The sequence below is a fragment of the Mesorhizobium sp. BR1-1-6 genome (assembly GCF_020165355.1).
Lineage (GTDB): Bacteria > Pseudomonadota > Alphaproteobacteria > Rhizobiales > Rhizobiaceae > Mesorhizobium.
Window position 1 is genome coordinate 1 of the sequence record NZ_JAIUHZ010000020.1, and the last position, 98,733, is coordinate 98,733.

At 65.4% G+C, this 98,733-nt stretch carries 105 protein-coding genes and 4 pseudogenes; 45 read left to right on the plus strand and 64 right to left on the minus strand.

All coding sequences use genetic code 11. From position 1 onward, the window contains the following. Positions 1 to 88: 88 nt before the first annotated feature. The 4 genes from LB545_RS25710 to LB545_RS25725 all read right to left on the minus strand — a co-directional run bounded on the left by LB545_RS25710 (position 89) and on the right by LB545_RS25725 (position 5,280). Positions 89 to 2,545: a hypothetical protein gene (locus LB545_RS25710; protein WP_224706041.1), complete on the minus strand. Its 2,457-nt coding sequence runs from the start codon at positions 2,543 to 2,545 to the stop codon at positions 89 to 91. Beyond that, positions 2,545 to 3,156 carry a hypothetical protein gene (locus LB545_RS25715; protein ID WP_140499954.1) on the minus strand — a complete coding sequence of 204 codons (612 nt, stop codon included), beginning with the start codon at positions 3,154 to 3,156 and terminating at the stop codon, positions 2,545 to 2,547. The genes LB545_RS25710 and LB545_RS25715 overlap by 1 nt, the downstream gene beginning before the upstream one ends. A 177-nt stretch (positions 3,157 to 3,333) precedes the next feature. Next, positions 3,334 to 4,323: a Coat protein gene (locus LB545_RS25720; RefSeq protein WP_140567611.1), complete on the minus strand. Its 990-nt coding sequence runs from the start codon at positions 4,321 to 4,323 to the stop codon at positions 3,334 to 3,336. 45 nt (positions 4,324 to 4,368) lie between these two features. Further along, complete coding sequence (locus LB545_RS25725; RefSeq protein ID WP_224681706.1) at positions 4,369 to 5,280, minus strand: hypothetical protein; 912 nt, start codon at positions 5,278 to 5,280, stop codon at positions 4,369 to 4,371. A gap of 305 nt (positions 5,281 to 5,585) precedes the next feature. Between LB545_RS25725 and LB545_RS25730 the strand changes: the two genes are divergently transcribed. Further along, the gene (locus LB545_RS25730) at positions 5,586 to 5,900 is read left to right on the plus strand and encodes a YMGG-like glycine zipper-containing protein (RefSeq protein WP_140521524.1); all 315 of its coding nucleotides are present in this window, start codon (positions 5,586 to 5,588) and stop codon (positions 5,898 to 5,900) included. 258 nt (positions 5,901 to 6,158) lie between these two features. On the opposite strand, the gene LB545_RS25735 is transcribed toward LB545_RS25730, so the two are convergent. Further along, the gene (locus LB545_RS25735; protein ID WP_140623028.1) at positions 6,159 to 6,482 is read right to left on the minus strand and encodes a hypothetical protein; all 324 of its coding nucleotides are present in this window, start codon (positions 6,480 to 6,482) and stop codon (positions 6,159 to 6,161) included. Then, the gene (locus LB545_RS25740; protein WP_140817838.1) at positions 6,479 to 8,257 is read right to left on the minus strand and encodes a portal protein; all 1,779 of its coding nucleotides are present in this window, start codon (positions 8,255 to 8,257) and stop codon (positions 6,479 to 6,481) included. The genes LB545_RS25735 and LB545_RS25740 overlap by 4 nt, the downstream gene beginning before the upstream one ends. Positions 8,258 to 8,516: 259 nt before the next feature. Between LB545_RS25740 and LB545_RS25745 the strand changes: the two genes are divergently transcribed. Further along, a complete protein-coding gene (locus tag LB545_RS25745; RefSeq protein ID WP_224519113.1) occupies positions 8,517 to 9,131 on the plus strand; it encodes a class I SAM-dependent methyltransferase in 615 nt (204 codons plus the stop codon). Between the two features lie 273 nt (positions 9,132 to 9,404). Here LB545_RS25745 and LB545_RS25750 read toward each other — a convergent pair whose 3' ends face one another. After that, positions 9,405 to 9,938, minus strand: a complete 534-nt coding sequence (locus tag LB545_RS25750) for a hypothetical protein (protein WP_140521522.1) — start codon at positions 9,936 to 9,938, stop codon at positions 9,405 to 9,407. A gap of 150 nt (positions 9,939 to 10,088) precedes the next feature. Between LB545_RS25750 and LB545_RS25755 the strand changes: the two genes are divergently transcribed. Then, on the plus strand, positions 10,089 to 10,460 hold the full coding sequence (locus tag LB545_RS25755) for a nuclear transport factor 2 family protein (protein ID WP_140521521.1): 372 nt from the start codon (positions 10,089 to 10,091) through the stop codon (positions 10,458 to 10,460). Between the two features lie 104 nt (positions 10,461 to 10,564). On the opposite strand, the pseudogene LB545_RS25760 reads toward LB545_RS25755, so the two are convergent. From LB545_RS25760 to LB545_RS25775, 4 genes and pseudogenes are all read right to left on the minus strand, one after another. Further along, positions 10,565 to 11,362 (minus strand): annotated as a pseudogene (locus LB545_RS25760) (terminase large subunit domain-containing protein); the annotation flags it as partial. 305 nt (positions 11,363 to 11,667) lie between these two features. Then, a pseudogene (locus LB545_RS25765) lies at positions 11,668 to 12,396 on the minus strand (terminase large subunit domain-containing protein); the annotation flags it as partial. After that, complete coding sequence (locus tag LB545_RS25770; protein WP_140521519.1) at positions 12,284 to 12,679, minus strand: hypothetical protein; 396 nt, start codon at positions 12,677 to 12,679, stop codon at positions 12,284 to 12,286. The gene LB545_RS25770 and the pseudogene LB545_RS25765, both read right to left, overlap by 113 nt. Then, complete coding sequence (locus LB545_RS25775; RefSeq protein WP_140521518.1) at positions 12,672 to 13,052, minus strand: hypothetical protein; 381 nt, start codon at positions 13,050 to 13,052, stop codon at positions 12,672 to 12,674. The genes LB545_RS25770 and LB545_RS25775 overlap by 8 nt, the downstream gene beginning before the upstream one ends. Before the next feature lie 308 nt (positions 13,053 to 13,360). Here LB545_RS25775 and LB545_RS25780 point away from each other — a divergent pair, with 308 nt between their 5' ends. Further along, positions 13,361 to 14,263 (plus strand): hypothetical protein, encoded by a 903-nt coding sequence (locus LB545_RS25780; RefSeq protein ID WP_224706042.1) that lies wholly within the window; start codon positions 13,361 to 13,363, stop codon positions 14,261 to 14,263. A 69-nt stretch (positions 14,264 to 14,332) separates the two neighbouring features. On the opposite strand, the pseudogene LB545_RS31225 reads toward LB545_RS25780, so the two are convergent. Further along, positions 14,333 to 15,049: pseudogene (locus LB545_RS31225) on the minus strand (IS1595 family transposase); the annotation flags it as partial. A gap of 308 nt (positions 15,050 to 15,357) precedes the next feature. Further along, positions 15,358 to 16,005, minus strand: coding sequence for a glutathione S-transferase family protein (locus LB545_RS25790; RefSeq protein WP_140499977.1), 648 nt, complete (start codon positions 16,003 to 16,005; stop codon positions 15,358 to 15,360). 253 nt (positions 16,006 to 16,258) lie between these two features. Between LB545_RS25790 and LB545_RS25795 the strand changes: the two genes are divergently transcribed. Continuing rightward, positions 16,259 to 16,564, plus strand: coding sequence for a hypothetical protein (locus LB545_RS25795; protein ID WP_140499979.1), 306 nt, complete (start codon positions 16,259 to 16,261; stop codon positions 16,562 to 16,564). On the opposite strand, the gene LB545_RS25800 is transcribed toward LB545_RS25795, so the two are convergent. Beyond that, positions 16,565 to 16,993, minus strand: coding sequence for a DoxX family protein (locus LB545_RS25800; RefSeq protein WP_140499981.1), 429 nt, complete (start codon positions 16,991 to 16,993; stop codon positions 16,565 to 16,567). Between the two features lie 396 nt (positions 16,994 to 17,389). On the opposite strand from LB545_RS25800, the gene LB545_RS25805 reads away from it, so the two are divergent. The 3 genes from LB545_RS25805 to LB545_RS25815 all read left to right on the plus strand — a co-directional run bounded on the left by LB545_RS25805 (position 17,390) and on the right by LB545_RS25815 (position 18,434). Further along, entirely contained in the window at positions 17,390 to 17,569 is a 180-nt protein-coding gene (locus tag LB545_RS25805) for a DUF3606 domain-containing protein (protein WP_115144153.1), read from the plus strand. Between the two features lie 82 nt (positions 17,570 to 17,651). Beyond that, a complete protein-coding gene (locus LB545_RS25810) occupies positions 17,652 to 18,095 on the plus strand; it encodes a GFA family protein (RefSeq protein ID WP_140582355.1) in 444 nt (147 codons plus the stop codon). A gap of 87 nt (positions 18,096 to 18,182) precedes the next feature. Further along, complete coding sequence (locus LB545_RS25815; protein WP_140582358.1) at positions 18,183 to 18,434, plus strand: DUF982 domain-containing protein; 252 nt, start codon at positions 18,183 to 18,185, stop codon at positions 18,432 to 18,434. Positions 18,435 to 18,494: 60 nt separating this feature from the next. On the opposite strand, the gene LB545_RS25820 is transcribed toward LB545_RS25815, so the two are convergent. Beyond that, on the minus strand, positions 18,495 to 18,791 hold the full coding sequence (locus LB545_RS25820) for a hypothetical protein (protein ID WP_140582360.1): 297 nt from the start codon (positions 18,789 to 18,791) through the stop codon (positions 18,495 to 18,497). 74 nt (positions 18,792 to 18,865) lie between these two features. Beyond that, positions 18,866 to 19,843 (minus strand): SDR family oxidoreductase, encoded by a 978-nt coding sequence (locus tag LB545_RS25825; RefSeq protein WP_140499988.1) that lies wholly within the window; start codon positions 19,841 to 19,843, stop codon positions 18,866 to 18,868. Positions 19,844 to 20,036: 193 nt separating this feature from the next. Here LB545_RS25825 and LB545_RS25830 point away from each other — a divergent pair, with 193 nt between their 5' ends. Both LB545_RS25830 and LB545_RS25835 read left to right on the plus strand, forming a co-directional pair. Then, complete coding sequence (locus tag LB545_RS25830) at positions 20,037 to 20,969, plus strand: alpha/beta fold hydrolase (RefSeq protein ID WP_140649194.1); 933 nt, start codon at positions 20,037 to 20,039, stop codon at positions 20,967 to 20,969. A gap of 166 nt (positions 20,970 to 21,135) precedes the next feature. Continuing rightward, positions 21,136 to 21,450 (plus strand): plasmid stabilization protein, encoded by a 315-nt coding sequence (locus LB545_RS25835; protein ID WP_140515975.1) that lies wholly within the window; start codon positions 21,136 to 21,138, stop codon positions 21,448 to 21,450. A 27-nt stretch (positions 21,451 to 21,477) separates the two neighbouring features. Here LB545_RS25835 and LB545_RS25840 read toward each other — a convergent pair whose 3' ends face one another. Continuing rightward, on the minus strand, positions 21,478 to 21,630 hold the full coding sequence (locus LB545_RS25840) for a hypothetical protein (protein ID WP_181167666.1): 153 nt from the start codon (positions 21,628 to 21,630) through the stop codon (positions 21,478 to 21,480). Positions 21,631 to 21,857: 227 nt separating this feature from the next. On the opposite strand from LB545_RS25840, the gene LB545_RS25845 reads away from it, so the two are divergent. Together LB545_RS25845 and LB545_RS25850 are read left to right on the plus strand one after the other, a co-directional pair. Beyond that, positions 21,858 to 22,148, plus strand: coding sequence for a hypothetical protein (locus LB545_RS25845; protein WP_140547516.1), 291 nt, complete (start codon positions 21,858 to 21,860; stop codon positions 22,146 to 22,148). Between the two features lie 109 nt (positions 22,149 to 22,257). Then, positions 22,258 to 22,464 carry a hypothetical protein gene (locus tag LB545_RS25850; RefSeq protein WP_140547517.1) on the plus strand — a complete coding sequence of 69 codons (207 nt, stop codon included), beginning with the start codon at positions 22,258 to 22,260 and terminating at the stop codon, positions 22,462 to 22,464. 47 nt (positions 22,465 to 22,511) lie between these two features. Here the strand turns inward: LB545_RS25850 and LB545_RS25855 are convergent, their stop codons facing one another. After that, on the minus strand, positions 22,512 to 23,576 hold the full coding sequence (locus LB545_RS25855) for a sensor histidine kinase (protein WP_140499996.1): 1,065 nt from the start codon (positions 23,574 to 23,576) through the stop codon (positions 22,512 to 22,514). A 282-nt stretch (positions 23,577 to 23,858) separates the two neighbouring features. Further along, complete coding sequence (locus LB545_RS25860; RefSeq protein ID WP_140499998.1) at positions 23,859 to 24,104, minus strand: hypothetical protein; 246 nt, start codon at positions 24,102 to 24,104, stop codon at positions 23,859 to 23,861. Between the two features lie 257 nt (positions 24,105 to 24,361). On the opposite strand from LB545_RS25860, the gene LB545_RS25865 reads away from it, so the two are divergent. Both LB545_RS25865 and LB545_RS25870 read left to right on the plus strand, forming a co-directional pair. Continuing rightward, the gene (locus LB545_RS25865; RefSeq protein ID WP_224519116.1) at positions 24,362 to 24,652 is read left to right on the plus strand and encodes a hypothetical protein; all 291 of its coding nucleotides are present in this window, start codon (positions 24,362 to 24,364) and stop codon (positions 24,650 to 24,652) included. 147 nt (positions 24,653 to 24,799) lie between these two features. Next, the gene (locus LB545_RS25870) at positions 24,800 to 25,807 is read left to right on the plus strand and encodes an aldo/keto reductase (protein ID WP_224706043.1); all 1,008 of its coding nucleotides are present in this window, start codon (positions 24,800 to 24,802) and stop codon (positions 25,805 to 25,807) included. Positions 25,808 to 25,833: 26 nt separating this feature from the next. On the opposite strand, the gene LB545_RS25875 is transcribed toward LB545_RS25870, so the two are convergent. The 8 genes from LB545_RS25875 to LB545_RS25910 all read right to left on the minus strand — a co-directional run bounded on the left by LB545_RS25875 (position 25,834) and on the right by LB545_RS25910 (position 33,428). Next, the gene (locus LB545_RS25875) at positions 25,834 to 26,985 is read right to left on the minus strand and encodes a GNAT family N-acetyltransferase (protein WP_140685694.1); all 1,152 of its coding nucleotides are present in this window, start codon (positions 26,983 to 26,985) and stop codon (positions 25,834 to 25,836) included. After that, a complete protein-coding gene (locus tag LB545_RS25880) occupies positions 26,982 to 27,974 on the minus strand; it encodes a sterol desaturase family protein (protein WP_224706044.1) in 993 nt (330 codons plus the stop codon). Before LB545_RS25880 ends, LB545_RS25875 begins: the two co-directional genes overlap by 4 nt. 326 nt (positions 27,975 to 28,300) lie before the next feature. Continuing rightward, the gene (locus LB545_RS25885; RefSeq protein WP_140515988.1) at positions 28,301 to 29,065 is read right to left on the minus strand and encodes a slipin family protein; all 765 of its coding nucleotides are present in this window, start codon (positions 29,063 to 29,065) and stop codon (positions 28,301 to 28,303) included. Next, complete coding sequence (locus LB545_RS25890) at positions 29,062 to 30,435, minus strand: NfeD family protein (RefSeq protein WP_224706045.1); 1,374 nt, start codon at positions 30,433 to 30,435, stop codon at positions 29,062 to 29,064. The genes LB545_RS25885 and LB545_RS25890 overlap by 4 nt, the downstream gene beginning before the upstream one ends. A gap of 189 nt (positions 30,436 to 30,624) precedes the next feature. Continuing rightward, positions 30,625 to 30,984, minus strand: coding sequence for an SPW repeat protein (locus LB545_RS25895; protein ID WP_140500009.1), 360 nt, complete (start codon positions 30,982 to 30,984; stop codon positions 30,625 to 30,627). Between the two features lie 209 nt (positions 30,985 to 31,193). Then, on the minus strand, positions 31,194 to 31,616 hold the full coding sequence (locus tag LB545_RS25900) for a VOC family protein (RefSeq protein ID WP_140500011.1): 423 nt from the start codon (positions 31,614 to 31,616) through the stop codon (positions 31,194 to 31,196). A gap of 73 nt (positions 31,617 to 31,689) precedes the next feature. After that, positions 31,690 to 32,775, minus strand: coding sequence for a D-alanine--D-alanine ligase family protein (locus LB545_RS25905; protein WP_224706046.1), 1,086 nt, complete (start codon positions 32,773 to 32,775; stop codon positions 31,690 to 31,692). A gap of 35 nt (positions 32,776 to 32,810) precedes the next feature. Then, on the minus strand, positions 32,811 to 33,428 hold the full coding sequence (locus LB545_RS25910; protein WP_224706047.1) for a C39 family peptidase: 618 nt from the start codon (positions 33,426 to 33,428) through the stop codon (positions 32,811 to 32,813). A 218-nt stretch (positions 33,429 to 33,646) separates the two neighbouring features. Here LB545_RS25910 and LB545_RS25915 point away from each other — a divergent pair, with 218 nt between their 5' ends. After that, entirely contained in the window at positions 33,647 to 34,117 is a 471-nt protein-coding gene (locus LB545_RS25915; protein ID WP_224706048.1) for a nucleoside deaminase, read from the plus strand. 131 nt (positions 34,118 to 34,248) lie between these two features. On the opposite strand, the gene LB545_RS25920 is transcribed toward LB545_RS25915, so the two are convergent. The 6 genes and pseudogenes from LB545_RS25920 to LB545_RS25945 form a co-directional block, all read right to left on the minus strand. Further along, positions 34,249 to 34,797 (minus strand): YbhB/YbcL family Raf kinase inhibitor-like protein, encoded by a 549-nt coding sequence (locus tag LB545_RS25920; protein ID WP_140500017.1) that lies wholly within the window; start codon positions 34,795 to 34,797, stop codon positions 34,249 to 34,251. Between the two features lie 133 nt (positions 34,798 to 34,930). Then, positions 34,931 to 35,728, minus strand: coding sequence for a hypothetical protein (locus LB545_RS25925; protein ID WP_140895410.1), 798 nt, complete (start codon positions 35,726 to 35,728; stop codon positions 34,931 to 34,933). A 115-nt stretch (positions 35,729 to 35,843) separates the two neighbouring features. Further along, a pseudogene (locus LB545_RS25930) lies at positions 35,844 to 36,008 on the minus strand (PLP-dependent aminotransferase family protein); the annotation flags it as partial. An 11-nt stretch (positions 36,009 to 36,019) separates the two neighbouring features. Next, a complete protein-coding gene (locus LB545_RS25935; protein WP_140500021.1) occupies positions 36,020 to 36,400 on the minus strand; it encodes an ester cyclase in 381 nt (126 codons plus the stop codon). A 110-nt stretch (positions 36,401 to 36,510) separates the two neighbouring features. Next, complete coding sequence (locus tag LB545_RS25940; protein WP_181169512.1) at positions 36,511 to 37,707, minus strand: PLP-dependent aminotransferase family protein; 1,197 nt, start codon at positions 37,705 to 37,707, stop codon at positions 36,511 to 36,513. A 148-nt stretch (positions 37,708 to 37,855) separates the two neighbouring features. Further along, a complete protein-coding gene (locus LB545_RS25945) occupies positions 37,856 to 38,308 on the minus strand; it encodes a GNAT family N-acetyltransferase (RefSeq protein ID WP_140500024.1) in 453 nt (150 codons plus the stop codon). Between the two features lie 236 nt (positions 38,309 to 38,544). On the opposite strand from LB545_RS25945, the gene LB545_RS25950 reads away from it, so the two are divergent. Then, positions 38,545 to 39,192 carry a DUF922 domain-containing Zn-dependent protease gene (locus tag LB545_RS25950; protein WP_140561090.1) on the plus strand — a complete coding sequence of 216 codons (648 nt, stop codon included), beginning with the start codon at positions 38,545 to 38,547 and terminating at the stop codon, positions 39,190 to 39,192. Positions 39,193 to 39,208: 16 nt separating this feature from the next. Here LB545_RS25950 and LB545_RS25955 read toward each other — a convergent pair whose 3' ends face one another. From LB545_RS25955 to LB545_RS25965, 3 genes are all read right to left on the minus strand, one after another. Continuing rightward, positions 39,209 to 40,267 (minus strand): Gfo/Idh/MocA family protein, encoded by a 1,059-nt coding sequence (locus tag LB545_RS25955; protein WP_140521504.1) that lies wholly within the window; start codon positions 40,265 to 40,267, stop codon positions 39,209 to 39,211. A 94-nt stretch (positions 40,268 to 40,361) separates the two neighbouring features. After that, entirely contained in the window at positions 40,362 to 41,066 is a 705-nt protein-coding gene (locus LB545_RS25960) for an SDR family oxidoreductase (RefSeq protein ID WP_140630682.1), read from the minus strand. Between the two features lie 121 nt (positions 41,067 to 41,187). Then, positions 41,188 to 41,805, minus strand: coding sequence for a helix-turn-helix domain-containing protein (locus LB545_RS25965; RefSeq protein WP_224706049.1), 618 nt, complete (start codon positions 41,803 to 41,805; stop codon positions 41,188 to 41,190). A 132-nt stretch (positions 41,806 to 41,937) separates the two neighbouring features. On the opposite strand from LB545_RS25965, the gene LB545_RS25970 reads away from it, so the two are divergent. The 3 genes from LB545_RS25970 to LB545_RS25980 all read left to right on the plus strand — a co-directional run bounded on the left by LB545_RS25970 (position 41,938) and on the right by LB545_RS25980 (position 46,032). Further along, on the plus strand, positions 41,938 to 43,071 hold the full coding sequence (locus tag LB545_RS25970) for an NAD(P)/FAD-dependent oxidoreductase (RefSeq protein ID WP_224706050.1): 1,134 nt from the start codon (positions 41,938 to 41,940) through the stop codon (positions 43,069 to 43,071). 50 nt (positions 43,072 to 43,121) lie between these two features. After that, positions 43,122 to 44,726, plus strand: a complete 1,605-nt coding sequence (locus LB545_RS25975; RefSeq protein WP_140630677.1) for an ABC transporter substrate-binding protein — start codon at positions 43,122 to 43,124, stop codon at positions 44,724 to 44,726. A 184-nt stretch (positions 44,727 to 44,910) separates the two neighbouring features. Continuing rightward, on the plus strand, positions 44,911 to 46,032 hold the full coding sequence (locus LB545_RS25980; RefSeq protein WP_140500036.1) for a serine hydrolase domain-containing protein: 1,122 nt from the start codon (positions 44,911 to 44,913) through the stop codon (positions 46,030 to 46,032). Here the strand turns inward: LB545_RS25980 and LB545_RS25985 are convergent. Together LB545_RS25985 and LB545_RS25990 are read right to left on the minus strand one after the other, a co-directional pair. Beyond that, the gene (locus LB545_RS25985) at positions 45,995 to 46,549 is read right to left on the minus strand and encodes a cytochrome b (RefSeq protein WP_140500038.1); all 555 of its coding nucleotides are present in this window, start codon (positions 46,547 to 46,549) and stop codon (positions 45,995 to 45,997) included. The two genes, LB545_RS25980 and LB545_RS25985, sit on opposite strands and share 38 nt — an antisense overlap. Before the next feature lie 148 nt (positions 46,550 to 46,697). Beyond that, positions 46,698 to 47,417, minus strand: coding sequence for a 3-keto-5-aminohexanoate cleavage protein (locus tag LB545_RS25990; protein ID WP_140516022.1), 720 nt, complete (start codon positions 47,415 to 47,417; stop codon positions 46,698 to 46,700). Positions 47,418 to 47,622: 205 nt separating this feature from the next. Between LB545_RS25990 and LB545_RS25995 the strand changes: the two genes are divergently transcribed. Next, on the plus strand, positions 47,623 to 47,820 hold the full coding sequence (locus LB545_RS25995; protein WP_181165267.1) for a hypothetical protein: 198 nt from the start codon (positions 47,623 to 47,625) through the stop codon (positions 47,818 to 47,820). Between the two features lie 121 nt (positions 47,821 to 47,941). On the opposite strand, the gene LB545_RS26000 is transcribed toward LB545_RS25995, so the two are convergent. Beyond that, on the minus strand, positions 47,942 to 50,038 hold the full coding sequence (locus LB545_RS26000) for an EAL domain-containing protein (protein ID WP_140895398.1): 2,097 nt from the start codon (positions 50,036 to 50,038) through the stop codon (positions 47,942 to 47,944). Between the two features lie 216 nt (positions 50,039 to 50,254). Between LB545_RS26000 and LB545_RS26005 the strand changes: the two genes are divergently transcribed. Both LB545_RS26005 and LB545_RS26010 read left to right on the plus strand, forming a co-directional pair. Beyond that, positions 50,255 to 50,704: an ester cyclase gene (locus LB545_RS26005; protein WP_140521496.1), complete on the plus strand. Its 450-nt coding sequence runs from the start codon at positions 50,255 to 50,257 to the stop codon at positions 50,702 to 50,704. A 243-nt stretch (positions 50,705 to 50,947) separates the two neighbouring features. Continuing rightward, the gene (locus LB545_RS26010) at positions 50,948 to 52,039 is read left to right on the plus strand and encodes a phosphatase PAP2 family protein (RefSeq protein ID WP_140895397.1); all 1,092 of its coding nucleotides are present in this window, start codon (positions 50,948 to 50,950) and stop codon (positions 52,037 to 52,039) included. Positions 52,040 to 52,093: 54 nt separating this feature from the next. Here LB545_RS26010 and LB545_RS26015 read toward each other — a convergent pair whose 3' ends face one another. Both LB545_RS26015 and LB545_RS26020 read right to left on the minus strand, forming a co-directional pair. Further along, positions 52,094 to 52,594 (minus strand): hypothetical protein, encoded by a 501-nt coding sequence (locus tag LB545_RS26015; RefSeq protein WP_140895456.1) that lies wholly within the window; start codon positions 52,592 to 52,594, stop codon positions 52,094 to 52,096. 157 nt (positions 52,595 to 52,751) lie between these two features. Next, positions 52,752 to 53,078: a DUF1330 domain-containing protein gene (locus tag LB545_RS26020; protein ID WP_140500048.1), complete on the minus strand. Its 327-nt coding sequence runs from the start codon at positions 53,076 to 53,078 to the stop codon at positions 52,752 to 52,754. A 177-nt stretch (positions 53,079 to 53,255) separates the two neighbouring features. On the opposite strand from LB545_RS26020, the gene LB545_RS26025 reads away from it, so the two are divergent. Next, positions 53,256 to 53,948 carry a winged helix-turn-helix transcriptional regulator gene (locus LB545_RS26025; protein ID WP_140500050.1) on the plus strand — a complete coding sequence of 231 codons (693 nt, stop codon included), beginning with the start codon at positions 53,256 to 53,258 and terminating at the stop codon, positions 53,946 to 53,948. Between the two features lie 87 nt (positions 53,949 to 54,035). Here the strand turns inward: LB545_RS26025 and LB545_RS26030 are convergent, their stop codons facing one another. Then, positions 54,036 to 54,221 carry a transcriptional regulator gene (locus LB545_RS26030; protein WP_140500052.1) on the minus strand — a complete coding sequence of 62 codons (186 nt, stop codon included), beginning with the start codon at positions 54,219 to 54,221 and terminating at the stop codon, positions 54,036 to 54,038. Positions 54,222 to 54,344: 123 nt separating this feature from the next. Here LB545_RS26030 and ada point away from each other — a divergent pair, with 123 nt between their 5' ends. From ada to LB545_RS26050, 4 genes are all read left to right on the plus strand, one after another. After that, a complete protein-coding gene (ada, locus tag LB545_RS26035; protein WP_224706051.1) occupies positions 54,345 to 55,424 on the plus strand; it encodes a bifunctional DNA-binding transcriptional regulator/O6-methylguanine-DNA methyltransferase Ada in 1,080 nt (359 codons plus the stop codon). 12 nt (positions 55,425 to 55,436) lie between these two features. Beyond that, the gene (locus LB545_RS26040; RefSeq protein ID WP_140500055.1) at positions 55,437 to 55,667 is read left to right on the plus strand and encodes a hypothetical protein; all 231 of its coding nucleotides are present in this window, start codon (positions 55,437 to 55,439) and stop codon (positions 55,665 to 55,667) included. 285 nt (positions 55,668 to 55,952) lie between these two features. Next, positions 55,953 to 56,498: a methylated-DNA--[protein]-cysteine S-methyltransferase gene (locus LB545_RS26045; protein ID WP_224706052.1), complete on the plus strand. Its 546-nt coding sequence runs from the start codon at positions 55,953 to 55,955 to the stop codon at positions 56,496 to 56,498. Continuing rightward, a complete protein-coding gene (locus LB545_RS26050) occupies positions 56,495 to 57,238 on the plus strand; it encodes a 2OG-Fe(II) oxygenase (protein WP_140521491.1) in 744 nt (247 codons plus the stop codon). The genes LB545_RS26045 and LB545_RS26050 overlap by 4 nt, the downstream gene beginning before the upstream one ends. A 150-nt stretch (positions 57,239 to 57,388) precedes the next feature. Here LB545_RS26050 and LB545_RS26055 read toward each other — a convergent pair whose 3' ends face one another. Next, positions 57,389 to 57,976 carry a dihydrofolate reductase family protein gene (locus LB545_RS26055; RefSeq protein WP_224706053.1) on the minus strand — a complete coding sequence of 196 codons (588 nt, stop codon included), beginning with the start codon at positions 57,974 to 57,976 and terminating at the stop codon, positions 57,389 to 57,391. Between the two features lie 140 nt (positions 57,977 to 58,116). Here LB545_RS26055 and LB545_RS26060 point away from each other — a divergent pair, with 140 nt between their 5' ends. Continuing rightward, on the plus strand, positions 58,117 to 58,533 hold the full coding sequence (locus tag LB545_RS26060) for a winged helix-turn-helix transcriptional regulator (RefSeq protein ID WP_140521490.1): 417 nt from the start codon (positions 58,117 to 58,119) through the stop codon (positions 58,531 to 58,533). A gap of 144 nt (positions 58,534 to 58,677) precedes the next feature. Here LB545_RS26060 and LB545_RS26065 read toward each other — a convergent pair whose 3' ends face one another. Beyond that, complete coding sequence (locus LB545_RS26065) at positions 58,678 to 58,914, minus strand: hypothetical protein (RefSeq protein WP_140500063.1); 237 nt, start codon at positions 58,912 to 58,914, stop codon at positions 58,678 to 58,680. Positions 58,915 to 59,055: 141 nt separating this feature from the next. Between LB545_RS26065 and dinB the strand changes: the two genes are divergently transcribed. Continuing rightward, positions 59,056 to 60,297, plus strand: coding sequence for a DNA polymerase IV (dinB, locus tag LB545_RS26070; RefSeq protein WP_140500065.1), 1,242 nt, complete (start codon positions 59,056 to 59,058; stop codon positions 60,295 to 60,297). Positions 60,298 to 60,344: 47 nt separating this feature from the next. Here dinB and LB545_RS26075 read toward each other — a convergent pair whose 3' ends face one another. Next, the gene (locus tag LB545_RS26075; RefSeq protein ID WP_140500066.1) at positions 60,345 to 60,878 is read right to left on the minus strand and encodes a sterol desaturase family protein; all 534 of its coding nucleotides are present in this window, start codon (positions 60,876 to 60,878) and stop codon (positions 60,345 to 60,347) included. Positions 60,879 to 61,161: 283 nt separating this feature from the next. Then, the gene (locus tag LB545_RS26080; RefSeq protein WP_140557839.1) at positions 61,162 to 62,346 is read right to left on the minus strand and encodes a Gfo/Idh/MocA family protein; all 1,185 of its coding nucleotides are present in this window, start codon (positions 62,344 to 62,346) and stop codon (positions 61,162 to 61,164) included. A gap of 331 nt (positions 62,347 to 62,677) precedes the next feature. On the opposite strand from LB545_RS26080, the gene LB545_RS26085 reads away from it, so the two are divergent. From LB545_RS26085 to LB545_RS26120, 8 genes are all read left to right on the plus strand, one after another. Beyond that, positions 62,678 to 63,571: a MurR/RpiR family transcriptional regulator gene (locus LB545_RS26085; protein WP_140500070.1), complete on the plus strand. Its 894-nt coding sequence runs from the start codon at positions 62,678 to 62,680 to the stop codon at positions 63,569 to 63,571. 70 nt (positions 63,572 to 63,641) lie between these two features. Then, on the plus strand, positions 63,642 to 64,424 hold the full coding sequence (locus LB545_RS26090; protein ID WP_140500072.1) for an SDR family oxidoreductase: 783 nt from the start codon (positions 63,642 to 63,644) through the stop codon (positions 64,422 to 64,424). After that, positions 64,421 to 65,956: a mannitol dehydrogenase family protein gene (locus tag LB545_RS26095; RefSeq protein ID WP_224706054.1), complete on the plus strand. Its 1,536-nt coding sequence runs from the start codon at positions 64,421 to 64,423 to the stop codon at positions 65,954 to 65,956. Before LB545_RS26090 ends, LB545_RS26095 begins: the two co-directional genes overlap by 4 nt. A 38-nt stretch (positions 65,957 to 65,994) precedes the next feature. Next, complete coding sequence (locus LB545_RS26100) at positions 65,995 to 66,909, plus strand: sugar phosphate isomerase/epimerase family protein (protein ID WP_224706055.1); 915 nt, start codon at positions 65,995 to 65,997, stop codon at positions 66,907 to 66,909. Between the two features lie 101 nt (positions 66,910 to 67,010). Continuing rightward, complete coding sequence (locus tag LB545_RS26105) at positions 67,011 to 68,060, plus strand: ABC transporter substrate-binding protein (protein ID WP_140516043.1); 1,050 nt, start codon at positions 67,011 to 67,013, stop codon at positions 68,058 to 68,060. Positions 68,061 to 68,338: 278 nt separating this feature from the next. Beyond that, positions 68,339 to 69,889, plus strand: coding sequence for a sugar ABC transporter ATP-binding protein (locus LB545_RS26110; RefSeq protein WP_224706056.1), 1,551 nt, complete (start codon positions 68,339 to 68,341; stop codon positions 69,887 to 69,889). Next, on the plus strand, positions 69,886 to 70,857 hold the full coding sequence (locus LB545_RS26115; RefSeq protein WP_140561105.1) for an ABC transporter permease: 972 nt from the start codon (positions 69,886 to 69,888) through the stop codon (positions 70,855 to 70,857). Before LB545_RS26110 ends, LB545_RS26115 begins: the two co-directional genes overlap by 4 nt. Before the next feature lie 229 nt (positions 70,858 to 71,086). Then, on the plus strand, positions 71,087 to 72,073 hold the full coding sequence (locus LB545_RS26120) for an ABC transporter permease (protein ID WP_140516049.1): 987 nt from the start codon (positions 71,087 to 71,089) through the stop codon (positions 72,071 to 72,073). A gap of 48 nt (positions 72,074 to 72,121) precedes the next feature. Here the strand turns inward: LB545_RS26120 and LB545_RS26125 are convergent, their stop codons facing one another. Continuing rightward, a complete protein-coding gene (locus tag LB545_RS26125; protein WP_140500175.1) occupies positions 72,122 to 72,562 on the minus strand; it encodes a hypothetical protein in 441 nt (146 codons plus the stop codon). 296 nt (positions 72,563 to 72,858) lie between these two features. On the opposite strand from LB545_RS26125, the gene LB545_RS26130 reads away from it, so the two are divergent. Beyond that, complete coding sequence (locus LB545_RS26130) at positions 72,859 to 74,844, plus strand: ABC transporter ATP-binding protein/permease (RefSeq protein WP_140663692.1); 1,986 nt, start codon at positions 72,859 to 72,861, stop codon at positions 74,842 to 74,844. An 18-nt stretch (positions 74,845 to 74,862) separates the two neighbouring features. Here the strand turns inward: LB545_RS26130 and LB545_RS26135 are convergent, their stop codons facing one another. The 12 genes from LB545_RS26135 to LB545_RS26190 form a co-directional block, all read right to left on the minus strand. Then, a complete protein-coding gene (locus LB545_RS26135; protein WP_224706057.1) occupies positions 74,863 to 75,486 on the minus strand; it encodes an invasion associated locus B family protein in 624 nt (207 codons plus the stop codon). A gap of 58 nt (positions 75,487 to 75,544) precedes the next feature. Next, complete coding sequence (locus LB545_RS26140) at positions 75,545 to 76,012, minus strand: DUF4189 domain-containing protein (RefSeq protein ID WP_140663690.1); 468 nt, start codon at positions 76,010 to 76,012, stop codon at positions 75,545 to 75,547. 50 nt (positions 76,013 to 76,062) lie between these two features. Further along, a complete protein-coding gene (locus LB545_RS26145) occupies positions 76,063 to 76,749 on the minus strand; it encodes a hypothetical protein (RefSeq protein WP_181174394.1) in 687 nt (228 codons plus the stop codon). Between the two features lie 13 nt (positions 76,750 to 76,762). After that, a complete protein-coding gene (locus LB545_RS26150; RefSeq protein WP_140500091.1) occupies positions 76,763 to 77,350 on the minus strand; it encodes an invasion associated locus B family protein in 588 nt (195 codons plus the stop codon). Between the two features lie 7 nt (positions 77,351 to 77,357). Next, positions 77,358 to 81,761, minus strand: a complete 4,404-nt coding sequence (locus LB545_RS26155; protein WP_140671004.1) for a YadA-like family protein — start codon at positions 81,759 to 81,761, stop codon at positions 77,358 to 77,360. A gap of 196 nt (positions 81,762 to 81,957) precedes the next feature. Beyond that, positions 81,958 to 82,377 (minus strand): AraC family transcriptional regulator, encoded by a 420-nt coding sequence (locus LB545_RS26160; protein ID WP_224519119.1) that lies wholly within the window; start codon positions 82,375 to 82,377, stop codon positions 81,958 to 81,960. Positions 82,378 to 82,650: 273 nt separating this feature from the next. After that, complete coding sequence (locus LB545_RS26165) at positions 82,651 to 83,400, minus strand: helix-turn-helix domain-containing protein (protein WP_224706058.1); 750 nt, start codon at positions 83,398 to 83,400, stop codon at positions 82,651 to 82,653. 548 nt (positions 83,401 to 83,948) lie between these two features. Then, complete coding sequence (locus tag LB545_RS26170; protein ID WP_140500096.1) at positions 83,949 to 84,149, minus strand: hypothetical protein; 201 nt, start codon at positions 84,147 to 84,149, stop codon at positions 83,949 to 83,951. Between the two features lie 187 nt (positions 84,150 to 84,336). Beyond that, on the minus strand, positions 84,337 to 85,428 hold the full coding sequence (locus LB545_RS26175) for a BsuBI/PstI family type II restriction endonuclease (protein ID WP_140500097.1): 1,092 nt from the start codon (positions 85,426 to 85,428) through the stop codon (positions 84,337 to 84,339). Next, positions 85,425 to 87,197 (minus strand): class I SAM-dependent DNA methyltransferase, encoded by a 1,773-nt coding sequence (locus tag LB545_RS26180; protein WP_224706059.1) that lies wholly within the window; start codon positions 87,195 to 87,197, stop codon positions 85,425 to 85,427. Before LB545_RS26180 ends, LB545_RS26175 begins: the two co-directional genes overlap by 4 nt. A gap of 136 nt (positions 87,198 to 87,333) precedes the next feature. Next, on the minus strand, positions 87,334 to 88,878 hold the full coding sequence (locus LB545_RS26185) for an ATP-binding protein (RefSeq protein ID WP_224655998.1): 1,545 nt from the start codon (positions 88,876 to 88,878) through the stop codon (positions 87,334 to 87,336). A 253-nt stretch (positions 88,879 to 89,131) separates the two neighbouring features. After that, positions 89,132 to 89,773 carry a glutathione S-transferase family protein gene (locus tag LB545_RS26190; protein ID WP_140521589.1) on the minus strand — a complete coding sequence of 214 codons (642 nt, stop codon included), beginning with the start codon at positions 89,771 to 89,773 and terminating at the stop codon, positions 89,132 to 89,134. 220 nt (positions 89,774 to 89,993) lie between these two features. Between LB545_RS26190 and LB545_RS26195 the strand changes: the two genes are divergently transcribed. After that, entirely contained in the window at positions 89,994 to 90,299 is a 306-nt protein-coding gene (locus LB545_RS26195) for a hypothetical protein (protein ID WP_140500102.1), read from the plus strand. A 247-nt stretch (positions 90,300 to 90,546) separates the two neighbouring features. Beyond that, the gene (locus tag LB545_RS26200) at positions 90,547 to 90,918 is read left to right on the plus strand and encodes an endonuclease domain-containing protein (protein WP_140521473.1); all 372 of its coding nucleotides are present in this window, start codon (positions 90,547 to 90,549) and stop codon (positions 90,916 to 90,918) included. 200 nt (positions 90,919 to 91,118) lie between these two features. Here LB545_RS26200 and LB545_RS26210 read toward each other — a convergent pair whose 3' ends face one another. From LB545_RS26210 to LB545_RS26220, 3 genes are all read right to left on the minus strand, one after another. Continuing rightward, on the minus strand, positions 91,119 to 91,949 hold the full coding sequence (locus LB545_RS26210; RefSeq protein WP_140521472.1) for an aldo/keto reductase: 831 nt from the start codon (positions 91,947 to 91,949) through the stop codon (positions 91,119 to 91,121). 160 nt (positions 91,950 to 92,109) lie between these two features. After that, entirely contained in the window at positions 92,110 to 92,742 is a 633-nt protein-coding gene (locus tag LB545_RS26215) for a glutamine cyclotransferase (protein ID WP_140521471.1), read from the minus strand. A 35-nt stretch (positions 92,743 to 92,777) separates the two neighbouring features. Further along, complete coding sequence (locus tag LB545_RS26220; RefSeq protein ID WP_140521470.1) at positions 92,778 to 93,998, minus strand: helix-turn-helix domain-containing protein; 1,221 nt, start codon at positions 93,996 to 93,998, stop codon at positions 92,778 to 92,780. A 110-nt stretch (positions 93,999 to 94,108) separates the two neighbouring features. Between LB545_RS26220 and LB545_RS26225 the strand changes: the two genes are divergently transcribed. The 3 genes from LB545_RS26225 (at position 94,109) to LB545_RS30905 (ending at position 95,463) form a co-directional block, all read left to right on the plus strand. Then, positions 94,109 to 94,861, plus strand: coding sequence for a DUF899 domain-containing protein (locus LB545_RS26225; RefSeq protein ID WP_140521469.1), 753 nt, complete (start codon positions 94,109 to 94,111; stop codon positions 94,859 to 94,861). A 120-nt stretch (positions 94,862 to 94,981) separates the two neighbouring features. Then, positions 94,982 to 95,302: a hypothetical protein gene (locus LB545_RS26230; RefSeq protein WP_140521468.1), complete on the plus strand. Its 321-nt coding sequence runs from the start codon at positions 94,982 to 94,984 to the stop codon at positions 95,300 to 95,302. A 32-nt stretch (positions 95,303 to 95,334) separates the two neighbouring features. Next, complete coding sequence (locus tag LB545_RS30905) at positions 95,335 to 95,463, plus strand: hypothetical protein (protein ID WP_263483591.1); 129 nt, start codon at positions 95,335 to 95,337, stop codon at positions 95,461 to 95,463. 84 nt (positions 95,464 to 95,547) lie between these two features. Here the strand turns inward: LB545_RS30905 and LB545_RS26235 are convergent, their stop codons facing one another. Together LB545_RS26235 and LB545_RS26240 are read right to left on the minus strand one after the other, a co-directional pair. Next, complete coding sequence (locus LB545_RS26235) at positions 95,548 to 96,546, minus strand: bestrophin family protein (RefSeq protein WP_140521467.1); 999 nt, start codon at positions 96,544 to 96,546, stop codon at positions 95,548 to 95,550. A gap of 57 nt (positions 96,547 to 96,603) precedes the next feature. Then, on the minus strand, positions 96,604 to 97,218 hold the full coding sequence (locus LB545_RS26240) for a TetR/AcrR family transcriptional regulator (RefSeq protein ID WP_140521466.1): 615 nt from the start codon (positions 97,216 to 97,218) through the stop codon (positions 96,604 to 96,606). 300 nt (positions 97,219 to 97,518) lie between these two features. Between LB545_RS26240 and LB545_RS26245 the strand changes: the two genes are divergently transcribed. Beyond that, positions 97,519 to 97,998 carry a (2Fe-2S)-binding protein gene (locus LB545_RS26245; protein WP_140516079.1) on the plus strand — a complete coding sequence of 160 codons (480 nt, stop codon included), beginning with the start codon at positions 97,519 to 97,521 and terminating at the stop codon, positions 97,996 to 97,998. Then, the coding region (locus tag LB545_RS26250; protein ID WP_224706060.1) for an FAD binding domain-containing protein at positions 97,995 to 98,733 on the plus strand (739 nt) is incomplete at its 3' end. The genes LB545_RS26245 and LB545_RS26250, both read left to right, overlap by 4 nt.

Here is a 98,733-nt window from a genome sequence, read left to right on the forward strand (position 1 = left end):
TCCGGCACAGCTCGGCGCCATCCCCTCTCCGTCTCGGCTTCGCCGAGCCACCTCTCCCCACTTGGTGGGCGAGGAACGCCAGCTCGCCCTACGGCTCGGCGTCGAACACCGGCGTAAATGCCCTTATCGTGCAGGGCGTCGGGTTGACGTGGCGGATCCGCACCCGGCCCTGCCCTTCCCAGCTGTCGTCGATGGGCACCTCGACATTGCCGGTGAACAGGCTTGCCTTGCCGTCGGGCGCGACGAGGGAGGGCATGCGCACGCTTTCCCAGCGGCCGCGGATCAGCGACTGCACCTGAAGCCCTGTCGTGTCGGTCTCGAGCAGGGACAGGATGACACCCGCCACCTTCTTGCGCCGCCCGAGGATCGAGCCGTCCCGGCCGGCGACGTCGAGCTCCAGCGTGTCGGCCTGCGACTGGAACGCAAGCCCGGCCTGCCATCTGGCCGCGACGGCGCCGCCGGGCAGCGTCACCTGGCCGGAGGCGACCGGCAGCCCGCGATAGACCTTGCCGCCGGCCAGCACGTCGACCTTTTCGCCGTTGAGATGGGCAAGCCCGGACACGGTGTTGACGGCGGCGCCCGAATAGGTCAGGCCGCAATCGACCTGGAAGGCGTCCTCCAGCGCCCCATATTCGAACGGCGCCGTCATGATCTCGATATAGCGCCTGGTCACGCCGCCGATGGTCCGCCTGACGATCAGCCAGATGTCGTCGACGCCATCCTGGCCGGGCGTCACCACAGCGCTTTCGACGGCCGCCCAGCCGGAACCGGCGAAGGTTCCGCCGAGGCGGTGACGGTGCATGCCGCGCACCTCCTGCGAGGGCTGGTGGGTGTAGCCGCCGAGCTCGCCATTATCGAGCGGAAACCAGAGCATCGGGTCGGGGTCGGTCTGGAACGCCAGCTCGACCACGCCACGCTTTGCGATATGCTCGGAGATCTGGCCGATATCGTCGGAGGTGAAGCGGCCGGTCGAAGCCTGCGTCAGCTCGGCGATCGAGCGGCGCGAGCGCGTGACATAGAGGAACGACTGGCCTGCATCGACGGGGCGGATGCGGGCGCAGCCCGATGTGCGCGAGCGCCGGTTCTTGAACGAGGACGGCGTCAATGCCTCGTCGATGCCGGAGCCGGAGAGCGCGCGGACGCCGCCGAGCGTCCCGATCAGCAGCGCGCCGTCCGATTCCGCGATCCACGTGATGTCGTTCGCCTGGCCGCCGCCGGCCTGGAGGAATTCCAGCGCGTCGTCATCCTTCTCGCCCAATGCGAAATTGTTGAAATCCCCCGTTGCCGAGGCGTAGACGGAAAACTTGCGGCTGAAGGCCAGGCGCTCCTCGTAGAGCGATCCGCTTTCGACATATTTCCCCGGCACAAGCGTGCCCAGGCGCCAGCGGGATATCGGGCTGAGGTCCGGCAGGGCAAATCCATGCAGTTGGACCTTCACCGCCGTGGCGCTGGTGCGGCTGGTGATCTTGGCCCAGCGCCAGCGGCCGTCGGACGCAAGCAGGCGAATGGCCCGGCCGACGTCCGAAGCCTGGAAGCCGGCGCCGCCGTTGATGCCGGCGGTCGATGACGCCGTGAGGTCGAACGGCGTCTGGCTGGCCGCCGCCCGGTTGAGGTTCAGTTCGGAAAACGCGCTGTCCGAGGCGCCGTTGATCGCCTTCCAAGTAAAGCGGTGATATTCGAACGCCAGCTTGTTCAGAAATTCGTAGTAGCGGGTTTCGCCGCCCGACCAGCCGGTCTCGCCGGTGCGGCTGTCGAGCGTCACCCATGTCGCGCCGTCATTCGATCCTTCAAGCACCCAGATAGTCGGCGTGCGGTCGACCGTTCCGCCGGTGCGTGCGGTCAGATAGTAGTTTTCGACGATGGCCTGCGCGCCACCGGCAAGCTGGTAGGTGACCGAGCCGTTGGTGGCACCGGCGATGCCGCTGTCCGTCTCTGTCGCCTTGTCGAAAAGCTGGAAGGCGTCCCCTGCCCCGCCCATGCCTGAGACCGTGCCGGAAGGCGCGGTGTTCGACGTCATCTTCGGCGTCAGCGCCCCATAGTCCGCGGGCGTCAGCGTGGTCGGCGTATCGTTGATGTCGTCATAGGGCCCGTCGTCGATCGCGTAGTCGTCGAGCGCCCATGCCGTATGGGCGGTGCGCGTCAGCACCTTGAGCGGATAGTCCCTGTGGGAAATCCACATCTGGTCCGCGGACTGCACATAGTCGAGATCGAACAGGTCGGCTTCAAGATAGGGCGAGGCCACCTCGACCGTGCCGACACGCGCGCCATAGGCGTAGACGCGGATGTAAAGATTGCCGAACTCCAGCATGTAGGCCTGGTCGGCCGAGAAGATGAACGGGATCGCCCGCGTCGCCTTGGCGGACGTCTTGACTTCGCCGACGAAACGGGTGCCGCCGCGCTTGCGGATGCCGCCATGCGGCAGGGTGACGAAGTTCTCGCATTTCGACAGCGCCGCGCGGTAGAGATCGAGCGAGGCGCGCGCATGCAGGCGCGGCGAGATCTCGCCGCGGGTGAAGACGTCCTGGACCGGATAGAGCGTCGCCATCAGCGCATGGCCCCCGCATAAAACCGGCTGTCGCCGCGCTGCCGCGCCCAACTCGATGTCGAAAGCCGTCCGCCGCGCTGGATGGCCTGCGCGGTGAAGGCGGCGTCCAGCGCGCGGTCGTAGGCCGAACGGGCAATGTCGATCATGCCGGCCTTGTGCGTCAGCGGATGCGCGATCTTGATGGCGAGTGCCGCCACCAGCACTTCGGTGAACGGCGCGTCCCAGTCGTTGGGGTCGGTGAGGTTCGCGACATAGCGGATGGTGAGCGGTCCCGCCCGGTCGCTGTAGACCAGCCCCGCCTCCTGCCGCCACGAGATCGCGATGCCGTCCGGCTCGCCATTGTGGGTCAGCGGCAGCGGGCGAAGGCAATCGACGGGGAGTTCATAGACCCAGTTCAGCGTGCAATCGCCGGAACCGGTATCGCTGCCGGCCAGGGATGCCGAAAGGATGGCGAACACCCAGGCGTATTTCGTCAACTCGGCCTCGCGGGTCAGGTCGAAATGCATGTTGAGCAAGCGCGCGGCCTTAATGTCCTCGTCAAGGCTGTCGATCGGCGCCTCGTCAAGGACTGCCAGCGCCATATTGGCGATGTCGGTCGGGGTTATGGCCATGGGTAAGGCCTCCGTGGGTTGTGATTGGGGGAAGTGCGTCTTTCTCCCCGTTCACGGGGAGAAATGCCCGGCAGGGCAATGAGGGGCAGCGCCGGCATCGACGGTTGGCGTCAATGTTCAAGCGCCAGCGCTCGCAGGAAGGAGGTGGGCCTGGCCCACCTCCCGGGAGACGAAACCCTATGCCTCGGTCGTCTTCAGAGCGATGAACGTCATGGTCTTGACGCTCGACGCGGTGCGGTCCCAGTTCGCCGCCAGCGCCAGCTCCGCGTCGGTGGCGAATTCGCCGGCGGTGGAGGCGTCGAGGAAGCGGGTGCCCGGCACATGCGGCACGAAATGCCGGCGGCCGACCATTTCCGTCACCCCGCCGCCATGGCCCTGGCGCGGCTTGCGGTCGAACTCGAGCGGCCCGCCTTCGGTGTTGACGGGCAGCTCGTTCCACAGGATCGCCTTGTCTTTGAACATGAACGCGGTGTAGACGCCCGCCGCCTGCGGGATGTCATCGTCGACCACGCAGCGCAGCCCCATGTAATAGGGGATGAGCGGCCCGCCCTGCTGCGAGGACGGCACATAGTCGATGAGGTCGGCGAGCTTCAGCGCTTTCATCTGCTTGGAATGAATCCAGAGGGTGCGGAACTTGTCGGCGCGGTCGCCCATCAGGTAGGCCGCCTCGATGATGTCGGTGTCGACGATGGAGGTGCCGGTGGCGCGCACCAGGTCGCCGCCGTCATTGGCCAGATTGTCGGCGACGACACCTTTGAGCATGCCGATCAAGGTCAGCTTGTTGGCGCGCTGCCAGTACTCGGTCTGCCGCTTGACGATCAGCTTCTGCGGATCGTCGCCCGCCAGGATGGAGGTCAGGTCGGGAACGCCCCACGCCTGGGCGCGGACATTGCGGGCGGCGACCTCGCGGCGCGAGCCGATCTTCTTCATCTCGATGGAATCGGCCGGGTCGTCATTGACCGGCTCGGACGGATCGTTGCCGAGGTCCTTCCAGCCGGGCATGTCGACGGAACGGCCGCCCATCGACAGTTTCGAGGAGATGGCCGGATCGGAAAACAGGATGCCGGCCTGGTAGATTTCGAGCGACTGGACGTGCTCCTCGAAAGCGTATTGGGCATAAACGGACGGAACGATCGCGTCCGCGATACGGGTATAGGCGTCTGCCATTTTGTCTTTCCTTTGAGAGATTGATCGGCGGCTGATGCGTCGGGATCAGAGCGGGTTGTTCGGCATCCAGAGATCCGGGTTTTCGCCCGCTTCCCTGGCCAGCCGCCGGGCGCGTTGAGGGTCGCTTTTGACAAGGGCTGAAATGGCCGAAACGTTGCGCTCGCCGGCGGCGTTGCGCCGGAAGGGGTTTTGCCCCCGCGGCGCCGCGTCGGCGTCGATCGTGTCTTCGCGGAACATCGCCTCGCCGATCGCCTGGAAGGCCCTGGCGATCTGCGGATCGGTCAGGGCGCCGTCGGGCAGAAGGATGCCCTTCTGCTTGTAGGCATCGACGAGGCCGAGCTTCTTCATCGCCCGGTTGGCCACCTCCAGCTTTTGGCGAAAGCCATCGCTGTCGGCCGGGCCCCAATCCTTGACGAGGTCGTCATGGGTGGCTTCGACCGAGCGGGCGAGCGCTGCCTGCTGGGCCGCCGCCTGCTCGGCCATGTAGCCGACGAACCTGTCATGATAGGCCTGGGCGATCTTCGGCGTGGCGCCGGCTTCGACCGCCCAGGCCTTGGACGCCTGGGCGAGTTCGTCCGAATAGGCGAAGCTTTCCGGCAGGCCGTCGGGCCGCCGGTATTCGACCTTTTCGGGCGATGTCAGCGGACGCATCGCCTCGGGCAGCCGGGCATGGAATTTGTCCCAGTCTTCCTTAGGCGCGTCCCTGGCTGGAACGCGCAGGCTTTCGCCCTGCCGCCGCTCCAGCTCCGCATAGGATGTGAAAACCCGATCGAGGCTTTCAGGCTTGGTCCAGCCCTTGGCTTCAGCAAGCTTGCGGTTGCCTTCGGAAAGACCGTCAAACCAACTCTTGCCGGCAAGCCCGGCGGACCCGTTATCCGCGCCTGCCGGTGGCCGTTCCGGGTTGCCCGCCGGCTGCGACGAGGCAACCACGGACCCGGCATCTGCCAGATCTGTCATGTGATGTTCCTTTTGAGGGTTAGGTTGAAAGTGAGCTTGGTGGCGCCGCCAATCGTCCTTGTGTGAGGGTGAGGAGCGGTCTACGCGGCAGGAAGGGCGGCCAGACACGGCCGGGACCGCTCAGGCTGAATCATTTTGACAGGCATCGGCGCTAGCGCCTTGTTCGAAGGAGGTGTTTCGCCTCCCGGTTCATCAACGCCCGAGAAACCATGTCTTATATCGTGACAGCCTGTGCCGCCGTTCCGCCGCAATGCGGCCGCACGGGACGATCGATAGGGATTTCAAATCTTTAAGGGAGACGTCACATGAACCTTCACAAAACAACTGCCGCCGTTTTGATGATCGCCGCGCTGGCGGGCTGCGCGCAGACGGAAGGCCAGCAGCGGGCCGGAACCGGTGCGCTGATCGGCGGCGCCGGCGGCGCCCTCGTCGGCCAGGCCATCGGCGGCAACACCAAGAGCACGGTCATCGGCGCGGCCAGCGGCGCCTTGCTCGGCGCCGTCGTCGGCTCGGCCACCACCCCGCAGCGCCGCGGCGACCAGCTCTGCCGCTACCAGGACCGCTACGGCCGCATCTACACCGCGCCTTGCGACGACCGGTACTACAACGGCAATTATTGAATCACCGGCGGCCAGACCGCCGATCTCCCCCCTTGTGGGGGAGATGTCCGGCAGGACAGAGGGGGGCGCCGTAGAGCGCCGACCTCGGTCGCTGCCGAACTTTGAACATGGCCATATGTTTGTCGTCTAGGGCCCGGCTTGAGCGACCGCTCGTGATTTGATCGCCGTGCGATGAACACGGCAAGGCCGGCGGGACAGCGCCCCCCTCTGCCCTGCCGGGCATCCCCCCGCAAGGGGGGAGATCGGCGCTTCAGCGCCTCACCTCTCCTCCTCCCGTGCCGCCTTTTCCAGCGCCACGAGCTGCGCCTCGTCCAGCGTCAGGAACCCCATAATGTGCTGCACCACTTCGGCGCGCGCGTTGCTGAGCGCGCTGTGCAGCTCGAAGCCATTGGGGGTTCTGGTCCGCGCCATCCACTCGCCGTATGACGGGCGCCTGAAATAGCCGACCGTCGCCGCGAGATCGGCCAGCACCATTTCGCCGTCCTCGCCGGAAAACACGCGCATATACGCCTTGGCCAGCGCCTCGCGCGCTTTGGCGGGGCCGCCGCTTTGCGACGCGTGAGCGAAGCGTTTGCGGCTCATGCGCGCTGTCCGGCCGGCATCGCGCCCTGGGCGCCGGCATCAGGTGCCGGCCCATCGGCGGTGCCGCCCTGCAGCATGCCTTGCAGGCCTTCGAGCAGGCCGCTGTCGCGCGCCTGCACGGCCGCCGGCACCGCGTCCTTGGCCACCTTGCCGGCGGTGGCGATCGCCGCCATGCCGGCCTGCGCCTGGCTGGCCTTGGCCCTCGCGTCGCGCAGGCCCGCCACCTCATCCTTGCGGCGGAAGATGCGCTGCGGGCTGCGGCCGGCGCTCTGCACGATCTTGAGCGCCTCGTCGCTGTCGATATTGTCCATCACATCAGGGTCGAACTGCGCCATCTGCATGGCCGTGGTCACCAGCTGGATGGTGTCGCGCGCTTCCGCCGAGCGACGCAAGACATCGAGCGGACCGGTGAAGGTCGGCCGCACCGCCTTGCCCGCCAGGCTCGCCGGCGGCAGGAAGCGGCTGTCCTCGTCATAGAGGCCCTTGTCCTCCAATATGCCGAGCTCGCGGTCGAGATTGGTGGCAAAGCCCGCCTGGATGATCGAGCCCGACGGTCCGAGCAGCGCGCCCTTCTCCTCCTGGCGGATCAGCGCCTCGGTGGCGGTCATCTGCGGGTTCTGCACCAGGGTCTGGAACAGGTTGACGAACATCATGTCGCGGATTTCCTCAGCCCGGCTCGCCGCATAGTCGAAGGCGTAGCTCGGGTTCTGCCCGGTGGTGATCGGCGCGATCAGCGGCCTGCCATTGTCGTCGATGAGGCCCGGATAATTCTCGCCCGGATCGAGCACCGGCACGTAGTCGAGCCTGGCCTTCGACGCCGTCGGCGGATCGGTGATCTGCTGGAGCGCGCGCAGGCCCGAGCGGCGTACCGCGTTTTCCTCGCGCACGGTCGTCAAGGCTTCGATGGTCGGCGAGATGCCATAGGCGTCGCCCTCGTAACGGCGCCAGTTGAAGGCCGATACCGGGAAGGTGCGAAACCCGCTCTCGCGCACGATCTCCTCCTCGTCCTCGATGACGTGGTAGGAGGCAAAGGCGGCGTCGAGATAGCGGTAGCTTCCGCCCGAGCGGTACATGCGGCGCTCGTCACGCGGCTGGATGCACTGGATGAGCGCGATCTTCTCCTCGCATTTGGCGGGATCGTCGACCAGCGTCCTGATGCGCGCCGGCAGTTTTTCGTAGCCGAGCAGCTGCGCCGCCTGGCGCGCGGTGCGTTCGTAGCGGCGGTGGAAGATGTCGACCTGGCCCCAGCGGTTGCGCGAGAGATAGCCTTCCACCACCGGGATCGAGGCGTAGCGGATCAGCGTCGAACCGAAACCTTCCTCGGCATAGAGATAGGCCGGACCGTAGCGCACGACATTGCGCAGGCAGGCTTGCGTCGCCGGCACGAAATTGGAATTGGCGGAGTAGCGCAGCGAAAACAGGAAGTCGCGCAGGTTTTCCGCCCATTCCTTTTCCTCGTCGGTCTCCTCGTCGTCCATCTCGGCGGTGGTCAGCCCGTGCCATTTCTCCGACTGCGGGATGATCAGGCTTTCCAGCCCGGCGGCCAGCCGGTTGGCGGCCGAGTTGATGGTGTTGGCGTAGACACGGGCGCCGCGCCGCTCCTGCCGCTCGGCCTGGCTGTCGCCGCGGCGGGCACCGCGCCCTGACAGGATATCGGGCGCATCGGGATCGCAGAACTCCGCCACCGCCTCCCACACGGGCTCGTAGGCGGCGCGCTCGCTCTCGAGTTCGGACTGGCGGGAAAGAATGTCGCGGGCGCGGGAATCGCTGGTCATGGGGGCCTCGTTAAAACTGGGGGATCTCCCCCCTTGAGGGGGAGATGGCCGCAAAGCGGCCAGAGGGGGTCGGATCGACCGGGTTCGGCCTTCTGCAACAGAAGGAGGTTAGCGCTTCATGCGAGGCGACCCCCTCTGTCGCCTCCGGCGACATCTCCCCCTCAAGGGGGGAGATCGGCAGCTTCAGCCGACGATGTCATCCTTTTGCGCGGTTCTTGGTCTAGGAACGCCTCGCGGCGGGGTTTTGCAGGAGGTCGATGTGACGACGACAAGCCTTGCCGCCCTGAAGAACCAGAGCAAACGTACCGTTAAACGGCTCATCGGCTATGATTCCCGCAACTGGCTGCGCATCCGCCAGATCGAAGCCTTCACCACTTTCCTGACGGCCGCCAACCGCAAATCGCGCGACGTGATCGAGATCTCGCCCGGCTGGAACCGCTACTGGAAGGCGATGTGCCCCAACTATCGCTCGGTCGACTTCCCCGATTTCGACATCTGCAAGGATCGCACCGACGAGCAATATTCCATCGTCATCGCCGACCAGGTGCTGGAACATGTGCAGCGGCCGCAGGCGGCGGCGCGGAACATCCACGCCATGACCCGCGAGGGCGGCTGGGCGATGGTGGCGACGCCCTTCCTGTTTCGCGTACACGCCAGGCCGCACGACTACAACAGGTGGACGCCGGCCGGCCTGAAGCAGCTGATGGTCGATGGCGGCTTCGCCGAGGACAACGTCCAGGCGTTCGGCTGGGGCAACAAGGCCTGCGCCCGCGCCCACATAGGCGGCCCGGTCCGCGCCTACGGCCTGTGGCGGGACCTCAGCAACGACGAGGAATACCCGATGATGGTCTGGGCGTTCGCGAAGAAGGGATGAGCGGTGGAAGCTGCCAATCTCCCCCCTCGTGGGGGAGATTGGCAGCGTTCACCCGCCACGCCGCTTCACCAACCTTGCATGCCGTCTCCAATACCACCAGTCCAGCACGCGCCGGCGAAAACTGCGCTTCATCGCGGTCATGGTTACACCCCCAAAAGCACGCGGCGCTGGCCGGCGAGGCTACCGGGCGCCAGATCGGTCTTTATGGTGCTGGCCGTGCCCTGGCGTTGTTCGAGCTCAGCCCGAAGTGCTGCTTCGCGCGCCTGCACGTCCTTATCCCCGGCCGTCGGCACTGCCGGCAGCGGCTTCAGTTCCGGTGGTTTTTGAAACAGACACATGGTTCCAGCCTTCTCTTGTCCAGTCGTAGAGGAAAAAATCTTCGCCGTTCCGGCCATATCCGGGCAGCAGGCAACGTTGCGTGGCGCCCAGCCGCGCAAGCCAGCGCAGCGCCAGTTCATTGCCGGCCAGCGCCCGCGCCTCGACCCGCCAGGCACCGCGGGCGGAAACTTGCGGACCGAGCACCGCGTGAAAGAACTCCGTAATCCCGGGCACGCAGCGCCTCATGCGGCGCGTGCCCCAGCTCCAGGCGATCCAAAGCCCGCTCCGCTGTTCGGCCGCGCCGAAGCCGACCTCCGGATTGCCGCCGAGCTCGGCCACATAGGCAAACCCTTGCAGCGCGGTGAGCGCCAGCAGCGCCGGCGACCAGTAGTCGAGCTGGCAATCGATCTCGGCGCGATCCTCGGGCCGCAAATTGGCGGCGATATAGGAGAGATCGCGCAGGGTCGCGGGGATGATGCGGAGGGTCATGCGGATGCCAGAGCCCGGGGGATAAGGTTCATCTGTGTGAGTGCCGCGTGAAAAATTCACGCCCTTGACCGGTCTCCTCTCCGGTGACCTACTTCGACCATAGAATGCGGGAGCAAAACATCGGTCATCCAATTGAAGGGAGACGGGCGAATGGACATTCGATCGGCGCTGACGCAGATATCTGAGGCCTTCAACGCGCACGATCTCGATCGCATCATGGCGTTCTTTTCCGACGACTGCATCCTGGAGATGCCGAGGGGAGGCAATCCTTGGGGCTCTCGTTTCGAGGGCAAGGAAAACGTACGGCAAGCACTGGCGACACGCTTTGAAGGCTTGCCCGATGTCCACTACGGCAACGCCGAGCATTTTGTGGATTCGACCGCCAATACCGGCATCTCGAAATGGATCCTCACAGGTACCACCCGCGAGGGGGAGAAAAAGGAGGTCAGGGGTTGCGACTTCTACACGTTTCGCGACGGCAAGGTGATCCGCAAGGATTCATATTGGAAAATCGTGGAGTAGGCCCCGCAGGGACATCGCAGCGCGGGCTATCGGGCCGGCGCCGGAGCGCCCGTTTCCTCCAGCGGGAATTGCGCTGCCGCGACGCTCCGAAGAGCCCTCCGCCCTCACCTGAACGCCCCCAGCGGATCGCTCTGCCCCTTCGCCCGTCTCGCAGTCCTGAACTCCGCCGGATCGACCACCGCTTCCCTGAGCATCATCACGCCATAACGCGTCGCCGCCATCAAATCGTCGCGAAGTTTGACCACCTGGCCGTCCTTGCGATGATAGAGCCGGAACTCCTCGAACCAGGGGACAAGCGTCGAAAACACCTTGAAGCGGCCGGACTGCATGCGGTCGAGCATCTCCATCAGCCCGGCCTCGACCGAGACCGAACCGTCGGGGAATTGCGCGTGGCGCGACAGCATGTTCAGCCCGTGCGCGGCATATTGCTTGGCGAGCGCGGTGCCCGCCCCTTCCAGCGTTTCGCGGCGGCCGTCGCGCGGCCACGCCCAGGGCAGCCATTCGCCCCAAGGCTTCAGGGTCAGCGCCTGCATGGCGGGAGTCTGCTGCGAGGCGCGCGCGGCCTTGGCGACATAGACGACGTCGGCCTCCGTATCCCAGGCGAGCTCGACCGCGGCGGAAGGGTGGTCCCAGCCGAAATCGAGCGCCCCGATGCGCGGCCAGTAGCGCGGCAGCCGGAACGGCGCGCAGGCAATCAGCTCCTCCGCCACCGGAAAGATGCGGCCGGACCCCAGCACCGGAATGCCCCGGGCGCGGGCCTCGCGCTCATGCGCGGGATAGGCGGCAACGATCGCCGCGCGCTCCTCGGGCGAATAATGCTCGGCGTCGTCTATGGTCATGAAGGTGACGTGACGGGACATGGGGGATCCTGAATCACTTTCGAGATAATCGATGTAGCGTCTTGTGAAGGCTACGTTTTTCGGACCAACGTCGCGCCGCCCCTCACCTGCCTGCCGGCATCCTCTCCCCGTATAGTGACGGGGAGAGGGGTGCTGTTGTCGACGATTTCGCCAATCGCGAACGTTCAAGAATCGGCGCCGAGATTGCGGCCAGCTCCCTTCTCCCCGTCATTACGGGGAGAAGGTGGCGGCAGCCGGATGAGGGGCAGCGCCGACGAAGGGGAGCAAGCGCCAAGTGCGATGCCGCTCGTCCCCAATCAGTTTCTTCTCCATCACCCCTTCCCCATCCCCTCCACCTTCGCCGCCGACAAAAACAGCAGCACCACATCGGACATGCCGAGCAGCGGCGTGAAGGTGACGATGGTGATGCCGCCGGTGGCGTTGGTGCGGGTGAGGCCCTCGGAATAAATGTCGAGCGGCGGTTCCTCGTCGAACCAGACGCCGTGCAGCGTTTCGCCCTGCCATTTCTCGCGGCCCTTCTCGAAACTCTTGAACGACAGCACGCTCTCGCCGGCCTGCACGTCGCCGCCGCCGCCATGGCGCACCACGATGCTGTCGAGCGCGCCCGGCGCGCCGCGGCCCATCATGGTGTCGACGATGGCATCGGCCGGGATCATGCCGGTGCCCCATTGCGCCTGCTGCTGCGGCGGGCCGACCAGCACGCGCTGCGGATTGTCGCGCGTGCCCTCGCCGGTCACGCCGGCGGCCCACAGCCGCACGGGCGCATCGAAAACCTTGCCTTGCCACCACGCGGGATAGCGGCCGGTCAGGTGCATGGCCCATTCGGCGCCGCCGGCGCGGGTCTTGCCGAGCTGGTTGCCGGCCATGAACAGCCGCTCGCGGTTGGCGGCGCCTGCCGCGTGAAACGCCGCCTGCCTGGCATAGGGCCGGTAGGCGGCAAGCTGGTTGGTACGACGCCTGCGGTCAAGCTCCGCCAGCAGCGCCAGATATTCCGTCCTCGCCGCCACCGGCGATGTCTTCGAGGAACGGTTTGACCGCGGCTTCGAGCGCGCGGATGCGGCTGCGGATCTCTTCATCGCTCAGGGCATCCAGATGGTTGACGGCGACATCGAAATCCTTGGGCAGCACCGAAAGCACGATCTTCAAATACTGGTCAGGCTTGTCGGCCCGCACTTCGGCGATGACGCCGGCGCCATGGGCGCGGAAATCTGCGCGCACGGCGGCGAGAAAGTCGTCGCCCAGCGTTTTCTTCGGGCGTTTGCGGCGGGTCTCCGGCGCGGCCTCCGGGCTTGCGCTCCGGCTGGCGGCCGGCTTGCGCCCTTTGCCGCGCGCCGGCACTGCGGCGGTTTCGTCAGCCATGGCCCGTCACCGCCTCGGCATCGCCGGCCTTGGCCTTCGACGGCACGGACTTGACCGACCGGACCCGCTTCTTCTTCGAGCGGGTGGATTTCCTCCTGACGTTCCTGGCGCCCTTCGGCCGCCGGGCAGGTTTTGCGACGCCCGGCAGATCCTTCAGGCCCGCCATGGCGAGGCCGATGGCGCCGCTATGAATTGTCGCCTGCGGGAAAGCGAAGCCGCCGGCCGCGTCCCGAACCATGCCGATCAGCACGCCGGGCGCGACCTGCTCGATCCGGCCGAGCCGCGTCTGCGGTGCCGCACCCTCGAATTCGCCAATGGCGCTGACGACCTCAAGGCCGTCATCCCCGGTGATGATGGTGGCATAGCGTGGCATGGGATTTCTCGCGGACAATCGTCAGGTTCGAAACGTCGCATTCCTTCGCGTCCCCCTCTGTCCTGCCGGACATCTCCCCCACGAGGGGGAAGATCGCAGCTTCGGCGACAAAGTCACGGTCAGGAATTTGTCCTATGTCGCGTGACAGGCTGGAAAATCTGATCCTCTTTGGGAATCGTCTTCATCGTGATAGTTCGAGAACGCTGTATGAGCGGAGGCGCGTTCCCGTGACTGTCTGTGTTGCTGCCCTATTTAGCTACAACTACGCACTGCCGGGGAGTCCTCCGCAATGGGGAAGCGCGGCAATCATGGCATCTGACGAAATGATAACTGTTGGCGACATCCAATACGAATCGTCGCAGCAGAAAGTGGCAGTTCTTGCGTCAAAAAGTTTGCTTATGATTGCTGGCGACTACGCAATTCATTCTGAAGCAATACAAGGAACGGTAAGCCAATTGAAAGGCAAAGCTGAACCTCATCCCCAAAAGATCGCGCTAATTTATGGACAAGAGATCCAAAAAGTTAAGAGAAGGCACGCCGAAGACGTTATTTTGGCTCCGCTCGGTATGAATACCGATACGTTTCTTGCTCAAATGAAGGATATGACGGACTCCTTCGCCAACGAAATTAAAGAACAACTCCAACGATTTTCCGGGCATAGTGTAGAGGCTATCATAGTTGGATCGGACGGGGACGCCGTACACATGTACGAGGTCGATTCGCGCGGTTCTGTAAGCTGCATGGATGACGTGCAATTTCATGCAATAGGTGCGGGCGCGTGGCATGCCAAGTCACACCTAATGCAGGCCGGATACGCGAGGACTTTCACCAATTTGGCGACCGCGATGGCACAGACGTACACCGCCAAGCGCCGCGCCGAACTCGCTCCTGGTGTTGGGAAACCCACCGACATGCACTTGGTGTTAAAGGACCAGTGGTATCCTATATCCAGAGCTGACATTGCCAAGCTGGATGAATTATATGCCGAGTACACCAGCCAGCAATCCGCGCTGGCGCTTGAAACTGTCGCTAAGTTACAGGAACATCTCAATGCCATCGGACCAAAAAACGCAGCAATCGGAATTGCGGGAGACAGTGAGGCTGATGGGGAAGCTGGCGAACTCGCATCCCCAACCGCACAAGGAAATGAAGCGACAGAAGAAGCGGCCGCCCGCCCCCATATCCTCGGTCAAGAAAAAGGGGCTGCCTGACGTTTAAGGCGCGCTCGCAAAGCCACTAGGCGTTTTGCTAACTGCCTTCGTGTTCTAGTCCTGATTAGGCTACCGGTAGGTGAGGCGCTTGCCTTCGATACCCTCATCAATTAGTCAACGCGCATCTGGTCAGAGAAACCAAGCTTAGCGCGACGATTATGCCTGAAATCGAACTCGGCAAGGTAGCGGTGCAAGTGCGCTTTGCCGCAATACTGATAGACGCCAACCATGCCGCGCTTGAAGGCCGAGAACTCGTTTTCGATTGTGTTGGTGGACGATGCGGTCGGCTTCGTAGCGAACATATTCGCCGCCAGCGTGTTTCACGGTGGCATGGTCCGCGAACTCTTCGCCGGTGAACATGTAGGAGTTGGACTCGTCGGTCATGAGCGTTGATTTGCGGTCGGCATTGCGGACCAGCACGTCGCGCACGGACCCCTTCGTAGCGCGCTCGACATGGAAGGAACGAACCGAGCCGCCGCGCTCGACCAGCGCCACGATAGAGTGCTTGGACGAGTTAGACGGCTTGCCGCGAATGGTGCGCTTCTTGATCGTGTCCTTGGGTCCAAAATAGGTCTCGTCGGCCTCAATGATCTTGCCTTCGCCGCCAAGCGGGCCTGAAGACTACACGTCTTCCTTCATGGCTTCACGGATGCGATGAGCCATGAACGATGCGGTCTTGTAGGTGACGCCAAGCATGCGGTGCAGCTGGTGCGCGCTCATGCCTTTCTTCGAAGCGCCAAGCAGATGCATTGCAAGCCACCAGGCATCCCCCGCAGCGAATGCACGCCTTCACGGCATGGGCAAACAGGATCAGCCCAACTAATGAACCGGGGCTTCGTCACAATCTCGCTGTGAAGGTCGCTAAGCGCGTTGAATGAAGATCCGCTCGAATATCGCGCCAATACCCAGCACGACCGGCGCTCTTGTTTCGGCGGCGCCAGAATCAAAAACCCGCCTCGGGGGCGGGTCATCGGCGCAACTCAGCACCATAGATAAAAACATAGCATAGTTGCCTTCACCCCGTCAACAGTCTTTAAGAAAAAAATCCTATCTTGCCCGTCCCAGCGTGATCCTCCCCCGGCCTATCCGCTTTGTCAGTTGGGTGCTGGAGCATTGACCGCGAATTGCGCGGCGAACGCCCTGCCATAGGCGGGCCGGGCTTCGCCGCGGGCCACATAGGCAGCCAGGTTTTGATATTCGTCCAGAATGCCCGACATTCTGAGCCGCAGCAGCACAGATACCATCAACAGATCGCCCGCGCTGAACGCGCCGTCGAGCCAGTCGGCGCCGCCCAGATGGGCCGAGAGCCTGTCCAGCCGGGCGCGAACGCGGTCCTTCACCAATGGCAGGCGCTCCTCGCTCCAGGGCTTGTCGGCCTCGAATATTTTTGCCGTCGTCAGTTCGAGGATCGGCAGCTCGACGGTGTTGAGCGCGGCAAACATCCAGGTGATGGCGCGGGCGCGGGCATCGCGATCCTCCGGCAGCAGCCCCGGATACCGCTCGGCAAGGTGGAAGACGATCGAGCCGGTCTCGAACAGGCAGAGCGAACCGTCCTCGTAGGTGGGGATCTGGCCGAAGGGCTGAATGGCCAGATGGTCGGGCGCCTTCATCTCGGCATGGGAAACAAGACGAACCTCATAGGGCTGGCCCACTTCCTCGAGCGCCCAGCGAACGCGCGTGTCGCGCGCCAGTCCCTTGCCGCCGTCGGGCGACCGTTTGAATGCCGTAATGGTGATTGTCATTGCATCCGCTTCCTTGCCTGTTTCCTGGGCTTCCTGGCGATGACGAACAAGCCTGCGCTGCAGCCCGACATCGGTCTTGAACTATTTTCCTTGCCGAGCGCGGATCGCGAATGGATGTCCGCGCGTTCTGAACGCCTATGCACGCCGCCTCAAAGTGACCTCGGTTTTGGGCGACATGCGTAGGCCGATACCTGCAAGTGCGTCGCACGGGCCCTGTTCAGCGTGACGCGCCTCACCGATGGGAGCAACCGCCATGAACGTCGCCAACCTGCAACTCGAGGGCCTGCTGATGGCCGTCGCATCGATCAACCACGTCCTGGTCAGGAAGGGCGTGCTGACATCAGAGGAGATCGACATCGCCCTGCGCAAGGCCGAAGCCGGCGAAACCAGCGAGGAGCGGTCCGAGGGCATGTCGGCGTCGAGCCGCGACGCCGTCAATTTCCCGATCCGGCTGCTGGAGCTCGCCAACCAGTGCCAGCCCGAAGCTGACATGCCGTCCTTTTCGAAACTGGCGCGCATGGTCGGCCAGATGAAGGAACCCTACAACGACCAGATGTAGCTACGCCCTGCCCGGCCATCCCGGATTGAACGAAAGCACGCGGCCCGGCCCGTGCACGGCGGCGAACAGCAGCCCGGCCAGGAAGGAAAAATGGTCGACGAAGAAGCCGAATTCCGCCTGGTTGCCGGCCCAGTGGCTCGGTCCGTGGAAGGCGAAGCCGAGGAACAGCACGTAGACCGCCGCGACCAGCGCGGCCGGCGTGAAGAAGGCGCCGGTGAGGAAAGCGATCACCAGCAGCACCTCCAGTATCGCCGCGCACCAGGCCAGGAACAGCGGAAACGGAAAGCCGGCGGCGGCGATATAGCCGGCGGTGGCGCCCATGCCCATGAACTTGAACGTCACCGCCATCAGGAAGACGGCCGCGAAGATCAGGCGGGCGATGAGCAAGGCGGCGGTCTGCCACGGCGATTGGACGGTTGGCGACGGCATGGTTGTTCTCCCGTTTCGTTTGCTTGTCTTACCCAATTCCGGATGGAAACCGAACTTTCCTGGAATTGCTCCTAGGACGCGCCACGCACCGCGCATCCGACATATCCGCCGAAGTTTTTTCCGGATGTCGTGATCGGCGCCACATGATCGGGCCGCTGTCGCAAAAACCGGAGTCCGGTTTGCCGGCTCCTTGATGAAGTGGGCCACATCGGCCCTGATGTATCTCGCCGCCACGCGCCTGGAGCCGGCCTGAGGCAGCGGAGCCGATATCCGGTCCGGGTGATCGCCAAAGCGCGCAAAAGCCGCTATGGAACCAGCGGCGTCAAATGCTGTTATGTATGACCGCAGGGTCGCGCCGCGACGGCGGCGCGCCGGGGGTGGAAAGTGAGGCTCGGCATGGCGGACGACAAATCGAAGATCAAGCAGGATCGCAAGCTGGTTTCGAGCGAGGAAACCTATGAGGTTGCCGCTTTCGCCCGCAAATACGGCATCCCGCAGAGCGAGGCCCAGACCATCATCAAGCGCTACGGGCCCTCGAGGAAGAAGCTCGACAACCACATGGCCGCGCGCGGATAGCTCGGCGCGACCGGCGTTGGAAGCCTTGCCCGGGGCAGGACCCCGGGCGCATTGCGGCACTGAATGGTTGGAGGCCACGGCCATGCCCGACACCGCGCGCAGAACCGGCAGCTGCCTTTGCGGCGGCGTGCAGTTCACCGTCAGCGGTCCGCCCCTGCGGGTGGGTCTCTGCCATTGCAAGGATTGCCGCAAGACCAGCGGCTCCGCCTTTGCCGCCTTTGCCATCTGGCCGCGCCAGGCGTTCGAGACATCGGGCATTCTCGGCACCTATGCCGGCCGCGGCTTCTGCCCGACCTGCGGCAGCCGTGTCGCCTCGCTCAGCGACGACGAAGCCGAGGTGATGATCGGCAGCCTGGACGTGGCGCCGACCGATCTCATGCCGGAGTACGAATTGTGGATCGGCCGGCGCGAATCCTGGCTGCATGCCTTGCCCGATACGCGGCAGTTCGAGCACGACCGGCCCGCCGCGCAGGCTCCCGGCCCGCCGCCGCCGAGGCCGCTGTCGGACGCAGCTCCCGGCGGCTGAAAATTAGTCGAAAAGTTTAGCGGCTGCGACGGAACCCCGGAACGGCGGCCGGCGTTATCGGGCGCCTCAGTTTCAATGGAGATCGCCGTGAACGACAAGTTCTTTCCCCGTCCGGTCAGGCTGAAGGTCGGACCGGCCCGGGAGCGCGTGGTGCGCAGCGCCTGGGAAGGCCTGGAATGCCTACGCGACTGGCCCGGCAAGCACGGCCGGCGCTACCGCGCCGCATGGCGCAGCTGCCGCGATGCCCTCGATGGCTGGACCCCGGCCGAGAAGGCGATGCGGGCCATGATCGATGCCGGGCGCGAGGCGGAATTCCTGCCCGGCAACGGCAAACCCTGAAAGCCTGCCGCCTCAAGGGGCGGTCCGGAACCCGATAGCTGCATCGCGGCAAGCGGCCGGCTACTGTTTCGGCGGCTGCGGCGGCACTTCACCCGGTTTGATCACCGGCGTCTTGCCTTCGTTGGGCGCGGGCGCGGCCATGCCCTGGTCACCTGTGGGCGGCGGCTTCAGCACGCCGCCGCAATCGTTCAGCGTCTCGGTCAGCGTGTTGTCGGTCGGCTGCTGGTTGCCGTCGGGCTTGGCCCGGCATTTTTCGCTGGGCGCCTGCTTGTCGGGGTTCTGCTGCTCGGCCTGCGCCAGCGCCGCGGCGGGCGCGGCGAGCATCAGGCTGACGGACATGATGGCGAGAAATCTCATCTCGGCCTCCTTTCCAGGTTGGGCCGCCCTCACCGGCCGCCCAATAGTCGATGGCGTGCCTTCGATGGCTTGCCTCAATAACCGCCGACGATCGGCAGGATTTCGCCGGTGATGTAGCTGGAGCATTGCGGCGAGGCCAGGAACACATAGGCCGGCGCGATTTCCTCCGGCTGGGCGGGCCGCTTCATCGGCGTCTTGGCGCCGAACTGCGATACGTCCTGCGCCTCCTTCTCCGACGGATTGAGCGGCGTCCACACCGGCCCCGGCGCCACCGCGTTGACACGGATGCCCTTGCCGACGAGGTTGCCCGACAGCGCCCGGGTGAAGGCATGGATGCCGCCCTTGGTCATGGAGTAGTCGACCAGGTCCTTCGATCCCTCGATGCCGGTGACCGAACCGGTGTTGATGATGGCCGAACCCGGCTTCATATGCGCCACCGCCTCCTGCGCCATATGGAAGTAGCCGTAGAGGTTGGTCTTCAGCGTGGTGTCGAAATGCTCCTCGGTCAGGTCGGCGAAATCGGTGGAATGGATCTGGAAGGCGGCATTGTTGACCAGCACGTCGAGCCGCCCCAGTTCCTTGACGACCCTTGCCACGGCCTTGGCGCAGAAGGCGCGATTGCCGACATCGCCGCGCAAGGCGAGGCAGCGGCGGCCCTCCGCTTCGACCGCTTGCTTGGTCGCCTCCGCGTCACGGTCCTCGCTGAGATAGACGATGGCGATATCGGCACCCTCGCGCGCGAACAGCACGGCCACCGCACGGCCGATCCCAGAATCGCCGCCGGTGATCAACGCCGCCTTGCCTTCCAGCTTTCCCGAACCGCGCCAGAACGGCGCGTCATAGAGCGGCGCCGGCTCGATGGCCCATTCCTCGCCGGGTTTGGGATGATGCTGGGCGGGAAAAGGCGGCGCGGGATATTTTCGCGCGCCGGCCTGCATGGCGCCGTCGCCTTTGGGCTTGGCCTTGGCGCGGTCCTTGGCGTCGACCTTGCGCTGGATGCTGCGCTGCTTGCTGGTTGCTTTCGAACTGTCGCTCTGGGTGCTGGTCGGCATGGTCGTCTCCTCTGTGTTCGGACCGGAGACATCCCGAACCTCCTCGCGCAACGCGCGGAACTGTTCGCGATGTCTTCGGTCCAAACGTTTTGCTCGCAGGGACAACGCATGTCGGCGGAAAAAGTTGGCGGCTTTCGCAGGCGCACATTGCAACCCTCGCATCCTGCCGCCGTTTCGCCTGCCGGAGGCAATCATGTTCGAAGGTTTTCAGACCCTCAAGGTCGACTGCGGGGATGCCCGCATCTTCGCCCGGCGCGCCGGCGACGGGCCCGCCGTTCTTCTGCTGCACGGCTTTCCGCAGACGCATCTGATGTGGCGCGACGTGGCGCCACGCCTAGCGGACCGGTTCACCGTCATATGCGCCGACCTGCGCGGCTACGGCGCCAGCTCATGCCCGGCGTCGAGCGCCGATCACGCCCCTTACGCCAAGCGCGCCATGGCCCGCGACATGGTGGCGCTGATGGCCGAGCTCGGCTTTTCCAGCTTTATGGTCGCCGGCCATGATCGCGGCGGACGTGTCGCCTACCGCCTCGCGCTCGACCATCCCGACCGCGTCGAAAGGCTTGCCGTGCTCGACATCGTGCCCACCGCCGACGCCTGGGACCGGGCCGACGCCAGGCTGGCGCTCGGCTATTGGCCGTGGTCGTTGCTGGCGCAGCCGGAGCCGCTGCCGGAAAAGCTCCTGGCGGGCGCGGCCGACGCGATCGTCGATGACGCCCTGGGCGGCTGGGGCTCGTCGCCAAAGGCGTTTTCCGCCGGCGTGCGCCAGGCCTATGTCGAGGCCCTGCGCGATCCCGCCCATGCCCATGCGATCTGCGAGGAGTACCGGGCGGCCGCGAGGCTCGACCGCAAGCACGACCATGCCGACAGCGCCGCCGGCCGGCGCATCGCCTGCGCGGTGCTGGCGCTGTGGAGCGGGCAAGGCGCGCTCGCCGAATGGTATGCCGGCGAAGGCGGACCACTGGCCTTGTGGCGCGGCTGGGCCGGCGATCTGCGCGGCCATGCGGTCCAGGGCGGGCATTTCTTTCCCGAAGAAGCACCCGCGCAAACGGCCGCCGAATTGAGCGCTTTCTTCGCCGGCTCCGAGACCGCAGCCCGTCCGGCGAATGCCCAGAAGAGTACGTAGGGCTTTCCCGGGAAAGGGACGTGGCGCTTTCCCTGGGGAATCGCGTCGAATTCACGCCTGGAGCGGTTCAGCGGGAACCTTCGCAGCCGGCCGCGACCAGGGGAATTGGAACCACATCCTTGGCTGCGCAGTTGCAGGGGCATCGGATGAACCCGGGAGCAGAGCCATGCCACGTGGAGAAAAATCGAAATACACCGACAAGCAGGAGCGCAAGGCAGACCACATCGCCGAGGGCTACGAGCATCGCGGCGTGTCCGAGAAGGAAGCCGAGCGCCGCGCCTGGGCCACCGTCAACAAGGATGATGGCGGCGGCAAGAAGGAGGGCGGCTCCGGCCGCGGCAAGCACACCGGCCATCCCGCCGCGCATAAGGGCGGCGAAAAGGGCGGCAAGGCTTCCGCCTCGCGTTCGGCCGCCAGCCGGTCGGCATCGGCCAGGAAGGCAGCCGCGACCCGCAAGCGCAACGAAGCGCACGCCCATTGATGCGCGGGCGACCGGGTCACGAAGTTCCTATGCGCCTTGCCTGCCCTCGCCCGAGCTGCTCTTGATCAGATCGTCGCCCGGCGGATCATCGAAGTTGGGCTCGGCCGGATTGTCGGACGGCGGCCTTTGCGGACAGTCCTCGTAGCCGTGGTCGCGGCCGCCGCAGAACGAACAGCACATGGCCTCGCGATCCCTGTTCCCGGGCGGCCATCGCGGGGTTTGGTAAGGCTTCCTGCCGAGCATGCCCAGCAATGCGCGAGGCGCGATTTGGTTGCGCGCCCGCGCCGTCCCTCGCAAGAGAAGACGCCGGCTGTTGCGCAACCGCCAGACAAAGTGCGAATCTCCCCGGCATGCCGCAACCAAGCTTGATCGCCCGGCGTTGCGGATCATGCCTTGGAGAGACCGCCATGTCCGTTCGAATCCTGTTGCCGACCGTGGCTGCCATGCTTGCCGCCACCGGCCTGGCCGAAGCCCGGCCCGACAGCCGCGCCATGAGCTGCGCGCAGATCCGCGCCATGATCCACAGCCACCGCGCCGTCGTGCTGACCACCGGCCCCAATACCTATGACCGCTATGTCAGGCAGTTCGGCAATGAATGCGATTGGCCCGAAGTGCCGATGTCGGCCTATATCCCGGCCCGCGACGGGCACTGTCCGGTCTACCGCTGCGAGGAGCCGGTCAACAATTTCCCGAATTGACCGGTCGGCCAGGCGCCGGCATCGACGTTCGGGGATTGCCGCATCCCTGCCTGAAACCATTCCGAGGGGGCCGCGTTGACGCGTGGGGTGGCCGCCACAGGAGATGCCCATGACCGTCAACTGCCACGTATCCATCGACAACCGGCCTCAATCGATCGAGGCCGTTTTCCAGGCCGTGCCCCGGATCGGCGAGAGCGTTTCGCTGTCCGTCGACGGAAACGCCCAGGACCTGCGCGTTTCGCGTGTCGTGCATGTGCCCGACGGCTCGCTCGAAGGAGCTGCGATCATCGTCGAGGTGACGGCCAACATCCTCTAGCCCCCTGAATCCGCAAATGCGGCGCGCCTTGGCCACGGCGGCGGCTTTCAGATGCCTAAGCCGATCGTCTGGCCGGCGTCTTCCATAGGGTGCTGCGGCACGATGATCGACGCCAGCGGCGCGTTCAGCGTCCATCTGAAATAGCCGGGCGAGCGCTCGATCACGGCGGACCCGCCGAGCGACTGCGGCGCCACCCTTTGCAGGACAACGGTGCCGAACCCCTTGCGCGTGGTGTCGTCGCGCTCGTCGCCGCCGCTATAGGGGGGCGACCGCTCCTCCCAGACAAGTTGGAATTCGCGTTCGGCCAGAGCGTCGTCGCTCATGCTCCAGGTCACCTCGACCCGGCCGGAATCGCTGGCGAGCGCTCCATACTTGGACGAATTGGTGCCGAGCTCGTGGAAAGCCATGCCGAGATTCTGCACCGCATTCGACTGCAAGGTCAGCAGCGGTCCCGAAAGCAGTATCTGCTCCTCGCGGCCGAACGGTTTGAGATGTTCCTGGACCAGGTCGAACAGGCTGGCTCCCGCCCAGTTCGAGGTGACCAGCAGATCGTGCGAGCGTGACAGCGCCATGATGCGGGCGCGGATCATCTCCTCGAACTCGCGCGGGTCCTGCGAGCGCTTGCTGGTTTCCCTGACCATCGACAGGATCACCGCAAACTGGTTCTTGACGCGATGGTTGACCTCGCGCATCAGCATCTTGATCCGGCGCTCGTTCTCCCTGCTGGCGCTGATGTCGCGGGCGATCTTCGAGGCGCCGACGATCTCGCCGCTGGCGTTCCTGATCGGCGACACCGTCAGCGAAACGGCAATGAAGGTGCCGTCCTTGCGCTTTCGCGTCGTCTCGTAGCTCGCGAGGCGTTCGCCGCGGCGGACCTTGGCGATGATCTCGGTTTCCTCGTTCTTGAGGTGGTCGGGGATGAGCATCAGGATCGACTGCCCCAACGCTTCCTCCGCGCTGTAGCCGAACATGCGTTCGGCCGCCTGGTTCCAGCTTTTGATGATGCTGTTCAGGTCCTTGCTGATGATGGCGTCGAAGGAGGAATCGACGATCGCCGCCAGCTGCGCATCGGCCGTTGCGTCCTGTTTTTCACCGCTTGCTATGTCAGCCATTGCCCCGCCAGGTGTCAGCCTATAGCCACTAGATAACGCGTGCGCCGGACAAGGCAATCACCTTGAAGCGGCCTGCTGCTTCAACTTCATCGAAATCGCCTCGCCGGCTGGAGTGATCGAGGGGAAGGTCGTTCCGCAGATCAGGGCGGCCGGCATCGGAGACGCCAGCGACCATACAAAATGGTTTTCGAGCACCAGGACAGAGCGGACATTCAAGTCCATGGGCACCGGAAGCGCGGAACCCGTCCTTGCGGGCCGGCATCACCTGAATGTCACCGCGCCTCAGTCAGAATGGCCGTCGCCCACATTGCCGTTGCCGCCCGGGGTGGACAGCAGTCCGAAGTCCTGGGACTTGACGCCCTGCTCCGCCGCCAGGAATCCGTCCGAGGCGAGGCCACGCCGCAAGAGCTCCCTGACCGCGGCCGAGCGGCTCGGCATGCGCTTGTCGAAGCGCCAGTTCTCCAATGCCGCCAGTTCATCGGCGGTCAGCATGACCTGCAAGCGTTCAGGACGTTCCAGTTCAGTCACGGCACTTCCTCGCAAAACCCAATACGCGAATGAGTATCTGTCTCATTCCACTAATAATTAGGATAGCAATCCTAACACGTCAAGGTCGGCAAATACGCGACCTCCCCATCCTGCTCATGATGACTATAAAGCGTCGGGCGCGCCTTTGCGTAACCATGCTAACTAACTGATATATATCGACTATTTTCATATTTTCGCTTGCCAGACGCCGATGCGAGGCGCATGCTACAAAGGCAAAACCAGTCTAGGAGGTTTCGATGCGGTATGACTACTCGACGCGGTTGCGCGATGACGTTCAATCCGCGGTCACGACGGCTTTCAGGACGTACGGCATCGTCAACATCACCGCGGTGGCCGAACGGATCAGGCTCAGGAACCTCGACGAAAACGTTGCTCTCGAGGACGTCGAGCACCTGGTCCTGGCGGCCGCCCAACTGCTTGGAGCCGCCATCGAATTCGAGGGCCTGACCATGATCGACCGCTTGCCGGACGCTCATGTCAACGGCCGCCCCGGCGGACCGGCCCCTGCCCTGAAGCGCCTCGTCTGAACAGATTTGAGGCGACGCGCTAAGTCATTTCGGGCGACCTGCATCAGGGCTCCGGTGGCCGGGCGAGCCCGCTGGACGCCGCCTACCTGTGGAAATTGAGCGCGCGCGCTATATGGTGTTTGAATTCCCCCCTCTGGAGAACACGCCATGACGCTCGACACACGCAAGCTCGGCAGCCAGGGGCTGCGGGTCTCGGCCATCGGCCTCGGCTGCATGGGCATGAGCCAGTCCTACGGCCCGGCCGACGAAGCCGAATCCATCGCCACGCTGCACCGCGCGATCGAACTCGGCTGCACCTTCCTCGACACCGCCGAGGTGTATGGCCCTTACGCCAATGAGGCGCTGCTCGGCCGCGCCTTGAAGGGCAAGCGCGACCAGGTGACCATCGCCACCAAATTCGGCTTTCGCATCGAAAATGGCCGGCAGGTCGGCACCGAACGCGACAGCAGGCCGCAAACCATCAGGGCGGCGGTTGAAGGGTCGTTGAAGCGGCTCGCCACCGACCATATCGACCTTCTCTACCAGCACCGTGTCGATCCAGCTGTGCCGGCCGAGGATGTCGCCGGCACGGTCGGCGAACTGGTCAAACAGGGCAAGGTCCGCTTCTTCGGCCTGTCGGAGGCGGGAGCCGCGAACATCCAGCGGGCGCACGCCGTGTTTCCGGTCTCGGCGCTGCAGAGCGAGTACTCGCTGTGGGAGCGCAATCTCGAGCCGGAAATCATTCCCCTGCTGCGGCAAACCGGCATCGGCCTGGTGCCGTTCTCACCGCTCGGCCGCGGCTTCCTGACCGGCGGCGCCAAGCGCGCCGAGGACTATCCGGAAGGCGATTACCGCCGCGGCGACCCGCGCTACCAGGGTGCGAACTATGACGCCAATGTCGAGGCCGCCGCGAAGGTCCGCGACATCGCCGCCGCCAAAGGCGTCAAGCCAGGGCAGATCGCGCTGGCCTGGCTCCTGGAGAAGGGCAATGTCTTCGGTGTCGACATCGTGCCGATCCCCGGCACCAAGCGGACCAAATATCTGGAAGAAAATGTCGCCGCTGCGTCGCTGAAACTGGAGGCCGCCGAGATGGCGGCGCTCGACGACGCGCTGGCCCCGGGGAAGGTCTCCGGCCCGCGCTACGGCGACCGCACCATGATGATGATCGACCGATAGGTTCGCACGTCGCCGGTGAATCGGGCCTATTCCACCGGTGCGGGCTTTTGCCGAGGATCGGGCCGCAACCGCTGGTGAAGTTCCCTGCCGGCGTGCAGGGTCCGGTCCGCCAGCGCGGCGAGTGTTCCGCGCAAGGTCCTTGTTCCCAGCACCGAATCCAGCGTCACCGACTGGGTCGCGAAGCGCCGCTTGAAGTCCTCGCCGCCGCACAGGAAGTCGACCATCGTCAGCCCCCTGTCGATCGACCACTGGATGTAGTCCATCATCAGCACCATGCCGGGAGACGCCCGTTCGACATCCGGATCGTAGGTCGTGACGAAGGCCATCATCGTGTTGCGCTGGACGAAATTGATCGAGACCGCCACCACCATCCCGGCGCATTCCAGCACGAAGACATGCAGGAGCCCTTCCCTGGCCAGCACCGCGACCAGCGCGGCCAGGGCCGGCGACCCCTCATCGAACAGGTTGGATTCGTGTCCGCGCGCGGCGAGCCATTTGCGCTTGAACTCGGCGAGCCTGTCGAGGACGGGCTGCATCGGCTCGTCCGGCGACATGAGGCGGAACCGCACTTCGCCGCCTTCCTCGAGGAATTTGCGGCCACGGCGATAATTCTGGCGCATCTTCTTCGTTTGTTCCCCGAACCAGTCCGCGCCCGTACGCCATGGCCCGGCGACCCGGAAGCTGGTTTCGCTGCGGCGGTTCGGGCGCAGCGCCATCTTGGGCGCCGAAGCGGGAGCAAGCAGCGTGCGCATCGCGGCGTCCGGCAGCAGGCGGTTCAGATAGACGAGATCGAAGCCGCCCGCGGCCGAAATTTCCTGCCATAGCGCCGCGACCGCCGCCGGATCGCAGTCCGGCGCGACCAGCACGTCGCCATAGTCGCTGTGGTCCTTGGCAGCCCATTCCAGGACGTTGACGCCCTTGCGCCGCACCGTCGCCAGCGGGATGACGGCGTCGATCCGGTCACCGTTCCAGACGAGGCCGATCCTGAGACCACGCAGCTCCCGGTCCGGGGCCGTCTGCCACCACGCCGTGACCCAGGCGTGGCTTTGAAAGATCAGCCCCTCCGCCCGGCGCCACAGCTCCGTCCAGGCCGGCCCGACCGACGCGAGGCGCTCCTCGGAGGTGACGATCTCCAAAGCGCCGGCCTTCCGGCCCTCGATCGCGGCGTGAGCGTTCATGGCTGCGGGCTCCGTGTCGGCTCGGACGAAGCGCGGCGGCGAAACCGCCGGGCGATGTGCCCCCACATCTTCTTGAGCGGCAGCACGTAAAGCCCCGACAGGGATTGATAGTCGCGCGCGCCGCGTTCCATCAATCCGAACCTGAAATCCTCATCGGGCTTGGGCACGCACAACGTTCCGAATAGCCGGTCCCAGAACGAGAACAGCAAGCCGAAATTCTTGTCGTAGTGTCTTGGATCGACGCTGTGGTGCAGTTGGTGCCAATGCGGGCACAGCACGATGTTGTTGAGCGGCCCGAACGATATCTTGAAATGGGTGTGCCTGACGAAATCCATCATCAGGATATTGCGCATGACGTAGACGTTGACGCCGAAGATCGTCACTTCGACGAGGTTAAGCGACAAAAGGGTCCAGATGCCGAAGCAGATCCCGGGTATGACGCCGTCCCAGGCGCGGTTCATGAGCTCGTCGAGCGGATGAACCCTGTCCTTGGTGATCCCGACCATCACCTCCGCCGAGTGATGCACCTTGTGCAGCTCCCACAGGAAGGGAAAGCGGTGCTGGGCCACATGGTAGAGGTAATAGGATATGTCGTAGGCGATCAGCATCGTCACCGTGAAGATGACGATCGTCACCGCTCCCGGCGGTCCCGGCAGCAGCGGCGGCTCGATTTGCAGGAGTGCCGCCAGCGCCCGATTCGTCGCGTAACCGACGGCGACGACGAAGGTCACGCCCGCGGGCAGCATTAGGAAGGGCATAATCGCCTTGCGGGTGATCCAGAAAAGCAGGTCCGCCCGCGCCGAGGGGTGCGTGACGATCTCGTTGGGAAAGACGAAATCGAAGAATTCCCTGAAGCTCTTGCGCTCCGCCGTCCGCCAATAGGCGATCAGGGCGCTGCCCAGCGCGGTCAGCAGCAAAAGGCCGGCCGCAAGCAGGCTGGAGCCGGACAACTTGTCCAGGATCCTTTCGATGATGCCGGCAATCGACATGGGCCCACTCATTTATGCAACCGAAGCTTGACTTGCAGGAGGCGATTGACCTGACTGGCCGGGCAAGCCGCCACGCCGTCAGGGCTCTCGATCATTTCGCCGTCACCCTAGTCGAGAATCCATAGCGAAAGCTTAAGCTAATTAAAAACAATGAATCCGCTAAAAAGCCCGCTATATCTTGCCGAATTCTGAATAAAACTCCTAAAATTGACAGCAAACGACCGGCAGCGCACCTGGCGTGGAGGGATCGCAACTTCGGGGTCGCGGGCCGATCGTGCCGGTCCTGAGCTCGCGGGCCCGCGCCAGGCTGCCAAACCCCTCCCAACTCATTTCCCGGCGCCCGGCTGCTTGTTGAAGATCGCGAGCAGGTCCATCGGCAGCGGAAACACCACCGTCGACGAGCGCTCGCCGGCGATGTCGTGCAGCGCCTCGAAATAGCGCAGTTGCATGGCCTGTGGCTCCTGCGCCAGCATCTTGCCGGCCTCGACCAGCTTTGCCGCCGCCTGCTGCTCGCCATCGGCGTTGATCACCTTCGCGCGCCGCAGCCTTTCAGCCTCGGCCTGCTTCGCGATGGCGCGGACCATGTTCTCGTTGAGGTCGACATGCTTGATCTCGACATTGGACACCTTGATGCCCCATGCATCGGTCCGCTGGTCCAGGATCTCCTGGATGTCGCTGTTCAACTTGTCGCGCTCGGCCAGCATCTCGTCGAGTTCGTGCTTGCCGAGAACCGAGCGCAACGTGGTCTGCGCGAGCTGGTTTGTCGCGGCCATGAAGTCCTCGACCTGGATGACGGCCCGCTCGGCGTCGACGATGCGGAAATACAGCACCGCGTTCACCTTCACCGAGACGTTGTCGCGCGAGATCACGTCCTGCGGCGGCACGTCCTGGACCACCACGCGCAGGTCGACCCGCACCATCTGCTGGACGAAGGGGACGAGGAGGATGAGGCCGGGGCCCTTCACCCCGGTGAAGCGGCCGAGCGTGAAGACCACGCCGCGCTCATATTCCCGCAGGATGCGAATGGCGGCGGACAGGAAGATCAGCACGATGAGGGCGAGCACCAGGTAGGCGACGTAACCGATGATCATTGCCTTGCTCCATTGTTCCTGCGCCGGACCGTCAGCACGAGATCCCTGACATCGGCCACCTCGACGCTGTCGCCGGGGGCGAGCGGTTCATCGGCTTTCGCCCGCCAGCGCTCGCCCTGCGCGAGCACATGGCCCTCGCTTCCCGACCAATCGAGGATCCTGGCCGGCAGCCCGTGCATGGCCTGCGCGCCGACACGCGGCAGGCTCCTGCGCGCCCTCCACAGATAGCTGCCGGCCAGCAGCGCCAGGCCAAGCGTCAGCGCCGCGGCGGTGCCGATGAGCGCCCACGACATCTCGAAGCCCGGGCCCTCGACCTTGAGCAGCATGGCGGCGCCGAGCAGGAAGGCGGCCACGCCTCCAAGCCCGAGCACCACGGTCGGGTTGAAGGCCTCGATGACGAGGAAGGCGATGCCAAGCAGCATCAGGGCGAGGCCGGTATAGCTGATCGGCAGCAGATTGAGGGCATAGAGCCCGAGCAGCAGGCAGATGGTCCCGATCACGCCGGGCGCCACGGCGCCTGGGCTGGTGAACTCGAAGACGAGGCCGTAGACGCCGGCCAGCATCAGGACGACGGCGATGTTGGGATCGGTGATGACGGCGAGAAGCCGGATCAGCCAGCCGGGATCGAGCGTCTCGACCGCCACGCCCTTGGTCGCCAGCACCTGTTGCTTGCCGGCCACCTCGACCGTGCGGCCGTCAGCAAGCTGGAGCAGCTCGGCCGTGTCGCGGGCGACGAGGTCGACTACATGTGCCTGAAGTGCCGCATTGGCGGAAAGGCTGGCCGCCTCGCGCACGGCCCTTTCGCCCCAGTCGGCATTGCGGCCGCGCAGTTCGGCGAGCGAACGGATCAAGGCGACCGCGTCGTTCGTTACCTTGGTCATCATCGCGTCGCCCGCCGGAGGCTCGGTGGCATTCTTCTGGTCGCCCTTGTCCTTTTGGTCGCCACCGGGAAGGGACGGCAGCCCGCCAAGCTCGACCGGCGTGGCGGCGCCCAGATTGGTGCCAGGCGCCATCGCCGCGACATGGGTGGCATAAAGGATATAGGTTCCGGCACTTGCCGCATGCGCGCCGGCGGGCGCGACATAGCCGATGACCGGAACGGGCGAGGCAAGGATATCGGCGATCATCTCGCGCATCGAGGTGACCAGACCGCCCGGCGTGTCGATCTCGAGGACAACCGCTTCGGCGTGCCGTTCGGCGGCGTTCGCCAGCGCTTCGTTGAGCTGCCTGGCGCTCGCCGGGCCGATGGCGCCGTCGATCACGACGCGCAACGCGACCTTCTCCGTAGCCTCCGCGGTCACGGAAGAGTGACTGGCGGCCGCGGCGGCCATGAAGGCCGCTGCAAAAACCGCCATCCGCGCGAGGGTCACGCTCAAACTCCCTGGATTACGCAGGATATGCTGTGCAGGATATGGCGTTCGGTCCGTCGAAATCCATGGCCTGGCCTCAGATTGCAAGCCGGCGACCCTGCCCTTCGCAGCCGGCGGCAAACGCAATGGGCAGACGTTCAAAGCCGGAAGGGGCCCCGCTCGCGCGCCGGCCCCGTCCTTGGTCAGCGGTCACGCATGTGCGTGCGGGTGACGGACGTCCCAGACGGCCCAACCCGATACGGCAACCACCAGCACGCCGAGAATGACGTGGGTGGCCATCGCATTCGTGTTCGCCATGAATTTGAGCAGCCAGGGCGACACGATCAGCCAGAGCCCGAGAACGACACCTACCCATTCCTCCCACTCGGCGAAGGCGGCAAGCGCCGCCACGGCTACCGCGCCCAGCACGACGCCGACAATCCAGGCGTTCCATGCGGGAGCGGTTTCAGCAGCGAAGCCGATTATCCAGGGTGAGATAAACAGGCAGACGGCAAGGACCAGATTGAGCCAGTCCTGGCCTTTCTTTCCTTCCATGAGTGTATTTGCCATGACAACCTCCATAGATGAAGCTTGGCCAAAGCGTTGTATTCGCGTGCAAACGCACGCTTAATGGTTGATGTAACTATGCCTCACATGGCCTTCAAGGCCTGCCCCACGGACGGGTCGCCTCCGCGTGGATCGAGCTCCCTCCACCCGATTGGGATCAAGCCGGGACGGGCCACATCAAGGCAAAACCACCCGCCTCTTGTCGGCGCATTCTAGAACGTGATCTTCACCGAGGCGGCACTGCGGTTGGCCGCCCCGTGATGCACCGCTTCGATGTTGTTGCCGTCCGGGTCGAGAAGGAAAGCGGCGTAGTAGCCGGGGTGGTACCGGCGTTCACCCGGCCCGCCATTGTCCCTGCCGCCGCCGTCCAGCCCGGCCTTATAGAACGCATCGACCATGGCGCGGTCTTTCGCCTGGAATGCCAGGTGATGGCGACCGGTCAACTCTCCCCGAGCCGCGCGGCTGTCGGCGGTTGAAATGAAAAGCTCGTCGGCCCAGAAATAATCGGCGGCGCTGCCGCCGATCGGAATATCGAGCACTCGAAATACTGCTTCGTAAAAGCGGCGGCTGGCGGCGATGTCCCTGACCACCAGTTGGATATGATCGATGAGCCGGCCGCGATGCAGTTCTTCCATGCAAGCTCTCCTCTCGCCAAGGGCTCGAATCTAACTAGCTTCGCGTGATCCGCCGTCAATGCCGCGCCGAACGTCAGGACTTTCGCGCGGCATGCCGCGCCAGTGCGTGCTCGATCAGCACGTCGATGACCTGGCTGTAGCCGATGCCGTTCGCCGCCAGCGCCTTGGCATACATCGAGATGTCGGTGAAGCCGGGCAGCGTGTTGACCTCGTTGACCAGCAGCGAGCCGTCAGCCCGCAGGAAGAAGTCGACGCGGGCCATCGCCTCGCAGCCGAGCGCCTGGAAAGCCCGCGCGGCCATCTCCCTTGCCTTGTCGGCGACGGCGGCCGGGACATCGGCGGGCACGTTCACCACGGCGCCGTCGGCGTCGAGATATTTGGCTTCATAGGTGTAGAAGCCGTGCTTGCCGGCCGGGATGATTTCGCCGGGCAGCGATACGGTCAGCGTTCCGTCGGCCCGCTCCAGCACCGAGCATTCGATCTCGCGGCCGTCGACGAACTCTTCGATCAGGACCTTGCCGTCGTAGCGGAAAGCCGTCTCGACGGCCCGTTCGAAGCCGTCCCGGTCGTTCACCTTGCTGACGCCGAACGACGAGCCCTGGCGCGCCGGCTTGGCGAAGAAAGGCAGGCCGAGCGCGCCGGCGATCTCCTGGAACGGCCCGACATCGTTTCGATGCACGGTGACGGAACGGGCAACCGGCAGCCCGGCCTCGCGCAGCAGCCGCTTGGCGACATCCTTGTCCATGGCGGCGGCCGAGGCGAGAATGCCGCAGCCGACATAGGCGACGTAGGCGACCTCGGCATAGCCCTGCACCGAGCCGTCCTCGCCGAAAGGACCGTGCAGCACGGGAAAGACGACGTCGACCGGCGGCAGGTCGGGCTGTGCTCCGCCGCCCCGTGCGGCCACCAGCCTGCCTCTACCACCGGGCAACAATGCGACCTCCACGCCGTCCTCAGACACCGGTGCCCCGGCTCTGTCGTCGCCAGCCTCGGAGGATGGTTGCAGCAGCCATCTTCCGTCCCTGGAAATGGCGATCGGGACCACCTCGTAAAGCGTCCGGTCGATGGCCTTCAGCACATTGGCGGCCGAAAGGCGCGATACGTCATGCTCGGCCGAACGTCCGCCATAGAGGACGGCGACCCTAATCTTGTTCTTCATTGAAAAGCCTTGTCCTTCATCGAAATCCCACAAGATCAAATGCTGACGGCAATGCCGCGATTGGCAAAGAAGCGATCGAAATCGGCGGCCGCCAACACTGCGTTCGCCTGTGTGGCGCCGGTATGGCCGGACGGATTGTGAAAGCGAAAACCTTCATCCGATGCCGACATGACCAGCACCAGATGGCCGCCCTTGGACGGCGGCTCGCGCTCGGGCCAGCGGATCGAACTGCTGACCGAGGCGATGAAGAAGCGCGACTGCCCGAGGATCGCCGGAATATCCGATGTAGCGACACTGGTCATCACCTTCGCTTCCAGGCCGAATTCCGCCTTCACGAAGCTGACAAAGGGGGCGTAGATCAGGCCCTTGATCGATCGTTCGGTGACGACATAACCGCCATATCCGGTGCAGCGCCTGGCCAGTTCGATGGTCGGCACGATCTGGCCGCGCGCCGCCAGGATCATCTTGAGGCACGCCATGCCGCAGACATTGGCTGCCCACAGCGCGTATTCGTCGAGTGTGCGCGCGCCCGAATTCTCCCACAGCGGATCGCGCCGCAGCGCCACCTCGGCGCCATCGGCAAGGACGGCCAAAGTCATATCGGGCGTCTCCCACTGGTTGAAAAACGGCACGGTTCCAGGCGGTGGGCTCATCAATTCCTCAAACAGATCATTTCAATTTCGTATACAGGGATACGAGAGCGGAGAACAGTGCTTCAAACCTCATTCGCCTGATCAGGCGATGGCCCGCGCTCGGGTTTTGCCCGCCGGGCGAAGCTTGCCAATGCCCGCCGATCGGCGCACTCTCAGCCCTACGAAGCCGGTCGCCGGGCGTCGGTTCCTCTCCTCGCCCGTCGTGTTAGGATTGCGCAATGACCCGCGACCAGATGCTCGCCCACCTCCGTGCTGCCGACGCCGTCGCTCGCGACGCGGCCGTGCACGGCCATCATCCGTTCGGCTGCGTACTGGTCGGGCCGGACGATCGCGTGCTTATGCGCCAGGGAAACCTCGACACGGTGCGCCATGCCGAGACGGAACTCGCCCGGCGCGCCGCGGCTGCCTACGAGCCGGATTTCCTCTGGTCCTGCACACTGGTCTCGACCGGTGAACCCTGCGCGATGTGCACCGGAACGCTCTACTGGGCCAATATCGGCCGGCTGGTCTACGGCTTCGAGGAGACGAAGCTCCTGGCACTCACCGGCGACCACGCCGAGAATCCGACGATGAGCCTGCCCTCGCGTACAGTCCTCGCCTCGGGCCAGAAGAAGATCGAGGTCTTTGGCCCTTTCCCCGAGATCGAGGACGAGCTGATCGCGCCGCACCGCGATTTCTGGACGCGCTGACGCGCCGGCCGAAGCGCGCGCGAAGCGCCAGATGGCCACCGGAACGGAATTCAAACGATCTCTTGGAACGTGTTTGCCAACAGCGTCGTCAATGCGCTGGTGGCCCGGGCGACTGCCTGAACCGGTCATGCTTACCGCCCATAGGTGTACGTCACGCTGGTCTCGCCGAGCGCCTGGCTCTTCGCGGCCACTGCCACCATTTCCGGAGAGGGATTCTCCGGCGCGCGCAGCTTCGGCGCGCCGAGCGCATAGAGCGTGAAGACATAGTGATGCGTGCCGCTGCCGGGCGGCGGGCATGGCCCGAAATAACCTGCACGGCCGATGCCGCCCTTGCCGAGCACCGTACCCTTGGGCAAGCCTTTGCCGCGCTTCGAGCCCGCCCCTTCGGCCAGGCCCTTCGCGCTTGCCGGGATGTTCCAGGCCAGCCAGTGCCAGAAACCCTTGCCGCCGCCGGCGTCGGGGTCGAACATGGTGAGCGCGTAGCTCTTGGTGCCTGCCGGCGGGTCCTTCCATCTCAAGGCGATCGATACGCTTTGCCCGCTGCAGCCGCCGGCCTTGTCGCCGAGATATTTTTCGGCCCATTTGCCGTTGGAAACCGACGGGCTTGAAATCTCGAAAGCCGCCGCCTGATTGGCGAGGCCGAACAGCACCAGCACGGCGAAACCGAGGCGCAAGCTCATGGCTTCCTCCACTTCCAGCCAAGATGCCGACAAGTTTAGCCGAAAAGCGGCCCGAAATTAGGCAATTTGGCGCGAAACTGCTGGTGGGGGCTGCTGGAACCGTCGATCCTCCCGACATGGGCTGCCGACGGCGCTATTCCGCCGCGCTGCATTCTTCGGTCGGCTCAGCCGCAGGCGGACCGATCGCCGAGATCCAGAGCCGGTCGATGTCGGCTAGCTGCGCGCGGTCGATTTCGTCGAGATGGTTCCAGTACATGCCATCCTCGTAGAAATAGCCGAGCTCGCGCTCGATTTGCTCGGCCACTTCGACCCTATGCTGATGGATGCCCGCACGCGCATCCATCTTCATGCCGGCGAGGCGCTCGGGGGACAGTAACCGCAATTCCTCGAAGGACAGCCTTGGGAAGACCAGGCGGCTTTGCGGCAGGTCCGACAGGTTGATGCAGAGCGTGCCGCGTCGCAGCGCATGAATGAGCAGGCGGGCGGATTTGGCCTCGAGGCTCTGCAGCGTGACATCGTCGCGCAGCGGGTCGGCGCGGCCGATGCCGTAGAAATGGGTGTCGCCGGCCGTGTCGTAGATCATGTCGCAGCCGAGGAAGGCGAGCACGTCCGGCCTCTGGCTGTGGACGGCCCAATAGGCCGCTGTCAGCGACATGGTGGCGCCGGCATAGACGAAGCCGCCGAAAGTATTCTGGGCCGGCACGTAATGCGCGGCGCTGAAGATCTCGGCCTGCCGCAGCGGTTCCAGAGGCGGCATCCGGTTGGACGGGAAATCGCCGGCATGCACCAGCACGTCCCAGTCGGGGCGCACGCGCCAGGCATTGTTGATGGCGACGATGCTGGCGAAGGTCTCCTTCGGCCAGGCGGCGCAGCGCACGACGTCGGGCGCGCTGCCGAGAAGCAGCGTCACTCTGGGCGTTGCGGAGACCATGACATCCTCATTCGACCGGCAAAGGCACGCCCGCATTTACCGCACGCCTTGCCAGGCGCACAAGGGCTGCCGACAAGCCGGCCTGACGCCCCGGGGCCAGGAATCCGGTCGGTTGCTAGTTCCTCAGCAGCTTGGCCAATCTGGGAATGCCCTCGGTCACAGCGCGGCGGTCGGCCAAGGTGAAGGACAGCCGCAGCGTGTTGCGCCCGGTGCCATCGGCGAAGAAGGCGCTGCCGGGCACGAAGGCGACACGCGCTTCCTTCACCGAGCACGCCAGGAGAGGTTCGTGGTTCAAAGCTGGGCTTCGATGGCGGCCTTGTCGATGATGGACCACACGAGCCGGATCTTCGCGCCGCGAAATTCATAGAAGACGTTCTCGGCGAAGGACACTTTCCGGCCGTCTACGGCAAGCCCGAGGAAATTTCCCCTGGGCGTGCAGTCGAACATCAGGCGGCTCGCGACATGAGGCGGATCGCAGACCAGCAGCCGGATATCGAAACGAAGATCCGGAATGTCGTCGAAATCCTTCTCCAGCATCGCACGGTAGCCGGAGAGACCGATCCGCCTGCCATTGTGGGACACGTCATCGTCGACGAACTGCCCGAGGTTCGGCCAGTCCTGCCGGTTGAGGCAGGCAATGTAGTCGCGGTAGATACCGGAAAGGTCGGTCATGGCGCATGAACCCGCGTTCGTGGACACAAGGCTATTTTGCACCAGCAACAAGTCAGGGCAACCCGGGTTTGTTCGCCGCTGGGGCGATGCGCCGTCGTTTGGCCGGCGCCTTAAGCCTTGAGCAGCGCCGCCAGCCGCGGAATGCCCTCGCTCACCGCGCGCCGGTCAGCGAGCGTGAAGGACAGCCGCAGCGTGTTGCGCCCGGTGCCATCGGCGAAGAAGGCGCTGCCGGGCACGAAGGCGACACGCGCCTCCTTCACCGAGCGCGCCAGGAGCGTGGTGGCGTCAGCGCCTTCCGGCAGCGTCACCCAGACGAACATGCCGCCTTCCGGGCGGCTCCAGGTCACGCCTTCCGGCATGTTGGCCGCGAGCGCGCCGAGCAGGCCGTCGCGGCGTTCGCGATAGGCGCCGATCAGCTTTTCGACCTGGGCCTCGAACACCGCTTCGGCCGCCCGGTGCATCACCATCTGGTTGATCGACGGGCTGTGCAGGTCGGAAGCCTGCTTCATCAGCACCAGCTTCTCCACCACGTGACGCGGCGCGCAGACCCAGCCGACGCGCATGCCCGGCGACAGGATCTTCGAGAACGAGCCGCAATAGAGCGTGCGCGCCTTGTCGATGCCGCCGGATCGGGCGCAGTCCAGCGCCAGGATCGGCGGCACGCTTTCGCCATCATAGCGCAGCGCCCGGTAGGCGGCGTCCTCGACGATTGCGATGTCGAGCTCGCCGGCAAGGTCGAGCACCGCCTCGCGCTGCTGCCTGTCCAGCGTGTTGCCGGTCGGGTTGGCGAAATCCGGCACCAGATAGGCGAACTTGACCCGGCCGCCATTCGCCGCCGCCGCGCGATAGGCATCCGGCGTCATGTTACCGCCTTCCGGCCGCAGCCGGTCGTAGCGCGGTTCATAGGCGTTGAAGGCTTGCAGCGCGCCGAGATAGGTCGGCCACGTCACCAGTGCGGTGTCGCCGGGCGACAGCAGCAGCTTGCCGATATAATCGAGCGCCTGCTGCGAGCCCGAAGTGATGAAGATGTTGGCTTCCTCGCAGGCGACGCCGAGCTTGCCCATCTGCCCGGCGATCCATCGCCGCAGCGGCAGATAGCCCTCGCTCACCTGGTACTGAAGCGCGGCCCCCGCCTCGCCGCCGCCGAGCACGTCGGCATAGGCGTCGCGGATCGCCTCGGCCGGAAACAGCGCCGGATCGGGAATGCCGCCTGCGAAGGAGATGATGTCCGGCTGGTCGAGCAGCTTCAGCAGCTCGCGGATTTCCGAGGCCTTCATGCGCGACGAGCGCGACGCCAACAGGTTCATAAGGGTCAAGCACGCCTCCCCGGACGCATCGAATATAGGTCAACTTAGCTGACCTATATCTGGTCTCGCCGCAAATTGAATAGGGCCTGCTAGCCTTCCCGCATGCGCCAGCCGCCCGCCTTAGCGGAAAGCGACGGCCCCGCCTGCGCTACAAGGTCTTCTTGTAGCCGAGATGGGTGCCGGTGAAGCCGAGGCTTTCATAGAAGCGGTGCGCGTCCGCTCTGGTCTTGTCGGTGGTGAGCTGGACGAGGCCGCAACCGCGCGCCCGGCATTGATCAACAGCCCATTCGATCATCAGCCTGCCTATGCCTTCGGAACGGCGGTGCCCGGCGACCCGCACCGCCTCGATCTGACCGCGCCAGGCGCCCTTGCGCGACAGCCCGGCAAGGAAGCTGATCTGCAAGGTGCCGACCACGTCGGCGCCATCGACCGCCACCGCCAGCAACTGGTTGGGGTCGGCATCGATGGCGTTGAAGGCATCGACATAGCCCTGCGCCAGCGGCAGCGAGGCATCCTCTCTGGCCGCGCCAAGCGGATCGTCCGCCAGCATGGCCACGAGGGCAGGCAGGTCGGAGGCCAGGGCCTTGCGGAAGGTGATCATGAGCACGACTTACGGCGACGCGCCGGCGCCGGCAAGGCCGTTGGTTTGGAAGCCTCACCCTATCTTCGTCATCCTAGGGTCTGCGCCGCGTCGCTTCGCTCCTTGCTCCGCCCTAGGATGACGAACCGAGGGAACTTCTTCAACCCCATACCCATCCTGGTCTTGCCGCACGGCGCCAGCGCCTCCCTCCAACACATTTGCAGCACCCGCCGGCAGCATATAGGAAAAGCCACAAGATGGCATTGGCGTCGGCGCCGGTCCTGGTTTCGCGGAGAGCGGTGTTGAGAGCGTGTGTTCGTCTGTGCCTGTCGCTGGTCGCGGTGCTCGCCTTGCCGCTTGCCGCCCATGCACAATGGAAGCCCGTCGAGACGGTCGAGCCCTACGCCATTTCAGGCCGGACCGGACAGGAGCTCTACCGGTCGATCGGCGAGAACGGACCGCTGATCCGCGGCGCCAAAACGCGCACCATCGCCTACACCAATTTCAAGCTGACCTGGACCAGGGACTACCAGAACAAGGGCGGCGATTGCGTCCTGGCATCGGCCAGGCCGAAGCTGATCATCACCTATGCCTTGCCGAAGCCGTCAGGCTCCCTGCCGCCGGCCGTGCAGAAGAGCTGGGACAGCTTCATCGCCGGCGTCGCCGCCCATGAGAAAGTGCATGGCGCCGATATCATCGCCATGGTGCGCAAGATCGAGGCGGCGACCGTCGGCCTCAGCGTTGCCGACGATCCCAAATGCGCCAAGATCCGGACCGAGATGACCAGGCGCCTCTCCGAATTGTCGCAGGCGCAGCGGCGGGCAAGCCGCGATTTCGACCGCGTCGAATTCGGCAATGGCGGCAATTTGCAAAAACTGGTTTTTGGCCTCGTGACCGGTCCCTGAGAGGAAGGCGCCACCCTCACCGCGTCTGCGCGCTCGCCGCGAGCTCCGCCCGCTTCTCGTCCGACACCACGGCCAGATCCAGCACCTTCTGCAGTTCGGCGGCGTGGCGGAAGGACGGTTCGGCCTGCACGCCGGTCCGCACCGCGTCGGCGAAACGCTGGTAGTTGGTGGCCACCGTGCCGGCGTCGAGCTCTTCCCATATCCCGTCGTCGACATTTTCGCCGAGGCAAGCCTTGAGCGACGAGCCGTCGAGATTGTGCACCACTTCGAGACCGCCTCGATCGCCATAGATGCGCAGGCGCAATTCGTTGAGATGGCCGGTCGCCCAGCGGCTGGCATGCACCACGCCGAAGGCGCCGTTGGAGAAATCCACCGTCATGGCGAAACTGTCATTGGCGTCGAGCCCGTAGTCGCCGATGCGGTTGCCCGGCGCCTTGTCGAAGGAACGCAGCCGGCAGAACACATGATCGATGCCGAGGGCCGCGCCATAGCTGGCGAAATCGAGGATGTGGATGCCGACATCGCCAAGCACGCCGTTGGAGCCGTGGCCGCGCGACAGCCGCCAGAGCCATTTCGGGTCGCTGCGCCAGTCGCCCCAGAATTTCGACACCAGCCAGCTCTGCAGATAGGACGCCTCGACATGCCGGACCGTGCCGATCTCGCCGGCCTGCACCATCCGGCGGGCTTTCTGCAGCGCAGCGACATTGCGGTAGGTGAGGTTCACCATGTTGACGATGCCGGCTTTCTCGGCGGCCTCGGCCATCTCGATCGCCTTGCCGAAATTCTCGGCCAGCGGCTTCTCGCACAGCACCGGCTTGCCGGCCGCGATCAGCTGCATGGTGGTCGGGTGGTGGATGCGGTCCGGCGTGACATTGGCCACGGCGTCGAAAGCGCCCCATTTGAGCGCCTCGTCCAGCGCGGTGAAGCGGTTGGGGATGTTGAAGCCGTCGGCGAATTCGCCGACGCGCGCCGGATCGAGGTCGACGGCCCCGACAATGTCGACGCCATCGATGGCGCTGAATTGCCGTGCATGTTCCTGCGCCATCCAGCCGGTGCCAAGTATCAGAAGCCGCATTTTTCCTCCTTGGTGCGAGATGTCGTCGCGCCAGGCGGGATGCCGGACCCCCTCCGCGGCGCGCGTCGGACAGGCCTCCCCTCCCGGACCCGCCTCAAATAGCGCGAATGATCCCGCCGTCGACGCGGATGTTCTGGCCGGTGATGTAGCCGGCGCCGTCCGAAGCCAGGAAGGCGATGGTCGCGGCGATCTCTTCCGACGTGCCGTAGCGCTGCATCGGCACGGAGTCGCGGCGTTCTTCCGTCGCCGGCAGGCTGTCGATCCAGCCGGGCAGCACATTGTTCATGCGCACATTGTCCGCTGCATAAGTATTGGCGAAGATCTTGGTGTAGGCGGCAAGGCCGGCGCGGAACACGGCCGAGGTCGGGAACATCGGGCTCGGCTCCACCACCCAGGCGGTCGAGATGTTGATGATGGCGCCGGCCTTCTGCTTGACCATCTGCGGCGCCACGATGCGCACCGGCCGGATGACGTTGAGCAGGTAGACGTCCATGCCGGCGTGCCACTGTTCGTCCGTGATCTCCAGGATCGGCGCGCGCGGCCCGTGGCCGCCGCTGTTGACCAGCACGTCGACGCGGCCATAGCGCTCCAGCGTCAAGTCCGCGAGGCGCTGCAAGTCCTCGTTTGACTGGTTGGAGCCGGTGACGCCGATGCCGCCCAGTTCCTTGGCCAGCGCCTCGCCCTTGCCGGACGAAGACAGGATGGCGACCTTGAACCCGTCCGCCGCCAGCCGCTTGGCCGCTGCCGCCCCCATGCCGCTGCCGCCGGCCACGATGACAGCCACTTTTTCTGAACTCATTGGGTTTTCCTTCTCGGGTTGGCGGGAATTTCGTCTCAGCGGTCATATAGCCGGTTTCGTCGGCCGCTTCGAACCAGAAAGGCTGAACCGACCTGCAGAAAAATGCGACGCGCCAACCGCCCTAGCCTTCCACCGTCTCCAGCACGCTGAGCAGCGTGCCTTCCATGTCGGGCTCGTCGCCGGAGCAGACGCACAGCATTTCGGCGTCGCCCTCGCCCACCGAGAGGTAGGCGTGGCCCATGGTGGAATCGATATAGACGCTCTCGCCCTGTTTCAGCCGCACCGGCGCGTACTGGTCGGTGTGCAGTTCGATCTCGCCCTTGAGCACGATCAAAAATTCCTCGCCGGCATGTTTCGTCAGCGGGCCGAACTCCTCGGGCGTCCGGGCGCGCGCAAAGGCGTGGATCGGCACCATGCGCTTGCGCACCAGGTCGGTGGCCAGGTACCGGTAGTCGTAATTGCGGGTCAGCTGGCGCAGTGTGTTGGACGGTGACGTCACGGAGCGGCGGGTGCGCGCCGCCGGCTGCTTGCGGTCGCCGCTGAGCAGTTCCGTTACATGGATGCCGAGCCCTTCGCAGATCTGCAGCAGCTTGTCGTAACTCAGCGACATCTGGTCGTTCTCGACCTTGGACAGCGTCGACACTGCGACCCCGGTGAGCCTGCTCACCTCCTGAAGGGTCCAGCCATGCGTTTTCCTCAAGCCGCGCAGGCAATCACCCAGGTTCGGTTGCTCCGACATATCAGCTCCATGCTGCGGGATCACGCCGCTCCATCCCTAGGTAGTTGAACTCCCCGTCGCCATCAACAACATCAACAATTTTCTTATACGCTAAATATTGACTGGATAAGAAATTATTTTTACGACTAATCGATGCAGTCGAATTCCCTCCCAAAAATCGTTGTCATCGGCGGCGGCATTGCCGGCCTCTCGCTTGCCGCCGAGGTGGCGGATTGGGCTGACGTCACCCTGATCGAGCGCGAGAGCCAGCCCGGCTATCATGCCAGCGGCCGCTCGGCTGCCCTGTTCACCGAGACTTATGGCAACCGCGTGGTGCGAGCGCTGACGCTGGCGAGCCGCCGCGCGATCTTCGACGGCGGCTTCGTCGCGCATCAACGTGGCGCGCTGCATGTCGGCCGCGCCGATGACGGCGCGGCCGTCGACCGGCTGGCCGGCGAATTGCAGGCCATGGTGCCGAGCGTACGCCGCCTCTCCGCCGCTGAGCTGCATGCGCTGGTTCCCGTCATCGATCCGCAAACCACATGCGGCGGTGTCCATGAACCGGGTGCGGTGGACGTCGATACCGGCAAGATGCTTGCGGCCTGCGCTTCGGCACTGAAGGCCAGGGGCGGCATCATGCGCACGAGCGAAGAGGTGCGCGCGATCGCGCGCGCCGGCAATGGCCTGCGCGTCGCCACCAGTGCCGGCGCCTATCCCGCCGACATCGTCGTCAACGCCGCCGGCGCCTGGGTCGATGTCGTGGCCGGCCTGGCGGGGCTCACCGGCCTCGGCTTCCAGCCCAAGCGGCGCACCGCCTTCCTGTTCGACCCGCCCGCGGGCGCCGACATTGCCGGCTGGCCGCTGGTGGTCGATCTGCACGAACAATTCTACTTCAAGCCAGACGCCGGCAGGCTGATCGGCTCGCTGGCCGACGAAACCGATTCCGAGCCTTGCGACGCCTGGCCGGAAGACATCGACGTCGCCATTGCCGTCGACCGGATCGAGCAGGCGACGTCCATATGCATCGGCCGCCCGTCCACGCCCTGGGCCGGCCTGCGCACCTTCGCGCCCGACCGCACGCCGGTCGCCGGCTTCGACCCGCGCCTGCCCGGCTTCTTCTGGCTCGGCGGCCAGGGCGGCTACGGTTTCCAGGTGTCGCTGACATTGGCGCGGCTCGGCTCGGCGCTGATGCGCGGCCAACCCTTGCCCGACGATGTCACCGCGCTTGGCGTCACCGCCGCGGCGCTGGCGCCCGACCGCTTCCTGGCCCCGGCGGCGACGCCATGAATTTCATGCCCTTCCCTCAACCAGAAAAAGTGTCATCAGGAGCGTTTGCGATGAAATCCACCGTTCTGCGCACAGTGCTTGGCTCGACCCTTCTGGCCTCGTCCGTCCTTCTCGGCGGGCAGGCTCATGCCAAGACGCTCGTCTATTGCTCGGAGGCCAATCCCGAGACCTTCAACCCGGCGATCGGCATCGCCGACTCCACCATGGATGCCGCCGCCAAGACGATCTTCAACCGGCTGGTGGAGTTCAAGCCGGGCACGACCGAAGTCGGACCGGCGCTGGCCGAGAGCTGGGATGTCTCGCCGGACGGCAAGACCTACACATTCCACCTGCGCCAAGGCGTGAAATTCCAGTCGAACGAGCATTTCACGCCGACGCGCGAGTTCAACGCGGACGACGTCCTTTACACGTTCAACCGCCAGCGCGACGCCAACAATCCCTACCACAAGCTCGGCGGCGGCTCTTACGAATACTTCAACGCGCTGGGCATGGGCACGCTGATCGACAAAATAGACAAGGTCGACGATTACACCGTGCGCTTCACGCTGACGGCCCCCAACGTCACCTTCCTGGCCGGGCTGGCGCTCGACTACCTCTCGATCTTGTCGCTGGAGCAGACCGAAAAGATGGTGGCCGCCGGCACGCCGGAGCTGATCGACAGCCAGCCGGTCGGGACCGGCCCGTTCATGCTCGAGGCCTATGTGCCCGACAGCCAGGTGCGCTACGCCGCCAACAAGGATTACTGGCGCGGCGCGCCGAAGATCGACACGCTGGTCTTCGCCGTCACGCCCGAGCCGACCACCCGCGTCGAGCGCCTCAAGGCCAATGAATGCCAGGTGGCGGCCCCGCCCCCGCCCAGTGCCGTCGCCGAATTGCGCGCCGATCCAGACATTACGGTCCTCGACCTCAAGGGCCAGAATATCGGCATCCTCGGCTTCAACGTCGAACATCAGCCGCTGGGCGATGTCCGCGTGCGCACCGCGCTTGCCAAGGCCGTCGATCGCAAGGCAATCGTCGATGCCGTCTATGCCGGCGCCGGCACGGTTGCCGGCAGCGTCGTGCCGCCGGCGCAGCTCGGCGCCGTTACCGATGCCGGCATCGACTACGATCCCGACGGCGCGAAGAAACTGCTGAAGGAAGCAGGCCACGAAAGCGGCCTCAAGATCAGCCTGTGGGCGATGCCGGTGTCGCGCCCCTACAACCCCAACGCCAAGCGCATGGCCGAGATGATCCAGGCCGACTGGGCGAAGGTCGGCGTGCAGTCCGAGATCGTCAGCTTCGAATGGGGCGAATATCTCAAGCGCACCGCAGCGGGCGAGCAGGACGCTTTCCTGCTCGGCGGCAGCAGCGACAATGGCGATCCCGACAACATGCTGAGCTATCTCCTGTCCTGCGACGGCGTGAAGGGTGGCTCGAACCGCTCGCGCTGGTGCGACAAGGATTTCGAGAAGCTGCTGGATGAAGGCCGCGTCGCCGCCGACCCGAAAGAACGCGCCGCGATCTACGCGAAGGCGCAGGCAATCCTGAAGGCCGAGGTGCCGGTGGCGCCGATCGCCCATTCGCTGGTGGCGATCCCGATCCGCAAGAGCGTGCTCAACTACATCCTCGACCCCTTCGGCCGGCAGAATTTCGCGGCGGTCGATGTGGCTGAGTGAGGGCAGGCGCTCCCTGTCCTTACCCCCTTGTGGGGGAAGGTGGATCGGCGCGCAGCGCCGAGACGGTTGAGGGGTGTTCCAGCGGAATGAGACGTTGGTGTTCCCTGGAGCACCCCTCATCCGACCTCGCTTCGCGAGGCCACCTTCTCCCACAGGGGGAGAAGGAAAAAAGAAAGCGATATCAATGCCGAAAGACCTGACCTCCCTGCTCAACCGCTACCTCGCCGATGGCGCGGTGGGTGCCTCGCTGGCCTATTCGACGGGCAGCGCGCCGACCGCCCTCACCGCCGGACTTGCCGACCGCGCTCATGGCATATCGGTCACACCGGACCAGCTGTTCAAGATCGGCAGCTGCACCAAGACCTTCGTCGCCGCCGCCCTGGTCAAGCTCGCCGAGACCGGCAAGCTCGAGCTCGGCGCGCCGATCTCCTCCTGGTTCCCGGATCTGCCGGGCGCAGGGAATATTTCGGTGCGCCAGCTGATCAACCATCGCAGCGGCCTGCCGGAATTCGAATATTACATACCGATGGATCCGGGCCGGCAATGGACGCCGCAGCAGCTGGTCGACATCGCCTTCGCCTCCGACAAACAGAAGGCACCGGGCGGACCCGCTGTCTACAACAACACCGGCTATGTGTTGGCCGGCATGGTGATCGAGGCCGTCACCGGCCAGTCGCTCGGCGCCTACGTCAGAAGCGCGGTCCTGCGGCCGCTCGCCCTGGAAAACACCTGGTCGCCAGCCACCGAAGCATTCCCGGAAAGGTCGATGGTGCGCGGCTACTACCACCGGCCGCCGCTGGCGCCGGGCGCACCGACAGACATCGCTTCCGGCGGCGAGATGTGGCGCATGGACGGCGTGCTGCCCTACTCCGACGAATTGCAGGATTCTTCCGATTCCTTCCCATTCGGCGCCGCCTATGGCTGCGGCGACATGGTGTCGACGCCGTCCGACATGGTGAGCTTCATGCGCAGCCTGTTCTCCGGCAAGCTCTTGTCGCCGCCTTTCTTCGCCGAGATGTTCGAACGCCGCGTGCCGGCGAGCTTCCCGGGCACCCGCATGCGCGAGACCGGCGCCGGCATGTTCCAGAGCGCCTATGCCGACCGCGCCTTCTACGGCCATCAGGGCAGCATTCCGGGGTATGTCGCGGTCATGCTGCATGATCCGGCGACCGGTCTTACCATCGCCATGACCAGCAATGTCGGCTCCGGCAACCGCCTGTCCTTCCAGGCCAGCGGCCTGCATCCCGTGGTGGATCAGGCGATCCGGATCATTCTGGAGCAGCCAAGCCGGGCAGCATCTGGCTGAGCACGCGATCTCGCAGAAGAACGTGGTGGAAGACGGCCGCCGCGGCGTGCAGGCCGGCCAGCCACATGAGGATGTCGCCAAGCGTGCCGTGTATTTCCGCCAGCGAAGCGCCGACGTCCCATGGGGCGAAAAGCGGACCGATCGGACCGAAGCCGTACACCGTGACCGGATGGCCGCCAAACCATGCGCCGAGCATGGCGGTCACCGGCACAGCGAACATCAACGCGTAGAGCGCCCAATGTACCGCCTTCGACCCGACATACATCCAGGCGGGCATGGACGGAGCATCGGGAATGCGATCGAACAGCCGCCAGGCCAGGCGGATCACCAGCAGCCAGAAAACCGCGAAGCCGAGCGATTCATGAAGCAGCAGCATCGAGGCCCTGGGCGCTGAATAAACGCGCGTAGGAGGGCCGCCTGCCGAGACCAGGAAGGCGATGAGCACGAGCAGTGCCGTCAACCAGTGGAATGCCTGGGCAAGGCTTCCGTAGCGAGTTGTGGTACCGGACAGTGACATGCAGGAACTCCGCGGCAGTTGCACAAGGCTCCCCGCGCCAGGCCGAATTTGCCTTTATTTAGCTGCGCCTCGAGTGAGAACGATTTATGGCGGAGCAGGTCGGGTCGGCTTGTCGCACCGGCTGCACAGCCAAGGCGCTTGAGACCCTTCAGGTTTTCGACCAAAACACCGCCGCCGTCGCCGCGACGATCTCCGCATTGTCCAGCGCCACCTTTCCATCGGGAAGCGTCCTGCCGTCTTCCAGTCCGACTCGCGTCGACCAGCGCCTTCGACGCGCCAGCTCCACGAACGGCCAGACCGTGGCGTCGGCGCCGTGCAGCAGGATCGGCCGCCGCACCCCGGCGCGGTCCAGCGCGGCGACGATGCCGTGCGCCTCGGCGAGTGCGGCGGGCAATTCCTGTATGTCGATCTCGATCAGGATGCGCAGCACCCGGTCGTGATCGGCAAGACTGACGAACCGCTCGGCATCTTCCGTTGTGGCAAGGCCGGCCTCGATGCCGACGCCGCGCTGGCGCAAAAGCTCCATCACGCCGGGCGCGTCGGCCTCCGAAAGATTGACCGAGGCATAATCTGGCAGTTCGCGCCAGCCGGCGATCGCCGCGCGGGTGCGCTCGACGTCATTCTCGATCCAGGCGCCTGTCGACACGCCGATCGGCGTGCCGGGACAGGCCCGACGCACCGCCAGCACGGTCGCGTCGACGGCGGCCAGGCTCTCGCGCCCGTCCGCGCCACGCGGATGGATGTGCAGCTCGGCTGCGCCCGCGACGACGCAGGCGGCCGCATCGCTCGCCATCGCCTGCGCCGTCAGCGGCAATTTCGGATGAAAATCGCGCGGTCGTGCGCCATTGATGCAGGCCTGGACGATCATGGCTGCCATCCTCGGACAAGGGAGTAGCATTTTAGCCGCGTGGCAAGGCATGGCAAAGGGGTTGGGCGTTGTCTCTCCTGACAGCCACCGCCTCGCCCTTCTTGCCGGAATCCCCCGGCATTTGAATAAAATCCGCCTGTGGATATTTACCCTGCGTTCCGCCGGACCGGCCAAGGTATATTAGGGCGAGGTAATGGAGGGATCATTGACCAGCGATTTTTCAGCCGCCCGGGTGCATCTCGAACGCGCCTATCACTATTTGCGCGGCGACGACGAGACAAGCCGCTCGGCATGCGAAGCCCTCGACCTGCTGATCGAAGCGGTCGCGGAGGCGCAGCACAGGCGATCGGAGGCAGAGGTGTTGGAGTTTCCGCGATCGGCACGGTTCGCCGACCGCCAGTGATCGTTCCACCGCGCCCGGCCGACCTCCCGGAGCCGTTCCAGGGCCGTGCTTAACAGCTCTTCGGGATTGCCTAATGGAGTGTTGGAGTGGCTCGGCGATTCTGGCGGGCGGCTTGCCCGCTTCAGGCGCGCCGCCTGTCGGGCGTTCCGGCCGTCGCGCGCGAAACGATCGCCTCCAGCGGCTCGGGACGATGCAGAAAGAAGCCCTGACCGTAGGCGACCCCCATGTCCTGGAGCATCGCCAGCGTATCGTGCCGTTCGATCTTCTCGCCTACCACGGCGAAGTCGAGGCTTCTGGCAATGCCGGTCATCGCCAGCACGATCTCGCGGTCGAAGCGGCTGTCGGTGATATGTTCGATGAACGAGCCGTCGATCTTGATCGCATCGACGGGAAAGCGCCTGAGATACTCGAACGAGCTCATGCCGGCGCCGAAATCGTCGAGGCTGACCCGGCAGCGTCGCTCACGCGCCTTGCGCACGAAGTCCTCCGCGGCATCGAAATTGGTGACGGCCGCGGTTTCGGTGATCTCGAATCCGATGCCGGAATGCGGCGCACCGGTTTCCTCGATGGTGTTGTCGACGAAATCCCACAGCCCCGGATCGCTCAATGTCTGAGCCGACAGGTTGAAGCCCAGCGTCAGCGCCCCGGCACGCAGCGCCGGTCCGTGCCGCAACAGCGCCGTGCGAATGATCCAGCGGTCGAGTTTCGAGGCGATACCGAAACGCTCGGCCACCGGGATGAATTCGCCCGGCGGCACCAGCCGCCCGTTGCGCGCGGCGAGCCTCGCCAGCACCTCGACGTGCCGGCACTCTTGCCATGGCTTTCCCAGGAGATGGATTTCCTGGCCGAACAGTTTCAGCCGCCCGTCGTCCATGGCATCGACGGTGTCGGCTGCGATGCGCGCCGCGTTGAGTCCGGCTGCCCCCGATCGCGCCGCGGCCGAAAACACCGCGAAGCGGTTGCGTCCCGCCGCCTTGGCCGCGTAGCAGGCGTCGTCGGCGCAAGCCAGCGCATCGGCCACGGTGGTCGTGGCATCATCGATGAAGGCGATGCCGATCGAGGCCGCCAGTCGGCGCGATGATGCGGCCGGGCCGAGATCGGCCTCGCGCACTGCCCCAAGCACGGCGCCGGCGATCCGCTCGGCCTGCACCGCGTCGCAATGCGGCACCAGCAGCGCGAACTCGTCACCGCCCAGGCGCGCCGCATGCGCCGACGGCGGCAGGCAGCCGCGTATGCCCCCCGCGACGCTCTTCAGCGCCAGGTCGCCGGCGGCATGCCCGGCGAAGTCGTTGAGCGCCTTGAAGTAATCAAGGTCGACATAGAACACCGCCAGCGGCGCTCCCGCCGCGATATGCTCGCCAAGCAGCCTGTCGAAGGCGGCGCGGTTCCACAGGCCGGTCAGCGCGTCGTGGCGGGCGGCATAGGCCAGTTCCTGTTCGCGCAGCTTGTCCTCGGTGATGTCGCGCACCGTGCCGAGGATCTGGCCGGCGGCACCAGCGGCGGCGACGAAACGCACCAACGATTCGACATGACGGATCTCGCCGTCGCGCCTGATGATGCGGTATTGCGCGGCAATGACGCCGTCGGTTTCCAGCGGCGCCCTGTGGGCGCGTTCGGCCGCCTGCTTGTCGTCGGGATGCAGGTAGCTGTGCCATAGGTCTGCCGTCACCTCGTCGGTAACGGCGACAAGGCCGAATATTTCCCTGGTGCGGGAATCCCAATAGCTTTTGTTGCTGGCGATGTCGTAGTGCCAGATGCCGGTGCCGCTGGCCGCGAGCGCCAGGCGGAAGCGGATGTTGACCTGTTCCAGCGCGGCCTCTGCCGCCTTCTGTTTCGAAATATCGGTCTGCACGCCCATCAGCCGGATCGGTTGGCCGTCGCGGTCGCGTTCGACGATGCCGCCGCGGTCGAGCACCCAGACCCAGTGGCCTTGCTTGTGCCGGAGCCTGAGCTCGGTCTCGATGGTGTCGGTCAGGCCGGCGATGTGACGGTCGCCGCTGGCCAGCGCCTGCTCGCGATCGTCGGGATGGGTAAGCCGCAGCCAGAGGTCGCTGCTGTTGGCAAGCTCGCTTTCGTCATAGCCCAGCATCCGCGCCCAGGTGGCGGAATAGAAACACTCGCCTGTCCGAAGGTCCCAGTCCCAGACGCCAAGTTGGGCGCGCTCCAGGGCCTTCTCCCAGAACGTTCCATTACGGCTTTTCTTGTCCTGACCCGCCATCTTCCGTTTCGTCCAACCCCGCCGGGGGCAATCTGCGGCAAAACCAGAGAAGAAAGCGTTACCACGCCGGTGGCTCCGCCGCGTTCCTCGCTTGCGGTCCCGACTTTCGATTGGCGGGCAAGAAGCGGAGTTTGCCCGCCCGCCGATCCTCCTAGTGTTTGCGCGGGGTCGCCGCCCGCCCTGGCGATCTCGTGCAAACACAAGAGGACTTTTCCCATGACCAAACAGGAAGACAACAAGGCCGTCGTCGCTAGATGGTTCACTGATTTCTGGGGTGAAACCTGCGATCTTTCCGTCGTCGACGCCATCGCCGCGTCCGACATGCTGCTCAAATATTCGCTGCATGAACCGCGCCGCGGCCGCGAGGACATCAAGGCCTTCATGACCGATTTCCGCGCTGCCTTCCCGGACCTCAACTTCTGGGCCACCGCCGACCTCATCGCCGAAGGCGACTATGTCGTCGGCCAGTGGGAAGGCGGCGGCACCCATGCCGGTCCGGCCTTCAGCGATTTCCTCGTCGGTTCGCTGCCCGCCGCCACCGGCCGCACCATGCGCTTCACCGGCACCACGGTGCTGAAGGTGATCGAGGGCAGGATCGTCGAGGAGATCGGCCTCGACGACGGCGTCGCGGCGTTGACCCAGCTCGGCCTGATCAAGGCGGCTTGAATGAGAGGGACCATCGCCGTCCAGGCAGTGGTCCCTCTCGATTGCACGTGCGTGACGAAAGGCCTCTTGGCAGCAACCCAACACAGGGCCAGCACCGCCATGGTCCTCAGCCCGTATTTGAATACAATACTACACTATTGAGTATTACATTGGAAACCAGACACCATTACGGGTGCAACAAGATATTAATACGTTGCCGCCAGAACATTCATAACAAGTTCGAAAGCTGGCGGGACCTCCCTGATGAGTGGGTACACCGGAACACAGGGCGGCGATCTCCGATCGGTTTCCACTGTTGATCTTGGCGTGGCGACAACCAGAAGCAGCTGGCTGCTGACGGGCCTGTGCCTGGTCTGCGTCGCGACGGCGCTTTGCCTGCGGCCTGAGCGATATCTTCTGCTGTCCATAAAGTACTTCGGGACATTCCTCGGCTTGCTGCCGGTGCTGCTGGTGGTTGGCCTCGGGTTAACGGCATTGGTGTATGGCGGGCCCAGGCCGACAAGATTCATGGTGCACATACTCAAGGAACGCGGGCCGGCGGCCGCGCGGGTCGTCTTGCTATTCTTTCTCGGCATCATCGCTTTCACGACATTCAGGATCACCATACCGGAGATCGTGCCTTACTATGCCGATCCCATGCTGGCCGACCTCGATCGTTGGCTGCACGGCGTCGATCCTTGGGTATGGACGCACGGCATCGTTTCAGAGCCCGCCTCCATGCTGGTTTTCAAGGCCTATATGTCCTGGTGGTTCATGCAATGGCTTGGCGTCGTGCTCTTCGTCGCCTTCTGGAACAGTCCCGCCCGGCGCATCCGCTATCTCTGGGCGTTCGCGCTCACCATGATGTTGTGTGGCACCGTTCTTCCAATCATGCTGTCATCCAGCGGGCCGATATTCTACGACCGGTTCTATGGCGGCAGCCGATTTGCCGGGGTGCTCGCAGCGCTGATGGCAGACCCGTATGCCTTGCCGGTGCGGTTCGCCGCCAGCTATCTGCTCGATGCACACGACAGCGGCAGCTCCGCGCTGGGCAGCGGCATCACGGCGATGCCGAGCATGCATGTCGCCATCGTCACGCTCAATGCCTTCTTCCTCACCGGCTTTGGTCGCCGCTGGGCCGTTGCCGGCTGGTCGTTCGCCGCACTCATCCTGTTCGGCTCGGTCTATACCGGCTGGCACTATGCCGTGGACGGCTACCTGTCGATCCTCGTGGTCTCTCTGCTCTGGTACCTGACCGGACGCTTCGTTCTACGGGCATCGGGGCAGCAGGCTTCCGACGTGGCCCAACAGACTTCCGATACTGGATTGGCGGCCCCCAATCCCGCGCCGCGATAACGGCCGGAGCGGACAGCGTCGGGCCAGGCGGCCTTCACCGCCTGGCTTCATTGCTTACTGGCTGGGTGCCGCCGCGTGTTCGCACGACACTTTCGGGTTCATGTCGGCGAAGATGCCGGTCGGGTTGCCCTTCCAGGCCCAGACATGCAGCTCGTAGAATTCGCCCAGGCCGTAACGGTTGGGCGCACTGTTGAAGTTGAACAATTGGCCGTCCAGCGACGCCGGCCCCTTGGCGGTGATGTATTCGACCGCCACCAGCTTCAGTGTGCCGTCGGCCATCGGCTCGTACATCACGGCCTCGGGACGGGCGATGTCGATCTTGTCGTCCTTCAGGTACTGGCCGTTGACATAGTGAATGCCCATCGCGCCGCCGGTGATGCCGCTGGCGCAGGGAATGGGCGTATAGCCTTCGTCCGTGGCGACCTTGGCGTCGAGGAACCGGCTGTTCGCCGCCCGCACCTTGCCGGCCAGTGGATTCGCGCCGGATGCAGGCACGGCCTCTTGCTGATGGGCGTGGGCGAAGGTGGCGCAGGCGGCCAGCATGGCCCCCGCCATGAGAAGCCCGTTGCGGAATTTGCGTATCATGTTCATTCCATTCTTCTTGAAAAGGCCCAGCGCGCCGGCCGCCGGAAATACGGAGGCGCGGCAGGCAAGCGCCGTGATTGTCGTTGCTCGGAGCACCCGCAAGCGATGCGACGGATGGAGGAAAGCTTCATCCCTTCGGCAGATACGGGATCGTCCCCGCCAGGTCGGTGTTGTCGATCATCTGGAAGCGGCTGTCGCTGCCATCCTGGCGGGCCGAGACGAAGGGCGCGTAGGCCGGATCGTTGGCGAAGGCGCGCGCCGCCGCTTCCGACGGGAATGCCATCAGCGCGATCAGAGTGGTGTCGAGCGGCTTGCCTTCAAGCGTCTTCACATTGCCGCTGCGCGACAGATACTTGCCGCCATGCTTGTGGACGAGGTCGTGCACCGATGCGGCGTAGGCCGGCATCCACTGCGGGTTCTTCACCTTGATGTCTGCGATCACGTATGTGGTCATGGTATTCTCCCTGTTACGGCGCACAGGGGAGATCCCCGCGGCCGGTCAAAGGGCTCGCATGGCAGGGCCGGCGCCGGCCAGTCCGCGATCTGTACCGGGCCGGTACAGTTTCCGTACTGGCCGCTTCCTTCATGAAGGCCTAATGTTCAGCCCAGTTTCGAGGGAGGACGTCGGATCATGGCCCAGCACGGATACAAGCAGTTCTGCCCGCTATCGATGGCCGCCGAGGTGCTGTGCACCCGCTGGACGATGGTGCTGATGCGCGAATTGGTGGCGGGTTCGACCCGTTTCAACGACCTGCGTCGCGGCGTCCCCAAAATGTCGCCCAGCCTTCTGTCGCAACGGCTGAAGGAGCTCGAGCTCGCCGGGATCGTCGAGCGCAAGGAGGTGCCGGGCGAGAAGGGCATCTCCGAATACCGGCTGACGGAGGCCGGCCGGGATTTGCGCCCCGTCGTCGAGGCGATGGGCTTTTGGGGACAGAAATGGGTCGAGTCCCGGCTGTCCCTCAAGAACCTCGATCCGTCGCTGCTGATGTGGGACATGCGGCGCAATCTGAACCCCTCGCCGCTGCCCGACGGGCGCACCGTGATACAATTCCTGTACCAGGAGCTGCCGGCGTCCAAACGGTCGTGGTGGCTGATCGTCGAAAAGCATGGCGAGGTCGATCTGTGCTGGTACGATCCGGGCTTCGATATCGACCTCTACGTCTCGACCGACCTGCACACGATGACGGCGATCTGGATGGGATTGATCACCGTCGAGAAGGCCGGCGCGAAGGTCGCCTTGACCGGAGATCAGCACATCGCAAGGAAGATGCAGACCTGGCTCGGCCTCAGCCCGTTCGCGGTCGAGCCCAAACGGGCGGCGTAGAAACGAGGGCTCGGGGAACAGCGATCGGGCACCGGGAGCGGCGGCTTTCGCCTTTCGCGACAGGTTGAATGTGTGAGTGAATAACCTTCAACGGGATGTGGGTGCTTCGATAGGGTAGTGCTTATCCTCATAAGCGTCGATCAAGGTCGCGAGAACATCAAACCGGTAATCGCCAAGAGAGCCGATTTCCGGCTCGTTCTCGAAATATTGGATGATTTCGGCAATCGCCCGATCGTAATCGGCCTCGGTCTTAAGGGGTCGAATGTTTTCCATCACACCTTCTCCGGATCAATCTTGTCATATCCTTTGTGTGTCCCGACGAATACGCTCGCGTCCACCTCTCAATTGGCAGGAAACGGGTGGCGACGCGGGTCGTCTGCGGCTTCAATGCCGGCCATGTTCATCACCCTTGCCAAGGATCTCAAACCCGCGCCGCTGCCGGTCGCCGACGATCCGCGCTGGACGCAAGTCGTGGCGCGCGACAAATCGGCCGATGGCAGCTTCTGGTATTCGGTGGCGACGACCGGCGTCTATTGCCGGCCCTCCTGCCCGTCGCGGCGCGCCAACCCGAAGAACGTGCAGCTCCACGACACGCTGGACGAGGCCAGGGCAACCGGCTTTCGCGCCTGCCGGCGCTGCAATCCCGACGGACCTTCGCTCGAGGCCGGCAACGCCGCGATGGTGGCCGAGGCCTGCCGCAGGATCGAACAGAGCGAGGAAGAACCGTCGCTCGGTGAACTGGCCGCCGCCGCCGGCCGCAGCGCCGGCTATTTCCACCGCACCTTCAAGGCCGTTACCGGCCTGACGCCGAAGGACTACGCGGCCGCCCGGCGCGCCGAAAGGGTGCGCCGGGGCCTGGAAGACGGCGCCAGCGTGACAGCGGCGATCTACGATGCCGGCTTCAATTCGAGCGGACGCTTCTATGAGAAGTCGGCCGGCATGCTCGGCATGACGCCGACGCGCTACCGCGCCGGCGGCGCCAGCGAGGAGATCCGCTTCGCCGTCGGCGAATGCTCGCTCGGCGCCATCCTTGTCGCATCGAGCAGGAAGGGCGTCGCCGCGATCCTGCTCGGCGACGACCCGGACGCGCTGGTGCGCGACCTGCAGGACCGTTTCCCCAAGGCGCGCCTGATCGGCGCCGACCGCGATTGTGAGGCGCTCGTCGCCCGCGTCGTCGGTTTCGTCGAGGCTCCAAGACTTGGTCTCGACCTGCCGCTCGACCTGCGCGGCACCGCGTTCCGGCAGCGCGTCTGGCAGGCCCTGCGGGACATCCCGGCCGGCCGCACCGTCTCCTATGCCGAGATAGCAGGGCGCATCGGCGCGCCGAAGGCGACCCGCGCCGTTGCCGGCGCCTGCGCCGCCAACGCGCTCGCGGTCGCCATTCCCTGCCACCGCGTGATCCGCAAGGACGGCGCCCTGTCCGGCTACGCCTGGGGCGCGGAGCGCAAGCGCGCGCTGCTCGGCCGCGAGGCCTGAGGAGGAGCGGCAATGGGCGCGATGGCAAGGTCTTCCACCACCGATGCGGACATTGGGATCCCCCATCGCGGCGCCGTCAGACGCGCCAAAGATGCGCGGTCGCTGGTGATGGCTGCGCTCGGGGAGCTTGTCGAGAGCGGCAAGGCCGAGTGGAGCCGTGGCGCGACCGGCGAGATCGAACTGCGGCTGTTATCAGGCGAGGTTTTTTTGCTTGGCGAGGTTGCTGTCATTCGTATCGCATAAATCAGCGCTCTACGGCGCCCCCCTCTGTCCTGCCGGACATCTCCCCCACTTTGGGGGGAGACTGGCTGTCACAACCGCCTTCGCCAATCTACGACGTTGCAGGAATGAGTGGGCGCCGAAATTGCCAATCTCCCCCCTCGTGGGGGAGATGTCCGGCAGGACAGAGGGGGGCGCCGTAGGGTACTTACCTCCGCACCGTTCCGGAAATTGAATTTGAAAGCAAGCATCGGAGTGAGGAACGGAAGGCACGCGGCTAGGGTTCAGGCACACAGAAGGAGTGAAGCAATGAACCTCATGCAAACCCACACGCCGGCGACAGCCTCCGGCGCCGACACCATCACCTACGCCATCGCCCAATCCGCGATCGGCAAAATCCTCGCCGCGCGCGGTTCCCTCGGCGTCTGCGCCATCCTGATCGACTCCGACGCCGAGGCGCTGGCGCAGGATCTCGCCAGCCGCTTCCCCGGCAGGATGCTGGTCGAGGACGAGACCGCCTTGCATGACGATCTTGCGGCGATAACGCGTTTCATCGAAACGCCCGCCGCCGGCCTGGACCTGCCGCTCGACATCAGCCACGGCACGCCGTTCCAGCAAAAAGTTTGGGGCGAGCTTCGCAGCATCCGCCGCGGCGCAACCATCACCTACGCCGCCCTTGCCCAGCGTCTCGGCCAATCGAACGGCGCCCGCGCCGTGGCGACGGCCTGCGCCGCCAACGCGATCGCGCTCGGCATTCCCTGCCACCGCGTCGTCCGCGCCGACGGCACGCCCTCCGGCTACCGCTGGGGCACTGAGCGCAAGCACGCTTTGCTCGACAAAGAGGCCGCGATATGAACGCCCATGCCAAGGTTGCGGCATCGGTGGTGAAAGCCGCCGAGGAACGGGTTGCCGCTTACGACTGGCCGGCCCTCGCCGCCGAACTCGACGGCTTCGGTTGTGCCGTGATGGAAAAGCTGCTCACGCCGCAGGAGTGTCGGCAACTCGCCGGGCTCTATCCGCATGAAGAACATTTCCGCAGCCATATCCACATGGCCAGGCACGGCTTCGGCAAGGGCGAATACCGCTATTTCCGCTACCCCTTGCCGGACCTGATCGGCGGGCTGCGCACGGCGCTCTATCCCAGGCTCGCCGAGGTCGCCAACCGGTGGAACGAGCGCATGGGCATCGCCACGCGCTATCCCGAAACGCATGCCGCCTTTCTCAAGCAGTGCCACGCCGCCGGCCAGGTCAGGCCGACGCCACTTCTGCTGCAATATGTGCCCGGCGACTTCAACTGCCTGCACCAGGACCTCTATGGCGACCTCGCTTTTCCGGTGCAGGTGGCGGTTCTGCTTTCAGAACCCGGCGAGGATTTCACCGGCGGCGAGTTCGCCCTGACCGAACAGCGGCCGCGCATGCAGAGCCGGGTGGAAGTGGTGCCCTTGCGCCAGGGCGATGCCGTCTCCTTCGCCGTCCACAATCGGCCGGTGCAGGGCACCAAGGGCAATTACCGCGTCAATCTGCGCCACGGCGTCAGCCGCCTGCGCTCGGGCATGCGGCACACGGTGGGCATCATTTTTCATGATGCGAAGTGAATTGGTGAGGCCAAGGTGTTGACCAAGAGTACATCGAGGCGCGTGTTCCCTTCGCCCCTGGGGCTAAGGCAGAACCGCGCTTGGTGCTGCATCGCCGACTGCCATGCCCAAGCTCAACGGCAGGCATGATATCAGTGCAATGCCTTTCGATTAGCCGGCCGGCGCGTAGCGGCTCACCACCATGCCGCTCGCATAGGATTTCGAGCCGAGCAGCCGCAGCCTGCCGAACCAGCCTTGGTCGAAGATGCGGCGGCCGGCGCCCAGCACGGCCGGGTTGATGAACAGCTGGAACTCGTCGACCAGCCTGGCCGCGATCAGCGCCGAGGCGAAGCCGGCGCCGCCGAACACCGCGATGTCGCCGCCCTCACCCGCCTTCAGCAAGTCGACCTCCCGCGGCAGGTCGCCGCTGACCACTGTCGTGCGCTCCCATCGCGAGGCCTTGAGCCTGTCGCTCGGCACCACCTTCCTCGCCTCGACGATGCGCTGGGCGAAAGCATAGAACGGGTCGCGCGGATATCTCTTCGCCGCATTGCCCCAATGGGTGAGGTAGCCTTCCTCGGCCATCTTGCGGCTCAAGAGGATGGTATCGATGCCGGCGAAGACGGCGTTGAAGTCCCGCTTCAGCTCCTCGTCCCAGGCGCTGTCGTCGCCCCATTCCCAGAGCTGCCAGCGATGATCCCCGGCGGCGCCGACAAAACCGTCGACCGACATCTGCATCTGGAGGATCAGCTTTTTCATCATGGTTCTCCCAGTCAAGGGCCGAGCGGCTCGTTTTACCCGTCCGGCCGGCACGGTTGCCGATGGTTTACATTTGGAACTATTGACCTGGGATGAAAACGATGTCAATAGTAAAGCGATTTAAAAATGGAACCATACACATGTCGACACGGGACCGGTCTGGCTGCCCCATCAACCTGTCGCTCGAACTGCTCGGCGACCGCTGGACGCTGCTCATCATCCGCGACCTGGTCTTCGCCGGAAAAAAGCACTTTCGCGAATTCCTGCAATCCGATGAGGGCATTTCCTCGCGTACGCTGGCCGAGCGCCTCCAGACATTGCAGGACGAAGGCATCCTCACCCGCAGCGGTGATCCCACGCATGGGCTGAAGGCGATCTATCGCCTGACCGAGGCCGGCATCGACCTTTTGCCCGTGCTGGCCACGCTCGGCGCCTGGGGCAGCAAGCACCGCAAGGCCGACGATGATCTGGCAAGGATCGCCGATAAGCTCGCTGCCGACGGCGAGCCGGCGCTGGAGCGCCTCAAGCAGGCGCTGCGGGCGGAGCATCTCGGTTGATGGATGTCGCCAAGGCGGCCTCGGGGACAACGACCCGCACAGGCAACGCGCGTTAGAACGTGCGTCACGGCCCTCTGTTCGGAATAGCGCAAAAACAAGCAATTGGAACGGTTGCGTGATGCATTGCAGCACGCCGGCGACGAGCTATGGCGTGCGCAATATGTCGGCGCCCGCCTGCTCATCGAACAGCACGGCGCAGCCGCACTGCAGCGCGACTTCACTCAGCGCATTCGCGACCGTTTCGTCGGCCGAGACGAAATCGCCGGTCAGCACCCGCAATTCCTCCACGGCCTTGGCCATCGAAACCAGCCGCCCCGCGGCGCGGTCGGTCGAGCAGGCGTTGACGACGCAAACCAGATCGATCATTTCAAAGTTGCCCATGCCAGCCTCCGCACGCGGCGCCCTTCGGCCGTCAACGCGATTGTGAGCGACAATGTTCCGGCGGATCGCGACCTCGCTTGACAGCGAGCAATGTTTGTTCTCTTTATGTTCCATACTCTACAACGTCGCGAGGAACCGGGGATGGAGCCCACCATCCTGCATGCCGATCTCGACGCTTTCTACGCCTCGGTCGAGCAGCTTCTCGACCCGTCGCTGCGCGGCAAGCCGATCGCGGTCGGCGGCGGCGTCGTGCTCGCCGCCTCCTACGAAGCCCGCGCGTTCGGCGTGCGCGGGGGCATGCCGGGGCGCAAGGCGCGCGAGCTCTGCCCGCAGTTGATTTTCGTCGGCGGAAATTTCCGCGACTACCAGCGGCTCGGCGACGCCGCGATGAAGGTGCTCGACGATTTCACGCCGCTGGTCGAGCGCATCTCCATCGACGAGGCCTTCGCCGATGTCGCCGGTTGCACGCATCTGTTCGGCCAGCCGCGGGAGATCGCCTCGACCATTCGCCGCCGCGTGCGAAGCGAACTCGGCCTGCCGATCTCGATCGGCGTGGCGCGCACCAAGCACCTGGCCAAGATCGCCTCGCAGGTGGCCAAGCCCGATGGGCTGGTGGTGGTCGAGCCCGGCACCGAGATCGCCTTCCTGCATGACCTGCCGGTCTCCCTGATGTGGGGCGTCGGCCCGGCGACCAGCGCGCGGCTGGCCGAGATCGGCGTCCAGACAATCGGCGAACTGGCCAGGACGCACAGCGGCGCGCTGGCGCGGCTGCTCGGCCCTGCCGCCGGCGAAAAGCTTGCCGCCTTGTCGTGGAACCGCGATCCGCGCAAATTGGAAACACGTCGCCGCGCCCATTCGGCCGGTGCCCAGTCGGCGCTTGGCCGCAAGCCGGCACTGGAATGCGTCTACATACCCGTCCTGCTGCATCTGGCCGACCGGGTCGCCAGCCGGCTGCGCGCCAAGGCGCGCCCCGGCCGCACGGTGACGGTGCGCGTGCGCTTCGCCGACCTCAGCGCCGTCACCCGCTCGATCACGCTCGACCAGCCGATCTCGGCGACGGTGATGCTGGCCGAGATCGCGACAGACCTGGTGCGGGGCGTGCTTGCCGATCATCCGCATGACAGGACGATTTCGCTGCTGGCGATCTCGGTCTCGCATCTGGAGGAAAGTGCCGAATTGCAGCTCGAACTGCCGCTCGGCCTCGCCGACGAAAAGCGCCGCCCCGGCACCAGGAAGGGCCTCGCACGCTTCGGCGCCGACCGCGCCATCGACAAGATCCGCGAGCGTTTCGGCAAACAGGCCGTCGGCTACGGCACCGTGGCGCTGGAGGCGGCCCGCTCGGTGCCCGACGAGTTCAGGGAATTGGCGCAGAAGGAATTGTAAGCGGGAATGGCTGTCTGCGCTTCCCGAATGGCGCACACCAGTTGGCTTCAGAGCCGCATCGTGCCGAAGACCCGATCCCAGAACAGCGACGTCACGCCGAAATTGACGTTTTCGTCGACATGATGATGCAGCGCGTGGCGGCGCTTCAGCGTGTAGAGATAGCTCGGATGAGTGGGATGCCAGTGATGGATCACATGGTGGATGCTGACGTACCATAGGTAGCCCAGCATCAGCCCGCAGCTCGCCGCGCTGGCGACCGCGAAATCCGAGACCATCCATACGGGAAAGAACGCGACAAGCGCATGCACGCCGAGGCTGAGCCAGGTCGGCGTGCCCACCGGACTGCGCTCCTCGACATGATGGCGGGCGTGCAGATCCCTGATCCAGGGAATGTGGTGAAGGACGAAGCGGTGCATGACGTATTCGATCAGCGTCCACAGACACAGGCACGCCAGCGCCGTCGCCAGCCAGCCTGGCGCGCTCTCTTCGCCGGCCTCGATAAGCCCGGCCACAGCCAGCAGGGCGATCGCCAGGGGGTAAACCACGAAGTCGCTGTAGTATCCAATGAGACCGAGTTCCATCGGAGCAAGCCTTCAACGCCGAAGAAGCGACAGATTGCCGAATGCGCGGGCGGGGAGCAACGCGGATGCGCCTGACATAGCGTCGCAATCACCTCGCGCAAGGTCGGCGGCAACGATTTGGAAGCAGTCAACCGGCTGCTGCCCTCGAAACCAGCCTCGCAACGAGCTGAAAAATGGCGGAACTCAGCGCGGCCCGAATGGACGGCCAACTCTTGATCGCCATCAACCGCGCGGCACCGTCGACGTGGCCGCGATGGCGTACTTCACATTGGATGGCACACCCTCACCCAAACCTCGCCGCCGTCCACGCCCCATCAGCCGCGTTCGACTCCACCGCCGCGGCGACGAACTTCACGCCGCGCGCGCCGTCGACCACATCGGGCACCTGCGCCGCCCGGGCCGCATCGACAGCAGCGCCCGAACGATGCGCGCGGATGATGTCGGCGGCGTCGCGGTAGAAATTGGCGAAGGCCTCGATATAGCCTTCGGGATGGGCGGCCGGCATGCGTGACACGCGCCGGCTTTGCTCGGTCGAGCCATGGCCGCCGCGCACGAGCGTGCGGGTTTCCTCGCCATATCTGGAGAAGCGCAGTTCCTCGGGCCGCGTGCCCGACCATTCAAGCCCCGCCTTGTCGCCATAGATGCGCACGGAGAGATCATTATAGTGGCCGGGCGACGTCTGGCTGGCCAGGATCGTGCCGCGTGCCCCGCCCGCCCAGCGCACCAGCACATGCGCGTTATCATCGAGCCGCCGTCCCGGCACGGCGGTGAACAGGTCGGCCGACACCGTCTCGGCCTCGCGGCCGCTGATGAAACTCGCCAGATTGAAGGCATGCACGCCGATATCGGCCAGCACCGCCGACTGGCCGGCGCGCGCCGGGTCGGTGCGCCATTCCGCCTGTTTCTGGCCGTCGGCATCGATCGGCCTGGTCAGCCAGTCCTGGATATAGGCGCCGTGCACGGAGACGATGCGGCCGAGTTCGCCCGCCGCCACCATCTCGCGCGCCTGGCGCACCATGGCGTAGCCGGTGTTGTTGAGGGTCACGACGAAGCGGCGATTTTTCTCCCGCGTCAGCGCCACCAGGGCTTGCGCCTCGCCCAGCGTCGTCGACAGCGGCTTGTCGCAGATCACATCGATGCCGGCTTCCAGAAAGGCTGTCGCGACCGGCGCGTGCAGGTGGTTGGGCGTGACGATGACGACCGCCTCGATGCCGTCCGGGCGCGCCGCCTCCGCCTTTGCCATCATGCGGTAATCGGCATAGCTGCGCTCCGGCGCGATGCCGATCTCGGCGGCCGAGGCGGCGGCGTTCCCGGGGTCGGACGACAGCGCGCCGGCCACCAGCGCGATCTGGTCGTCGAGCCGCATGGCGAGGCGATGCACCGCGCCGATGAAGGCGCCCTGCCCGCCTCCCACCATGCCGACGCGCAAACGCTTGCCCGCCGATCCGTCCGATGTCGCATAGACCATGTTTGTCTCCTCCGATTTAAGGATGTTAAGCCAGCACCCACCGTCGAGTTCTGTAGCGCCCCCCTCTGTCCTGCCGGACATCTCCCCCACAGGTGGGGAGATTGGCAGCGTCGACCGCGACGCCTTTCATGCAACGCTGGCAATTTGGCGAAAGCCGGCGTGACATCCGATCCCCCCCCTTGTGGGGGAGATGTCCGGCAGGACAGAGGGGGGCGCCATAGGGTGCTATGTTGAATGCATCGAACTTCTTCGCTGCAGAACAGCTACCACCCTCGAACAGGATTTCCAATTTTCATATTGTAAAACGATCGTATCGCGCTAGCCTGAAATCATGAGCGGGGCGCGCAAATCATCCGGACGGTCCAGCGCCGACGAGGCGACGACCCGCAAGCGCGGGCGCTCGCTGGCGGCGCTCGGCTATATCAAGCCGCAGACTTACGAGGAGCTGCGCGCGGTGCTGTCGTCGGGCACGGTCCATTTTCCCAAGCGGCTGCGCCAGGTCGCGATCTTCCTGTGGCAGCATCCGAGCGACGTCGCGCTCGGCACCATCGCACAGGTCGCCGCGCAGGCAGGGGTGCAGCCTTCGACGCTGGTGCGCTTCGCCCAGATCTTCGGCTATGCCGGCTTTTCCGATTTCCAGGGCCTGTTCAAGGACCATGTCAAGGCGTCCTGGCCGGAAGGGCGCGGCCAGGAACGCACGCCGCGCGTATCCAATGCCGACCTGCATTTCCTGCGCGGCATGGTCGGCGCCTCGCAGGCCTCGCTCGGCCGCATCGAAACCGGCTTCGATATCGAGAGCTTCGAGAAAATGGTGGCGTTGCTTTCGGCCGCCGAGCTGATCTACGTCATCGGCTCCAAGCGCGCCTTTCCCGTCACCAGCTATCTCTCGCTGACCTTGTCGCAGCAAGGCGTGCGCAATGTGCTGGTCGACAATGTCGGTTCCACCGCGCTCGACCAGGTCGGCTGCATCGGCAGACGCGACGCGGTGCTGGCGGTCTCCTTCAGTCCCTACAATTCGATCACGCCCGACCTCGTCGCGGTCGCCCACGAGCGGCGCGCGCGGATCGTCACCATCACCGACAGCACTTTTTCTCCGCTGGTCAAGTTCTCGGACACCTGGCTGGAAGTTGTGGAACAGGACTTCGCAGGCTTCCGCTCGCTGGCGGCGTCGCTCGCCGTCGGCATGGCTTTGGTCCATGGCGTCGTGGCCCAACGGGCAGAATGATTGCGCGGTTGACTAACGGGAACTGACATTCCATATCTTCAGAAATAGAAACTTTGTTCCGGGAGGAGGAATGGAGCTTCAGCTCGACGGCAAGATGGTGCTGGTCACCGGCGCGACGCAAGGCATCGGCCGGGCAGTCGCCGAAACCTTGGCGCGTGCCGGCGCCGGCGGCCTGCTGGTCACCGGCCGCGACGGGACGCGCGGCGAGGCCGTTGCTGCGGAGCTCTCGCAAGCGGGCACGCCGGCACACTTCATCGCCGCCGAGCTTTCCGACCCGGCAGCCCCTGCCCTCCTGGCGCAAGCCTGCATCGACCGCTTCGGCCGTATCGACGGTCTCGTCAATGCCGCCGGCCTGACCGACCGGGCCTCCTTCCTCGATGCGACCCCCGACGACTGGGCCTCGCTGTTCGCCGTCAATGCCCGCGCCCCTTTCTTCCTCATGCAGGCGGCGATTGCCGACATGCGGAAGCGGGGCCAGGGCGGCGCGATCGTCAACATCCTGTCGATCAATGCCCATTGCGGCTCGCCCGAGCTCGCCGTCTATTCCGCCACCAAGGGCGCGCTGGCGACGCTGACCAGGAACGCAGCCAACGCCCACCGCTTCGACCGCATCCGCGTCAACGGCATCAATGTCGGCTGGACCGATACGCCCGCCGAGCGCGTCATGCAGGCCGAGACGCTCGGCCACGGCGCCGGCTGGCTCGATGCCGCCAACGCCGCGCAGCCCTTCGGCCGGCTGTTCTCGGCGGAGGACGTGGCCAGGCTCGCCGTCTTCCTTCTCTCCGACGCCGCGGGACCGATGACCGGCTCGCTGATCGACCAGGAACAGTGGGTGATCGGAGCCAACCGGTGAGCACAGCCGCGCCCGAGACGCTCGGTCCGGCCTTGCTCGGCCGCCTGACGGCGACGGTGCAAAGGCCCGGCTATCACCGTGCCTTGCTCCAGGCAGGCATGGCGCATCTCGGCGTCGGCGCCTTCCACCGCTGCCACCAGGCCGAATACACCGACGACCTCCTGGCGCGGAGCTTCGGCCGCTGGGGCGTGGTCGGCATCAACATCCGTCCGCCGGCGCTCGCCGATACGCTCGGCCCCCAGGACGGGCTCTACACCAGGCTCATCCGCCAGGATTCCCAAGTCGAGGCGCGCGTCATCGGCAGCATCGTGCGCGTTGTCGATAGCCAGGCGAGCGCTATGCCCGCGCTCGAAGTGCTGTCCTCCCCGGACATCGAATTCGTGACGCTGACCGTTACCGAAAAGGGCTATTGCCATATTCCGGCCAGCGGCGCGCTCGACCTCGACCATCCCGACATCGTCGACGATCTCGCAAACCCGCTGACGCCGCGCAGCGTGCCCGGCATTCTGGCGCGGGCGCTGGAGCAACGCATGGCCACGCACGGCCGGCCGCTGACGCTGCTCTCGTGCGACAACATCCCGGCGAACGGCACCATCCTGGAAAATGTCGTGCGGACTTTTGCCGAACGGCGCGGCAACGGCCTTGCCGGCTGGATCGCGGCCAATGCCGCCTTCCCCAGCGCCATGGTCGACCGCATCGTGCCGGCGAGCACGCAGGCCGATCTCGACGGTGTGGAGCAGCTTTTCGGCTACCGCGATGGAGCCGTCGTTGCCGGCGAGCCGTTCCGGCAATGGGTGATCGAGCAGAAATTCGCCGGCCGCGTGCCGCGCTGGGACCTGGTGGGGGCAACCTTCGTCGACGACGTCACGCCGTTCGAGCATCTCAAGATGCGTGTGCTGAATGGCGCTCAGACGACGCTCAGCTATCTCGGCGTGCTGGCCGGCCTCGAACACACTTTCGATGCGATGGCGGACCCGCTGCTGTCGGCCTTCGTGCGCCGCATGCTCGTCGAGGAGACTCTGCCAACGTTGAAGCCGGTGCCCGGCATGGACCCATCAGCCTATGTCGAGCAGAGCCTTGGCCGTCTGCAGAATACCGCGATCCGCCACCGCAACCACCAGATCGCCACCGACGGCTCGCAAAAGATCGTGCAGCGCCTACTCAACCCGATCCGCGATCGGCTGGGCGAGGAAAAAAGCATTGCGCTGCTGTCGGTATCCGTCGCCGGCTGGATGGCCTATCTGATCCAGGCTTCATCCCGGTTCGGCCGGCGCTGGCCGGTGTCGGACCCCTATGCCGTCAAGATCGCTGGCATAGCGGAGGCAAGCGGACGCGACGTCCCGGCACTGGCTGCGGGCATCCTGGCGATCGACGCCATCTTCGATCCCGCCCTCGCCGCCAACGACATGTTCCGCAAGGCCGTCACATCGGCGCTCGACGGGCTGTTGTCGGACGATCCGATGGCAACCGTCAGGCATGCATGCGCGCAACCGGCAGATGAGCGGTTGAAGCAACCGGCACGATCTGCATAGTAGGAATCGGTCGTGAATTCACGACCAGGGGAGGCATTATGAGGCTTGGACTGCTCACCGCACCGTTCGCGGAGACGCCGCTCGACGCGGTCGCCGACTGGGCAAGCTCGGCCGGCTTCGAGGCGCTGGAAATCGCCTGCTGGCCGAAAGCCTCGGGCGCCAGCCGCCGCTATGCCGGCACCAGCCACATCGACGCCGCCGCGACCTCGCCGGCGCAGGCCAGGGATATCGCGGCAAACCTTGCCGGCAAGGGGCTGACCATTTCCGGTCTCGGCTATTATCCCAACCCGCTGCATCCCGATGCCGCCCACCGCAAGACGGTGATCGACCATCTGAAGCAGGTGATCGTGCTGGCCGCGAATATGGGCGTGCCCCTGGTCAACACCTTCTGCGGCGGCGATGCCTCGAAGACCGTCGACGTCAACTGGCAGCACGCGCTCGAAATCTGGCCCGATATCGTCGCCCATGCGCGCGATCACGGCGTCAAGCTCGTTTTCGAGAACTGCCCGATGATCTTCAGCTATGACGAATGGCCGGGCGGCCACAACATCGCCTATTCGCCGCTGGTCTGGCGCCGCATCCTCGAAACCTGGGGCGGCGATGTCGGGATGAATTTCGATCCTTCGCACCTGGTCTGGCAGATGATCGACCAGGCCCGCTTCATCAGGGAATTCGGCCCCTACATGCTGCATGTCCATGCCAAGGACCTGATGATTGATCATGATGGTTTGTACGAGCGCGGAATCCTTTCGTCTGGCATAGGCTGGCAGGTGCCGCGCATGCCGGGGCTGGGCGATGTCAGCTGGAACGGCTTCTTCTCCGGCCTCTACCGTGCCGGCTATGACGGCCCGATCATCATCGAGCACGAGGACCGGTGGTTCGAGGGCAGCGACGATAAGGTCAAGCGCGGTTTCCTGCTTGCCCGCGACGTGCTGCGTCCCTTCGTCAAATGAAGGCGCAAAAACAACATCGGGGCGCCGCCTGAATCTCTTTCTGCGCGGCCCGGTGTAACGACTTGGAATTGAAACGAAAATCAAAGTGGAGGAAATCTGAAATGAAGAAATACCTGACCATGGTGCCGCTGCCCATTGTTCCGCTCCTTGCCGGCGCTGCCTTGCTGGCCTCGATGGGCGCCTCGTCCGCCGAGGGCAAATACACGATCGGCATCTCCAACACCGTGCAGGGCAATGGCTGGCGCGAGGAGATGGTCTGCGCCATGAAGGCGCAGGCGCTGGCCTCCGGCGAAGTGACCAAGCTCAACATCGCCCACCGCAATACCGACGCCGCCGGGCAGCTCGAGGACATCCGCAACCTGATCAGCGCCAAGGTCGACGCCATCGTCGTCAATCCGGCTGATCCCGCCGGCATCAAGGCGGGGCTGGAGGAAGCCACCAAGGCCGGCATCGTTGTCGTCGCCGTCGACCAGGCGGTCACCGAACCCTCGGCCTACATCATCTCCAACAACCAGGAACAATATGCCTATCTCGGCGCCAAATGGCTGTTCCAGCAGATGGGCGGCAAGGGTGAGGTGTTTTACATGCGCGGCGCCGCCGGCGCCTCCGCCGACTCGGATCGCGACAAGGGCTTCAAGAAGGCGCTGGCCGAATTCCCCGACGTGAAGGTCGCGCAGGAAGTGTTCACCGGCTGGCAGCAGGACCAGGCCAAGCAGCAGATGCTGTCCTTCCTCGCCACCGGCACGCCGTTCAACGGCGTGTGGACCTCGGGCATCGACAACGTCATCGTCGACGCGCTGGTGGAATCGCAGGCGCCGATGGTGCCCGTGGTCGGCGCCGACAATGCCGGTTTCGTCGGCCAGCTGAATTCGGTCAAGGACCTGGTCGGGGCCGCCGTGACCAATCCCGGCTCGATCGGCGGCGCCGGCGTGACGCTCGCGCTCCAGATCCTCGACGGCAAGAAGCCGGCGCAGCAGACCGTTCTGGTCGAGCCGCAGCTCTGGGAAAACGCCACCGAGGAAGGCAAGGCCAAGCTGAAGGCCGCCGCCGATCCGTCGCTCAGCCCGGAATGGCCGGTCTCGATCTCGATCCCGGACTGGACGACCTACACCAAGGACCAGATCGTAGCGTGCAAGGGGCCGGGGGAGTAAGGGCTATTTTGATTGGCTAGCGAGGATGGCGTTTGCCGTCCCCGCCAACCAAAGGTTTGATAGGTTAGCGCTCTACGGCGCCCCCCTCTGTCCTGCCGGACATCTCCCCCACTTGGGGGGAGATTGGCAGTTTCGGCGCCGGCTCTCGTCTTGCCACGTTGAAAATTGGCGAAAGCCGAAGTTGCGGCCAATCTCCCCCCTTGTGGGGGAGATGTCCGGCAGGACAGAGGGGGGCGCCGTAGAGCGCCAGCAATTGAGTTTCTGGTACGGACAGCAATTTGACCACCAAACCCCTCCTCGACGCCTCCGGCGTCGCCAAGAATTACGGTGCGGTTGCCGCGCTGCGCGACGCGTCGCTGTCCGTCCTGCCGGGCGAGGTGCATGCCCTGATGGGCGCCAATGGCGCCGGCAAGTCGACGCTGGTGAAGATCCTGACCGGCGCGGTCCCTGCCTCGGCCGGGCGCGTCCTGATCCGTGGCGAGGCGCGCGACATACGCTCGCCCGCCGCCGCGCGCCGCGCTGGCCTTTTGCCGGTCTACCAGGAACCGTCGCTGATCCCCGATCTCGACATACTGTCCAATCTGCGGCTCACCGGCACGCCCGTCGAGCCGTTCCGTGCCTGGGTGCGCGAACTTGGCATTCCCGACCTCGACCTGCGCGACACCGCGCGCGACATTCCACTGGCGGTGCTGCGCGTGCTCGACCTGGCGCGGGCGCTCGCCGTCGAGCCCGACGTGCTGCTGCTCGACGAGATGACCGCGGCGCTCCCCGCCAACCTCGCTGAAAAAGTGCTGGAAGTCGTGCGTCGCCAGGGCGACAGCGGCCGCGCCGTGATCTTCATCTCGCACCGCTTCGTCGAGATCTCGGCGCTCTGCGACCGCGCCACCGTGCTGCGCGACGGTGCGACCGTCGGCATTCTCGACATCGAGCCCGGCGTGGAGGAAAAGATCGTCGAGCTGATGCTCGGCGCCCGCATCGAGAAGACCAAGGTGGCCGCCCGCGCCGCCGGCCAGGCCGCCACGTCGGCCCCTGCCCGCCGGCGTCTCGCCGTGCGCAATCTGCGCGTCGGCACCAAGCTCAACGACGTCTCCTTCGAGCTCGCCGACGGCGAGGTCGCCGGCGTCGTCGCGCTCGAAGGCCAGGGCCAGGATGAATTGTTCGCCGCCCTTGCCGGCTCGATCAAACCGTCCGGCGGCACGATCGAGGTCGACGCCCAGCCGGCGAAATTCACCCATCCGATCGACGCCATCCGCGCCGGCATCGCCTATGTGCCGGGCGACCGCTCCGAGGCCCTCGCCATGCAGCGCTCGGTGCGCGAGAACATCGCGCTGCCCTTCAGCGCCGCCTTGCGCAACTGGGGGCCGATCGCCATGCGCAAGGAGCGCGCCACGGTGGCGAGCGCCATCGCGCGCCTCCAGATCGACACCCGCGCGCAAGGCGAGGTGCAGCGCCTGTCCGGCGGCAACCAGCAGAAGGTGACCATCGCACGCTGGATCGCGGCGGACGCCCGCACCATCCTGTGCTTCGACCCGACGCGCGGCATCGATGTCGGCACCAAACAGGAGATCTACAAATTGCTGCGCGAGCTCGCCGGCCACGGCAAGTCGGTGCTGTTCTACACCTCGGAACTCGAAGAGGTGCAGCGCGTCTGCGATCGCGTCATCGTCATCTTCGGCGGCCGCGTCGTCGATATCTTCCCGGTCGAGGAGGCGGACGAGCCGGCACTGATGCGCGCCGCCTACGGCCTGCCGCGCGGCGCCAAGGCCGATGTCGGCATTTTGGCGGACCCCACAGCAAATACCCCGGATGCACCGGAGGTGACGCCATGAGCCATCTCCTGCGCCGCCAGGGCTGGGTCGCCGGCCTGTTCGCCCTCCTCGTCGTGCTGTTCGTCGTCACCAAGCTGATCCAGCCCGGCTATGGCAGCGGCGATTTCGGCTCGCTCGCGCGGGCCGTCTTGCCCTACGCCTTTGCCGTGGCCGCGCAGACCGTCGTCGTCATCGCCGGCGGCATCGACCTGTCGGTCGCCGCCATGATGGCGCTGACCAGCGTCACCGCCGCCTCGATGATGGCCGGCGCCTCGGAAGAATACGCGCTGTTCGTGGTGCCTTTCGTACTGGCCATGGGTTTTGTGCTCGGCGCGCTCAACGGCCTGCTCATTGTCGCCACCCGTGTCCCCGACATCGTGGTGACGCTCGCCATGCTGTTCGTGCTGCAAGGGGCGGCTCTTCTGGTGCTCGGCGCGCCGGGCGGCGCCGCCGCCGAATGGCTGAAGGCGATGATTTCAGGCACGGTCCCGATACCCGGCCTGCCGCAGAACATCGACGCCTGGCTGCCGAAGGCTCTGCTGGTGCTGATCATCTGCCTCTGCATCGTCTGGATACCGCTGAGGCGCTCGCGCCTCGGCCTGTCCATCTACGCCATCGGCTCGAGCGAGCTGGCGGCGTTCCGCAGCGGCGTGCCGGTCAAGCGCACCCGCATCATCGCCTATGCGTTGTCGGGCCTGTTCGCGGCCATGGGCGGCCTGGCGCTGACCATGAGCACCGGCATCGGCGCTCCTATTCCCGGCCCCTATCTGCTCGCCAGCGTCGCGGCCGTGGTGCTGGGCGGCGTGGCGCTGGGCGGCGGCAAGGGCGGCCTGCTCGGCCCCATCGTCGCCGTCTTCGTGCTGCGCCTGGTGCGCACCGACCTCACCCTGCTTGCCATCGACCCCAACGTCACCGCCATCATCGAGGGCCTGATCATGGTCGCCGTGGTGATGTTCGGGGCTTTCATTACGATGCGGGGTCGGCAATGATGAGGGAGAATGAATTGGCGCATAGCGCTCTACGGCGCCCCCCTCTGTCCTGCCGGACATCTCCCCCTCAAGGGGGGAGATTGGCAGCTTCGGCGTCTCGCTCATTCTTGCAACGCCGACAATTTGCGAAAGCCGTCACCCCGTCCGATCTCCCCCCTAGAGGGGGAGATGTCCGGCAGGACAGAGGGGGCCGCCGTAGGGCGCTACATTTGCAGACAAGAGCCACCCCATGAGCACGTCAGCAATCACGCCCCAACCCGTCCCCTTCGGCCGCCGTGTCAAACGCTTCATGGCCGACCGGCCGCTGATTCCGCTGGTCATCCTGCTGGTCATCCTGGTTGTGATTTTGCAGATCCTGCGCCCCGGCATCGTCAACGAGCGCTGGATCGCCAACACCATCAAATTCGCCATTCCCTTGGCGATCCTTGCCGGCTGCCAGACCATGACCATGCTGACCGGCGGCATCGATCTCTCTGTCGGCACGGTGGCGACGATGAGCGCCTTCATCATGGCTACGCAAGCCGTCAACCAGGACCCAGCCGTGGCCTTCCTCCTGGCGATGATGCCGGCGGTGCTGATCGGCCTCGTCAACGGCATCGGCGTCGGCGTCTTCCGCGTCCATCCGCTGATCATGACGCTGGGCACCAGCCTGATCGGCACCGGCTTCCTGCAGGTCTATCAACGCACGGTGATCGCCTCGGGCGCCAAGATCCCCGATTTCCTCGCCTGGCTCGGCACCGGCGTGACCGCAGGGTTTCCCAACGCGCTGCTTCTGTTCGTCCCCGTCGCGGTGCTGATCGTCTTCGGCCTCAACCGCACCGGTTTCGGCCGCCTGCTCTACGCCGTCGGCGACAATGAGCGCGCGACCCGCCTTTCCGGCGTGCGCTACTGGCAGGTCATCACCGCGCTCTACGTCCTCTCCAGCCTGCTCGCCGGCATCACCGGCTTGCTCTATATCGGCTTGATCAAGGCCCCTTCCCTGTCCCTCGCCGAACCGCTGGTGCTGCCCTCCGTGGCCGCCGCCGTCATCGGCGGCACCTCCATCTTCGGCGGCCGCGGCGGCTATACCGGCACCATCATCGGTGCCTTGATCCTGACCGTGCTGACGACGCTGCTGACGATTTTGCAGATGCCGGAGGGGGCAAGAAGGATCCTGTTCGGCCTGATCGTGCTGTTCGTGACGGCGGCCTATCTGCGGATCGTGGAGGAGCGGTAGGGAGGGGCCGCCGGCTCATCCCTCGAAACACCGACGCAGTGACCGCCCTCACTTCACCGTGATGCTCATGCCGCTGAGATCGGCGTTGACTTGCAGCCCTACCTGCCTGCCCGTGAGCTCGAGCTGGGCGCCCTTGTCGTTGGTCATGACGATCACCTGGGCGCCCTTGCCGAGCGCGCCGCCGCCGCCCGCCGCGCCGTACACACCCGTCACGTCCCGGGCGCGCTTGATATGGCGCACGGTGCCCCGGAAATAGGTCTTGGAGGCACCGAAGGCGAGGCCGCCCGAAATGCCGCCGACCGAGATCGGATACCGGCGGCCATGGAAGGTCAGCGTGCCCTCGCCTCCGGCGCCGCCGATGAAGAAGGCCGCCTTGTAGATGGAGAAGCGGATCGTTCCGGTGTCGGCGTGCGCGACACTGGCAAAGCCAACGCCCGCGGCAGTGATCACGGCGATGGCGACTGAACGAAATCTGGACGAAATCTTCATGACAAGGGGCTCCTCAAGGTCGCTGCTCACCCGACCGGGCCGGGACGTCGGCGTCGCATCGAAGTTCATGGCTAAACAGTCTCGCCCATCATTGGTTCCAAGCACACGGTCTCGTTCCGGCTGCGAGGAGACCGTCGCTAAACGGGCCCGCCGGCTGGCGAATTGTCCAGCGGCGGCTGGCGGCATCGCGGGTCGAGCAGGGGAGCACGGGGAGACCCATGGCGCCGTCTGGAGCGGGCCTGGTGAAACTTTTTGATTTTTAGGCCGTTGTCGCCGTTACATCCGAGGCTGAACTCATGCCGAAAACGGTCGACGGCGCCAGGCGGCGCAAGGCAGAGAAGTCGCACCAGGAGAAGGCCTCGACAGTCGAAGTTGCGTCCGAGGTCGTGGGCGAGGCTGCGCCACCGCCCGGGGCCATCGAACCCGGTCCGGAGCTGACGCCGCAGGAGGCCGAGCAGGCGCGCAAGCGATACCTGCTGAGGCGCTTCTGGATCAGCGCGCGCGGCTACTGGAGCACGCGCGGCGACAAGCTGGCCTGGCCGTTCACGCTCGGGCTGTTGATGCTGATATGCATCAATGTCGGCTTCCAGTATGGGATCAACATCTGGAACCGCTCGATCTTCGACGCCATCGAGCAGCGCAACGCCCACACCGTCTATGTGCTCAGCGCCGTGTTCCCGCCGCTGGTGGTTGGAAGCGCAAGCCTTGTCGTCGCGCAAGTCTACCTTCGCATGACGATCCAGCGCCGCTGGCGTTCCTGGTCGACCACCGCCATCATCGCGCGCTGGCTCGCAAGCGGCCGCTACTATCAGCTGAACCTCGTGGGCGGCGACCACACGAACCCCGAGGCACGCATCGCGGAGGATTTGCGGATCGCCACGGAATCGCCCGTCGATTTCATCTCCGGCGTGATCAACGCGTTTTTGTCGGCCTCCACTTTCATCGTGGTGCTGTGGACGATCGGCGGGGCGCTGACTTTGCCGATCGGAAGCTGGAGCGTCACCATTCCCGGCTTTCTGGTCGTGACCGCGGTGATCTACGCCGCCATCACCTCCACTTCGATGGTGGTCATCGGCCGCCATTTCGTGCGGCTCTCCGAGCAGAAGAACCAGGCGGAAGCCGATTTCCGCTACACGCTGACGCGCGTGCGCGAAAACGGCGAGAGCATCGCCTTGCTCGGCGGCGAGGAGGAGGAGCGCAGCGGCATCGACAAGACGTTCGGCACGGTGCTCCGGCAATGGGCGCTGCTGACAGGCCAGCACATGCGCACGGCGCTGGTGTCGCAGGGGTCGAGCCTGTTTGCACCGGTCGTGCCGATCTTGCTTTGCGCGCCAAAATTTCTCGAAGGCAGCATGACACTTGGACAGATCATGCAGGCTGCCTCAGCCTTCGCCATCGTGCAGGCCGCGTTCGGATGGCTGGTCGACAACTATCCCCGCCTCGCCGACTGGAACGCCTCGGCACGGCGTATTGCCTCGCTGATGATGTCGCTTGACGGGCTGGAGCGCGCCGAACGCAGCGACGCGCTGGGCCGCATCAGGCACGGCGAAACCGAAGACGGTGCGATGCTCAGCCTGGACAATCTCTCGGTATCGCTCGACGACGGCACCGGCGTGGTCAAGGAAACCGAGGTCGAGATCGAGCCTGGCGAGCGGGTGCTGGTGGCCGGCGAATCCGGTTCGGGCAAGAGCACGCTGGTGCGGGCCGTCGCGGGCCTTTGGCCGTGGGGTGGCGGCAGCGTCGACTTCCACCCCGGCAGGCGGCTGTTCATGCTGCCGCAACGTCCCTACATCCCCTCCGGGACGCTGCGCCGCGCGGTCGCCTATCCGGCCGCCGCCGAGAACTGGACGCTGGAGAAGATCAACGCCGCCCTCGACAAGGTGGGGCTCGATTATCTCAAGGACCGGATCGAGGAAGACGCGCCCTGGGACCAGACCCTGTCGGGTGGCGAAAAGCAGCGGCTCGCCTTCGCGCGCCTCCTGCTGCACCATCCCGATATCGTCGTTCTGGACGAAGCGACCTCGGCGCTCGATGAGAAGAGCCAGGACAAGATGATGGAGACGGTCATCCATGAATTGCCGAAGGTGACCATCATAAGTGTGGCGCATCGCGCCGAGCTGGAAGCCTTCCACAGCCGTAAGATCACATTGGAGCGGCGCGAGGGCGGCGCAAAGCTTGTCAGCGATATTAATCTTGTCCCGCGCAAGGGCGGACGGAACCTGCTCAGGCGCGCCTTGTGGGGCTCCGGCGCTGCGGCCCAAAGGCCGCGCGAGCTGGACTAAAGCCGACTTCGTCCCGCCTCAGCGCCCGCTCAGCGCCGCGACGCGGTCGAGGGCGGCGCCGAGGCCTTTCAGGGAGACGGGGAAGTTGAGCTTGGTCTCGGCGTCGGTGACGACGTTGAGCGTCAATACGCCGCCCGCCTTCAGCTTCTGCGCCAGCGCCCGGTCGATCGGAAACTGCGCCACGCATCCGTTCGGCAGGCAGGTGCGGAACCGCAACTGGCCGAGGGGCGGCTGGTCGTCGACCTGGATCGTCACGCCTGGGTCGAACAGGATGCCGAAAGGCAGAAGCAGGGTTCCGGTCAATCCACCCTTCGGCCCCGCGCGCAACTCCACGGCCAGCAGCCTCTGGCCGTTCTTCTGCGTCTGGTCCTGCGAAACCGAGCAGGCGCGTGCATTGTCCTGGATGGTGCAGGCCAGGCTCCAGTCCTGATAGGTCTCCTGGAGCGACGACGCGCCGTTTGGAAGCGTGGCCGCCTGCTGTTGTTGCGCACAGGCACTCGATGCAGCCAGGGCCACCGCGCAGATTGCGGCCGCCTTCAGAAGAACAAATCTGTCAAACAACGATGGCGACTTTCTCTTTCGGGGTTCACGCGCATGGCCCCGAAAACCGGATGGGATTTTCGGGGCCGCGGGCATGGTCATCTGCCTCACGCAGCGTGCAAAAGCAATTCCAAAGCGCGCCGTGTGAGCGCGGCGCGCTTCAGGTACAGACCCACTCGCGGACCTTGCATTCGGTTCCCGCCGCCTCGCAGGCATGCAGAGCGAGATCTTCCGCGTCTTTGCGGGTCTCGGCGGAGTTCGCGCCCCACGGCGTCAGCCGGTCGCTCTGCTTCTCCTTAGCCACGGCCAGGGCGCCGCAGTGCTTGTAGGGAAAGCCCGTCTCGTCGTCGTCTGTCCAATGGCGATGATTGCGGAACACCGTGACAACAGTGCAGCCCTTGCCGCCGGCGTTCTCGCAATATTTCATCGCGGCGTCCTTCGCCTCCTGGCGCTTGTCGGCGCCCCAGAAGAAGCCGTGCTTGGTATCGATGCTGGAATAGGCGATCGCCCCCCAGATGCCTTTTTCCTCCTTCGGCTCCGGCTCCGGCGGCGCCACAAGGTCGGCCGAGACAACCTGCCCGCTCCACAGCAGGGCCATGCACAAAGCTGCCAGACGTCGCGATTTCATGGTCTGCAATCCTTTCCAGGAGCCCTCGCCCATTCGCCTATCCCGTTGTCTCACTTCGACGCCGACGCGATGGAAATCACCACGCAGCTATTGCCGGTCGGCAGCAGAAGCGCTTCGCCCGAATTGCCGCCCAGCTCGTACACTTCGACCTGGCCGAGATGGTCGGTGATCTTGCTGCCTTGCGGAAGAACGGACGGGATCTCCGAACACGGGCTGGCGAACGGCGCCACCCGCACCATCGCGCCTTCGCAGCCGGAAGCGGTGGGCGATGCGAAAACCACGCCGGCGGCCGGTCCGCTGTATTTTTCCGTCGCATAATCCATGCCGACGAGGGCCTGCACGGCGTGCTTGTCGGCGGCCTGGTCGTTCCACAAGGATTTGACGCTGTATTTAGAACCCGTCGTCAGCACCTGTCCGAGCACAGGAAAGATCGTCGAGCAGGCCTGCACCCCGGCCTGTTTGACATGTTCGAGGAAGGGCGAGTCCGGCAATGCGGGCGGCGCGATCCCGGCCTGTGCGGCCGTCGGGGTGCCGACGAGACCGGCGATCGCGGCATAGTTGGCGGCAGCGAAGCCGATGCCGATCATGGCCAGCCCCAGCAGCGAGAAGCCCAGGACGCGCGGCCACCGCCGCTGCGGCTCGGCGCCCCTCTTGCGATCGGGCTCGACGATCCTCTTGCGGTCCGGCTCCACGCTCGGGCCGCGCGCTGGGGAGATGGACGGGTCTTGCTGGCTCACGGTGCTGCCTCGGTTATTTGATTGGCGCAAGGGCCTCGGACAGCCCCTTGAGCGTTGCGGTCACGGTAATCGTCTGGCCGTCGACGGTCGGGTAGGAGATGGCCGGCGTCGCTTTCTGCACTATCTGCTGGCGCATGACGGGCCCCACCGGCAGCATGCCGACGCAGACCACTTCGTTGCAGCCGTTCAAGTGGACGTCGATCGGGTCGCGCCCGTCGAACTTCAGCGACACCAGGCCGTCGCTTTTGGCGTTCGGCGCGGTGCGCAGGATCATGTAGGGCTTGCCGTCCTGCGTGGCCGCGAGCGACCAGCTGAAGGCCATCCTGCCGGCCCCGTCCTCGATCACCTGCGAGACATTGCAGACCTTCTTGCGCGCCTTGAGGTTCTCGTCGCAGATCAGCGTCCAGTTCTCGAAGGGCCGGATGGTGCGCTGGTATTGGCCCAGCTTCACATCCGGCGGCACCGCCACGTCGGACGGCTTGATCCTGTAGGGCGCGGTCGCTTGCGCGGCGGCTGGCCCGGCGGCCAAGGACAGGCCGCCGGCAAGCGCCAGGCAGGTCAGGAGGAAAAGCCGGGCATGACGGCTGGTTGCCCCGTTCATTCCCGCCTCAGTTCAACGTGAAGCTCAGGCCGGCGCCGACACCGACATTTCCGCCCGCCGCCGTGCCCGAGACATTGCCGCGGATGCGGCCGTCCTCGCTGGTGTAGCCCGCGCCGAAGGCAAAGGCGCTGGCATCCCGCCAGAAGCCGCCGCCCGCCGCGACGCTCAGCTTTCCGGGACGGTCGTCGTAGCGCAGCGAGGCGGCGGCGAGGCCGATTGCCGCCGCTTGCCGGGCTTCGTCGCGGATGCCGCTGATGTCCGAATTCAGCTGGCCGAGTTTCTGGTCGGTATAGTCGTTGGCCTGTTGCAGGGTCGTGGCCGCCACCTTGTCGGTATAGCTGTTGGATGTGCTGATGGCGGTGTCCAGGCCCTTGGTCAGCTGGTTGACATTGACCGCGTCGGTGCCGGCGACGCCGGGTCCGACATTGGAGATGACGACCGGCGCGTTGACGTCGCCGCCTTGCAGCGTGATGGTGTTCGTCTTGGCGCCGCCCTGCGTGTCATAGGTCACCGCATTCTGGTTGAGATTTCCGACGCCCGTTTGCAGGGCCTCGATCGCCTGGTTGGAGGCGAAGAGCTGCGAACCGTTGATCGCGTCGGTGCTGTCGGCGGCGATCCGTCCGGCAGCGACATTGGTGATCGTCCTCTCCGCGCCGGCATCGCCGACGCTGACTGTTCCGGTCGGCGTCGTGCCGGCAAAGGCATAGGTCTTGCCGTTGATGACGGTGCTGGAGGTGCCGACGGCGCTCTGCGTCACCGAGCCGGAGCCGAGCGCCACATCGTTGGCGTTGTTGGCCTGCGCGCCCTGGCCGAGCGCGACGGCGCCCGTCCCGGTAGCGGTAGAGCCATGGCCGGCGGCCAGGCTGTCGTTGCCGCTCGCCACGCTTTCGGGTCCGATCGCCACGGCGTCGGTGCCGCCGGCGATACTGTCGGCCAGCGACGAATTGGCGTGGAAGTACTTGATGCCGCCGCCATTGCTGATGGTGGTCAAGGCATTGTCGACCGCCGTGAGCCCGTCATAGACGGTCGTGTAGGTGTTGCCCTGGACGGTGTAGGTCGGCCCGGTGATCGAGCCGTCGGGGTTGAGCGTGGTGGTGCCGCCGAACAGGTTGGTCACGTTTTGCGACACGCCGCGCAGCTGCGAGACGTTGACGCCGTCGGTGTCGGCCGAGCCCGCCGCGACATTGGTGAGCTTGCGTTCAGCTCCGGCGTCGCCGATCGACACCTCGCCCACCGAGGTCTGCGGGGCGGTCAGGGCAAAGGCCGCGTAGCCGGCCTGCGCGCCGACCGAGGTGATGGACTGCGCGCCCAGCGCCACGCTGTTGATGAAGGTGCTTTGCGCGCCGGCGCCGAGCGCCACCGACTGGATGCCGGAGGCGAGCGAATTGGTGCCGAAGGCCAGGCCGTCCGCCAGCATCACATGGGCGTTCTGGCCGATGGCGGTTCCGCCGGGCGCCGTCTGGTCGACGATGGCGCCGTTACCGATGCCGATGCCGTTATCGCCGTTGACGACCGTGGTCGGACCGACCGCGACCGATTCCGCGCCGACCGCCAGCGAGTCGGCCGCCACCGAATTGGCATGGAAATACTTGGTCGAGGTGGCCGACACGGCGGCGATGGCGCCCGCGAGCTGGCGCACCGTCACCGCGTCCTGGTCCTGCGTGCCGTCGGCGACATTGGTGATCTGCCGGTAGGAGGTGGCGTTGCCGACCGAAACGGCGCCGAGCAGCGCCTTGTCGGTGGTGTTGTACTGGATGAAGTTGGATGGGCCGGCGGGCAGTTGCCCGGTAGCCGGAGCGATCGGACGATCGGAGAGCGAACCCGAGCCGAGCGCCACGCCGCCGTCGATGCTGGCATTGCTGTCGCGGCCGAGCGCCAGCGCGCTGACGCCGGTCGCGGTCGCATTGTAGCCGACCGCCGTGGAACCGACGCCTTGGGCGAAGGAATCGGTCTGCGCCAGCCCGAACTCGTTGGTGCGGGCATAGCGGATGCCTTCGCCATTGGCGTCGGTGAAGACGGTCGACGTGTCGCCGGTGATGTTGTTGATCGTGTTGCCGAGATTGGTCACGCCAGCGCCGATATTGGCAATGTCGGTCGTGTTCTGGGTCACCTGCTGGTTGGTGGCGAAGAGCTGCGAGCCGTTGACGGCATCGGTCGAACCGCCGTTCAACTGTCCGGCCGCGACGTTCTGGATCTGGCGCTCGGCGCCGGCCGAGCCGACCGAGAAGGCGCCCGCCGGCGTGCCGCCGGCGAAGGTATAGTTGACGCCGCCGATCGTCGTGCCGCCGACATTGGTCGTGGCGCCCGACGTCGAATTCAGGCCGATCGCGACATCGCCGGCATTGTTGGCGACCGCATTCGGGCCGACAGCGACGGAATCGGCTCCCAGCGCCTGCGAATCCGCCAGCGTCGAGTTGGCATGGAAATACTTGATGCCGCCGCCGACATTGATGTTGTTGACGACGGCGCCGATGGCATCGACCGCCTGGTTGGTGGCGAAGAGCTGCGAGCCGTTGATGGCGTCGGTCGAGAGCGCGCTGATCCGCCCAGCCGCCAGGTTGGTGATGGTGCGTTCCGCGCCGGCCGCGCCGATGCTGACCGTCGAGGTCGGGTTGGTGCCCTGGAAGGCGTAGGTGGTGCCGTTGACCACCCCGCTGGCCGTGCCGACCGCCGTGGTGGTCACCGAGCCCGAACCGAGCGCCACGTCGCCGGAGCTTGCCGCCGCCGTCGCGCCATCGCCAATCGCGACATTGCCCGCAAGACCGGCGGCGCCCGCCGTCGAGCCGTTGCCCAGCGCCACGGAACCTTGCCCGATCGCCTTGTTGCTGTTGCCGATCGCGACGGCGCCGTTGGCCATGTTGGCCGCGGTGGCGGTCGCCGTGCCGTCGCTGTTGGCGATGTTGTTGGCGCCGCCGGTGAAGGCGCCGGTGCCGCTGGCATAGCTCGGGTCGCCGATCGAGACCGCGCCGTCGCCAAAGGCGGTGTTGCCGGAGCCGATGGAGACGGCCTTGCCGCCGGTCGCTACCGCATTGGTGCCCATGGCGACCGCTTCGGCGGAATCCGCCTTGGCGCTGGCGCCCAAGGCGATGGTGTTAGCCGCCGTCGCGTTGGTCGAGGGGCCGATGGCGATGGAATTGGCTCCGCTCGCGGTACTGGTGGCGCCTACCACAATGGAGTAGGCGCCGGACGCAGTGGAGCCTGCGCTGCCCACCACGGTGGCGCCGGCGCCAGTGGCGTTGACGGAAACGCCAAGCGCCACGGCCTGCGTGGCTGTCGCGTTGGTAGAGGAGCCCATGGCGATGGCACCGTCCTCCGTGGCATTGGCCAGCGTGCCGAGCGCCATCGCGTTGTTCTTATTCGCAAGCGCGCTGGTGCCGATGGCGATGCTGTTGGGCACGGCCGTGTCGGCCTGCACGCCTGCCTGCGCGCCCACACCGAATGCAATGGACTGGTTGCCCCAGGCGCTGGCGTTCTTACCCATCGCCGTGGCGCCCGTTCCCGTTGCCTTGCTTTGGCGTCCGATTGCGGTGGTGTCGACCTGAGACGCCGTCACGTCCGTACCGATAGCAATGGCGCTCTGGGCCAAGGCTCCCGTCCCGGCAGCGGTGCGCGAGCCGAGATAGACGGCGTTTATCGCGGTTGCGGTCGACTGGAAGCCGACGGCGACGGCATTTTGGCTGTTCGCAACGGTGCTGGTGCCTTGTGCAACAGCATCCAGCCCGGACGCCCCTGCGAACTGCCCAATCGCAGTGCTGCGCAGCCCGCTGGCTACGGATCCGTAGCCAGCGGCGAACGCATAGTTGTTGCTGGCCGTGGCGCTGACACCGACTGCGGTGGAGTTCCCTCCCGAAGCTTGGGCGTTGGTGCCCAGCGCGCTGGCCCCGGCCCCAGTGGCACCCGCGGCGACGCCGATCGCTACCGTGTTGATATTGTTTGAAATCGTACCGGAGCCGATCGCCACTGCGCCGCCGGTGCCCGTGGCCGACGCGGTGCGACCAATGGCGACGCCGTATTGCGCCGTCGATTGGGCCTGGAAGCCGAGCGCTATGGCCCAGTTAAGGCTGGCGTTTGAGCCGTTTCCGACCGCGATGGCCTCGGGAGCGGTCGCCGAACCGCCGCCGGCCTGATATTGCGCCTGAGCCGGCGTCGCGGCCATGCCGATCGCGAAGGCGCCCAGCGTCACGGCTGTCCCGAGCGCCCCGCCGACGCCCAGCGTTCCCAGCCCCAAGCGCTTGCGCCCCATGCCCAGCGCACGATGCGCCATGCGCAGGACCGCCATCAAGCGGCGCCGGGCCGAACGGGACCGAGGATCGCCATTCGCGATCCAGTGACTGGCGAAATGCGCCGCACGGCGCTGAACAAGGAGCGAGCCGCCCGAAATATGGCCGCCCGAAATATGATTGTCGGTCATGGTTCCCTCTCCGCTGGCCGGCACGAAATGTCTGACACTTCCACTCCACAGCAGGAAGACATGATTCCCCTTCGCGGTATTTCACGAAATTGCTGTCTCGTGAGAAAAGATACGAGCATATACGCGGAGGTTAACGGCTCGTTACCTTAGCAACTGCTTTAAAATCAAGTAATCAAATAATGACGAGAGCGCGGCTTCATCTAATCTTTGCGTTAAACTTGGCCGCCCGCGCCTGCATCGGCGTCATCTGCCGATATTTCTTCATCATGGTGGTGAAGTGGCTCTGGCTCGAAAACCCGCTGAGATGGGCGATGTCGGCGATGGTCATGCGGCTGTCGGCAAGAAGTCTTTCCGCGAAGTCCAGCCTGAGATCGAGAACATATTGATGCGGCGGCATGCCGAACGTCCTGGAGAAGGCGCGCACGAAGTGGTACGATGAAAATCCGCAGACGGCGGCCATTTCGGCAAGCGCCAGCTTGCGCGAGAAGTTCTCGTTCAGGAACTCCTGCACCTTGCGCGCACTGCGGGCGGAAAGCCCGCCCTTCACGTTGAGCAGCGGCTGCCGGGCCGAATTGGCTCCGGAAACCGATCCGGGGGGACCATCAGCGCCCGGCATTTTTCGGCCTCCCGATATTTCCAAGATGAACTTCAACCCGAGGCCTCCCTCCCCGTTCCCCCGAAAAACAATTCGTGATTGATCGAAGCGGGCCCGCATCGCCAGCCCCGCTCATGTGATCGATCCGGCCGGATGGCAAGCAATGCGCGAACCGAATGGCATTCCAAATGACTCCAGCAAAGCTTGGGGCACAGGTGGTGACGGACGTATTTTGAAAAACTCCGGAAGCCTTGTAGGAAATTCCGGTCTTGGCTCGCTGGCCGGCAGCTGTTGCTACTTTGCCATGGTCGGGCTTTCAATTCCTGCGGAAAGCGTCACCAGTCTGCCTGGCGTTCTTCCCCTGTATCTCTTCATGGTCGCGGCCAGGTGGCTCTGATCCGAAAATCCGGCAAGGTAGGCGACTTCGGCAATCGGCAACTCTCCGCCGGCCAGCAGCTTTTCCGCGAGGTCGAGACGCAAGTTGATCAGATACCGATGCGGCGGCATGCCGAATGTCCCGGCGAACCTTGCGATGAAATGATTTGGTGACACCCCCGCGACCGACGCGAGCTCGGCGACCATGACTTTCCGCACGAAGTTCTGGTCGAGATACTCTCGCACGCGTCGGGCGCCAACGGCGGAGAGCCCGCCTTTGGGCGACGCGGCCTGCCTCTTGCGACCCGTATAACCGCGCAGCAGATGCACCCCGAACACCGTCAGCAGCGAGTCCAGATAGAGCTCGTTCGGCGGCAGCCTGTCGGTCACTTCGGCAACGATCATCCGGGCTATGTTGAGCGCCCTCAGGTCAACCGTGCCGAACGCGGGCGGCTCGAGCTTGACGTCCGGGAGGTCGAACTCATGGGCCGCCAGCTCGGACAGCGCTTCGGGAGAGATCGAAACGACGGCGTTCTCCCTGGTCTGCGACCAGGCCAGCGTGCTGTCGACGCCCGCCGGATTGACGACGAGACAGCCGACCGGCGCATCGTACTGCGTGATCCTGTCACTGCCGAGCGAGGCTCTCAGCTTGCGTGCCGGCCTCAGCACAATCCCCGTGGAATGCTCCCTGGCCAGGAATTTCTGCGATCCCGGACTGCGGACGGAATAGATGACGCTTCCGCGGGCGGTGGCTCTTCTGGGACCAGCACTTTCCGGAATGATATCCAGGACGTATCGAGCTGTCCGCTCTTGATCGACGCCCTGGGAATCGCCGCTTTCCCGAGCCCCGCCCGCATGTTTCATACGTGTTGCCTCAGCCGGCTTACCGCCGCTTGGTATCCCCTTCCCCTGACCCGGAATCAACGTAACGCACACGCCTCGAATTGAAAAGAACTTCCACGCGCAAAGAAAATTCTTTATTCGAGATAAGAAAGAAGAACTGACCGTCGAAGGAAGTTCAGCAGCATTTCTGTCAATAGCGAAGAGCCTTGACGGATCTTCGCTTCAGGATTCGTCGGCCCGGGCGTAAGCCGGCAACGCATCGGTCACGAAGAAAGAGTTCACATGCGAGGCTGTGTCGGCCCTGTGGTTCGACAGCGTTGTTCGGCATCAGTGGCACGCAACGGCGCGGCGCGGAGCCAGTCGTTCACGGCCGTCTATTGCGGGTCCCCGCGACCTTTTTCGTAAAGATCCCACGCGAGTTCCACAAAAGCCAGAAGCACATCATCCTTGTCCCAGCCGGCCGCGACAGCCGCCTCGACGATTTCGCCCACGAGAGGCAACAATTGGCGCTGGCAGGCGAGCGGGATGTCAGCCTCGGATTCATCCACCGGAGGTCCATCGAAGTTGAACTTCATCGTTTGGCGCTCCCCTCGCCATCAAACGAAATGCTACTCGTTCCCAACAAACGAAGTGCTATTCGCCAGACCTTATTCCTATACAATAACTCCAACATTAAACATAGCAGGCTAGGCCGCCAACGGAGCGCAACACCGGATAATCCGTGTATCGACCGGCTGTCCTAGTGACGCTGGGGAAGCGTTATTACATCACTGTCCAAGGCAAGCTGCCGAATGGACGCCCGTCGGCCGCGCCGTCATGAAGCACGAGGAGTTGGCCGGGTTCGGAGACGAACCAGGCGAACGAGCCCCAGGCAAGCTGCGCGACGGTCTTCTTGAAGCCGGCGGACTGGCGATCCTGGTAGGCGGTCAGGAACGCGATCTGTTTTCGGTCGAAACCGGCCGCGTCCGTGACAGCATGGAGGGCATCGCGCCGGCGATCCGTGATCGCGCCATCGGTCGCCACCACTTCCACGAACAGGATCAACGGCTCCTTGCGGCCGAGATCGGCGAGGATGATGTCGGGCAAGTTCCTGTCGGCCTCGATCTTGAGGCCGATCGCACTGGCGATGGCGTCGTCGCGCAGGACCACCTTGTTGCCGCTCTCGCTCAGCCACAACATGGCAGGGGCGGCGAGAAACCGTTTGGCGAACACCTCGATGACGGCTTGCGCGATGACCGAACTCGGTCCCGGCGCCAAAAGCCTGGTGTCGCCGTTCGGAAACGTGACGCGGATGCCGGCGGTGTTGGCGACAGCGCCGGCGCGCATGATGGTCACGCGGGCCAGCGCGCCCTTGCTGAGATGCGTTTCCTGGAAGTCCGCGATGGCGGTTTCCAGCGCCTCGCCTTCCAGCGCCGGGTCGAACAGGGCTGCAAATGCCGCCCTCAGCGCATAGCGGGGCTGGCCTGAAGTCGTCGGCAGATCCTCGCGACGCAGCACCGCGCCGATCGCCACCAGCCCGTCCCGCAGCGTCTCGTCGCGGATGGGCTCGCGCGTATTGTCCGCGTACCAGCGTGATCCCGCGACGGCGCCGTTCTTGCGCAGGACAGTTGCGGCGTAGGCATCCCGATCTGCATCGTCCGCCAGCGCCGCCTGCTCGCGGGTCATGCGATAAACATGGACAGGGCCCAGGAATCGCCCCGAACCCTCGACGGCGCCGATGTAGAGAGCGGCGAACACGGTGCTGGCGGCAAGTTCGCGGATGCAATAGATGCGGTTCGGCGTGCCTTCCGGAAAGATCAGCGGCAAGCGCCCGGCGACAAGATCGCGCGTCGCATAGGGCGGCCGTGCCGTCATGCAGGCTCACCGTAGAGGCGGCTGCATTCCGCCTCGATCTTTTCGCGCGTCGCACCGGCTGCGACGAGCTTCGCCAACGTGCTGGTGCTCTTGGGCGGCGGCAGCGGCAGCGCTTCCAGCTCGAAGGCGGAAACGGCGACGCTGCCGCTGATGCAGCGGAAAAGATCATCGACGACGCGGCTGTTCAAAAGCGCCGCCACGACCGCTGCCGGCACCTTCGCGCTGCCGGTCGCGCGGACCATGTTGAGATGGTTTTCGACGACGACGCCGCCATGCGCATCGATGAATTCCTGGCGAAGTTCGGCGGCAATCAGGCGCCGGGCCTGTTCCTTGGCGGTGGTGCGCTGGACGAGGATGCAGGGCGCCTCGACAAGCAGCCAGCCGTCGCCGGCCTCCAGCTTGAAGTAGGGAGCGTGGTTCTTCTTGCGCGCGCGATAGGCGAACTGGCCGTCGGCGGTCACGGCTTCGGCCCAGATCAACGGATGCACCCCCTTGCCGCCGGCGCGATCGCGCAATTGACCCTTGAAGCGGTTCCAGACCAGCGGGCCGGTCGAAACCCCATAGCCCCAGTCGACGAGGCGATGCGTCATCGTCTCGGCCCGGGCGATGAGCCGGCTGTGCTCCGGCGTGCGCGGCGCAAGCCAAGGCATGGCGTGGTCCGATGGCAAGCCTATCGTGCCGTTGCGGGCAATCCCGGCCTCGGTCTCGGAGGCGACGGTCAGATAGTGGATCTGCGCGCGCCGCGGCTCCGCGCCGTTGACGTAGACGGCAAGCAGCGTCTCTTGCAGCACATCCTCGAAAACGCCGCGCCGCGCATGCACGAAGTCGATCGCGACGGGCGGCGCCTCCTTGGCCAGAAGGCTGCGCAGCGCCGAGTAGTATTGGCCGCCGAGAAAGCTTGTCGGCGTCAGGAAGGCGATGAGGCCGCCAGGCTTGGTCCAGCGCAGCGCGGCGTCGGTGAAAACGCCGTAGAGATTGGCGTGCCCGTAGAGGCCGCGCGCATAGCGCTCGCGCAATCGCGACGGCAGCGAGACCCGCCCATAGGGCGGATTGCCGACGACGAGATCGAAGACGGGTTCCGGATCGGCTTCAAGCGTGTTGCAGGCCGTCACGATGGCGGGGGCGGCGCGCCCGGCCCTGGTCGCGATATCGGCGAGCGCGATCTCCAGGGCGCCTTGCGCCAGCCGCGCCGCGAGGGGATCGAGCTCGAAACCGGCAAGCCTGGTGCCGACATGGCTGAGCGCGAAGGCTGGCTCGCAATCGCCGAGCGCGGCGATCATGCGGTGCGCGGCATGAAACAGAAACGTCCCACCGCCGGCGGCGGGATCGAGAACCCGTGCGCTGCGCCAGTCCAGGCCCTCTTCCTCGGCCTGGTCGAGCAGGCGATTGACCAGCGCCGGCGGCGTGTAGAAGGCACCGCGCTCACCGCGCTCCCTGGTCGGCAGCAGGACCGGATAGAGGCTGGTGACGAGATGCAGCGCTTCGAGGATCGGCAGCCGCGCGGCGGTCTCCCCGATGCTGTGCGCAAGCGCGGAAGCCGGCTCGTCCAGCGCCTCCGTATCGAAGGCGAGCGAGGGGCAGATCGCCGGGGAAATGCCGAGGGCCGCCGACAAGGCCTCCAGCGCGCGCCGGGTCAGCGAAACCGCATAGGTTTCGCGGTCGCATTCATCGATCGTCTCGCACCATGCGCGCGCCAGCAGGCGAGCCTTCGACAGCTCCGCGCGCGCCACTCGCAATGCATCAGCCACCGAGCGCAAGACGGCAGGCAATTTCGACCCGCGAATCTGTGAAACTTTTCCCATCGCCCTCGACCGTACCGCGCAAGACTCACCGATGCGATAGAGTATCACATGTTCTCGTTATGTTCCAGTGGAAAACCGCAACCGTGCCGCGCGCATGCATTGATCACAGCGCCAGGCTACCCTGCTCCGTCTCCTCGGTATTGGGATCGCCCGGCGCCGCGTTGCGGTCGCCCGGCGCCGCATTTGGGTCGCCCGGCGCCGTCGCCCAGGCGAGTTCCACCAGCGTGACGGTGCGCCGGCCGGTACCGTCGAGCTGGCACACGATCAGGCCCTGCTCTTCGATGTAGGTGAGCAGGCGCCGGGCGCGGCGCATGGAGTGCGAGCCATAGGCGCGGGCGATCGCGGCGTCGCTCGGGCAAGGCCAGCCTTCCTTGGCCGCGCGGGCGATCATCATGAACACGCCCTGCATGTCCTCGGGTAGCAGCGAAGCGCGCACGGAGACGTCGCGCCACGCATCGTCCTCGGCCATATCGGAGCCGACGCCGGCGCGGGCGCGCGTCAGCATGCGGCGAAACTCCTGCAGATCGGGCACGACCGAGGCCAGTCCCTCGATGCGGCAGCGCACCACGAACTCCTGGTAGAGCACGCCGATGACGCGGAAGCCCGCATCGGGCTCCGCCAGGATGGCGCGCAGGATGCGGTCCATCCGCTCGCGCCGCTCCGCCAGGTCCTCGGCGCTGGGCGCCGGCTCGGCCGGTTCGGGGCGGATCTCCAGCGCCGCCGACTTCGCCGCCATCAATTGGTCGAGCAGGTCCGGCGATGTCATCCGCCGCTGCGGCCGCGCGGCCTCCGGCGGCGGTGCCGCCAGGATGATCGCGCGGGCATCCTCCAATGCCGCTTCCGGCAACGGCATCAGGCGCGGCGTGCCGTTGCGCGGGCTGGTATCCGTCGGCCCGATGCGCAGGCCGAGCGGGCGGCGCGACAGCGCCGGGCCCAGCGCCATGAAATGCCCGCGCTCCAGGTCGCGAAAAGCCTCCGCCTGCCGCCGCTCCATGCCAAGCAGATCGGCCGCGCGCGCCATGTCGATGTCGAGGAAGGTGCGGCCCATCAGGAAATTGGACGCCTCGGCCGCGACGTTCTTGGCAAGCTTGGCCAGTCGCTGCGTGGCGATGATGCCGGCAAGCCCGCGCTTGCGGCCGCGGCACATCAGATTGGTCATGGCGCCGAGCGAAAGCTTTCTCGCTTCGTCGGAAACTTCGCCGGCCACCGCCGGCGCGAAAAGCTGCGCCTCGTCCACCACCACCAGCATGGGATACCAATGGTCGCGCGCCACCTCGAACAGCCCGCCGAGGAAGGCGGCGGCGCGCCGCATCTGGTTCTCGGCGTCGAGCCCTTCGAGATTGAGCACCGTGGAGACGCGGTGGATGCGCGCCCGCTCGCCGGCGCTCTGCAACCCGCGCTCGGTATGTTCCTCGGCATCGATCACCAGATGGCCGAAGCGTTCGCCCAGCGACACGAAGTCGCCTTCGGGGTCGATGATGGTCTGCTGCACCCAGGGCGCGCTCTGCTCCAGCAGCCGGCGCAACAAATGAGATTTGCCGGAGCCCGAATTGCCCTGCACCAAAAGCCGCGTCGCCAGCAGTTCCTCAAGGTCCAGCGCCGCCGGCGCGCCGGCGGTCGTCTGTCCCATCTCGATCGCAACGGTCATGTCAGACTCAGCCGCTCCTTCGCAGAGGGACTTATCAATCCGATTGCAAAGCGTCGAGCGCCGATGGCCGCCAGTTGGGCGTTGCGCACAGTTGTGCGAATGCTGCCTGCCTGATGCAACATCCGGCGGGCTGAACGATCGCATGACAAGCGCGCAATCGTTTCGGATGCACGTGAAAACAAGCAGTTGAAGCGGAATCGCGATTCAAGCCCTGAAGCCTGGTCGACCGCTCCCGCGTCGTCTCACGCGGGCATCACCGTCCGGGGACCGGGGCCAATGCGGGCGCGTCCAGCCCCTGGAACGGATCGCGCCAGGCCTCGATCTCTTCGAGCCGGCGATACCAGCGCTCGATTTGGGGATAGTCGCCGAGCGGCAAGCGGGCGGCGTCGTTGAAGGGTAGGAACGTCGCCATGCGGAAATCGGCATAGGAGACCGAAGTCCCGGCCAGCCATGGCCGCCGGCCAAGTGCCGCCTCGAGGATCGGCGCCGTCCTGTGGAACTGTTCCAGTCCCTCCGCGACCTTTTCCGCGTCGATCGGCCCGATGCCATAGCGCTGCTTGGTGCCGCGCTCGAAATGCACGATGTCGCAGGCCCTGACGAACTCCTCCTTGCCCCAGCTCAGCCAACGGATCATCTCGGGTTCGCCGTCGCCCGCGCGCCAGAAATCCGAACCCAGGTCGCGCGAAAGCCGGCAGGCTATGGCGTCCGCTTCCCAGAGGCTCCCTCCAGGCCAGGCCAGCAAGGGCAGGGAAAGATTGGGATTGAGCGGACGGAACCGCTCCGCCTGCCCCGGCGCCATGGGCGAAGCGAATTCGAACGCGACTTTCGCCCCGAGGTGACGAGCCACCGCGACTCCCAGGCGCGGATTGGGGTTGCGGCTGAAGAACAGTTTCATCTCCGCGTCCGCCCCGTGCGGTTTCGGCCCGACCTTGTCACTCGCCATCGCCTCGCTCCTTGTTGCGGCATGCACGCCAAGGACGGATAGCGCCGATCGAATCCGACAATGCGGTCGCGACCGCAAGGACCGGTTTGCGAAAAGTCCGGGTTGACCGCTTCCGGACGCGAGGCGACTATCCCTCTCGAAGCATGGCAATGGATCTCGAGGAGGATGAGCGATGGATGAGCCCGACCGCTGGCGCCACATGTCAAGCGCGCCCAAGGACGGCAGCCGGATCCTCGTCACGGTCCGGCCGTCCGAGCAGGGGCCGGCGGAAGTCGACCTCGCCTATTGGTCGGATGGCGACCAGTTCGGCGAAGAAGGCTGGCGCGCGTCGGACTCCTCGCCCGGCCGCATCGTCGAATATGCCGAGCCGGAGCTGAAATGCTGGATGCCGATGCCCTCGGCCAACCTCGCCCGCGCCTCCATGCCCTCGCCCTGGGAAGGCGACGACGCCCAGCAGCTGGACGGCTCGGGGATTTGAGGCACTGAAGCTGCTGATCTCCTGAGACGCCGGCGGGACAGCCCCCTCTGCCCTGCCGGGCATCTCCCCACAAGGGGGGAGATCGGCTGTCGCGAATGCTTTCGCCAATCTTCAACGTTGAAGAATGTAGCGCCGGAGCCAAAGCTGCCAATCTCCCCCCTTGTGGGGGAGATGTCCGGCAGGACAGAGGGGGGCGCCGTAGAGTAAAAACGTTGGTGACCAACTTCAGCATCAAGCCTCTCACACCATGCCACACACACCCTTGCCCCCAAGACACCGCGCTAACGCGAAATCGATGCGCAGGATCATGACCGATGCCGAACTAAAGCTCTGGAACGAGCTGCGTGCGCATAGGCTGATGGGCCTGGGCTTTCGCAGGCAATTCCCCATCGCCGGCTACATCGTAGACTTCGCCTGCCCGGAGAAAAAGCTGATTGCAGAGGTCGACGGTTCACAACATGGCGACCCGGGTCTTGCCAATGCTGACGAGGCCAGAACCAAACGCTTGGAACAGGATGGCTGGATCGTCTTGCGCTTCTGGAATGACGATGTCATCCGCGACATAGACAATGTCTGCCAGCATATCGTTATCGCGGCTGGTTTGGCAGACGCGCCCTGACAGGCTGGCGGGACAGCGCCCCCCTCTGCCCTGCCGGGCATCTCCCCCACAAGGGGGGAGATTGGCAGCTTTGGCTCCAGCGCCACATTTTTCAAAGTTGAAAATTGGCGAAAGCATTCACGACAGCCGATCTCCCCCCTCGTGGGGGAGATGTCCGGCAGGACAGAGGGGGGCGCCGTAGAGTAAAAACGTTGGTGGCCTCAAAACAAGAACGCCGCCGTCGCAGGGTTCGGCCCGACGCGGCCATCGGTTGAATCCATGCCGCGGATGGCCTTCAGGTCCTGCGCGTCCAGTTCGAAATCGAAGACGTCGAAATTGGCCGATATGCGGTCCTGGTGAACCGATTTCGGGATGACGATCAGCCCTTCCTGGAGGTGCCAGCGGATCATCGTCTGCGCCGCGGACTTGCCGTGCTTTGCGGCGATGCCTGCTATGGTCGCGTCGCTGAGCAGCCTGCCGCTGCCGAGCGGGCTCCAGCTTTCGGTGTGGATGTTGTGCCGGGCATGGAATTCCCTGATCTCGCGCTGCTGGAAACGCGGATGCAGCTCGATCTGGTTGACGGCTGGCGTGACGCCGGTTTCGCCGATGATGCGCTCCAGGTGATCCCGGTTGAAATTCGACACGCCGACCGATTTGATCCGGCCGGCTTTCTGCAGCTCGATCAATGTCTGCCAGGCCTCGACATATTTGTCCTGGCTGGGCACCGGCCAGTGGATGAGGAACAGGTCGATCTGTTCGATGCCGAGCTTGTCCATCGTATCGTCGAAGGCGCGCAATGCGGCATCGCGCTGGTGCGCGCCGTTGCGCAGCTTCGAGGTGATGAACAGCTCGCCTCTCGGCACGCCCGCGCTCCGGATCGCCTCCCCGACGCCCTTCTCGTTCTGGTAGCCTTCGGCGGTGTCGATCAGCCTGTAGCCGGCCTTGATCCCCCAACCCACCACCTTGGCGGTGATAGCGGGATCGACTTGCCACACGCCAAGGCCGAGCCGGGGAATGGTCGAGCCGTCGTTCAACGAAATCTGTTCAGGCATGGTCTGGTCCTCTGCGAAGATGGTCCAGCCTATCTAGGCCCGGCATCGGGCAACGGCCAGCCGGCGGCGGACAAATTGCCGAATCTGTGATCGACACAGACGATGCTCCTGTCGCTTGTCCGCAGGCGTCGGCACGTGAGCTCACCGCAAAGATCAGCCCTCATTTCGGTCGGCGCACGGTCCTCACCACGCCGCCCGGGCCGCCGCCGCAGAAGAAGCGGTCGCCGCCGTCGGATTCGAGCCCCGACACGCCCTTGCCGGGCGGCATGTCGAGCCGTTCCAGCACGTCTCCGTTCTCCGGGTCGACGCGCCGCACATCGCTCTGGTCGCCTTCCCAGGTGCCGTGCCACAGCTCGCCATCGACCCAGGTCACGCCGGTGACGAAGCGGTTGGATTCGATGACGCGCAGGATCGCCCCGGTCTCAGGGTCGATCTGGTGGATCTTGCGCTGGCGGTTCTGCCCCACCCACAACGTGCCCTCGGCCCAGGTGAGGCCGGAATCGCCGCCGCCGCCGGGCGCCGGAATGGTGGACAGCACCGCGCCGGTGCCGGGATCGATCTTCTGGATCCGGTCCTTGGCGAGCTGGTAGAGGTACTGGCCATCATAGGCCGTCCCGGCATGCGCGGCGACATCGATCGAGCGCACCGCCTGCCCGCTCTCCGGGTCGAAGGCGGTGAGCCCCTTGCCCGAGGCAAACCAGACGTTCTGCCCATCGAAGCTCACCCCATGCACGCTGTCCACGCCCGCAAAGGGGCCGTATTCACGCAGGATTTCGGCCGCCGCATGTTTCATGTCTTCATCCTCACCCTTGATCGTGTGATCCATTCCTAGCCGTTCGGCAACGGCGCCGGGAGTAACAAGGTGGTCGTGAAACCCGCCACCGGCGGCGTCATCCAGCGGCGCGCCCGGCCGTGGCCGAACCATTGCACCTTGCCGGTCTCGGCAAGCTGCTCCAGCGCGCGCTGCACGCTGCGCTGGCTGGATGCGAGCGCCAGCGCCAGTGCCGAGCTCGACCAGGCTTCGCCGTCGGCGAGGAAGGCGAGCACTGCCGCATGCCGCTCCTCGAGAGGCCGCGCCAGCACCACCACTTCGCCGCCCCGTTTCGGCGCCAGCGAAAAACCGCGCTTCGTCGCCTGGATGTCGGCCAGCCCGCGCAGCTCGGCGCGCAGCCGGCCGATCTCGACCCGCAGCCGGGCGCGATGCGATTCATCGGCGTGCCTGCCGCCGAAGGCCCTGGCGATGAGCGCCGCACGCGGCATGTCGCCGGGCCAGGCCTCGGCCAACGCGCGCGCCAGCGCAAACAGCACCGGGCGCGTCGCCAGAGAGGCCCGCGCCTCCTGTCTGCGCACGGCATAACGAAGACCGTCGACCACCAGCGCTTCCGATGCCTGCAAGGTCTCGACTTCCTCGAGCAGCAGCGGATGCTCCTGGCCGTTCGCGATCAGCCGCGCCGCCGGGGTTGCCAGCACCCGGAACGCGCTGTCGACCTCGGCCATCAGTCCGGGAATGCCGGCCCGCCATGCGGCGTGGCGGGCCCGCTCGAGTGCCGCGCGCGCGGTCTTCGTCCTGAGGCGCCGCATGGCGATGCCGGCGACGACCAGCTCGTGCGCGGCCCGCGAAGCCGGCGGAAACGGCGTCGCATCGAGCCCGGCCAGCACCTGCTCGGCCTCGTCGAGACGGCCGATCAGCAACAGGAATCGCACTTCCAGGTGCCGCGCATGCGCGGCGTTCAGCCGGTCGCCTTGCTTTTCCAGCGTCGCCCGCGCCGCGTCGAGCGCCTTGGCCGGCCAGCCGAGGTCGCGCGAAACCAGCGCGATCTCGGCTTCGGCGATGACGCATCTGGCGCGCGCCACCGCTTCCCTCGGCCCGAAGGTGCGCCCCGCCCGCCGCAGCAGAGCCCTGGCCCGGTCGAGATCGCCGAGCTGCGCCATGGCGATGCCGCGCAGCGCCAGCGCCGGCGCGTCCTCGCGCAACGCCACGCGGTCGAGCGCGCCGAGCGGGTCACCCGCCGCCAGCAACAGCCCCGCGGCCGTGATCAGCGAATCCATCAAAAAAATCCCGCCACGGCGAATCCCGCCACACTTGTAACTCTCACCATCCCGCTGTCCGGCGCTATGTCAGTCGCGTCACATCAAACCGGAACAGCGAGGCAAAAGCCATGACCAAGCAAATGCACACACCGCCGATCGTTTCCCAGCAAGCATGGGAGGCGGCGCGCCAGCAGTTGCTCGTAAAGGAGAAGGCGACGCTCCGCGCCAAGGACGCACTGGCCGCCGAGCGCCGGCGCATGCCGTGGATGGCCGTCGAGAAGGATTACACGTTCGAAGGCCCCAACGGAAAAGCGAGCCTGCTCGACCTGTTCGAGGGCCGCCGCCAGCTGATCGTCTACCGCGCCTTCTTCGAGCCGGGTGTGTATGGTTGGCCCGATCACGCCTGCCGCGGCTGCTCGCTGGGCGCCGACCAGGTCTCCAACCTCGCTCATCTCAACGCCCGTGACACCACGCTGGCCTACGCCTCGCGTGCGCCGCAGGCCGACATTGCGCGGCTGAAGAAGCGGATGGGCTGGGCAATGCCCTGGTACACCATCACCGACAGCTTCGACAAAGACTTCGGCGTCGACGAATGGCACGGCCACAACGTCTTCATCCGCGACGGGGACCGCATCTTCCGCACTTATCTGATCAACAACCGCGGCGACGAGGCGATGGGCACCGTCTGGAGCTACCTCGACGCCACGCCGCTCGGCCGCCAGGAGGTCTGGGAGGACTCGCCCGAAGGCTATCCGCAGACCCCGACCTACAAATGGTGGAACTGGAGCGACAACTACGACGCCGACACCGCGCCGGACAGGAAATGGGACGAAGTGTCTGCTGCCGGCGAGGCGGCGTTCCGCAACAAGGACGCCCAGTAGAGCCTGGCTAGAGCGCCGGCTCGACGCAAGCGCAGCCGGACGCTCTTCGCAAGGCGGCAGCTTTCCCAGGATTGCTGCTGCTTTCCGGGCTCGCGCCAATGCGCAACCGAGGAGAAAGACATGAGCGACATCCATACAGACGCCCTTCCCTGTCCCGATCAGGACGCGGCCCGCCTCGGCATCGCCGACTGGCTGGGCCTCGCCGCAGCGCCGACCTTCGCCCTGATGGCGCTGCTGGCCGGCATCTTCGGCGGCGATGCGGCGATGCTGTGCATGGGCACTTCTTCGCCGCTCACCGGCATGCCGGCCATGTACCTGCTGATGAGCGCCTTCCATCTGGCGCCTTGGCTGCGCGTGATTTCCAACAGGCAGGCGGGCCGGGAGAAAGCAAAGCGCTTGGAGAAAACTCTGCAAAAACAGAGCATTGCGCAACCAGTTTGAATCGCCGATGCAACCCACCAAGGAGAAGAACCATGACACGGACGAGTGAGACGCACGGTCCCGACACACGGGAGCCGATCGAGGCGGAGCCGACACGGCGCGGCGACGAGCCCTCGCAACCCGCCAAGGGCTGCCCCTGGTGCACGCCCGAAAAGACCTGACGCTTCGACGGCGGAGCGGCGCGCCGCCCAGGCGCAATGAAGCCGGCCGTTCGCCCTGCTCATCACCGCCAAGCGCGCTGGCGTTTACGTCGCGATGTCGTTGACAGGCAGCAATGGCGCGGGAAGGTCGACCTCGCCGAGCCCGGTCCGCATCTCGATCTCGATGTCGCGGCAGATCTGCGAGATCGGCACATCGTTGGCGTTGCCCTCGAAAGGGTTGGCGCTGCTCTCGCCGACCTGGTCGAGCGACATGTATGCCCAGCCCAGCAGCGTGCTGAACGGGATCGTCAGCCAGATCGCGATCGAGCTCAGCGCCCCGCCGAATTTGCCCATCTCGGCGAAGACCGGAACGACGCCGAACGGCAACAGCGTGCAGAAGATCATGACGAACATGGAACTGACGATGGCGTATTGGCGGGGATAGGGATTGTTCTTGATGCGGTCGCAGCGCGCCTGCTGGTCGTGGAAGTCGCGGATGAGTTTTGTCAGTTCGCCATAGATCTGCGGAGGAATCTTGGCATCCTTGAACAAGCCGTTGACCTGCACCGATTGCATTTCGAGCAAGGCGATCGCCGGGCGGGGCGATTTCAGGACGCCCTCGGTCTGCTCGGCCAGCAACGGCCGCAATTCGTCGGCGATCGAGCCCGTATCCTCCTGGACATGGTAACGCCGCCGGTATTCGATATTGGCGGCCCGCGCCATGGATTCCCATGGCATCGGCCGCCGCAGCGCGAAACGCAGCGCCGTCATCCAGGCGATGTGGCGATAGATGAGTTGCTTCGCTGTCGGGGCGTCGGTGAAGTCCCTGCAGAAATTGGACCACAACCGGCTGCTGGCCGTGATTTGCGCAAACGCCTGCAGCGCTTCACCGCTGCGGGTAAACACCTGCGAATTCTTGAAGCCCGCAACCAGTGACACCGTGGTGCCGAGCACCAGCACGACAGACCACGGCACCGAGAACCCGGCAAGTCCGGGAAAACGGTAGGCGGCCACCGCCAGTCCGCTCACCACCACCATGTAGATGACGCTGCGCCGCGACCAGAGCGCGAAATCCATCACCTTGTAGGAACGGCCCACATACATAAGATGCCCCCAAATCGCGGACGTGCCCGCTAGCCGCAGGCCAGTCTCCAGTCGCCCTCACCTAGCCTTGGCGGCGCCGAACCGCAATCCGTCCATCAGCAGCCGGACCAGCCGGCGCGAGCGATCGCGCCAATCCGGGGTGTCGGGCGCCGAATAGATGCCGCCCAGCGCGTGCAGCACGTCGGACGCGTCGACATCGCCACGGATGGTGCCCTCGGCCACCGCCGCCTCGACCAATTGCCGCAACGCCGCCGAGACCCGACCCGACGTGTCGGAATAGAGATTGGCATTCGCAGTCAACAGGATGCGCAGGCTGGTCGCAAGCCCTCGCTTGGTGGCGATATAGTCGACGAAGCGCCGCATCCATTCTTCCAGCGCGACGTCGGACGGATGCTTTGTCGCCAGTTCGTCGGCGGCCGCGCACAGCCCTTCCACCTCGCGCCGGTAGACCACCTCGACCAGGTGCTCGCGCGTCGGGAAATGGCGGTAGAGCGTGCCGATGCCGACGCCCGCGCGGCGCGCGATCTCCTCCAGCGAGGCATCGATCCCGCGCTCGGCGAAGACCGAGGCCGCCACCTCGACCAGCCGGTCGCGGTTGCGCTGCGCGTCGGCGCGCAACGGCTTGGCCTCTGCGGTCTTCTGGTCGGGGATGGCGGACGGCTCTGCGGCCAATTTTTTCTCCACTGTCGAAATATGGGGCTTGAACCCCATCGGGTCAGCCCCCACGTAATAAACGGAGGCGCCTCCGCTTTAGTGGAGCACCTTTATCATATAATCAGGGGAACCGGTATGTCACGTGCTGAAAGCTTGCAAGCCAAGGCCGATATTCGTCAGGGATTGGTGAAGGCGCCGAAGAGCGTAATCTCCCCCCGCGGGGGGAGATCGGCCAAGCTGACCACATTGCGCCTTGCCCTTCCCCGCCCCGACACCACTTCATTTCCCTCAGCGTCAAGCAACTGGAGCCAGACGCCCATGACGAACACCACAATCCCCGTCCATCTCGATATCAACGGCCAGCCGCATACGCTGGACCTCGAACCGCGCGTCACGCTGCTCGACGCCTTGCGCGACCGCCTCGGCCTGACAGGCACCAAGAAGGGCTGCGACCACGGTCAGTGCGGCGCCTGCACGGTGCATGTCGACGGCGAGCGCGTGCTGGCTTGCCTGACGCTGGCGGCACAGGCCGAAGGCCGCACCGTCACCACCATAGAGGGGCTTGCACGGGAGGGCGAACTGCATCCCGTGCAGGCTGCCTTCCTCGATCAGGACGCCTTCCAGTGCGGCTATTGCACATCTGGCCAGATCATGTCGGCGGTCGCCTGCATCCGCGAAGGCCATGCCGGCTCCGATGACGAGATCCGCGAATACATGGCCGGCAATCTCTGCCGCTGCGGCGCCTATCCGCACATCATCGCCGCCGTGCGCCAGGCAGCGCTGGAGGCCGCGTCATGAGGGATTTTTCCTATCTTCGCGCCGCCTCGGTCGACGCCGCACGCCAAGCGGCCGCCCTGCCCGGCGCCATGCTGCTGGCCGGCGGCACGACGCTGATCGACCTCGCCAAATGCGGCGTCGCCGAGCCCGATAGCCTGGTCGACATCAGCCATCTCAAGGGGCTCGATACCATCGAGATCGACGAGCGCGGCGCCGTCATCGGCGCGCTCGCCAGGATGAGCCATGTCGCCGACCACGCCGGCATCAAGGGCGGCTTTCCCGCCGTCTCGGAGGCGCTGTGGCAGGCGGCTTCGGCGCAGCTCCGCAACATGGCGACCGTCGGCGGCAATCTGATGCAGCGCACACGCTGCCCCTATTTCCGCGATCCCTCGAATTTTGCCGCCTGCAACAAGCGCGAGCCCGGCAGCGGCTGTTCGGCGATCGGCGGCGTCACCAGGGGCCATGCGGTGCTCGGCACCAGCGAGGCCTGCATCGCCACCTATCCCGGCGACCTCGCCACCGCGCTGGTCGCCTTCGATGCGGTGGTCCATCTCGGAGAACGCCGCGTCTTGGTCGACGACTTTTTCCTGCTGCCCGGCACCACGCCTCAGAAGGAACACGCGATCGAACCGGGCGAGATGATCACCGCCATCGAAATCCCGGGATCCGCCGCCGCCCGCCGCTCGAGCTACGTGAAGGTCCGCGACCGGCAGTCTTACGAGTTCGCCGCCGCCAGTGCCGCCGTCGGCCTCGAAC

Bases quoted from the DNA above. Each gene is read 5' to 3' on its own strand.
- LB545_RS25870 (WP_224706043.1), top strand. From the start codon at position 24,800: ATGACGCTCGACACACGCAAGCTCGGCAGCCAGGGGCTGCGGGTCTCG.
- LB545_RS26175 (WP_140500097.1), bottom strand. From the start codon at position 85,428: ATGACGGCACGGCCGCCCTATGCGACGCGCGATCTTGTCGCCGGGCGC.
- LB545_RS25740 (WP_140817838.1), bottom strand. From the start codon at position 8,257: ATGACCAGCGATTCCCGCGCCCGCGACATTCTTTCCCGCCAGTCCGAA.
- LB545_RS26135 (WP_224706057.1), bottom strand. From the start codon at position 75,486: ATGACCATGCCCGCGGCCCCGAAAATCCCATCCGGTTTTCGGGGCCAT.
- LB545_RS26150 (WP_140500091.1), bottom strand. From the start codon at position 77,350: ATGAACGGGGCAACCAGCCGTCATGCCCGGCTTTTCCTCCTGACCTGC.
- LB545_RS26005 (WP_140521496.1), top strand. From the start codon at position 50,255: ATGACCAAACAGGAAGACAACAAGGCCGTCGTCGCTAGATGGTTCACT.
- LB545_RS26085 (WP_140500070.1), top strand. From the start codon at position 62,678: ATGAGCGGGGCGCGCAAATCATCCGGACGGTCCAGCGCCGACGAGGCG.
- LB545_RS25775 (WP_140521518.1), bottom strand. From the start codon at position 13,052: ATGCCACGCTATGCCACCATCATCACCGGGGATGACGGCCTTGAGGTC.
- LB545_RS26055 (WP_224706053.1), bottom strand. From the start codon at position 57,976: ATGAAAAAGCTGATCCTCCAGATGCAGATGTCGGTCGACGGTTTTGTC.
- LB545_RS26130 (WP_140663692.1), top strand. From the start codon at position 72,859: ATGCCGAAAACGGTCGACGGCGCCAGGCGGCGCAAGGCAGAGAAGTCG.
- LB545_RS25925 (WP_140895410.1), bottom strand. From the start codon at position 35,728: ATGGTCTCCGCAACGCCCAGAGTGACGCTGCTTCTCGGCAGCGCGCCC.
- LB545_RS25750 (WP_140521522.1), bottom strand. From the start codon at position 9,938: ATGACCCTCCGCATCATCCCCGCGACCCTGCGCGATCTCTCCTATATC.
- LB545_RS25965 (WP_224706049.1), bottom strand. From the start codon at position 41,805: ATGTCGGAGCAACCGAACCTGGGTGATTGCCTGCGCGGCTTGAGGAAA.
- LB545_RS25725 (WP_224681706.1), bottom strand. From the start codon at position 5,280: ATGACAGATCTGGCAGATGCCGGGTCCGTGGTTGCCTCGTCGCAGCCG.
- LB545_RS25735 (WP_140623028.1), bottom strand. From the start codon at position 6,482: ATGAGCCGCAAACGCTTCGCTCACGCGTCGCAAAGCGGCGGCCCCGCC.
- LB545_RS25920 (WP_140500017.1), bottom strand. From the start codon at position 34,797: ATGAGCTTGCGCCTCGGTTTCGCCGTGCTGGTGCTGTTCGGCCTCGCC.
- LB545_RS25865 (WP_224519116.1), top strand. From the start codon at position 24,362: ATGCGGTATGACTACTCGACGCGGTTGCGCGATGACGTTCAATCCGCG.
- LB545_RS26090 (WP_140500072.1), top strand. From the start codon at position 63,642: ATGGAGCTTCAGCTCGACGGCAAGATGGTGCTGGTCACCGGCGCGACG.
- LB545_RS25835 (WP_140515975.1), top strand. From the start codon at position 21,136: ATGCCACGTGGAGAAAAATCGAAATACACCGACAAGCAGGAGCGCAAG.
- LB545_RS25800 (WP_140499981.1), bottom strand. From the start codon at position 16,993: ATGCCGTCGCCAACCGTCCAATCGCCGTGGCAGACCGCCGCCTTGCTC.
- LB545_RS25985 (WP_140500038.1), bottom strand. From the start codon at position 46,549: ATGTCACTGTCCGGTACCACAACTCGCTACGGAAGCCTTGCCCAGGCA.
- LB545_RS25850 (WP_140547517.1), top strand. From the start codon at position 22,258: ATGACCGTCAACTGCCACGTATCCATCGACAACCGGCCTCAATCGATC.
- LB545_RS26030 (WP_140500052.1), bottom strand. From the start codon at position 54,221: ATGGAAAACATTCGACCCCTTAAGACCGAGGCCGATTACGATCGGGCG.
- LB545_RS25975 (WP_140630677.1), top strand. From the start codon at position 43,122: ATGAAATCCACCGTTCTGCGCACAGTGCTTGGCTCGACCCTTCTGGCC.
- LB545_RS25915 (WP_224706048.1), top strand. From the start codon at position 33,647: ATGACCCGCGACCAGATGCTCGCCCACCTCCGTGCTGCCGACGCCGTC.
- LB545_RS26155 (WP_140671004.1), bottom strand. From the start codon at position 81,761: ATGACCGACAATCATATTTCGGGCGGCCATATTTCGGGCGGCTCGCTC.
- LB545_RS26160 (WP_224519119.1), bottom strand. From the start codon at position 82,377: ATGCCGGGCGCTGATGGTCCCCCCGGATCGGTTTCCGGAGCCAATTCG.
- LB545_RS26040 (WP_140500055.1), top strand. From the start codon at position 55,437: ATGGGCGCGATGGCAAGGTCTTCCACCACCGATGCGGACATTGGGATC.
- LB545_RS25845 (WP_140547516.1), top strand. From the start codon at position 21,858: ATGTCCGTTCGAATCCTGTTGCCGACCGTGGCTGCCATGCTTGCCGCC.
- dinB (WP_140500065.1), top strand. From the start codon at position 59,056: ATGGAGCCCACCATCCTGCATGCCGATCTCGACGCTTTCTACGCCTCG.
- LB545_RS26010 (WP_140895397.1), top strand. From the start codon at position 50,948: ATGAGTGGGTACACCGGAACACAGGGCGGCGATCTCCGATCGGTTTCC.
- LB545_RS26245 (WP_140516079.1), top strand. From the start codon at position 97,519: ATGACGAACACCACAATCCCCGTCCATCTCGATATCAACGGCCAGCCG.
- LB545_RS25755 (WP_140521521.1), top strand. From the start codon at position 10,089: ATGGACATTCGATCGGCGCTGACGCAGATATCTGAGGCCTTCAACGCG.
- LB545_RS25875 (WP_140685694.1), bottom strand. From the start codon at position 26,985: ATGAACGCTCACGCCGCGATCGAGGGCCGGAAGGCCGGCGCTTTGGAG.
- LB545_RS25710 (WP_224706041.1), bottom strand. From the start codon at position 2,545: ATGGCGACGCTCTATCCGGTCCAGGACGTCTTCACCCGCGGCGAGATC.
- LB545_RS25830 (WP_140649194.1), top strand. From the start codon at position 20,037: ATGTTCGAAGGTTTTCAGACCCTCAAGGTCGACTGCGGGGATGCCCGC.
- LB545_RS26230 (WP_140521468.1), top strand. From the start codon at position 94,982: ATGAGCGACATCCATACAGACGCCCTTCCCTGTCCCGATCAGGACGCG.
- LB545_RS25945 (WP_140500024.1), bottom strand. From the start codon at position 38,308: ATGATCACCTTCCGCAAGGCCCTGGCCTCCGACCTGCCTGCCCTCGTG.
- LB545_RS25900 (WP_140500011.1), bottom strand. From the start codon at position 31,616: ATGGAAGAACTGCATCGCGGCCGGCTCATCGATCATATCCAACTGGTG.
- LB545_RS26020 (WP_140500048.1), bottom strand. From the start codon at position 53,078: ATGACCACATACGTGATCGCAGACATCAAGGTGAAGAACCCGCAGTGG.
- LB545_RS26140 (WP_140663690.1), bottom strand. From the start codon at position 76,012: ATGAAATCGCGACGTCTGGCAGCTTTGTGCATGGCCCTGCTGTGGAGC.
- LB545_RS25795 (WP_140499979.1), top strand. From the start codon at position 16,259: ATGAACGTCGCCAACCTGCAACTCGAGGGCCTGCTGATGGCCGTCGCA.
- LB545_RS25990 (WP_140516022.1), bottom strand. From the start codon at position 47,417: ATGATCGTCCAGGCCTGCATCAATGGCGCACGACCGCGCGATTTTCAT.
- LB545_RS25805 (WP_115144153.1), top strand. From the start codon at position 17,390: ATGGCGGACGACAAATCGAAGATCAAGCAGGATCGCAAGCTGGTTTCG.
- LB545_RS26015 (WP_140895456.1), bottom strand. From the start codon at position 52,594: ATGGCGGGGGCCATGCTGGCCGCCTGCGCCACCTTCGCCCACGCCCAT.
- LB545_RS26100 (WP_224706055.1), top strand. From the start codon at position 65,995: ATGAGGCTTGGACTGCTCACCGCACCGTTCGCGGAGACGCCGCTCGAC.
- LB545_RS26195 (WP_140500102.1), top strand. From the start codon at position 89,994: ATGGATGAGCCCGACCGCTGGCGCCACATGTCAAGCGCGCCCAAGGAC.
- LB545_RS25810 (WP_140582355.1), top strand. From the start codon at position 17,652: ATGCCCGACACCGCGCGCAGAACCGGCAGCTGCCTTTGCGGCGGCGTG.
- LB545_RS26045 (WP_224706052.1), top strand. From the start codon at position 55,953: ATGAACCTCATGCAAACCCACACGCCGGCGACAGCCTCCGGCGCCGAC.
- LB545_RS26185 (WP_224655998.1), bottom strand. From the start codon at position 88,878: ATGACCGTTGCGATCGAGATGGGACAGACGACCGCCGGCGCGCCGGCG.
- LB545_RS25910 (WP_224706047.1), bottom strand. From the start codon at position 33,428: ATGAGCCCACCGCCTGGAACCGTGCCGTTTTTCAACCAGTGGGAGACG.
- LB545_RS25960 (WP_140630682.1), bottom strand. From the start codon at position 41,066: ATGAGTTCAGAAAAAGTGGCTGTCATCGTGGCCGGCGGCAGCGGCATG.
- LB545_RS25895 (WP_140500009.1), bottom strand. From the start codon at position 30,984: ATGGCAAATACACTCATGGAAGGAAAGAAAGGCCAGGACTGGCTCAAT.
- LB545_RS26000 (WP_140895398.1), bottom strand. From the start codon at position 50,038: ATGGCGGGTCAGGACAAGAAAAGCCGTAATGGAACGTTCTGGGAGAAG.
- LB545_RS26060 (WP_140521490.1), top strand. From the start codon at position 58,117: ATGTCGACACGGGACCGGTCTGGCTGCCCCATCAACCTGTCGCTCGAA.
- LB545_RS25820 (WP_140582360.1), bottom strand. From the start codon at position 18,791: ATGAGATTTCTCGCCATCATGTCCGTCAGCCTGATGCTCGCCGCGCCC.
- LB545_RS30905 (WP_263483591.1), top strand. From the start codon at position 95,335: ATGACACGGACGAGTGAGACGCACGGTCCCGACACACGGGAGCCGATC.
- LB545_RS26065 (WP_140500063.1), bottom strand. From the start codon at position 58,914: ATGGGCAACTTTGAAATGATCGATCTGGTTTGCGTCGTCAACGCCTGC.
- LB545_RS25940 (WP_181169512.1), bottom strand. From the start codon at position 37,707: ATGAACCTGTTGGCGTCGCGCTCGTCGCGCATGAAGGCCTCGGAAATC.
- LB545_RS26190 (WP_140521589.1), bottom strand. From the start codon at position 89,773: ATGAAACTGTTCTTCAGCCGCAACCCCAATCCGCGCCTGGGAGTCGCG.
- LB545_RS26105 (WP_140516043.1), top strand. From the start codon at position 67,011: ATGAAGAAATACCTGACCATGGTGCCGCTGCCCATTGTTCCGCTCCTT.
- LB545_RS25950 (WP_140561090.1), top strand. From the start codon at position 38,545: ATGGCATTGGCGTCGGCGCCGGTCCTGGTTTCGCGGAGAGCGGTGTTG.
- LB545_RS26050 (WP_140521491.1), top strand. From the start codon at position 56,495: ATGAACGCCCATGCCAAGGTTGCGGCATCGGTGGTGAAAGCCGCCGAG.
- LB545_RS25970 (WP_224706050.1), top strand. From the start codon at position 41,938: ATGCAGTCGAATTCCCTCCCAAAAATCGTTGTCATCGGCGGCGGCATT.
- LB545_RS26215 (WP_140521471.1), bottom strand. From the start codon at position 92,742: ATGAAACATGCGGCGGCCGAAATCCTGCGTGAATACGGCCCCTTTGCG.
- LB545_RS25770 (WP_140521519.1), bottom strand. From the start codon at position 12,679: ATGGCTGACGAAACCGCCGCAGTGCCGGCGCGCGGCAAAGGGCGCAAG.
- LB545_RS25980 (WP_140500036.1), top strand. From the start codon at position 44,911: ATGCCGAAAGACCTGACCTCCCTGCTCAACCGCTACCTCGCCGATGGC.
- LB545_RS25885 (WP_140515988.1), bottom strand. From the start codon at position 29,065: ATGATCATCGGTTACGTCGCCTACCTGGTGCTCGCCCTCATCGTGCTG.
- LB545_RS25855 (WP_140499996.1), bottom strand. From the start codon at position 23,576: ATGGCTGACATAGCAAGCGGTGAAAAACAGGACGCAACGGCCGATGCG.
- LB545_RS26075 (WP_140500066.1), bottom strand. From the start codon at position 60,878: ATGGAACTCGGTCTCATTGGATACTACAGCGACTTCGTGGTTTACCCC.
- LB545_RS26225 (WP_140521469.1), top strand. From the start codon at position 94,109: ATGACCAAGCAAATGCACACACCGCCGATCGTTTCCCAGCAAGCATGG.
- LB545_RS26025 (WP_140500050.1), top strand. From the start codon at position 53,256: ATGGCCCAGCACGGATACAAGCAGTTCTGCCCGCTATCGATGGCCGCC.
- LB545_RS26220 (WP_140521470.1), bottom strand. From the start codon at position 93,998: ATGGATTCGCTGATCACGGCCGCGGGGCTGTTGCTGGCGGCGGGTGAC.
- LB545_RS25880 (WP_224706044.1), bottom strand. From the start codon at position 27,974: ATGTCGATTGCCGGCATCATCGAAAGGATCCTGGACAAGTTGTCCGGC.
- LB545_RS25790 (WP_140499977.1), bottom strand. From the start codon at position 16,005: ATGACAATCACCATTACGGCATTCAAACGGTCGCCCGACGGCGGCAAG.
- LB545_RS25825 (WP_140499988.1), bottom strand. From the start codon at position 19,843: ATGCCGACCAGCACCCAGAGCGACAGTTCGAAAGCAACCAGCAAGCAG.
- LB545_RS25840 (WP_181167666.1), bottom strand. From the start codon at position 21,630: ATGTGCTGTTCGTTCTGCGGCGGCCGCGACCACGGCTACGAGGACTGT.
- LB545_RS26080 (WP_140557839.1), bottom strand. From the start codon at position 62,346: ATGGTCTATGCGACATCGGACGGATCGGCGGGCAAGCGTTTGCGCGTC.
- LB545_RS25720 (WP_140567611.1), bottom strand. From the start codon at position 4,323: ATGGCAGACGCCTATACCCGTATCGCGGACGCGATCGTTCCGTCCGTT.
- LB545_RS26235 (WP_140521467.1), bottom strand. From the start codon at position 96,546: ATGTATGTGGGCCGTTCCTACAAGGTGATGGATTTCGCGCTCTGGTCG.
- LB545_RS25935 (WP_140500021.1), bottom strand. From the start codon at position 36,400: ATGACCGACCTTTCCGGTATCTACCGCGACTACATTGCCTGCCTCAAC.
- LB545_RS25730 (WP_140521524.1), top strand. From the start codon at position 5,586: ATGAACCTTCACAAAACAACTGCCGCCGTTTTGATGATCGCCGCGCTG.
- LB545_RS26210 (WP_140521472.1), bottom strand. From the start codon at position 91,949: ATGCCTGAACAGATTTCGTTGAACGACGGCTCGACCATTCCCCGGCTC.
- LB545_RS25715 (WP_140499954.1), bottom strand. From the start codon at position 3,156: ATGGCCATAACCCCGACCGACATCGCCAATATGGCGCTGGCAGTCCTT.
- LB545_RS25780 (WP_224706042.1), top strand. From the start codon at position 13,361: ATGGCATCTGACGAAATGATAACTGTTGGCGACATCCAATACGAATCG.
- ada (WP_224706051.1), top strand. From the start codon at position 54,345: ATGTTCATCACCCTTGCCAAGGATCTCAAACCCGCGCCGCTGCCGGTC.
- LB545_RS26115 (WP_140561105.1), top strand. From the start codon at position 69,886: ATGAGCCATCTCCTGCGCCGCCAGGGCTGGGTCGCCGGCCTGTTCGCC.
- LB545_RS26200 (WP_140521473.1), top strand. From the start codon at position 90,547: ATGCCACACACACCCTTGCCCCCAAGACACCGCGCTAACGCGAAATCG.
- LB545_RS26120 (WP_140516049.1), top strand. From the start codon at position 71,087: ATGAGCACGTCAGCAATCACGCCCCAACCCGTCCCCTTCGGCCGCCGT.
- LB545_RS25905 (WP_224706046.1), bottom strand. From the start codon at position 32,775: ATGAAGAACAAGATTAGGGTCGCCGTCCTCTATGGCGGACGTTCGGCC.
- LB545_RS26125 (WP_140500175.1), bottom strand. From the start codon at position 72,562: ATGAAGATTTCGTCCAGATTTCGTTCAGTCGCCATCGCCGTGATCACT.
- LB545_RS25955 (WP_140521504.1), bottom strand. From the start codon at position 40,267: ATGCGGCTTCTGATACTTGGCACCGGCTGGATGGCGCAGGAACATGCA.
- LB545_RS26170 (WP_140500096.1), bottom strand. From the start codon at position 84,149: ATGAAGTTCAACTTCGATGGACCTCCGGTGGATGAATCCGAGGCTGAC.